This window comes from Campylobacter sp. VBCF_04 NA7, from assembly GCF_027737405.1.
Taxonomy (GTDB): domain Bacteria; phylum Campylobacterota; class Campylobacteria; order Campylobacterales; family Campylobacteraceae; genus Campylobacter_B.
The window spans coordinates 1-82,685 of record NZ_JAOVTT010000008.1; the positions used below are offsets into that span (position 1 = coordinate 1).

An 82,685-nucleotide genomic window follows, 5' to 3' on the forward strand; every position below is an offset into this window, starting at 1 on the left:
CAAAGATTGACTAAAAGATAGTTTTTGACAATAATAAATAAAATAACACGCATTGGAAAATAACAGAAGTTAGATTTCAAAAACGGAAAGTGGATTATATTCAAGGGTTGCTTAAAAAGAGATTAAATGGAGGGGGAATTGTAGAAATTTTTCAAAACTCGCCAAAATAGCTAAAAATTCACTTTTTTGTTATAATCCATCTTATTAAATTTTTTAAATTTGGAGATTTTATGAAAAAGATAATTTTAGCGATACTTATAATGGGGCAAATTTTTCTAAATGCCGATCAAGGCGATAAAGAGTTGATAAATTCGCCAGAACTTGATAGCAAAACAAATGAGCAAATGCGAATTCTATCCAAATTTGTAGATTATTCTAGACCGGTTCAATCCGACCTAAGATACGACAAGTTGTCTAAAAAATTGGCAAATAATGAGATAAATATAGTAGAATTTGATAAAGCTGTTGAAAATTTAAAAGTCGAAACCACAAAAGATTTCTATGATAGTCTAGAATATTTTACTGAAATATCAATAGAAAGACCTTCACCACGCGGAGTGTATTTTTCAATCGATACAGACAATACAAATGAATTACCTAGCGAAATTTGTATGCTTAGTAACCTAGAAACAATCGATGTCCGTGAAGCCAATATTACAGATTTACCGCCTTGCGTTGTGAATTTGACAAAACTTTCTATATTAAATCTTAGAAAAACACAAATAAAAGAAATCACAGAAATCATAAGCAAAATTCCAAATTTAAAAGCTTTAAATTTAAGTTATTCTAAGATAGAAAATCTAGGAAAACATATATTAAATATGAAAAATTTAGAAGCGTTAGACATTTCGGGCACCGATATATCTGAAATTTCGCCTGAATTTGGGAATCTTATAAACTTAAAACAATTTAATTGTGATATGTGTAGAAAGTTAAAATCTATACCTGACGAAATGGCAAATTTAAAAAATTTACAACTATTAAATTTAAGTTTAATTGCCCAAAAAGAATTTCCAATATTGATAACAAATATGCAAAATTTAGAGTATTTATCTACTAGTTTTAAAAATTTTCCACAAAATTTTTCAAATTTACAAAACTTAAAAGTTTTAAGTATCAGCAATGTAACCCAAGAAAACTTTATGGAGATACTTAAACTACACAATTTAGAGGATTTGCAACTAAACGATAGCAATATTACTACTATACCCGATGAAATTGAAAATTTAGCAAATTTAAAGCGATTTGAATACACCAGAGGAAGCCTAAAAACAATTTCGCCAAAAATTGCAAATTTGAAAAATTTAGAAACGCTTTTGATTTATGATAATAAAGATCTGTCTGCTCTGCCTGAAAATATCGGAGAATTAACAAATTTAGAATATTTAAACATAGGTTTTACTGGCATAAAAAAGCTACCACCTAGCATAGTAAATTTAAAAAATTTATTCCATATAGACATTTTGGATACGCCGATACAAAACCAAGAAATTCTACAAGAAATGCCGAATTTAAAGATAATTACAAAAAGATAAATTTAGTTTCTGCGACTAAATTCGTCATAGCCAAATTTTAATTTTCAAAATTTTAAAGCGAATAAAAAGAGTTAAAAATAAGCTTAAATGGTGGTTAGAGGCAGAATCGAACTGCCGACACGCAGATTTTCAGTCTGCTGCTCTACCGACTGAGCTATCCAACCACGAAATAAAGGGGACATTGTATTCAAACCCCGCTTAAAATCTATTTAAACGAGCCAGAATACAAAATTTAAAAGGGAGAATTTCAAGAAAAAATCTTGAAATTCAAAAAATTATTTTAAAGCAGCCTTTGCTTTATCAGCTAATGCAGCGAAAGCCTTAGCATCGTTCATAGCAAGGTTTGCTAGGATTTTTCTATCTAATTCGATGTTTGCAAGTTTAAGACCGTGCATAAATTTAGAATAACTAATATCGTTGATTCTGCAAGCAGCGTTAATTCTAACGATCCATAGTCTGCGGAAGTCGCGTTTTTTCGCGCGTCTGTCGCGGTAAGCATAAACCAAACTTCTTTCTAATTGTTCTTTGGCTTTTCTGAAATGTTTTCTTCTTGCGCTATAAAAACCGCGAGCAAGTTTTAAAACTTTATTGTGTCTGCGTCTTCTAACAACGCCTGTTTTTACTCTTGCCATATTAATCCTTTCTTAAATGGCGCCCATTTTTGGGTCTTTCCCTATCTTAGGGGAGTTTGAATGACTAGGTCAAAAACTAAAATTATTTACAAAGCATAAGCTTAACAGCTCTAACATTTGTAGAATCTACATAATGTGGGCCGCGCAAATCTCTTTTACACTCGCTAGACTTTTTAGTCAAGATATGGCTGCGGAAAGCTGAACCGCGTTTAATCTTGTTTTTGCCTATTTTAAAGCGTTTTGCTGCGCCACGCACACTTTTCATCTTTGGCATGTTTATCCTTTTTTTTAAGATAAGCTGTGATTATATAATAAAATTTTAAATTTCTGCTGAAATTTAAAAATATTTAAGCTACGCCGAAATTTAAGACTTTTTCGGCGTAATTAGCATACTCACATATCTTCCCTCTAAAATCGGGGCTTTGTCGCGCTCTGCGCTACCCGCGAAATTCTCTTCCCAAATTTTGTTTAGCAAATTTACACCAATCTCAGGAGTGCTCATCTCGCGACCCTTCAAAAACACGCGAAGTTTGACATGTTTGCCAGAATCTAGGAATTCTTTTGCGTGTTTTACCTTGTAATTCACATCGTTTTGAGCGATTTTTGCCGAAAATTTTATCTCTTTAATCTCGATGATTTTCTGTTTTTTCTTGGTCTCTTTTAGCTTTTTTTCTTGTTGATAACGGAATTTACTATAATCCATTACCTTGCACACTGGCGGTTTCGCATCTGGCGCGATTAGCACGAGATCGACACCTTGTTTGCTTGCGATTTGCAACGCCTCATCTAGCGAGATTACGCCGTATGCTTCACCATCTTCGCCGATACACCTAACCTCATCAGCCTCGATTTCTTCGTTTAGAAAAACTTCTTTTTTGCTGCTCAAAAATTCACCTCATTTAATTTGTTTTGCACGAAATCCAAGAACTCGCTAAGCCCTAAATTTCGCTGTTCGCGCGCACGCCTATCACGCAATGCGACGCTACGATTAGCCACTTCATTATCGCCAAGAACGATGATTAATGGCACCTTTTGCTTTTCGGCTGTTCTGATTTTTTTATTTAAAGTTTCATTTTTGGTTAAAATTTCGCTGTCTATGCCCAATTCGCGCAACATAGCTGAAATCTCTTTTGCATACGCGCTGTGCGCTTCGCCAATTGGGATAATCGCCACTTGTGTCGGGCAGATCCAAAACGGAAGCTCGCCAGCTGTGTGTTCGATCAAAATTCCTATAAATCTCTCAAAGCTTCCTAAAATCGCTCTGTGAAGCATGACGGGCTGTTTTTTCTCATTGTTTTCGTCGATATAACCTAGCTCGAAGCGATTTGGCAGGTTGAAATCCACCTGCACGGTGCCACACTGCCATTTTCGACCCAAAGCGTCTGTGATTTTGATGTCGATTTTCGGACCATAAAACGCACCGCCGCCCTCGTCGATACCGTATTTAAAGCCCTTTTCATCAAGCGCGTCTTTAAGCGCTTTTGTAGCGATTTCCCACACTTCATCATCGCCCACAGCCTTGGCAGGTTTGGTTGAAATTTCCATTTCGTAGTTGAAATCAAACGCGCCCATTAGCACATCGACGAAGTCCAAAATTTCATAGACATTTTCTTTGATTTGGCTTGGCATACAAAAGATATGCGCGTCATCTTGGGTGAATTCACGCACTCTAAACAACCCGTGCAAAACGCCTGATTTTTCGTGTCTATGCACGACGCCGTATTCGCAAAATTTAAGTGGCAAATCGCGATATGAGCGAATTTCGCTTTGATAGACTTTGATATGACCTACGCAGTTCATCGGCTTAATGCCGTATTCTTGCTCTTCGATCATCGTAAAATACATATTTTCTTTGTAATTTGTGTAGTGTCCGCTGATTTTCCACGCGTCAGATTTTAGGATTTCAGGGCCTCTGACTGGCTCGTAACCGCGGCGGCGAAGCTGTCGATATAGCCTTTCTTCGAGTTTTACGCGCATTTTCGCACCTGCTGGCAACCAAATCGGAAGTCCAGCGCCGATTTCTTCATCAAATGTGAAAAATTTCATCTCCGCACCGAGCTTGCGGTGATCGCGCTTTTTAGCCTCTTCGAGCATTGTTAGGTGATTTTTTAGGCTCTCTTTATCGGCAAAAACTACGCCGTAAATTCGAGTTAGCATTTCGCGTGTCTCATCGCCACCCAAATACGCACCAGCAATCCTAGTTAAGGCGAAATTTCGCAAAAATTTGGTATTTGGCACATGCGGTCCGCGACAAATATCCTCGAAATCGCCTTGCGCATACAAACTCACTTCGCCCTCTGGGATTCGCTTCAAAACCTCGACTTTTAGGTCGTCCTCGGCGTATTTTGCGCTAACAGCGCCTTTGGTAGAGCAAATTTTAACTATATCTTGCTTGGCTTCGGCTAGCTCTTTCATTTTTTTCTCAATCGCCTTTAAATCGTCCTCGCCAAGCTTCTCGCCGTCAGCCTTGCTCACGCGCATATCATAATAAAATCCATCTTCAATCGCAGGACCCACGAAAAATTTCGCGTCTGGGTAGAGTGATTTGACGGCTTGTGCTAACAAATGCGCGCATGAGTGGCGAAGCACTTTTAGCGCGTCAGCAGAGTTATCGAAAAATATCGGTTCTGCGCCATCTGCGCCCTCGCCGATACTTTGAGTATCATAAATTTCACCATTAAATTTGTATGCGATAATGTCGCTCATTTTTTTCCTTTTTTACCAAATTTATCTTTTCTACAATAAAAGAATAAGCTGTAATTTTAGCCAATACAACCTTAACCGTAAATTTAAATTTGGCTAAATTTTAAGAAATTTTAAGCGAATTTTGAATTTTCATTAAATTTTGATTTGAAATTTAGTTTTTTGGATTTTGTATTTTAGTGGTGACCCCTACGAGATTCGAACTCGTGTTACCGCCGTGAAAGGGCGATGTCCTAACCGTTAGACGAAGGGGCCACTTAATTCGGTTAAATTAAAAGGAACGATTATTTTATATAAATTGCGCTTAAATTTCACTTAATAAAGCTGGAATTTTTATAAATTTCGCTAAAATGAAAATATTAAAATTTAAAAAAGGACAAAAATGAAAAAAATAAATTTGATTTTTGCTGGATTTTTGGGAATCGGGGCAGTATTTTGTGGTTGCGCCAAGCTCACCCCGCAAAAAACGCAAGCGGTGGCGTTTTCGATAATTTCGCCAAATTTGCGCCTAAACGACACGGGATTTATTAGAAGTTTTAAAAACCAAACCGAGTTGCAGGTCTATTCTAGCGGGGTTAGCGTGCTTTCCTTGGTCGCAAAAAACAAAAGCGTGTGCATGAATAATGCCTGCGATGATGAGCCAACTTTCAATGAGAAATTTTTCAAAAACGCCCATTACAAGGGCTTTTTGGGCGAAATTTTGGGCGCAAAGGCAATCTATGGCGCGAAAAATTTAGCCAAAACAGATTGTGGATTCGAGCAAAATTTGGGCGAAATTTCATACAGCGTCTGCGACGATGGCGGCAAAATTATCAAATTTAGCGACAAAAAAGCTGGGGTAAAAATCAGCGTAAGAGAGCTTTTATGAAGCGTGTCGGAGCCCATGTAAGCGCTGCTGGCGGGGTTTTTAACGCTCCGCTTAACGCGCAAAAAATCGGCGCAGACGCGTTTGCACTTTTTGTCAAAAATCAGCGCCAGTGGAGCGCAAAACCGCTTAGCGATAGCGATATAGCGCAGTTTCGTGCAAATCTCGCCGCCACTGGCATACGCGCAGAGCATATCCTAGCCCACGACAGCTATCTCATAAATCTAGGCCACCCAGACCCCGCGCTTCGCCAAAAAAGCCTTGACGCCTTTATCGACGAGATAAATCGTTGCGAAAAGCTCGGCATAAAACTGCTAAATTTCCACCCGGGCTCGCATTTAAATGAAATTTCGCCCCAGCAGTGTCTGCAAAATATCGCAGAGTGCCTAAATTTCGCTATCGCAAACACTAGCGATGTCAAACTCGTCATCGAAAACACAGCAGGCCAAGGCTCAAATTTAGGCTATGAATTCGCCCAAATCGCCTACATAATCGCTCGCGTAAGCGACAAGACCCGCATTGGCGTTTGTATCGACACCTGCCACGCGTTCGCCGGCGGATACGACTTTCGCACGAAAGACGCCTATGAGCGCACTATGAGCGAATTTGACCGCGTCATCGGCTATAAATTTTTATCAGGCATGCACCTAAACGACACCAAAAACGATCTTGGCGTGCGCAAAGACCGCCACGAGAGCCTTGGGCGCGGATTTTTGGGACTGGCAAGCTTCGAAAACATTATGAACGACAAAAATATCGATGAAATTCCGCTCATTTTAGAAACGATTGATGAGAGTATTTGGGCGGAGGAAATCGCGCTACTACGCTCGTTTGTGCGCTAAATTTAGCCAAATTTCGCCACCGCAAGTTTTTAAATACTGCGCCGAAATTTCGGGCGCAGTATTGCAGAGTTGCGTAGCAAAAATTTAAAATTTAAATAAAAAAGGGAAATTTAGCAATTTGCTAAATTTCCCAAAATTTGCAATGAAATTTGCATAAAATTTTACTTCGCCACAGCTTCGATTTCGATAGAAATTTTTATATCATCACCCAGCATTGCAGTGCCGCTACCTGGGGCGAAATTAAAATCAGAGCGTTTGATTTTGCCCTCTAAACTAAATCCGATTTTAGCCTTATCGCCCTGCTTGGCTTCGCCGCCAAAATCATAGTCAAACTCGACCTCTTTGCTCACATCGCGGATCGTTAGCTCGCCTTTGACCTTATCAGCCGCGAACTCTTTCATCTCAAATTTCATATCAGGGAACTTTTCTGAGCCGAAAAAATCGTCCGCTTGCAAGTGCGCGTCGCGTTTTTCGTTGTCAGTAAAAACTGAGGCGGTTTTGACCACGGCACTTAGCTTGTTTAGCTTGCCAGCCTCAGCGTCAATCTCTGCGCTAAAATCCTTGAAGTTTCCAACCACATTGCTAATGCTCATGTGTTTGATCTTAAAACCTACGCTAGAATGGGCGTTATCGACCTCGTAAGGGGCAGCGTTTGCTAGCATTGCGCCAAGTGCGCATGCACTTAGAATTGAGATAATTTTCATTTTTTCTCCTTTTGAAAAATTTAAAATTTGGATTTTAGCTTATGTTTATTAATAAAAATTATTTATAAGAAATTTTATGCGAGAAAGGTGCGAAAAATATAAAAATCTATTTTTATCCTTTCTTTTGTAATTGATTTAAAAGCACAATATTTGAAAGTGTGCAATACATACACACACTCCGTTGTTTGTATAATTTTTGGCATTGAATTTTTTAAATTCTTCCTCTAATGCCTGTATGTCAATATCGGTGTTTTGCATAATTTGACTTAATAAATATTTGAAATAAAATTTAGAAATTTAGAAGAATTTGTCTGCGAGTTTCCTCGCAGACAAGAGCTATTACATATATCCGTAGAAATGAGCTAGGATATAGCCTAGGAAGCATGAGCTGAATACGCCGATGAAACCAGGAATAATGAAGCTGTGGTTGATAACATATTTACCGATTTTTGTTGTGCCTGAGCGGTCGAATTGGATCGCAGCAAGGTCGCTTGGGTATGTAGGTAAGATGAAATAACCATAGCATGCAGTTGCGAACGCAATAATTGTTCCTGGATTTACACCGATAGCAATCGCTAGTGGAACGAAAGTCGCAGCAGCAGCAGCTTGTGAGTTAAGGAATTTTGAAATCAACATACCAACTACAATGTATGTAAATGGATATGCTTGCATTACCTTACCAAGTGAGCCAGCTAACATATCGATATGAGCGTGGAACATAGTATCGGCCATCCATGAGATACCATAAATCGCAACAAGCGCAATCATACCGCTGTGGAAGATTTCGTTTTGAGCGATTGTGCCAGCTTTGATACCTGAATAAATCATCATAATAGCAGCTGCAAGAAGCATAAACATTTGGATAGTATCAACCATACCAAGAGTTTTTGAGCCTTTTGTGCTTGTAGCTACATCGATTTTTGCGTTTTCGTAAGTTTTAGTTTCGCCTTTTGCATTTACATAAGTTACATTTGCGCCGTCTTGGCTAACTTTGTAAGTTTTGCCGTCTTTATCTTTAACCTCGACACCTTGTGCAGTTTGAGATAGTTTAGATTTATCTTTTTTAACGCTCATTTTTGTCTCAGCACCGCTTAACATCATAGTTCCGTCGCTGATTTTTACTTTGTCTAGAACTTTTGAGCTATCGCCTGCATCTACGATATTAACGATAGCAGCGTCTTTTGAGATAGACCATGTCGGGCGAAGTTGTTTGTAATAACCCAAAACCGCAACAACAACGATTGCTGAAAGGAAGATATACATAACATTCCATTGTTTTTGTGGAAGTTTAACACCAACTAGTGATTTAGCGTCATCAGAACCATAGATGATTTTTCTTTGCTCTGGATCTTTAAGTTTAGCTTGGAATTCCTCATCTTTTTCAAGGCTTTTACCGCGGAATACTGAGTATGTGCTGATACATAGCATACCGAAGAAAGTAGAAGGAATAGTTACTTTAAGAAGGTCAAGGTAGCTAGAAAATCCCTCGATTTGAGCACCAGCACCTAGCAATACAGCCACGATAGAAACACCAGCAACTGAAACTGGGCTAGCGATGATTGCTAATTGTGATGAAACGGTAGTAGCTGCCATTGGACGCTCTGGGCGCACACCACTTTTCATAGATACATCGTAGATAATCGGCAAAAGTGTATAAACTGTGTGACCAGTACCGCAAAGAACTGTCAAAGTCCAAGCACACATTGGTGCAACATAACAAACTAATTTTGGATTTTTTCTCAACGCTTTTTCAGCAAGTTGAAGCATAACATCCAAACCACCCGCAGCCTGCAATGTAGCTGAGGCGACAACAACCGCAAGGATTGTCAAAATAACATCAACGGCTGGTTTGCCTGGAGACATTTTGAATAAAAATACGAGTATAACTAAACCTATACCACCTAAAATACCAAGGGCCATACCACCCTTTTTGGCACCATAAAACAGACACGCCAAAACTATTATCAACTGAATAGTAAATTGGACGCTCTCAGACAAACCTGTAAGAAACTCCATCGCTTCTTCCTTTCCTTAAAAAATACTTATTTTATTATATCAATATTTCTTTTAAAGAAATATAAATAAAATTCAAAATATTGAATTTTTATAGAATAAGTGTTAAAAATTTATTTATAATACTTATTCAAAATTCAGAGTTATCTTTTCTCTACATGCAATCCAGCCCAAGTTTGCGCTGTCGCCATAGCCTCGACGATATTTATATTGACATGATGAGGCATATTTATGCAATTTAGCACGATTTGTGCTATATCCTCTGCCTTAATCGGATCTGTGTTTTCATAGACCTTTTTCGCCCTTGCTTTATCACCTTTAAATCTCACATCGCTAAATTCAGTCTCGCAAATACCCGGCGCGATCTCTGTTACACGAATGCCAGTGCCGATTAAATCGTTTCTGATATTTCTGCTAAATTGCTTCACAAACGCCTTGCTTGCGCCATAGACATGGCTTCCAGGATACGGCCACGCACCAGCAGTAGAGCCGATATTGAAAATATAGCCATTACCACTTTGCAAAAGCAGTGGTAAAACTGCCTTTGTAGTGTAAATAACGCCCTTGATATTCGTATCGACCATAGTCTCCAAATCCTCGATTTGAGCGTCTTTAATGCCATCTAGACCAAGCGCAAGACCAGCATTATTTACCAAAATTTCGACATCTCTAAACTCGCTGGGCAAATTTTGCACAGCCTTGAAAATTTCATCTTTATTTCGCACATCAGCTACGATTATATGGGTATTTCCTAGCTCTTTGGCTAAATTTTCTAATCTCTCTTTTCTGCGCCCAAGAGCGATGATTTTATAGCCCTCTTTGCTTAAAATTCTAGCTATCGCCTCGCCAAAACCACTCGTCGCACCTGTAATAAAAGCTGTTTTTTTCATAATTTCTCCTATTTTATGAAGCTAACTTCTGGCAAAATTTCCGCTAACGCCTCGTCTTTTTTCTTGTTAAATTCGACCTTATTTTTCTCAAAAAGATTATTGCCTTTCGCGTCGATTGATACGATTAGTGGGCCAAATTCTTTGACTTTGCAATTCCACAAGGTCTCTGGCATACCAAGCTCCATCCAATCAGCACTTTGTATCTCCTCGACCTCCATAGCAGCGATTACTGCACACCCTGCCGGGAAAACGCAGTGCAATGCGCCAAAATCCTTGCAACCATTTTCTGTATTGCTAGCCATTCCTCCCTTGCCTACGATTACTCTAACGCCCGTTTTTTCGATAAATTCATACTCGAATTTCTCCATACGCATGCTTGTCGTAGGTCCTACTGAGACGATTTCATATCTATCCTCGCCACCAGCGCTTGTTTTTTTGATAATTGGTCCTGCGTGCAGTATCGCCCCGCCACGGATATCAAGTGGCAAAGGCATATTTTTTTCGACCACGCGCCTGTGAGCCACATCGCGACAAGTTACGATATTTCCGCTTAGATAAATGATATCGCCAATTTTAATATCCTCTAAATCCTCCCTAGAAATCGGAGTTTGCAAAATTTTCTTATTCATATTTGTAGTCCTTATGAGATGTCACAGTAAAGCTTAAATCGCCGTTCCAAACGATATTCGCGCGTCTGTGCGACCAGCAGCCTGTATTTACAGCCACAGCGATGACTGAGGGGTGACGGGCTGAGTTTTCGATATGCACGCCAAGCACCGAGCTTGCCCCACCCATGCCTTGCGGGCCAAGGCCGATTTTGTTAATGCCATCTTCTAGCAGTTTTTCGGTTTTTGCGGCGCGCTCGTTTGGATTATGCTTTCCAAGCGGGCGAAACAAAGCTTTTTTAGAAAGTAGCGATGCCACATCTATCGAGGTTGCCACGCCCACGCCCACGACTAACGGCGGACAGGCGTTTAGGCCATAGCTTGTCATTATATCCATTACGAATTTCACCACGCCCTCATAGCCCATACCAGGCATTAGCACGCCAGCTTTTCCAGGAAGCGTGCAGCCACCTCCTGCCATGTATGTATCAATCTCGCATTTATCGCTACCTGGCACTATTTCCCAAAAGATCGAAGGCACATCTTTTCCGACATTTTTGCCGGTATTGTATTCATCAAAGGTCTCGACGCTGTTGTGGCGAAGTGGGGCTTCTTTTGTCGCTCGCAAGACGCTTTCCCTTAAAATTTGCTCTAATTCGCCAATTAGCGGGAATTTCGCACCACATTTTACAAAAAACTGAATCGCGCCAGTATCTTGACAAGAGGGGCGATTTAGCTCTTTGGCAAGCTCTTGGTTTTTAAACATTGTCTCATAAATCGTCTTTGCTAACGGCGCATTTTCTTTGCTCGCTAGCTCCTTTAATTTCGCCGTGACATCATCTGGCAAAATTTTGCCACTGTATCCGACGAGACTAGCCATGACGGCGGTCATTTTCTCTACATTTTCCACGCTCTCTCCTTATAAATGGTTGATTATACTCGCATTATACGCTGCGCCGTATCCGTTGTCGATATTTACGACACTAATGCCGTTTGCGCACGAATTTAGCATACCAAGCAAGGCTGCCACTCCACCAAAACTCGCCCCATATCCCACGCTCGTAGGCACGGCGATGACTGGGGCTTTGACAAGGCCTGCAATCACGCTAGGAAGGGCTCCTTCCATGCCCGCTATTACGATTAGGACTTTGGCTTTTTGGATTTCATCAAGCTTCAAAAACAGCCTATTTATCCCAGCCACGCCCACATCGGTGATTTTGCGCACATCATTACCCAAAAATTTCGCCGTCTCGTATGCCTCTTCCACAGCGTAAGAATCAGATGTGCCAGCCGAAATGATACCGATATAACTTTCGGTAAGTTTTGGCTCGTTTATGATAATGCTTATCGTGCGGCCGACCTCGTTAAATTTGGCAAGAGGGAAGTCTTTTTGCAAAATTTCAGCCACCTGCGAATTTGTGCGCGTGATTAGGACATTGTTGCCATTTTTCACACACTCGCGTGCGATTGCCAAAATCGCCTCAGCACTTTTTCCCTCGCCATAAATCACCTCGCCTACGCCACTTCTAAGCTCTCTTTGCATATCGACCTTAGCACAGCCGATATCGGAAAATGGGTAGTTTGCGAAATACTCGACGACCTTTTCATCAGAAATTTTGCCACCCTTGATTTGGGCGATTAAGTCCAAAATTTCAGCCTTTTTCATTTAAAACTTCCTTTCTAAAACCCTTTAAATCGAGCAAAATTTCATCAATTTGTGAAATTTCATCTATTTTTTGAATAATTTTTGCAAAATTTTCACTCGCCACAAATTCGCTCATCAGCGCTCTTGGCATTTCGATTTTTAAATTTCGCCCATTAAAGCGTGCTCTGATGTTTGCAAAGCCGTTTTGTATGAGTAAATTTTCCACACGCTCAACCAGCTTTAAATCATCTACGCTAAATTCGCGCCCATGAGGCAAACGAGTTAGCAAGCACGCAAAGCTAGGCAAGTCCGCGCTTTCTAGGCGCAGGGCGTGCGAATACTCCCTGATTTGGGCTTTGGTTAAATTTATCAGTGGCGAAATGACGCCAAGCTCGCGCACAGCGCGAAGTCCTGGGCGATCTTCGCCCAAATCATCTTTGTTTGTGCCGTCTGCAAAATTTGAAAATCCCAGATTTTGCCCAAATTTAATTAAGTTTTCGAATAAATTTTTTTTGCATAAATAACAGCGATTTTGCGGATTATTAGCGATTTCTTGCGGTGTTTGGAGTTCTAAAATTTCGTGGCGAAATTTGTGAATTTTAGCAAAATTTATAGCCTGCGAAATTTCGCGTTCGCTCATATATGGCGTTTTTATGGTGAGCGCGATGAAATTTGCGCCCAAAATTTCACTTGCCACGCAGGCTAAAAACGAGCTATCCACCCCGCCAGAAAAGGCCAGGGCGAGATTTTTAAGCCCTCTAATCTCTTCCTTTAAAGTTTCCATTTTCATACTCTTTGATTGCCGCAGCTCGCACCGTAGCGATATTTGTGCCAAATTTTTGTGCCAAATTTTTGCAATCATCAAATTCAGGCTTGATTTTTTCTCCGCCCTCAAATTTGCAAATTTTAATCCTAACCTCGCCGAATTTCGTATTCACAGCGCGAATTTGGCGTGGAAGCTCTGTTTTTTGCACAGAAATTTCACGCACCCCAATCGCCGTGGTATGGCGGAAAATCAGCTCTTTTAGCGCGGGTGCGTCGCAAGATTTAGCTAGCACACTAAGCTTCGTGCCAAGGCGCGATTTTTTCATATTCACAGCCTCGCTAAACACATCAAGCGCGCCAGCATTTAGTAAAATTTCGCTCGCTAACGCCAAGCCCTCAGCGTCCATATCATCTATATTTGTCTCGATTAAAACCTGCCCTGATTGCCTCATGCTCTCATCTTCGCAAATCATAATTTTAAGCAAATTTGCAAATTTGGCTTCCTTGCTTCCAGCCCCGTATCCAGTGCGCAAAATTTTAGCGCTAAATTCGGCGCAAAATTCGCTCGTTAAAGCCTTTGCAATACCTGCGCCAGTAGGTGTCGTCTGCTCGAAATCACCGCCAAATTTCACAGGCACGCCAGATAAAATTTCACTCACCGCGGGTGCTGGCACGCTTAAAATTCCGTGAGCGCACTTCACAAATCCTCCGCCAAGGGCAAGTGGCGAGCAAAGCACGCGTGAAATCCCAAGCGATTCGAAGCAAATCGCGCTTCCTACGATATCGACTATGCTATCGGTGCAACCAACCTCGTGGAAATGGACATCTTCTAGGCTGGTTTGGTGAATTTTTGCCTCAGCTTCGCCTATGATTGTAAAAATTTGGATTGATTTTTGCTTTACAAATTCGCTTAAATTTGAAGAATTTATTAAATTTACAATGTCTTTAAAAGTGCGTCCATGCTCATGGAAATGGGGTGTCGTGCTCCATTTGCGCTTTAAAATCACATCTACTTTCGTGGCACTTATGCCAGATTTTAAAACCTTTTTGGCGCAAATTTCATACTCATTAGAAATTCCTAGCTTTGTAAGGCTGTGTTTTAAAAAGCCAAAATCTACGCCAAGGTCGATAAATGCGCCAAGGCACATATCTCCGCTAATGCCACTGGCGCAGTCTAAATAGATAAATTTACTCAAATTTTTGGAACCGTCATTGAACCAAATGGTAAAATCACAATCTTAGCGTCTTTGCCCTTCTCACCAAGCGCGTCATCTAGGGCTTTTTGCAAGTCATGATATGGCTTTAAATGCACAGCTCTCATCTCATCATCGCTTAGATCGCTAACCGCCCAAGTCTGCGCCCAAAGCCCAATTTCAGCCATTTTGCCAGCTTTGTGATAGCCTAGGTGAAATTCCTCTTGGATTTTTTCTAGCACTTTTTGTGGCGTATCGGCTGATGCCATGAGGTTAAAAAACGGCTTAGGGCCGATACCTGTGCGACATTTAGCTACCATGATAAGCACGCCACCCTCTGCCAAGGCTAGTTTGCCATTATCTAGGGCTTTTTGGGCTTGGTATAGATCCACATCCATTGGATATGGGGCTACTGAGATTACGATATCAGCTTTTTGAGGAATTTTGACACAAAATACCTCTTCTGCCTTTTGAATACAATCATAAAATGTATCGTTTAAATCGCCACTATTTACATAATAAATATTATGGTCGCTATCTAGCACCGTCATAATCGCAAATACATCGATATGAGTTAGCACCTTCATCGCATCGACCATATCCTCATGCACAGGATTGCCCTCTAATCGCAAAGCCTGCGCGTCGTGGCTAAGGGCTAGTTTGTGGTTTTGCTCGATAGTTTCGTATTTAGCAACGCCTGGCAAAAACGCCTTTCTACCGCCTGTGTAACCCGCGAAATAGTGCGGTTCGACTGAGCCGATTGGGATAACTTTTTTCGCGTTTGCTACGATTTTGTTTAGATACATTTGGGTTTTGTTACTACTCTCACCCAAATAGACCATTTCATCGTTTTTAGAATCGTGGCTGTGAGCCTCGCCTTTGGCCTTGACCTCAGCCCAAATTTCTTTTGAAAAAATCATCTCATACTCATCTTCGGTCGGATCTCTGTGGCAGCCGTTTGCGATGATAAAGGTTTTCTTTTTATCGCGAATTTTTGGATAAATTTCTTTTAAAATTTTAGATGTCGGAGTTGGGCGTGTGCCGTCATTTACGATGATTACGATCTCTTCATCGCCACTTATGAACTCATCAAAAGTTTTTTGATTTATCGGATTTTGCATTGCTTTTTTGATAAGCTCGGCCTCGTCAAATTTCTCAACCTTATTCGGATTGAAAACCCCCAAAAGATTTTTCTCATCAAATTTGATATTTAAAACATCATCTTTACCATAACGAATTGGAACTTGCATTTTTCACCCCTTAAAATAAATTTAAATCGTTAGATTGTATCAAAAAATTTATTTAAAAGAGATTTATGTCACAAAAATTTAACTTAATTATCAAAATTTAAGTTTTTTGCAATAAAAAAACCTTGCTAAACGCAAATTTAGCAAGGCAAAATTTTAAAAATTTAAAGCTTAAAGTAGATTATAAATATCATCTAGCAAGAAGTATTTTTTCTCGGCTGTGCCCTTGTAATATGGGGAAATGTGGTTGTTAAACTCTGTTTCGAAAAAGCCGGTTTTAGATAGCTCCACAAGCGCAGCGTCGATTGCTTTTAGCAAATCTGCGTTGCCCTTTTGCACGCCGATTGAGTTAAACTCAGAGGCTCCGAGGTTTTTTTGCGGGACTTCGACTTCTCTATTTATCACTGGAAACGCCATTACGATGATGTTTTCATCAGCATAAGCATCGCCTTGATTTTCAAGTAGCGCCCTAGCGCAGGCACCCGCACTATCGCACTCTTTGATAGTATAGCCTTGTTTTTGGAAATATTTTTCGCCGATACTTCCTGGCATGGCTAGGATTGTTTTGTCTTTTAGATCTTTTATGCTTGTTATCGCGTCTGCTTTGCGGGTTAGGATACCGACATTTACGCTAAAATACGGGCTAGAAAAATCAGCGAGCTTCTCAGTCTCGGCGGTAGGGACTAGGGTCGAGACAGCCATATCCACAGCGCCATCTTGCAATAATCTATAAGAGGTCTCATCGTTTGCAGACGCTACGAATTCCACCTTTCCCTCGCTACCTGCGAAAATTTTCGCAGCCACAGCCTCGGCTAGGGTTATTTCAAAACCCTCGTATTTGTCGCCATTTAGCTTGCCAAATGGAGCCTCGTCATCATGGACGGCTATTAGAATTGTTCCGCTAGATTTGATTTCTGCTAGGCTTTTGGCGCAAACTCCGCTAAAAAGTAGCGCACTAGAAGCTAGTGCGAATAAAATTTTATTCATTTTTTTCCTTTTTTTTTAGTGTAGATAAAAATTTAGGCGCTGATTATATACTTAAAATGTTTAATTAAATTTTAAAATACCTAGTATTTTGATAAATTTACCAAAGTATTGTATTTTTACCTTTTAAAGCTAAATATTCATTACATTTGCTAAAATGTCTGCACCCAAAAAACCCACCGCGCGCTAACGGGCTAGGGTGTGGGGCTGTGAGGATTAAATGGCGATTTGCGTCAATCAAATTTGCCTTTTTTATGGCGAAATTTCCCCAGAGCATAAAGACTAAATTTTCGCAGTTTTCGCTGATTTTGGCGATTATGGCGTCTGTGAATTCGCCCCAGCCAAGCTTAGCGTGCGAATTTGGCACGCCCGCACTCACGCTTAGAGTGGAGTTTAGTAGTAGCACGCCCTGCCTCGCCCATGGGATCAAATCGCCCCCACTTATGGCGCACGAGCCGATATCTGCGGTGATTTCTTTGAAAATATTTTTTAGACTTGGCGGGATTTTTACCCCATCTGGCACGCTAAATGCTAACCCCATAGCCTCGCCTGAGCCATGGTAGGGGTCTTGACCTATGATTACGACTTTTAAATTTGATAATGGGGTCAAATTTAGGGCGTTAAAGATTAAATTTAGCGGTGGGTAAATTTGGGTAGTTTGTGAAATTTGAGCTAGATTGCGCTCTAAATTTTTGAAATTTTCGCTTTGAAATTCGGCGCGCAGTAGATCTCTCCACTCGCGCGCACTAAGAAATGAGGCTAAATTTAACACTAAATTTTGCCCCTAAATTTAAGCTGGTTTTGGTCCTACGACCTTAGCCACGATGTATCCGACCAGACCTGAGACGATAGAGCCGATGAAAACAGCGAGTTTGTCTGTGTGGTGATAAATGTCGCTTCCGCCATAAGCTAGACCATCGACAAATAGCGCCATTGTAAATCCAATACCGCAAATTATGCTTACAGCGTATAGTTGCGCCCAGTTTGCATTTTCTGGCAAGTAGGCGATTTTGCCCTTGATAAGTAGCCAGCTAAATGCGAAAATTCCAAATTGTTTGCCGAAAAATAGGCCAAGCGCGATACCCATTGGAACTGGGCCAAATAGATAGCTAGGGCTCATACCAGCTAGGCTTACGCCCGCATTTGCGAAGGCAAAAATCGGCAAAATGAAAAAATTCACAGGATATGCAAGTCCATGCTCCATATCTTTTAGCATTGAGCCAGAGCGAGTTTGTAGCGGAATACAAAATCCAGCCACAACGCCAGCGATTGTCGCGTGGATACCAGAGTTTAGCACCATTACCCACAAAATAAGCGACATAATGACGAAAAGCAGTTTTTTATCTACCTTCATTTTATTCATTATAAACATAATCGCCACGCAAATTCCTGCGCCGATTAGGTAAGAGATATTTATCGTAGATGAGTAGAAAAGCGCAATAATCAAAATCGCGCACAAATCGTCCATAATCGCCAGTGTTAAGACGAAAATTTTAAGACTTGCTGGAATTCGTTTGCCAAGTAGCGCCATTACGCCCACGGCAAAGGCAATATCAGTAGCCGTAGGAATCGCCCAGCCCTTCAAAGCCTCGCTATCGCCCCAGTTAAGTATCGTAAAGATAATCGCAGGCGCCATAACGCCACCAAGAGCAGCAAAGCTAGGAAGCAAAATTTGAGAAAAATGGCGAAGCTGACCTTCGATTTTTTCGCGTTTTAGCTCCAAACCGATAGCGAAGAAAAATATCGCCATTAAAAAGTCGTTTATCCAAAAGTGCATATCCTCATCGAGTTTTAGTTTGCCGATACCCATGACGATGTGCGTGTGGATAAACTCACGGTAATACGGAGATAAAATATCGACATTTTGTGCGATGATAGCAAATACTGCGGATAAAAGGAGGATTACGCCAGCACTACTTTCGCTGGATAGGATTTTTTTGATTATGCGTTGCATGATTCTCCCTTTGAACAAATTTGTCTATTTTAGTATAAATTTCATTAAATTCTCATTGATTTGGCATGATTAACATAGCATAAAGTATGCCTATCATCAGAATCGTTGGAATTTCATTTAGCGCACGGAAATACTTGCCACTTTTTTTACAGGCGTCTTTTTCGAATTTAATCAAATAATAATGAAGCCAAAAATGATAAGCCACCATTAAAACAGCGCAAAGTAATTTTAGGTGGAAATAGCCCATTTTCATAAGTCCCGGATTTAGCAAAATCAGCATAACCGCGCTAAAAATCGTAACCGCCAAAGCTATCCAGCCAATGGCGTGATAGAGCATTTTTTCCATTTTTTTCACAACTTTGACAAAATTTGGATTGTCCAAATTCTCAGCGTGATAAACATATAGGCGTGGCAGATAAAACAGCATCGCCATCCACGAAATAAAGCCCACAAAGTGGATAAATTTAAACCAATAATAACTCATTTTTCTTCCTTTCAATCTCTCATTAAAATATCTTTTCTAGCCTCAAATTCTTCCTTGCTAATCGCCCCTTTTTGGAAAAGCTCGTATAGGACCTCTACCTTTTTAAGACGCTGTGAATAATCCTCAGCCACGCCTTCGCCAGCTTCTTCGTTGATATCCTCAACCCAAATTCCTACGAAAAATAGATCAAAAAGCACCCAAAGAAGCCAAATCGGCAAAATCACAAGCCCTAGCAAAAAATACAGCGTAAAAATCCCAGCCCAATACAGCCCGATTTGCGCAAATCCACTGACAAATTTACCACAATAAATTCGGTGCAAACCGCCACCAATCGGCAATCCCACAGCCCACGAAAAAGCTCCGGCAAACCACAGCGCATACGCGATATAATTGTTTCTTTTCAAATTTTGCCTTTCTTTGAAATTTTCAAATTTTGCCACAAAAATATGACAATCGCTAAATCAATCATCACATCAGCAAAGTTAAAAACCGCAAATTCAAACCATTTGTGCCACGCCACATAATCCACAACTCCGCCGTGGATAAAGCGATCTAGCACATTTGAAATCCCGCCTCCAAGCAAAATGCCAAAAGGAAGCCAGTGAGCGTTAAAAAGCTCTTTTTGGCTAAAAACATACCAAGCCAAAAGCGCGATTAGCCCAAGCTGGATAAATTTCAAACTCTCGCCCAAAAAAGCTAACATCGAAAACGCCACGCCTCTATTAAAGGTCAGTATCAGCGAAAAATACTCGCCCTCCCACGAAAAACCATTTAAAAATATAAATTTTATAAATTGATCAAGTGCCAAAACAAGCGTAAAAATCAGGACAAATTTAATAAATTTTCTAGTCATTTAACGCTTTTTTGAAAAATTTCTCCGCTTCGTTCGCCCATTTTTCCAGAGCTTTTGCGTTTTTGCCCTCAAAAAGCAAACGGATCAAATTTTCCGTGCCAGAGTAGCGAAACAGCGTGCGAATTTTATCTTTTTTGATCTCTTCTTCAAGCTCTTTTAGCCCAGCAATTTTTTCAAGCGGTTTTTTATTTGTAATCTTTAAATTTCGCAAAATTTGCGGATAAGGCTTGATTAAATTTGCTAGCTCGCTCGCTTTTTTATTCATACCGAGCATACACGCTGCAAATTGAAGCGCAGAGGCGATTCCATCGCCTGTTTTAGCATAATCGCCAAAAATCACATGTCCGCTTTGCTCGCCACCGAAATTCGCCTTTTTCTCTTTCATCATTTCTAGCACAAATTTATCGCCCACACTGCATCTATGCACGGAAATTTTGTGTTTTGCCAAAAAATCATCAAGCGCGCCGTTACTCATCACGGTTGCGATGATTTGGTCGTTTTGAAGCTTGCCAAGCTCTTTTAAATACAGCGCCAAAACGCCAAGCAAAATATCTCCGTGTAAAATTTGACCGCTATCATCGACGACGACCAATCTATCAGCGTCCCCGTCAAAGGCAAATCCAACATCAGCGCGCAATCTTTTTACTTCGCTTGCCAAATTTTGCGGAGCCAAGGCGCCACAATTTTCGTTGATATTTTTTCCATTTGGCTCATCGCCTAGAACTATCACTTCTGCGCCAAGCTCGCTAAACACCGTCGGAGCGACCTTGTAGCTTGCGCCATTTGCGCAATCAAGCACAATGCGAAGCCCGTGCAATGTTTTGTTTTTTGGAAATGAATTTTTAAGCTGGACGATGTATCTGCCAATGACATCATCGACGCGCCTTGCCACGCCGATTTCCATCATTTGCTTTCTAGCCTCGGCGATTAGCTCGTCGCTAAAATAGATTTTTTCGATTTCAGCTTCCTCTTTTTCGTCGAGTTTAAAGCCCGTGTGATCGAAAAATTTAATGCCATTATCATAGTATGGGTTGTGTGAAGCGCTTATCATGATTCCGCCATCACAGCGCATATCCTCTGTCAAAAACGCGATTGCTGGGGTCGGCATAGGGCCGATTTGGCGGACATTGTATCCCACGCTAGTAAGTCCAGCCACAATCGCAGTTTCTATCATATAGCCACTTCGCCTAGTGTCTTTACCGACTAAAATCATATTTGTAACGGAATTTTTCCTAAAATAAATTCCAGCTGCCATAGCTAATCTCATAGCAAGTTCAGCTGTCAAAAACTCGCCCGCTCTGCCCCTGACGCCGTCAGTTCCGAAAAGTTTCATAAATTTAATCCTTTATAAATCAAAATTCTCGCAATATTAGCAAAAAAAGTTTAATAATCGAATTTCTTTTAAAAATTGCTTAATTTCAGCAACGCTTAAAATTTTTGTAGTATAATCACGAGTTTAATATTTTCATTTAAAGGGATAAAAATGGCAAATCACAAATCAGCCGAAAAACGCGCTAGACAAACTGTGAAAAAAACAGAGCGCAATAGATTTTACCGCACAAGAGTAAAAAACATGACAAGAGCGGTAAGAGAAGCAGTAGATAGTAAAGACCTAGCAGCAGCCGAGGCAGCGCTAAAAGTAGTTAATCAAAGCTTCCACGCTTTCGTTAGCCGTGGATTTTTGAAAAAAGAAACTGCAAGCAGAAAAGTTAGCCGCTTGGCAAAACTAGTAAATACACTAAAAGTCGCATAATTATCATTAAATGTTAGCCCAAAAATTACAACCCTTTTTAGACCGATACGAGGAGCTTTCACGGCTCCTTAGTGATCCAGGTATCGCAAGCGATATTTCAAATATGACAAAGCTTTCCAAAGAGCAAAGAGGTATCGAGCCGATAAAAAACGCCGCAGATAGGTATATAAAGGTTGTCGCTGATATCGAGGAAAACAAAAATTTATTAGGCGATCCTGAGCTTGGCGAGCTTGCCAAAGAGGAGCTTAAAAATTTAGAACTCGAAAAAGACGAACTCGAAGAGCAAATCAAAATTTTACTTCTTCCAAAAGATCCAAATGATGATAAAAATATCTTCCTTGAAATTCGCGCTGGAACTGGCGGCGACGAGGCTGCGCTTTTTGCGGGAGATTTGCTAGGGGCGTATTTGCGTTATGCTGAACTTCGCGGCTATAAATGCGAAATCGTAAGCCAAAGCGAAGGAAGCGTGGGCGGTTTTAAAGAAGTTATTCTGCTTGTTAAGGGCGACGGGGCGTATTCAAGGCTTAAATTTGAAGGCGGCACGCACAGAGTCCAAAGAGTGCCTGAAACCGAAAGTCAAGGACGCGTGCATACCTCTGCTATCACGGTTGCTGTGATGCCTGAAATCGAAGATAGCGAAATCGAAATCAAAGATAGTGATTTGCGTATCGATGTCATGCGTAGCTCAGGGCATGGCGGACAATCAGTTAATACCACTGATAGCGCCGTTCGTATCACGCATATACCGACAGGTCTAGTCGTAACCAACCAAGACGGCAAAAGCCAACACAAAAACAAAGAAGCCGCGATGAAAGTGCTAAAAGCTAGGCTTTATGACTTGCAAGAGCAAGAACGCCTAGAAAAAGAGCGCGCCGAACGAAAAGATCAAGTCGGCACAGGCGATAGAAGCGGTCGAATTCGCACCTATAACTACCCGCAAAACCGCATTTCAGACCACCGCATAAATTTAACACTTTATCGCTTAGACGCGATAATGGCAGGCGGGCTTTTTGACGAAATCATCGATCCGCTCATCACAAACGCACAGGCCGAAGCGATTGCAAACGCAGGGCTGTAAAGCTAAATTTTATCTATAAATCGAATTTAATCAAAATTTTATCTGTTTTTAATGGGGGGGGGTTATAATCCCCTTCTTAAATTTTAAAAAAAGGAAATTTCATGGGAATTTGGCAAAAAACTTTTGGCGGATTGGACAAGGCGTATTATTTTAGACATTTTATCTTTGGCGCAGTTTTGGCTGTGATTTTGATCTGGGCGCAAAGCTACTCGGCAGAGAGTATGGCAGCAAGGAGTGGCAAGGAATTTGCTGGCATGGATTTTTTTATCTATGTATTTTATGCAATTTGCGCGCTTTTGTATCCGTATGCGAGATTTGTGTATGAAAGTATCGTAAATTTCATCATTGGAAACAACTTTTTTATCGTAAATGCCGTGTTTTTGCTCATTTGGAAACTTGTAGTTATGATAGTGCTTTTTGCGTTTTCTATCATCATCGCACCCGTTGGCTTAGCGTATCTATACTACTATCACACGAAAAACCACACATTTGATGAAAATTCAAACGATTATTTTGAATTTATCGAAAAAGGCGACGAAAAATAAAAAATAGTGAAATTTAAACGAAATTTATTCTAAATTTTGCTATTCTCTTTCGAATTTTAATCAAAAGGATAGCTATGAGCAAAAAAGTATTTATCTGCGTTGATGAAAATGCGCTTTTAAAACCTGTTTGCGATTATGGAATCTACACTGCAAAGCGTCTTGACGCCGAGGCTGTGTTTATCCATGTAATCGAAACTCCCGAGCTTGGTCAAAATTTTTACGGACTTGCAGCTGGCGGGATAGTTTTGGGCGAAAATGATATGGTAATATCGCAGTATGGGGCGTTTGACGGCAAAGACAACGAAGTAGATGAGAGCAAAATCAAAGCATGGCTAGATAAATGCGTAGATGAGGCAAAGGCTCAGGGCGTAAGCGCTAGCGCGATTTTGCGCGACGGCGATTTCATCGAAATCATCGAAGAATACAAAGACGAGGCTAGAATTTTCGTGCTAGGCATAAAGGGCACAAACAGCGAAGATGTGGGCTTTAACGCAACTATGCTGATTAAAGAAATGAAAGTTCCAGCCCTTTTGGTAAATAAAGATTTCAGCCCGATAAACTCAGTGCTTGTGGCGTTTGACGGCACAGAGGCTGCGCAAAAAACTCTAAATTTCACAAAAGAAGCCAAGCTTCTAAAAGACGCGAAAAAATATGTCATAAATGTAAATAACGACGCCGAAGAATCGCAAAAAACGCTTGAAGTCGCAAGAGAAATTTTAAAAGGCGAAAACGCCGAATTTGTAAGCGTCTCAGGCGATGTTCCGGGCGATGAGATTATAAAATATCGTCGCGCAAATAACCTAGACTTAATCGCGACTGGCGCATTTACGAAGAGTTTTTTCAAAAAGCTTTTTGTAGGAAGCGTTTCAGAGGATATCTTGCACAACGCTCTTGTGCCGATTTTAGTTTTAAGTTAAAATTTGGGGCAAATTCGCCCCAAATTTACCAAATTTCTTTAAATTTCAAAATTCTACCAAATTTCAAAATTTCACCAAATTTTGCGCCTAAATTTTAGCCCTTAAAACGGCAAATCACGCCCCGCTCACTCGCAAATAAAACTTTACCTTTTGCCTTTTTCTTAAATTTATCGTAAAGCCTACCTGCACTCATGCTCTCGCCGATGACAGTTTTGGTGCTGTTTGCGACATAGCCGATTTTGCCAAAACCCTCCAATTTCACGACGATTGCCTCGCGGTCGTATTTATTATCTGGCTCTTTTTCGAGATTTACGACCATATTTTCCTTCAAAAATTCCCAACCATAGTAGAAATTTAGCCCCGTGATTGTGAAATAAATCTTTTTCATTTCGCGCTCCTTTTATGAAATTTCCACTATTTTAGCGTGAAATTTTGACATATTATGTCGAAATTTAAATTTGTCCTTCCCACAAATCAAGCGCAGTTTTTAGCCTAGATAGACCATCAATCACATTTTTGCGCGAAGTTGCGATATTTAATCGCAAAAATTTCTCTCCGCCCTTGCCGTATTGCGCGCCATGGCTTAGGAAAAGCCCTGTTTTTTGGCGGATAAAATTGGCTAATTTCGTGCCCTCATCGCAATACCTGCTTACATCAAGCCACATTAAATATGTCGCATTTTGCGCTACGCTACGCACTTTTGGCAGTTCGCGCGCGATAAATTCATTGGCAAATTTGCGGTTTGCGCTCACATACGCTCTCATCTCTTCCAACCACGCTTCGCCCCGCTCAAACGCCGCAATCGCCGCAATTAGCCCAAAAAAGCTAGGCTCTGCGATATCATCGCCATTTAGCGCACGGCTGACTTTTTTATGCAGTTTTGGATTTGGGGTAAAAACAGCCGCTGTTTGCAAACCAGCGATATTAAACGCCTTTGTCGCAGCGATGATATTTGCGCTAAGTCCAGCGCAAACCTCGCTAGCAGCGGCAAATGGAGTGTAATTTACGCCAGGCTCAGTGATATCGCAATGCACCTCATCGCTGATGACGATGACGCCGTATTTTTCGCACAGCTCGCCGATTCTCATTAGCTCGTCCTTGCGCAAGGTCCTGCCGATAGGATTGTGCGGATTGCAGAGCAGTAATAGCGATGTTTGCGGGTCTTTTAGGCAAAATTCCAAATTTCCCCAGTCGATGAAATACTCGCCCTCTTCGTATCTAAGCTCGCAAGAAAGGGTATTTCTGCCCATATTTTTAATGCAGTAAAAAAAGCAGTTATAAACAGGCGTTAGTATTACGACATTTTCTCCGGGCGCGCTAAGCTTGCGAATTAGCGAATTTATCGCTGCTAGCGTGCCACCAGCGTAAGTTAGAGAGCCTTTTTTGATTTCGTAATTATGGCGCCTTTTCCACCACGAAGTATAGGCATTTTCCCACTCATCATCTAGGATCGAATATCCAAAAACACGCTCATCAAGGCGTTTTTTTAGGGCTTCATAAATCTCAGGTGCTACGGCAAAATCCATATCCGCAACCCACATTGCAAGCTCGCCCTCACCTACTTCCCATTTTAGCGATTTTGTGCCAGCGCGGTTTGGCAGATTGTCAAATTCATACGCCATTTTACGCCCTTAATTCAGTGATAATCTCTGTTTTGCTCGCGTCTGTCGTGCCGTCTTGGATCAGCTCGCGGATTTTAGCGGCTTTGATTAGCCCTGAGCGCGGGTTTTTCACGCTGTCGATTTCGCCGATGATTTCGGCATGCACATCGCTAAATTCAAACGCCAAGGTCGTGTTTATGAGCTCGCAGTTTTCTAGGCGCAAATTTTGCATATAGCAAAATCCTTGCAGGCTTTCGATTTTGCAGTTTTTCAGAGTGACATTTTTGGAATTCCAGCCAAAATACTCGCCTGCGATGAAACAATCCTCGATTAGGATATTTTCGCAGTTCCAAAACGCGTCTTTGCTAAGAAGTTTTGAATTTTTTATTTTTACATTTTTGCAGCCGTCAAAGCAATAATCGCCAAAAAGATTTAAATTTTGTATTTCTAAATTTTGGCAATCAAGCCCGAAATATGGGCCTTTTGCGCTGATATTTTTAAGCACGATATCCTCGCAGTGCCACAGGGTTTCTAGCGCGTCAGTGAATTGGACATTTTCAATGTGCGCATTTTTCACTCTGCGAAGCCCCTTTGGCGCGCCATAAACGCAATCGCTTAGCCTTAAATTTTGACTATACCAGATACCTGCGCGCGCGATTTCATCGAAAAGGCAGTTTGAGATTTCGATATTTTTCGCATACCAAAACGGATATTTCCACTCAAATTTTGAGTTTTGCACGATTATGTCGCAGCTCTCTTTCAGCGGTGATTCGCCGTCGCAAAAAACAGAATTTTCTATTTTTAAATTTTTCGCGCCAAAAAGTGCTCTTTCACCACTAAATCGCATTTGTTTTAATGTTTGCATAAATTTTCCTTGTGATAAATTTACCTTTTTATACCAAAATTTTTAAAATTTTAATAGAACAATATTGCAAATTTCTTGCCTAATTATGCAAAATTTGATTTATTTGTGTTTTGGCGTTTTGCGCAAATCAAAATAGATAAAATGTCCTGTGCTTTCGCCATTTTCGAAAATTTCGAGTTTGTAGCGCATGATAGGGCTGTGGCAGGCTGCGACCATGATTTTAGCATGGTATGAGCCGTCGTTAAAGCGGGCAAGCGGGCTTTCGAAATTTCCCATATTCATGCTAATTCCTTTGATTTTTAGGGTTGGATTTTTTAGCTCGCGCAAAATCCCGCTAACCACAACCTCGCTCTCGCTCATCGCTACAATCGGCGCTGGTATGATTGCAAAGCTCGCGCTCTCGCCACCAGCATTGCTAAGACACGAGGCTGTGTTTAAATCGCACGGCAAGGAAATTTTAGTATCCCCAAATAGCTTGTCGCTATCCTCATTTGCGTGAGTTAAACCGCATAAAATCGCCAAAACAAGATAAAATTTTTTCATTTTTTCTCCTTGAAAATTTTTGCGTAATTTTAGGTAAAAAAGGTAAATTTTAATGATTGTTATTAAAATTTTGCTAAAATATCAGCCAAATTTTTAATGATAGGAGAGCTATTATGGATTTAAACGCACTTATGAAAATGGTTTCTGCGCTAAAAAGCGACGAGGGAAATGTCAGCAATTTCCAAGCAAACCCAGTTGCATTTATCGAGAAATTTTTAGGTGTCGATCTGCCTGATGATCAAGTAAATGCCCTAATCGCCGGCGTTAGCAATAACTTTTTGAAAGGCAACACTGCAAATGCTATGGGTAATGGCGGCGGCAGCGATATGATTGGAGCTGTGTTAGGCGGACTTTTAGGCGGCGGAGAGAGAGCAAACGCAAACTCAGTAGATAAATCAGGCGTAGATTTTACCGCGCTTATCGGCAAGCTTGCTGTGGCGAAATTTGACACAAACGGCGACGGCAAAATCGATATGAACGATCTAGGCGGAATCCTAGGCAATATCATCGGTGGCGGAAACAAGGCTGGTTTTGGCGCAGATAATGGTGGGCAAGCTGGGCTTGATATTGGCACATTGATGAAAATGTTCAAAGTCTGAAAATAAAAAAATATGCGAAATTCCCAAATTTCGCATATTAAAATATACTTAAATTATCATTTTTATATCACATATTAATCATTTATTTACCAAACTAGTAGTATAATCCCCCTGTCCGACAAGATAAAAACCTCCTTTTTGTATTTGCCTAGGCTTTCGGGTCTAGGCTTTTTTTATGCCCAAAAATTTGCTATAATCCCGCCAAATCAAATTCCAAGGAAAATCAATGCTAACACACATAGATGAAAACAATATGCCACGCATGGTCGATGTCAGCGCCAAAGATGACACCCAGCGCTCCGCCACAGCCAGCGGGATAATCCACCTAAACGAGGCCGCATTTCGCGCAGTCAAAGAGGGCGATGGCAAAAAGGGCCCCGTGCTTCAAACCGCCGTTGTAGCGGCTATCATGGGGGCAAAAAAGACAAGCGAACTAATCCCAATGTGCCACCCGCTAATGATAAATTCGGTAAAAACACAAATTGAAGAGTTGCCAAACGCTTTTAAACTCTATGTTACGGTAAAAATTACTGGTAAAACAGGCGTGGAAATGGAGGCTCTAACTGGCGTGAGCGTGGGCTTACTAGCCATTTATGATATGGTTAAGGCCGTGGATAAATCAATGCGCATTTCAGATATAATATTAGAGCGCAAAGAGGGTGGCAAAAGTGGCGTGTATGTTAGAGAGTAAGCCTGTAATCGCCTATCCGGCGCAGTGGAAATACAAGGTCATCATCGAGTGCGCCACGCAAAAAAAAGAAAAGATTGACGAGGTTTTAGCTAGCGAGGAATACAGCCTGAAATTTTCGAAATTTTCAAACGGCGGAAAATACGCTAGCTTTGATATTTCGGTCTTGGTAGCCAGCGAGGCTCACAGGCTGGGCGTTTTTGAGAAATTAAAGAAAAATTTTAAATTTGTATTATAGGAGAGAGTATGAAAGAGGAATTAGTAGCGAAATTTGGCGAGAATTTACGCAGCGCAAGCGAGGCGCAAATTACTGAAAGTATCGAAAATTTGGCATTTTTAGCGTGCGAAAGCGAATTTGGAAATTTAAGCAAAGATGAGAAAACCGCTAAATTTGCGACCCTTACTAGCGCACTTTGCGCCGAGTTGCAGGAACTTAAAATTTTAAACAAATCAAACGCCAAATCTGTCATAAACGGCGCGAAAAAGGCACTTTGCGAAGAGGGCGAAAAGGAGCTTTATAGCCTGTTTTACGAATACGACGATTTACGCAAAAAAATCCTAGCCTCACAAAGAGAGCTTTTAAATTTAGTCGAAAACGGCTACGAAAAAATCGAAAATTTGCTCCCAAATTTGGGCGAAAACGAAAAAATCATAGTCTCTGACGCTCTTGGCGAGCTTAGCAAAAACTCGCTTTTGCTTGCCGATGTTTTGAAGGAAGCTAGTGAAATGGCGTTTATCAGCGTGCTTGAAAACGGCGATGATATCGAGGATACGGCGCATCATACGGCGAAAAATATCGCATTTTACGCTATTAGCGAGGGTGAATTTACCCGCTTCCGCCTAAAAGAGATAGCCAAGCTCATCATCGAAAGCGCGATTTTCGTGGCAAACGAGAGCAAAAATACTGCCCCGGCTCTAATCCGAGGAGCCGTGCTTGGCGTATATGATGCGATCACCAAAGTGGCTGAAAAATACCTAGACGATATGAGCGTGAGCCCTGATGAGAGCGTGCAGACCTTGGAGCAAAAAAAGGCGCAAATCGCCCAGACTAGCGACATTTTCACGGCTGTTTTAAGCGATGCAATCTCCCGCGCTGGCGAGCCAGCCAAAAGCGAAATCGAAAAATTAGCGCAGGAGGAATTTGGCGGGTATTTGTCGAAATTTAAGAAAATTTATGGCGAGCTTGGCGAGGTGCTAAGCGATAAAATCAGCGAAATGAAATTTGGCGAAAAGGCCAAGGATCTAAGCGCGCAATGGAAGGAAAAGGGCGAGAGGATTATCGAAAATTTCGAGCTTGATGAGAAATTCGGTAGCTTTAAAAAGGAAATGAGCGAGAAGCTTAGCGAAATCAAAACGGATATGGCGAAAAATATGAGCCAAAAAGCGCGCGAAATCAGCAAAAAAGCCTATGAAAGCGCACTTGATGCACTTGCAAAGATGAAAAACAAAGGCGAGAGCAAATGAGTGGCGAAAATAGCACCTATCCGCTAATGGGAACGAGATTTGTCCTTGACGAGGAAAAAATCCTGCGTGAGGGCAAATACCGCCCAGAAACGCTTTACGCGCAGATTGACAAAATCGCCAAAGAGTGCAATATGCAAAAGCAAGACAAAAACACATATTATGCCATTAGGGGCGAAAATGGTTTTTCTAGTTTAGGCAGTTTTGCTTATGTTTATTTGATAAAGGAAAAATGGTTTATCGATAATGTGAAAGAGTGGTGGTGGCTTGATGAAGAAGAGGGCGATGAAGATATGATGGGAGATGTAATGGAGGTAAAACAATGGAAAAAATCCTAAATTTGGGCTAAATTCACGCTAAATTTAACCCAAATTTCATGCCTTACTCAGCCGGGCTCATCTGCTTTATCACAAGTTCTGGCGAGATTACACTTCTGAAATTATTTTTATTTATGCTAAAAATCAAATCCACTCTCTGATTTTCGCGTGGCAAAAAATCATAGTTAAACCACAGCGCCTCGACGCTGGCGCCATTTTTTTGGATACTCATTTTGATATGTTTGCCCTCTTTGCCGATTTGACGGATATTGCTTACACTCGCACCACATATATTAAATACAGGCTTTGGATTTTTCTGCCCGTAAGGCTCGAAAAATTCCAAAATTTCAAGCAGTTCAAAGTCGATTTGCGAAACTTCTAGCTCGCCTAGCAAATCGTCCGCCGCCCTGAAATCCTCCAAATCATCAGGCGTGATTTTCGCATTTACCCTGCGCCTAAATTCCTCTAAATTCGCAGGCTCAATCCCCACACCAGCTGCACCCTTATGTCCGCCGTAAGTGGTTAAAATTTCAGCCTGCGATGAGATTAAATTTAAAATATCAAATTTCCCCACGCTCCTAGCGCTTCCCTTGGCGCGGTCCTCATGCACGCTAAAAACAATCGCTGGTTTTTTGTAAGTTTTGCTTAGGCGCGAAGCCACGATTCCGATAATCCCCTCGTGCCACTCATCACCCCAAACCACGATAATATTGTCGTCTTCGTTGATACTTTGCGCGATTTGCTCGTAAAGAGCTTTTTCTTCTTCTTTACGAGAATTATTAATATTATCTATCATTTTTAGGTATTGGTTTGCCTCTCTGATATCGCGCGCGCACAGAAATTTATACGACATCGTCGCATCGTCCATGCGCCCCGTGCAGTTAATCAGCGGAGCAATCGTGTAGCTAATGTCGTCGAATTCGAAATGTTTTTTGAAATAATGCTCTTTAATCGCCTTAAAACAAGCCCGATTTGAGTTATTTAGCTTTTTGATACCATAGCGCAAAAGCGCCCTATTCATATCTCTAAGCTCCATCATATCGGCGATTATAGCGATGATTAGGATATCCATTAGGCTAGACATATCGTAATTCACGCCAAGGGTTTCTTTGAGCGCGCCCACTAGATACCACGCGACCTGCGCCCCGCAAATTTCGACATTTGGGAAGGTGCAGTCTGGTTGTTTTGGATTGACGATAGCGTAGGCTTCTGGCAGGACGGGTGGTGGCATGTGGTGATCTGTGATGATTAAATCAATGCCCTTTTTAGCGCAAATTTGCGCTGCTTCTATCGCCGAAGTGCCGTTATCAACGGTAACTATTAGCCCGATACCCTCTAATTCGTCGATTATTTCGTTATTTAGTCCGTATCCGTCAGTGAAGCGATTCGGGATTTTTATGACATAATCTGCGCCGATTTGGTTAAAAAAGTCGCTCATAATCACGGTGCTTACGATACCATCGACATCGTAATCACCCACGACTGCTATGCGTTCATTTTCATCAATGGCAGTTTTTATACGCAATGCAGCCTTATAGATATCTTTGAGCTGGCTTGGTAAGGGAATTTCACTAAGTTTTGTGTGTTTATCATTTGCAAACCTCGATTGTAAAATTTCCCTTACTTCGTTTTTACCTAACATTTTTAATAGAAGCTTCGATAAAGCCCAAAATCGCAGGATTTGGGCGCACTAAGCGACTAGTAAATTCTGGGTGAAACTGCACACCTAGAAAAAACGGATGATTTTTTAACTCCACCGCCTCGATTAGGCCGTTTGATTCGCCACATACAATCAAACCCTCTTTTTCAAATTCGGCTCTATATTCAGGGTTTGCCTCGTATCTGTGTCTGTGGCGCTCTCTAATGGTCTTTGCGCCATCGTAAATTTTGGCTAGCAGTGAGCCTTTTTTGGTATCGCAGTCGTATCCGCCAAGGCGCATAGTCCCACCTAGCGGACTTTTGTGCGTGCGGATTTGTTTTTTACCACTTGCGTCGATAAAGCTATCAATGAGATAAATAAGCGGACTTTTGGTGTTTTCGTCAAATTCGATTGAATTTGCGTCTTTTATGCCTAGCACATTTCGCGCAAATTCGATTATACATAATTGCATACCAAGGCAAATGCCTAAAAACGGCACTTTGTGCGTCCTAGCGTAATTTATGGCTAAAATTTTGCCCTCTACGCCACGCACGCCAAATCCCCCGGCTACTAGCACGCCATTTACATCGCTTAGCATTTCATCTAAATTTGACTCTTCTATTTTTTCGCTATCAATCCATTTGAGATTTACCCTAGTATCCAGAGTAGCCCCTGCATGGATAATGCCCTCGGTTAGGGATTTGTAGCTCTCTTTAAGGTCGATATATTTGCCTACAAATGCGATTGTGGTCTCATTAGTCGGAGCGATTACACGCTTGACTAGACTGTCCCATTTGCTCATATCTGGCTTTAAAACGCCTAAATTTAGGAAGCTCGCAATCGGCTCTAAAATTCCTTGGTTCATAAATGCGAGTGGAATTTGATATATGCTTTGGCTATCTGGGCTTTCGATGACGCAGTTTTTATCCACGCCACAACTTAGCGCGATTTTATCCTTTAAATTTCGATTTAAAGGCATTTCCGAACGACAAATTATCATATCAGGACTGATACCGATACGGCGCAACTCGCCCACGCTGTGCTGGGTTGGTTTGGTTTTTAGCTCGCCAGCGACCTTGATATATGGAACTAGCGTTAGGTGGATATTCATGGTGTTTGCGCGCCCAAGCTCCACTCTCATAGCCCTTATCGCCTCCAAAAACGGCAAACCCTCGATATCGCCCACGGTTCCGCCGATTTCGACGATTAAAATGTCATTGTCTTCGCCCGCTTTTTTGATACGGCGCACGATTTCGCCCACGATATGCGGGATTACTTGAATAGTCTTGCCTAGATAATCCCCCCTGCGCTCGCGCTCGATTACCGCGCTATAAACTCTACCTGTGGTGAAGTTGTTATCTTGGCTTAAATTTTCGTCCAAAAATCTCTCATAATGTCCCAAATCAAGGTCAGTTTCAGCCCCGTCATCGGTGACAAAAACCTCTCCGTGTTCTAGCGGGCTCATAGTGCCTGGATCGACATTGATGTATGGATCTGCTTTTAGCATGCGAACTTTAAGCCCCGAGTGCTTCAAAAGTGTCGCAATCGATGCCGCCGCAATACCCTTGCCAAGGGAGCTTAACACGCCACCCGTCACAAAAATATACTTCGTTTGTTTTGACATAGAAATATCCTAAATTTTGATTTTGATTAATGGCGAAATTATATCTTTGTTTTGGTTAAAGATAGATAATTTAAAATTTTATTATTTTTGGTTACAATGTCTTTTTGAATTTAATCCAAATTTTAAGGAGAAGCTGTGAAAAAATTTCTTGTTCCCATAGTGGCTGTAATCGTGCTAATTTTGGGTTTTGCCTTTTTGCCAAGCAAAGATAAGGGCGAGAGCCAAAACGAGCCAAAAGTAGAGCAAAGCGCGCCCGCAAACCCTATCGCTAAGGCTATTGATAGCGTGGTTGGCAACAAAGCTGGCGAGCTAGCCGAAAAATACATTAACCAAATGCTAGAAAATAGCCAGTTTTTCGAGGTCAAAGAGCGTAAATTTGACCGAGGCGATAGCTCGTCTGCTGGATATTTTACCGGCGTGATTAAAAAACAAACCCTAAAAGATCAGCTAGCCGCAGTCGTAGCTAGCGTGCATGGCGAGACAGAAGCTAAGGATTTGCAAAAGTTAAATTCCGAAATGGATGAAATTTTCCCGCAGGATTTGGAGTTTAGGTATGATTATACTATCGCGCACAGTGTCGCAAATATCGCTGATGGCGCGCAGATCGAGGGCAAAATCAAAACCATTACTCCACACTATGCTGAAATTTTAAAACAATTTTTCAAAACCGAGGAAATCGTTACAAACCGCGTCACAATCGCAACTGATATTAAATTTATTATCCAAGTAGCAGACGCCGAATACTCAAACGAGGGGGTGATGATAAATTTAAGCGGGCTAAATTTTGGCGGAGTTAGCGATTTAAATGGCGAAATTTTAAAAACCCTAAATTTGAGTTTGGATAAATTTTTCGTTTATGGCGTAGAGGGTGTGGATATCGAAATGCAGGGCCTTAACTACGATATGAAATACAAAAACGGCATCAAAAAGGGCGCAGAGCTAGTGGATTATTTCCTAGCTGATATGAGCTATACTTCCAGCCTCAAAAACGCCCTAATCACCGTGGAGGGCGATAGATTTATCGTCGCAAATGACGCTTCTAGTGAGGGCGAGACTAGGATTAGTGGCGGAAAATACTTTATGGACGATAAATCGCGCATAGCAAACCTCAAAGTCGCAGATGTGCTAGTGCGAAATGTCGCAATCGATAGCGACATCGCTATGAGCGAGAAACTTTACCGTGAGCTTGCATTTGCGAACCAAAACAAAGCAGAGGAACTAGCGAAAAATCCGCAAATTTTAAGAGATTTGCTCAAAGATGATATTTCGCTAAATTTGAAAAATTTATCCTTCGAAAACAGCATCGGCAAAAAATTTAGCCTTAGCGCAAAGGGCGTCGTGGGCGATTTCGTCGATGAGGAGACGCTGTTTGCGAAAATGAGCGCCAGCGGCAGCGCTAAAATCGACACAAGCCTTGGCGAGTTTGTCTCTGATTACGATAGCCTGCGCCCGTTCGCACCGCTAATCGAGCTGTATTCGGCGCAGTTTTTACGCCCTGAGGGAAATGGCGTAAGGCTTGATTTTAGCTACGATAAGGCTTCAAATTTATTGCAACTAAACGGCGAAAATATCCCGCTTCAATAACTCTTAGGTCAAATTTATGCGCGCAGAGCGTTTAAATTTGACCATTTTAAATTTTAAATTTGTGAAAATTTGTAATTTAAATCAAATTTAAAGGATAAAATTTATTAATATTATTTTATAAAAATTTTAAAATTTCGCCAAATTTTAAAATTTTGTTACCATAAGTAACGCACAAAAAAATTTTCAAATTTTATTTAACGCAATTTTAATAAATTTCCAACCTAATTTTGTATTATTCATAAAATCTTACAAAAAAGGAGTAACATGCCTGATCAAATCAAGGTGCGTGGGCACAACTTCCCAGACCTAGAACCGCAAAACTCGGAAGAAGTTGCAGAAGTAGCGCAACTAACCGATGTTGATTCGTTTCCGAAGCGTGGCATTATCATTGCGATAGTAGCGGCGTTGATCGCATTTGCGCTTTACAATGTCTTGCCGTTTGAGCCAAATGTCAAAAAGGGCTTGGCGCTTTTGGCATTTATCGCGATTATGTGGCTTACAGAGGCTGTGCATATCACGATTACAGCGCTTATGGTGCCAGTTTTGGCTGTGGCGATTGGGATTGGTAAATTTGGCAAAGACGGTGAATTTACGGCTTTGACGCTAAAAAATGCCTTGGCAAATTTCGCAAACCCTACGATTTTTACATTTTTTGGTGGATTTGCCCTAGCTACGGCACTTCACATGCAAAAACTCGACAAAAAAATCGCAACATGGCTTATCCAAAAAGCCGGCGGACGCCTTGGCGTGGCTGCGATTTTGATATGTATCACAACCGCGCTTTTATCAATGTGGGTATCAAATACCGCAACTGCTGCGATGATGTTACCGCTTGCGCTTGGAATTTGCGCAAATTTGGACGCAAAGAAAAAAGAAGATCGTGGCACAATCGTCTTTTTACTCTTAGGAATTGCCTATTCAGCTAGTATCGGAGGACTTGGCACGATTGTTGGCTCACCGCCAAACATCATCGCAGCTGAGGCTTTGGGCTGGAATTTCGCTGATTGGATGAAGGTTGGACTTCCGGTAATGCTTTTAATGCTTCCATTAATGTTAGTGGTGCTATATTTGGTCTTCCGCCCAAATTTAAATCACAAAGTCGAGATCGAACTCGAAGAAATTCCATGGAACAACAAGCGCATACTTACCGTCATAGTTTTCGTAATTACTGCGTTTGCGTGGATTTTCTCAAAAGACATTAGCAAGGTAATCGGCTTTAAAATCGACGACTCCTATGTCGCTGTGTGCGCTGCAATCGCTGTGGTAATGCTAGGCCTTGCTAAATGGCACGATGTGGCTGAAAACACAGAGTGGGGTGTTTTAATGCTATTTGGTGGGGGACTAACGCTAAGTGCGGTGCTAGGCATGTCAGGGGCTTCTAGCGTGCTAGGAAACCTAGTAGCTGATACCTTCAAAGACGCGCCTGTGTATTTGGTATTGCTTGTAACTGCTGTATTTATCATCTGCCTTACAGAATTTACTAGTAACACAGCCTCGGCTGCGCTTTTGGTGCCTGTATTTGCGGGCGTAGCAGCTCACATGGGCTTGCCAAAAGAAACACTTACAATCGTAATTGGTATCGGCGCAAGTTGTGCGTTTGTAATGCCAGTAGCAACTCCGCCAAATGCCCTAGTTTTTGGCACTGGCATGATTAAACAAATGGATATGATTAAAGCAGGTGCTTACCTAGCCTTTGCTGGTGCAGTGATAGTATCGCTTTATGTTTATCTATTTTTTGCATAAAATTTAGTTGCGAGATTTTCTCGCAACTACTAAATTCTGCCAAATTTCACCTGCTAAAATTTATTAAAATTTTGATAAAATCACCAAATTTCATTTCAAAGGATTTTTATGAGAAGCGATATCGTTAAAAAGGGCTACACACGCACACCGCACCGCTCACTTTTTCGCGCGACAGGATTAAAGGACGAGGACTTTGATAAGCCGTTTATCGGCGTGGCAAATAGCTTTATCGAGTGTATTCCGGGGCATTTTTATCTTAACGAATATGCCAAAATCGTAAAAGACGAAATTCGTAAAAATGGCTGTGTGCCGTTTGAATTTAATACAATCGGCGTTGATGATGGTATCGCAATGGGGCATAGCGGAATGCTTTATTCCTTGCCAAGTCGCGAGATTATCGCAAATTCGATAGAAACCGTGATGAACGCTCACAAACTAGACGCCCTGCTTTGCATACCAAACTGCGATAAAATCGTGCCCGGCATGATAATGGGAGCTTTGAGAGTAAATGTGCCTACGATTTTTGCTAGTGGCGGTCCAATGGCCGCTGGCAAGGGGCTAGGTGGCGAACAAATCGACTTAAATACCGCATTTGAGGCTGTTGGCGCGTATGAGACCGGCAAGATTAACGAAGAAGAACTCAAAGCTATCGAGTGCGCAGCATGTCCTGGTGGAGGAAGTTGCTCTGGTATGTTTACTGCAAACTCCATGAATACCCTATGCGAAGCTCTTGGAATCGCGCTTAAAGGCAACGGAACTATCCTAGCCCTTACGCCTGAGCGCGAGGAATTACTGCGCGCAGCTGCTAGGAGAATTTGCGAAATTGCGCTTGATGAGAGATTTAAAATCCGAAATTTAATCAACGAAAAATCGATCCGCAACGCCATGGTTATGGATATGGCAATGGGCGGTAGCTCAAATACGATTTTGCACATGCTCGCAATCTCGCGCGAAACGGGCGCACCGCTTGATATCGCGGAATTAAACGAAATTTCGCGCAGTGTGCCTCACATAGCCAAAGTCAGCCCAAGCCTACCAGGAGTTCATATGCAAGATGTGCAAAAAGCAGGCGGATTAGGTGCTATAATGAAGGAAATAAGCAAATTTGATAGCTCTTTGCTTGATTTAAATTTACTCACAATCAGTGGCGAAAGCCTAGGCGAGCGTATCCAAAACGACGATATCAAGGACGAAAACATAATCCACACCGTAGCAAACGCGTATTCTAAGCGTGGCGGACTAGCGATTTTGTTCGGAAATTTGGCCGAGCAAGGCTGTGTCATAAAAGCCGCTGGAATCATCGGTGAGCGCAAATTTAGTGGCAAGGCGATTTGTTTTAACAGCCAAGACGAGGCAATCGAGGGGATTTCGGGCGGAAAAGTGCAAAAAGGAAATGTAGTCGTCATACGCTACGAGGGCCCAAGAGGCGGTCCTGGCATGCAAGAAATGCTAAGCCCAACTAGCCTAATCGTGGGCCGTGGGCTAGGTGCTGATGTCGCGCTCATCACAGACGGGCGTTTTAGCGGTGCCACAAGGGGGCTAAGTATCGGCCATGTAAGCCCAGAAGCAGCCGAGGGCGGTATGATAGGGCTACTCAAAGACGGCGATATAATCGATATCGATGTGGATAATTTCAGCATAAATGTCCGCCTAAGCGACGCCCAAATTGCCGCTCGCCGTGCCGCGTGGAAATACGAAGGCAAAAAGGTCGAGGGCAGATGGCTTCGCCAATACCAAAAACTAGTAACCAACGCCAGCAGTGGCGCGATACTAGAAGCGTAGATTTAAATTTAAAACCCTTTTTTAAATTTTAAAAAAGGGTTTTAAAAAATGATTAAATTTGGACTTTATAAATTTTGCAAAATTTTAAAATTTAAAGGGCAAATTGCCCTTTAAATTTACGCATTTAAAAATTCTTTGATATTTCCTGCGATTTTGGAGATTAGCAGTTTGCGCGCTTCCACGCTCGCCCACGCAATGTGCGGAGTAAGGATTAAATTTGCCTTGTTTTTCACGCCAAGAAGCGGATTATCAGCGTTAACCGGCTCTTTTTCGACCACATCAAGACCCACGCGAAGTCCAATTTCATCGATAGCCCATGCCAATGCGCTCTCTTCGGCGATTCCACCACGACCAAAATTCATAAACACAGCGCCCTTTTTCATTTTAGCGATTTCATCTTTGCCGATTAGCCCTTTTGTTTTTTCGTTTAATGGCGCATGAACCGAGATGATATCGCACTCTTTAAGCATAGTTTCCAAATCCACCCTTTTAAACTCAGCGTCATCGTGCGCCCCGCTCGTAGAGTAGTAGCAGACATTTGCGCCAAAGGCTTTTGCTATGCGCCCTACTTCGCGACCGATTTCGCCAAGGCCGATTATGCCAAAATTCTTGCCAGAAATTTGATCAATTGACGCGTTTAAATGTGTGAAAATTTCACTCTCACACCATTTTTTCTCGCCGTATTCGGCATAATATCTCACATCGTTTAAAAGTGCTAGAAGCGTAGCAAAGGCTTGTTGAGATACGCTTTTGGTCGAATACCCAGCGACATTTTTCACAGGCACACCATGCGCCGCTGCCGCTTCGGAGTCGATATTGTTCGTGCCGGTTGCGCTTACGCAAATTAGCTTTAAATTTGTCTTTTCGAGCACCTCTTTTGTGATTAAAACCTTGTTTGTAATGACAATATCAGCGCCCGCTAAACGCTCGATTGTCTGCTCTGGCTTGGTTTTCGGGTATGTTACAAGCTCGCCCAAGGCCTCAAATTCTCTGAAATTCGCGTCGCTTCCTAATGTATCAGCGTCAAGTAAAACAATTTTTGGTTTCATTACTCCACCCCTTCGATGTAGTGACCGACAAATTTAGAATAGTTGTCGATGATATCTGCGCCCTTCCTAAATCCAAGCGCACAGCCTTCAAAGGCGTAAAACACCCCAGCTTGGTATTTTGCGCCGTTTTTATCAGTGTTTAGATTTGCAAATTCTTGGTATAAGAAATTTTGGTTTGCGTATTCGCCACCATTTTCTTTGATTTTTTTGCCATTTTCGTCGAAAATACTCACATTTGCCCCCTCGCGCCCAAAAAACGGCTTTTTGACCATTTTTTTGCCGATTAGTGGCTCGCACGCGCTTTCTAGCAAAAGCGGGTGATTTGGGTATAAATCCCATAAAATTTTCATTATTCCCTTGCTTTGGAAAAGTAGCGTGTATGCGGGATTTAGGATAATTGCCTTTTGGTTTTTCATTATGTTTTTTAGTATCAAGGCCAGCTCGCCTTCCTCGATAGCAATCGCCTCCCACGGGATTAGTTTGCACCAATACTCGTAATTTTCGCCACCAAAAAATACCCCCTTCTCGTCGTCAAACTCGACCTCGTGCGCGTATGCAAAGGCTGTCTTAAAGCCCGCTTCATCGGCAGCTGTTTGCAAAAGCCTGATTGTTTTCTCGTCCTCATCGCTTCCAGCGACCGAGCTAAATAAAATTTTCCACCCCTCATAAAATTTATCAAATTCCTCCAACTCTCCGCCCAAAACTACAAGGCGTTTGAAATTATCACTAATCGCGGCGAAAAGCTCGTTAAACTGCGCCATTTCATCAAGTCCGTTTTCTTTAAGTAGCGCCCACTGGATAATCGCTGTTTCAAACACAGCCGTTGGCGTATCGGCGTTAAATTCGAGTAGTTTTATCGGCTCGCCGTCTAATCCGCCAGCGAAATCAAACCTGCCATAAAGGTGCCAATGCACATCGTTTTCCCAGCTCATTTTGATAATTTCTACTAGATTAAACGGAATTCCAAGCTCGTGAAAAAGGTCATTATCTATCACATACTGCGCCGCAGCGATAAACATATCATACAGCTCGTTTGCCGCCTCGTAGTAAGCGTTTGCCTCCTCTGCGCTCACGCTTACGACCTCATCTGCTATGTAAGCCGACAAATCCGCGTCAGTGTGCCACGAAAAGCCAAGTTTTTCTAAAAATTCATTGCTTAGTGGGGTTAATTTTTTGAGTTTCATCTATTTCCTTGAATTTTTAAATTTAGCCTAAATTTGGGCAAATTCGGGGCAAATTTAGCCACCAAATGCGCTACCGCCACTTTTTGTGGGCGCGCTTTTCTCGCTTGATTTTGAGCCGAAAAACCCGCTTTTGCCACTTTTTGCTTTGGCGTTATTTGCCCTAGCCTCTTTGAAGCTATTTACACTCCTTGAATACGCACTAGGGTTTTTAAAGGCTGTTTGTCTGTGTGCTTGATACGCTGGTGAGCCAAAGAGTTTCGAGCCTATCCATGAGCCGATGATTGCGCCTGCTGCGCTTGCTAAAATCGCCTCGCCAAGGCTGTATCCGCCACTAGAAATTTCGGCGTTTTGGTTGGTTAAATTTGAAGTGCCAGCCTCTATTTTGGCGTTTTCCTCGGCCAAAAGCGCGTTTGTCTCAGCCTCGCTTAAAATTCTCTCGCTTCCGTCCAAACTTTTTAAGATAATTTGCGTTTTTTCGCTAGGAAATTCCTCTAAAATTTTATATTTTCCGGGCGCCACTTCCTCGATTCTAACTAGCGCGCCCTCTTGGATACGAAGCTCCAAGCCTGTATTTTCGCGCTCACAGCCAGCCAAAGCGCCAGATAAAATCAGCCCAAAACCGCCTACAATCGCATAACTTGCAATTTTTCTAATTTTCATTTTTTTCCTTTTAAATTTTTGATATCTAAACTCTTATGCACCAAAAGCTCATCGCCAATGACCCTGATTAGCTCGTTTGCGCCGATATTTTCGATGATTAGACTTTGGGCTTTCATCCGTTTTTTGCGCCCTAAATCTAGGCTTTTGATAAATTTCGCTAGGCTTAGCCACTCATTTTCATCGAAAATTTGCTCTTTTACCTCGACATCGTATGGTTTTTTATCGCGCGCACTCTCGCCGATTAGCGGTTTTTCGAAAAACGAGAGAAAATACCCTAGCTTTTCATCTCGCTCTTTATACATGAGCTTGATTTCTTCTTTTGATGAGATTAAAATTTCCTCTTTTTCGCGGTGGAGCCTATCTTTGTCGCTTTGTAAGGTTTGGATTTGCTCTTTTAGCTCGGCGATTTCTTTGATTAAATAATCGATAAAATTTTGGTTCGAATTTTGCGGGGCAGGTTTTGAGGGGCGCACTTTTGCGCTAGCTCCTTGCGCGCTAGAATTTGAAATTTCGTCATTTTCGTCTTCTAAAACGACATATTTTACGCCATTAATCTCTGTCGTGCGAATAGAATTTCGTCTGATTCTATTGTAAATCGCCTCTTTTGAAACGCCCAAAATTTCGGACGCTTCGCTTATAGAAACCTCTCTCATAATTCGCCTTATCCGCGTTGAAATTTTAAAACTGGGTATTATGGCGAAATTTGCCTAAAAATGGGCTTTAAATATCAAATTTCGCAGAGAAATTCAGATTTTTTTCACGAAATCATATCTAAATTCTATATTTTTAATATGTAATTAATCTTTTAAGAGTAAAATCGTGCATTTATACAAAAAGGACATTTCATGGAGAGTAAAATCACAAAATTCAGGCAGAAGCGCTACTTTTTTTACGCTATCGCTTCGCTGTGGCTTTTCATCATGCCATGGCTTCAAATAGGTGGCAAGCACCTATTTTTAATCAGTTTTGAAAAAAAAGAAATCCACCTTTTTTTCAACACCTTCTCGACGCAAGAATTTTTCTTAATGCCGTTTTTGATAATCTTCTTTTTCATTTCGATATTTTTCCTAACCACGCTTGGCGGGCGTGTGTGGTGTGGCTGGGCCTGTCCGCAAACGATTTTTCGCGTGATTTATAGAGATTTAATCTGCACTAAAATTCTTAAAATTCGTGGCTCTATCACAAACAAACAAAAGGGCGAAAAAGGCGGCGCAAAGGGCGTTATCGCGGTTGCGCTTTTTGCTATTGTTGCGCTGATTGCAGCCTCAAATTTGCTCTGGTTTTTCGTGCCACCACAAAGCTTTTTTGCCTATCTTAGCGATATTGGCGAGCATAAACTTCTCTTTGGCATAGTGCTAGGATTTGCGGCGTTTTTGACATTTGATATCACATTTTTGGGCGAGAATTTCTGCGTTTTCATCTGCCCTTACGCAAGGATTCAATCAACCATGCTCGACGAAGACTCGCTTGGCGTGATTTACGATGATATCAGAGGTGGCGCAGTTTATGACGAGCATAAAAATTTAATCTCAAACAAGCCTGCTAGCGGAGATTGCACTGGCTGTCAGGCGTGCGCGAGGATCTGTCCGACACATATCGATATTCGCAAAGGCATGCAGTTAGAGTGTATAAACTGCCTAGAATGCGCCGACGCATGCTCGGCTGTAATGAGCAAACTAGGCAAAGCTCCACTTATCAACTGGACGAGCCTAAATGCGCAAAAATCGCAAAGCAAGGTCAAATTTATGCGATTTCGCACGATTGGCTATATCGGCGTGCTAGCCGCTGCGCTAATCGGGCTAGTGGTGATGAGTGGCACAAAAGAGAGCATGCTTTTAAACATCAATCGAAACACCCAGCTCTATAAAATCGATTTCGACGATAACGGCGAAAAAATCGTCAAAAACAGCTATACATTTTTATTCGAAAACACCCATAGCGAACCGCACAGCTTCTTTTTTAGCGTAGATAACGAAAATATCAGCATTTCTCGCCCAGACGAGCCTGTAAAGGTAAGCCCTGGCAAAAAGGCAAAAATCATAGTCTCGCTCACAAGCAAGGCAAATTTGAGCCTAGAAAACGCTCACGATAATGTCGTTTTACCGCTAATCATCAAAGCTTACGCGGTTGATGATGAAAAAATCAGCATTACACGCGAGAGTGTATTTGTCTATCCGCAACAAAAATTTATCGACAGGAAGGATTAATGGCACAAAAATCAAGGTATTATAAATCGCAAATTCGCATAGAAAAGATTTTCGAGGTGGCCACAGAGCTATTTTTACAGCGAGGATATGACAGCGTCAGCCTAAACGATATCGTCGCTATCAGCGGTGGCTCGCTTGCCTCGATTTACAAATATTTCGAAAGCAAGGAAAATTTGTTTTTGCATGTGGTCGAATTTCACACCCAAAGGCTTGATAAAAAGCTAGATAATCTGCTTAGCTTAGACGAAAACCTTGCGCCACAGGAGTATTTGAGCGAATTTGCCCCGATTTATTTTGACTTTATTTATAGTGCCGAAAATCAAAAATTTCTAAAAAATATCTTGCTTGGAACCTCAAAAACCTTTGGTTCCATGCTAAAAAATGTCTCCAAAATCTTCTTAGATACCAGCACGCTTGCATTTCCAGCAGGGCTTAGCAATTATTTTAGGACGCATATTGATGAGTTTGATAGCGCAGATCCTGAGTATTTGGCACGCTATTTTTGCTTTTTGCTTCGCGAGCCACACTTCAACCGCCTTATATTTTTCGGCGAAGAGCCAAATTTAGACAAAGAAAATTTCATAAAAGACCGCATTAAAATCTTTTTGCACGGTGTAAAAAAGCAATAAATTTATGCGAAATTTAGCGAAATTTAGCCTTTTGGCATTTTTGTGCGTGAGCGCGTTTGGCGCGGATTTATCCAGCGTGGCAGAGAAAATTTACGCCAACGAAACAGGGGCAAAAAAGTCAAATTTAATCCACTGGAATAGTGGCGAGAATTTCCCGTCCTTGGGGATTGGACACTTCATCTGGTATAAAAAAGACGAAAAAGACAAATTCGAAGAGAGCTTTCCAAATTTAGTGAAATTTTATAAAATTCGCGGCGTTAAACTTCCAAAAATACTGCGCCTGCACTCTCATGCGCCTTGGCAGAGCAAAACCGCGCTTGATGCGCTAAAAAAATCAGGCGACGCGGATTTGATAGAGCTAGAAAATTTTTTGTATCAAACCAAAAATTTACAGGTAGAATTTATCTACGAAAGGCTTCAAAACTCCCTAGAAAAAATGCAAAATTTAAGCGATAAAAAAGAGCATATCAAATCGCAGTTTTACCGCGTCGCAAGCTCGCCAAATGGGCTTTACGCGCTCATTGATTATGTCAATTTCAAAGGCGAGGGCATAAAAGAGAGTGAGCGATACAGAGGCGAAGGTTGGGGGCTAATGCAGGTTTTGGAGTGCATGAGCGCGCAAAAAGAGGCAATGAGCGAGTTTCGCAGGTGCGCGAAATTTGTTTTAAAGCGCAGGGTGGCTAACGCGCCCACAAACCGCGATGAAGCGCGCTGGCTGGCTGGCTGGCTAAAACGCTGCGATACATATAGATAAATTTTAAATTTTGCTTACGCAAGCCCGTGATACTGCGCCGAATTTTAAATTTGGCAAATTTTGCAGAATTAGGCAATGAATTTGGATAATTTTTCTAACGAAATTTTCGCTTTTTTTATATAATCTTTGAAATTTTAACTAAGGGGCAAGTATGAAAAAAATCCTACTTTTTTTTCTTTTATTTTTCTTTGGCTGTGCGGGAAATGCCGCTGACACGAAGGTTTCACAAGGATTTAATATGAGTGGTAAAAAGGTGTTAATCGCGTATTTTTCGCGCGCAGATGAGAATTATCAGGTGGGCTATATAAAGAAGGGAAATACTGAAATTTTGGCTGAGTATTTGGCGGAATTTAGCGGTGGCGAGCTCTTTAAAATCGAAACTATCGCGCCGTATGCCAAAGAGTATCAAGCTGCGATAGATTTTGCAAAAAGCGAACAAAAACAAAAAGCAAGACCCGAAATCAAGCCGTTTGATAAAAATCTAGCCGATTTTGACGCTGTATTTTTGGGCTTTCCTACTTGGTGGGGCGATTTGCCAATGGGCGTTTTCACATTTTTAGAGGGGGAAAATTTCGCGGGCAAGCCAATTTTCGTCTTTAACACGCACGAGGGAAGCGGCTTAGATAGGACAATCGGCTCGGTCGAAAAAGCGACAAAAGCCAAGATTTTGGGCTATTTTAGCCTATATGGAAGCGTGGCGCAAAATCAAAGAGAGAAAGCCAAAACCGAGCTAAAAGCGTGGTTTGATAAGATTTCAAAATAAATTTTGCAATGAAATTTAATAAAAAATCGTTTTACTGGGGCGCGATTTTCGCCCTAGTTTTGTGCATGAATTACAAAAAATTTGGCGAGATAGCGCATGAAATTTTGGGCTTAATCTTAATCTTTTTCGCCCTTTTTCACGCCTTTTCGCGTCGTAAATACTTGGCCAAATTCAGGGTGCGAAACGCCCTAAATTTCGCCCTTTTAGGCTCGTTTTTGGCAACGCTAATAAGCGCTGTTTTTCTTAGCGAGCATATTTTTTCCTTTATTGATTTTGGCTTTGGCTCGGACGCAGCCAAAAATATCCACATGTTTGCCACGCACGCGCTGTTTTTGCTAAGCGCTACGCATTTGGGGCTAAATTTTAGAATTTTTGCAAATTTGCTTAGCGTGAAATTCAGTAAAATTTTGAAATTTTGCCTGTTTTTGGCGCTTTTGGCTTTTGGAATTTATTCGTTTGTGGATCTGCATTTTTACGAATATCTGTTTTTTAAAACCGGTTTTGGATTAGAAAACAAAAATACATTTTTATTCAGCAGTGCCGAATATTTGGCGATTTTTGCAGCTGTTATGCTAGGCGTAAGAGCAATAAATTTGAGATTTAAATTTTAGGGTTAAATTTTAAAATTCTAGGGCAAATTTGCCCTAGATGGATTAGATTTTTTTGTATGGTGCTTGACCGACTTCGTAGAAGTTGTTGCCCTCGCTATCAATTGCGACAATCGCTGGGAAATTCTCGACTGTTAGTCTTGCCACAGCCTCTGGGCCAAGCTCAGGGTAAGCTAAAACCTCGTATTTTTTGATACTTTGGCTAATTAGCGCGCCAGCTCCGCCGATAGCTACCATATAAACACAACCTGATTTTTTCATAGCTTCAACTACTGCGTCGCTTCTATAACCCTTACCGATCATGCCGTTAATGCCGACTTCGTTAATCATTGTTGGGGTGTATTTATCCATACGACCGCTTGTAGTTGGACCCGCTGCGCCTACTGCTTGACCTGGTTTTGCAGGTGTTGGGCCAAGATAATAAATAGTCTCGCCAGCTAAATTTACAGGCAGTTTCTCGCCACGAGCCAAAGTCTCAGTCAAAGCCTTATGAGCAGCGTCGCGCGCTGCGATGATTGTGCCTGTGATTAGGACATTATCACCAGCTTTTAGGCTTTTTACTACATCTTTATCAAATGGAGCTGTTATTCTTTTTACTTCTGACATAATTATCTCCTTAAAGTTCAGCACTTGCGTGGCGTGCTGCGTGGCAATTGACATTAATAGCTACTGGAAGACCTGCGATGTGAGTTGGATACCACTCTATATTTACTTTAACAGCAGTGTTTAGACCGCCTAGACCTTGTGGGCCAACGCCTGTTTGTCTAGCAAGCTCTAATAGCTCATCTTCTAGTTTTGCGTATCTTTCGTCTTCGTTTCTGCTATCTACTGAGCGAACAGCTGCTTGTTTTGCAAGAAGCGCTGCTTTGTCCATTGTGCCACCGATTCCTACGCCAAGAACCATTGGAGGGCATGAGTTTGGACCAGCATATTTTACAGCTTCAAGGAATACTTTTTTCACACCCTCTACGCCGTCAGCTGGAACAAGCATTTTTAGCACAGATTTATTCTCGCTACCAAAGCCTTTTGGAGCAACTGTGATTTTTAGTTTTTCGCCTGGGACTATGCGCATGTTAATAACAGCAGGAGTGTTGTTTGTGGTGTTTTTGCGCTCAAATAGTGGCTCGGCTACAACTGATTTTCTTAGGTAGTTATCAACATAGCCGTTTTTAACACCCTCGTTGATAGCGTCCTCGATATATCCGCCCTCGATATGCACATCTTGACCAAGTTCTACGAAAACTACCGTCATACCTGTGTCTTGGCAGATTGGAGCTACGCCTTTTTCTGCAAGATCAGCATTTTGAAGCAATTTGCCAAGGATTTCTTTACCGATTGAAGAAACCTCAGTCTCTTTTGCTTTTTCAAACGCTTTTCTCATATCTGGCGTTACTACATAACAGGCTTTTTTGCAAAGCTCTGCAACTGTTTTAGAGATTTCACTTGCTTGGATTGTTCTCATTGTATTCTCCCAAAAAATAGTGATTAAGGATTATACCTTTTTCAAATTTAGCAACCACTTAAAATAGTATAAATTTATGCATTTAATTTTTAAAAATAAATTTCAAAGCCAAAATTTTAAAAATTTAGCCTTTAAATTTTCCTTACAAGCTCAGGAATTACAAGCTCAAATTTCACTCCGTCGCTGCGCCTCCACTCGCTATCACTCATAGTCTCTTTCATCGCACTTACGACGAAATCAGCGGCTATGCGGATTGCGGTTTGGAGGGATTTGCCACGCATTAGCGCACCAAATGCAACCGAGGCAAAAATATCGCCCGTGCCGTTGTATTTCACAGGTAGCAGCTCGTGGAAATACTCGCTCACACGCCCGTCCTTGGCGTCGTAGCTAAACACACCACACTGCTCGCTTATGTAATTAATCCCCTTTAAAATCACCTTTGACGCGCCTAAATCTTTTAGTCCTTCGAGCAAATCAAAGATAAACTCCCTCTCGGCCTTTTCTCGGTATTTCACGCCGACCATTGCGCAAGCTTCCGTGATATTTGGCGTAATCACATCTGCACTAGCGCACAAAAGCGCCATCATACGGGCAAAGTCGCTATCAAATCCGGGGTAAAATTCGCCATTATCGCCCATACACGGATCGACTAATATCGTCTTTCCGCTTCCGCCAAATTCCATAAAAAGTTCGCTAATAAGCGCGATTTGTTCTTGCGAGCCCAAAAATCCAGTATAAATTCCGTCAAATTCCACCCCCTGCTCGTGCCAATGCGACATTATAGGGCGCAAATCTTTGGTGAGATCGCGAAATGTAAAACCGCTAAATCCAGTATGCATAGAAAGCACCGCCGTAGGCAAAACGCTAACACTTAGCCCCATTGCGCTAATCACTGGCAAAGCAGCGCTAAGCGAGACCTTACCCACGCACGAAATATCTTGAACACTAAGAACTCTTTTCATCTACTTCCTTGATTAAATTTTTGCGCCATTTTACAGTTATTTTGCCTTAATGTAAAATTTAGCCCTTTTTGCGCGTTTTATAGAGATAATCGTATCAGCCACCAAAAAGCAAATAGCCATAAATAGGCAAATCATCAAAATATACGAATCAGGCTCGATTTTTTCGCCCAAAAGCAAAGAAACGCCTAACATCAAAAGTGGCTCGACATAGATTAATAACCCAAAGAAATTTATCGGAATTAGCGCGCTTGATAAAATTTGAGCCAAAAGCGCAGTCGCGCTTAATAGAGCCAAAACCGATAAAAGCGTGTAAATGTTTGGATTTTGCACCGCGACTGCGCCAAGGTCAGTGCTACTTACAAACCACAAACAAAACGGCAACAAAAGCGCGATTTCTAGGGCGAAACTACTAGCCCCTTCTAGCCTGAAATACCGCCTTAGGCAAAAATACAGCGGAAATCCAATAAAAACAATCGCACTATGCCACGACGGCGCGCCTCCAATTAGGATTTTTGAAAACACTCCAATCACCGCAAAGCCCACGCACAGAGCTTTTAGGCGCGAAATTTTCTCGCCAAAGACAAGATTGCCAAAAATCACCATGGAAATGGGCATTATGAGGTATCCGATCGAGACTTGTAGTGCGTAGCCGTTACTTGGCGCCCACAGATACAACCACATCTGAATTCCCATTGTAGCGGAAGTCGCAAGTAAAATTATGAGCAAAAAGGGCTTTTTTATCAAACGGACAAGTAGCTTTTTCATCTCTGCTTTTTTACCGCCTAGCACCAAAAACAGCGCCACTATCGGAAATGTCACTAGCATGCGATATCCCAGCAACTCCTGCCCGCCAAGAGGCTGCATGAAAACCGACATATAATAAATGCTCGCAAACCCGATAGAAGAAAACAGCGATAACGCGATACCTTTTAACATTTTAAAATTTAGCCTTGCTAAATTTGACCCTTCCCTGAAATTTTAAATTTGGGATTTTATTAAAATTTGACTTAAAAAATAATGGCTGAATTTTGGCAAATTTGAAATTTGCCAAAATTTATTAGTGAGAATTTTTGCCTTTTTGCGCGCCACCCGCCTCGCCTTTTGGCGCACGAGCCGGCAAAAGTGCATTTAGGATTTCGCCCTCTTTGAGATTATATTTCGCACACGCTTCGCGCAAATTTAGACTTTCGTCGAAATTCGATATACCCTTACTCTCTAAAAATGCGCTAAATTTCGCATTATCCGTGCCAAATGCGCCTTTAAATTTGCTAATTTCCAAATTTAGAGCCTGCATATACACAGCCCTAGCTGGATTTCCAGCCCCGCTAGCGCCTTTGAGGCTGTATCCAGCGTATCCGCAGCTAAGCACGATAATAGCGCAGATTACAAGCCCCTGCCAGCCTTTAAAATAGAGTTTAAAAGGTTTGAAATTTATGAAAATATGCACCAGCGCAAGGGCTAGCATAGCCATGCCAAAGTATTCGTGGAAATTTTTCATAACCCCACTTTTTAGCCCAAAAAACATACCAGCCCCACTAAATGCGACGAAGCCAAAAACAGCGATTAAAAGCCCAGTTCCTACAAATCTAAGCGGTTTCAAAATAGCTCCTTTTGTAAAATTTAAGGCGATTTTAGGCTAAAATTTTAACCCCAAAATCGCCCGAATCTAACCGAAGCTAACCTAGTTTTTCTCAGATTTTTTGCGCACTTGGATATTGATAAGCTCGACCACGAGCGAAAAAAACATAGAAAAATAAATATAGCCCTTTGGGATATGAAACCCAAGTCCGTCTGCTATGAGCGAAACACCGACCAAAATCAAAAACGAAAGCGCAAGAATTTTTATCGTAGGATTATCATCGACAAATTTCGCAATCGCCCCACTAGCGAACATCATCACAGCCACGGCGATGATGACAGCTAGTATCATTACAGGCAGGTGCTGTGCCATACCCACAGCCGTAATCACGCTATCAAGCGAGAAAATTATATCAAGCAAAGCGATTTGAATTAGCGTACCACCAAAGCTAGCCTTTTTCTCATCTATCCGCTCTTCGTGGCTCTCGCCCACGGCAGAAGAGTGGATTTCGAGCGTGGATTTTACTAGCAAAAACAAACCACCGCCGATTAGCACCAAATCTCGCCCACTAAAACCATGTCCAAGCACGCTAAATAGCTCTTTTGTCAGCCCCATTACCCAGCTAAGGCTAAGTAGAAGCAAAATTCGCGTAATCATCGCAAGAGCTAGCCCCATAATGCGAGCTTTGTCGCGGTTTTCCTGAGGCAGGCGCGAACACAAAATCGCTATGAAAATTATATTGTCTATGCCAAGAACGATTTCTAGCCCAGTTAGCGTGGCTAGGCTTATCCACGCCTCAGGCGAGCTGATCCAATCAAACATTTTAATCCTTAAATTTAAAATAAACTCGCTATTATAGCGATGAAAATTTAAATTTTAGCAAGGTGAAATTGTATGAAATTTAAAAAATTTGCGCACGAAGTGCGCCACCGCTAGCGTCGGTCGGGTGGGGGTGTGGGGGCGGGCGACCCTCGCAACTCTGAGCGCCGCCCCCACATAAAAAGGATTAGACTAAAAAATTTCCAAGCGGTAAATTTTGTAAAGTATAATTAATAAATTTTTGAGTTAAAGGAAAGCCATGAAAAAGGTTCTTACAATCGCGGGGGTCGATAGTAGCGGTGGCGCAGGTATTTCAGCCGATATCAAGACCATAACCGCCCACAAAATGTATGGCGAAAATGTCATCACGGCCCTCACCGCCCAAAACACGCTTGGCGTGCAAGGCGTGCTAAATATCGAGCCTGAATTTGTCGAAGCCCAGCTAGAAAGCGTATTTTGCGACATCGTCCCAGACGCTGTGAAAATCGGCATGATTTCTACTGCCCAAATCGCACAAACCATAGCCAAAGCGTTGAAAAAATTTGGCGCGCGAAATGTCGTCACAGACCCTGTCATGGTCGCTACAAGCGGTGGCGTGCTAATGCAAGATAGCGCAATGAACGCGCTAAAATTCGACCTTTTTGGCATTTCAGCGATTATCACGCCAAATATCAAAGAAGCAAGCGCGCTAAGTGGCGTTAAAATCGAAAATTTCGACGATATGAAAACAGCCGCGCTAAAAATCGCCGAATTTTACAGCGGAGCGATTTTGGTTAAAGGCGGAGATCTCGCAAATACTGGCGAGGCGCGCGATATTCTTTACGAAAATGGCGAATTTAGCGAGTTTAGCGCACCCAAAATCATCACCAAAAACACTCACGGCACAGGTTGCACGCTCTCATCAGCTATCGCTTGCGCCCTAGCAGCGGGGCTTGGCATAAAAGAAGCGGTTGGTAGTGCGAAAGAATTCGTCCGCACAGCGCTAATGCAAGATTTGCACATTGGCAGGGGCAACGGCGCGATAAATCACTATTTTCGAATCCCAGAGATGTTTTAAAACTAAATTTGGCGGAATTTTAAAATTTCGCCAAATTTTACCCCCAAAAATACGCCAAAAACATTTAAAATCAAATCATCAAGCTCGAAAATTCCGCTTTTAAAGACAAATTGTGAAATTTCGATTATTAGCGAGAGCAAAAGGCCAAAAATCAAAATTTTTCGCATACTAAAATTTGGGAAAAAGTATCGCGCAAAGAGCCCAAACGGCACAAACCAGACTATGTTTCCCGCAAAAAGATAGATAAATTTTATCGCGCCAAATTTCAAAATATTTGCGTAATCGCTAAATGGCACGAGATTGTATTCGCCGACACGCCAAATTTGATCGAGCCTAAAATTTGCCCTAAAAATCGTGATTTTAAAGAGTGCACAAAGATAAATTATAAAAATAAAACAAGCTTTGGATTTTTTCATTTGAAATTTAAAATTTGGGTAAATTTTGCCATTAAAAAATGGCAAAATTTTAGGTTACAAATCCCTAGGATCTGCGATTTTACCAGCGATTGCGCTAGCTGCTGCGACGGCTGAGTTTGCTAGATACACCTCGCTCGTGCGATCGCCCATGCGGCCTACGAAGTTGCGATTTGTCGTGCTCACGCATCTCTCGCCATCGCCCAAAATACCCATATATCCGCCAAGGCACGCGCCACAGGTCGGGTTGCTCACAACAGCGCCTGCTTCGACGAAAATATCCCACAAACCCTCTTTTTGCGCTTGTAGGGCGATTTTTTGCGTAGCTGGTGTGATGATAAGGCGAGTTTTTCTGGCTACTTTTCTGCCTTTTAAAATCTGCGCTGCTATGCGAAGATCGCTTAAACGCCCATTTGTGCAGCTTCCGATGAAGACTTGATCGACTGCGATACTATCTTTTACCGCCTCTCTCACGCTTTTGCCATTACTTGGCAAAAATGGATACGCTATCACTGGATCTAAATTCGCAGTGTCGATTTCTAGGACGCGCTCGTAGTTTGCCCCCTCGTCTGAGTAGTGAAATTTTGGCTCGCTTCGTAGCGTTCGCCCAGCCAAAAATTCTTTTGTTACCTCATCGCACGCCACGATTCCGCTCTTTCCGCCAGCCTCGATTGCCATATTACAAAGCGAAAATCTACTATCCATATCAAGGTGCGCAATCGCCTCGCCAACAAATTCTAGCGCCTTGTAGCGTGCGCCATCAACGCCGATTTGGCGGATTACTTCAAGTATCAAATCCTTGCCGTAAATGTGCGCGCCCGGCTTACCCTTGAAAACCACTTTTATGCTTTCTGGCACCTTAAACCAATTTTTGCCCGTAATCATCGCATAAGCTAAATCGGTGCTTCCCATACCGGTAGAAAACGCCCCAAGTGCGCCGTGCGTGCAGGTGTGGCTGTCCGCTCCGATGATGACATCGCCTGGAACCACTAGCCCTTTTTCAGGCATTAGGGCGTGTTCGATTCCCATATCTTTTTCGTCAAAATAGTTTTTTAGGTTGTGTTTGTAGGCAAATTCGCGTGAAATTTTGGCTTGATTTGCGCTTAAAATGTCCTTTGTAGGGATATAGTGATCCATTACGATCGCAAAGCCATCAGGGTTAGCCAAAGCCTTTGCGCCGCTTAGCTCAAACTGCTTTATCGAAATCGGCGTTGTGATGTCGTTGCCGATGACCATATCGATTTTGCTTTCTACTATTTGCCCTGCGCTAACCGCCTCGCCCACATGTTCGCTGAAAATTTTTTCCGTAATTGTCTGTTTCATAACCTGTCCTTAAAAAATTTGGGCTAAATTCTATCAAATCTAACCATAAAACTTTATAATAAAAGGTATAATTTTGCTTTTGGAAAGGAAAAATCATGGAAATTTTAGAGATTTTAAAAGCCAGGCGCAGTGTGCGAAAATACGCTTCCAGCGAGATTAGCGACGAAATTTTAGACACAATCTTAAAGGCTGGTTTGCTAAGTCCAAGCGGACATGCAAGGAAATCTTGGGAGTTTATCGTAGTCAAAGATAAAGCAAACCTCGCCAAACTAAGCCTTGCGCGCACCGGCGCAGCCGATATGCTAAAAGGCGCAAACGCCGCTGTGGTCGTAATCGCCGATGAGAGCGCGCAAGATGTCTGGATCGAGGACGCCTCTATCGCTATGGCTTATATGCACCTGTGCGCGAGCGCGCTAGGCGTGGGGAGCTGCTGGATACAATGCAGACTGCGCGAGGCGCAAAACGGCGCGAGTAGCGAGGAATACCTGCGCGAAATTTTGGGTTTTGAGGGGAATTACAGAGCCTTAGCGATTTTATCGCTTGGAAATCTAATCTCCACGCCCGCTCCACACAAGCTAGAAAAGCTAGAATTTAGCAAAATTCACAAAGAGAAATTTTAGGTTATGAAATACCAACACCTAATCCAAATTTGCGAATTTTTGCAAAATTTCAAAACTCTAAGCCACATAAAGCGCGTCGGCGATAATCTTTTTAAGCTTAGCTTTGATAGCTATGAGCTGTTTTTTGATATGAATAAAACCGCGTGCAATATTCACAAAAACGGCTCTTTCGTGGAAAATAAAATTTACAAAGCCCCATTTGACGGGGTTTTAGCCAAGAGGCTTGTAAAATCGAAAATTTTGCAAATTTGCGTAGTGGAAAATAATAGAATTTTGCATATCAAAACCGAACTCAAAGCCAGCTACAAGGCGTTTATCACAAATTTATATTTTGAATTTACAGGGCGATTTACAAATGTGATAATAACTGATGAAAATGGCGTAATCCTAGAAGCGCTCAGACACCTAGATAACGATGTGCGAAGCGTGCGCGTGGGGCGGATTTTGGCGCCACTTCCGCCATATAAAATCAAAGAAAAAAATGTAGAAAAAATAGAGAATTTCGATGAATTTTTCGTGGGCGAGTTTGAAAAGCTAAATTTGGCAAATTTGGCCCAAATTAGAAATTCAAAATTAACCCAAATTGATAAAAAAATCGAAATTTTGCATGCAAATTTAAATGCCGTGCCAAAAGAGAGCGAACTTTTAGCAAAAGCCGAAAATTTGGCGAATCTCGGGCAGGTATTATCGGCGAATTTATATAATTTAAGCGACTGGCAAAGGGAATTTTGCCTAAATGACGAAAATGGCGAAAGCGTGGAATTTCGCCTAGAAAATCCGCCAAAAATCGCAATGAACGAATTTTTTAACGAAGCAAAAAAATTGCGCCAAAAGGCCGCAAATTCGCATATCCAAATCGCAAATTTAAACGAAAAAATCGAATTTTACGAAAATTTGAAAAATTTAATCACAAACGCAAAAAGCGTCGAAGAGCTTGAAATTTTGCTCCCCAAAAAGCGAATTAGCGCGAATTTGAAGGAAAAAAACGCCGAATTCGTGCAGAGCTTTTATATCGGAGAGTTTAAAATCAGCGTGGGCAAAAACGAGAAAGGCAACGAATTTTTGCTAAAAAACAGCGCCAAAAACGACTTTTGGTTTCACCTAAAAGACCGAGCTAGCGCGCATGTCATCGTCCAAACTAACAAACAAAATTTAAGCGAAGAAATAGCGAAATTTGCCGCGAAAATTTGCGTAAATTTTAGCGTCAAAGAGGCTGGAAACTACCTCGTTGATTACACCAAACGCCTAAATGTAAGCCCTGTGAAAGGCTCGTTTGTGCATTATGTGGATTATAAAACTATCGGCGTTTTAAAGCCGTGATAAGGCGAAATTTTATATAATCTCGCGAAATCAAATCTAAGGAAATTTTATGAAACAAAGACTAGTAACTGGCGGAATTTTGCTTGCTGTTTTTTCTGTTTTAATCCTGATAAATAGCAGATTTATCAACTTTTTCGTTTTTGCCATAATGCTTAGCATAGGGCTTTTGGAGAGCTACAAGCTCTATGGGCTAAAAAATGTCAGCCTCAAATGGCTAGCCCTTGCGCTCGCATTTTTCGCGCTAATTCCGCTTGCCCAAGACGATGAGCCATTTATCAGCGCGGTTAAAGTCTGTATCGCCTCGGTAGTCGTGGCGGCTTCGATTGTGGCCTTTAAAAAGCTTGAAAACGCGAAAATTATCCTGCCTTTTATCTACCCTTTCGCTCCGATTTGCCTAATGTGGGCGGTTTATGATGATTTGGGGATTTTCCACTTCGTCTGGCTTATCATCACCATAATCGCCTGCGATAGCGGTGCGTATTTCGCTGGCAAAAGCTTTGGCAAAACCCCATTTAGCCCTAGCTCGCCAAACAAAACCATTGAAGGCATTATCGGCGGCATTATTTTTGCATTTATCACAAGCTTCATTTACGCGCGTATTTTCACAAACCTGCCACCGCTTGAAATTTTATGCAAGACCCTAGTTATCGTGATTTTTGGCATTTTTGGCGATCTGTTTGAAAGCTATCTCAAACGAAGCGCAGGCGTCAAAGACAGCGGCAGTTTATTCCCGGGACACGGCGGCGTGCTAGACCGCATTGACGGGTATATGTTTGGCGCAGTGGCTATGGTGGTCGTGTATTCATGGTAGTGCTAGGCTCCACCGGCTCGATTGGCACAAACACCCTAGATATCGCGCACAAAAAGGGAATTTTAATCGAGGCTTTGGCGTGCGGGAAAAATGTGAGTTTGCTAAACGAGCAGATTGCTAAATTTCACCCTAAATTCGTCGCTATCGGCGAAGAAAGCCTAAAATCAGCCGTCAAACACGACAAGGTTTTTGTCGGTATGGAGGGGATTTTGGCAATGCTTGAAGAGTGCAAATCTAGCAGCGTCGTAAATGCCCTAGTGGGCTTTGCCGGCATGCTCCCTAGCCTAAAAACGCAAGAACTTGGCAAAACGCTATGCCTAGCAAATAAAGAAAGCCTAGTCGTGGGCGGGAAATTCCTTGAAATTTCAAAAATTCACGCCATTGACAGCGAGCATTTCGGGCTAAAATTTCTAATCCAAAACGCAAAAACCCCTATTTCTAGGCTCATCATAACAGCCAGCGGCGGGGCGTTTTACGATACGCCACTAACCGAGCTTGGAAGTGTCGGCGCCAAAGACGCGCTAAGGCACCCAAACTGGCAAATGGGCGCAAAAATCACAATAGATAGCGCAAGCATGGCAAACAAGCTTTTCGAGGTAATCGAGGCGTTTTGGCTATACGGCACGAAAAATATCGACGCCGTGATTGAGCGCACATCGCAAATCCACGCCCTAGTCGAGTTCATCGACGGCTCGACCACAGCGCACATTAGCGAAACTGACATGCGCCTAGCCATAGCGCACGCAGTTTTAGAGGGCGCGATTAGCGAGCAAATCGTCAAACCTGTAAATTTGCTGGATTTAAAACCGATTAAATTCGCTCCAATCGACACGCTAAAATACCCTATTTTTGGGCTCAAAGAAGCGCTTTTGGATAATCCAAATTTTGGCGTGGTGATAAATGCGGCAAACGAAGTTGGTGTTTATGCGTTTTTAGAAGGGCGGGCGAGATTTAGCGATATTTCGCGCGTAGTGCTAAAATCCGTGGAGAAATTTCACTCGCCAAACACGCCAGACACGCACGCTCTAATCGAAATCGACCGAAGCGTGCGAGCGTATGCAAATGAGCTTTTGCGCTAAATTTGGAAAATTTGGCGCAAAATTTAGTGCAAAATTTAAAAATTTTGGCAAATTTGATTAAATTTTACATTTTTTAAATTTTATATTAGCTTTTTTTGCTATAATGCAAACTCTTATTTTTGGCCCCGTAACTCAGTTGGTAGAGTGTCACCTTGACATGGTGGAAGTCGTTGGTTCGAGTCCAATCGGGACCACCATTTAATCGAGCCTTAATCTCAAATATTTCAAATTTTTTTCTTATCTAAATTTAAATGCAAATTTTAATAATATTATGCGTGAGCGGAAATAAATTTTTTAAAAGGGTCAAATTAGGGGTCAATTAGTTTCCTTAAACTTCACAAACTACGATAAAATGGGGATTTCATAAGATAAAGTGGCTCCGGATGCTGGATTCGAACCAGCGACCAAGCGGTTAACAGCCGCCTACTCTACCGCTGAGCTAATCCGGAACGAGTATTAAATGGTGCGGATGAAAGGACTTGAACCTTCACGCCGTAAAGCACCAGATCCTAAGTCTGGCGTGTCTGCCAATTTCACCACATCCGCAAAAAAGAAAGCGCATTATAGCCAAAAGCTCTTAATGCTAGCTTAAATGGTACGCCCATCAGGATTCGAACCTGAGGCCTACGGCTTAGAAGGCCGTTGCTCTATCCAGCTGAGCTATGAGCGCATAAAAAACAAAATCAGTGGTACGCCCGAAAGGAGTCGAACCTTCAACCTACAGATCCGAAGTCTGTTGCTCTATCCAATTGAGCTACGAGCGCGAAAGTGGGGTGAATTGTGGGAATCGAACCCACGACCCTCAGGACCACAATCTGATGCTCTAACCAACTGAGCTAAACTCACCACAATGGTCGGAGCGAAAGGATTCGAACCTTCGACCCTCTGGTCCCAAACCAGATGCGCTACCAGACTGCGCTACGCTCCGATAAATGATGTGGATTGAAAAAGGAAACTTGATTATATATAATTTTTAAAATTTTGTCAATGAAATTTAGCTTAAAAATTTAAAATTTAGAAAGAATTTTATTTATGGCGAATTTATGGATAATTTTACGAGCGATACAATCAAAAATATAAATATGTAGTTCCTTTGCTTGGTTAAATAGCTAAAAAAGTCTTTTTAACTGAATTCAAATCAATATGCTTCTTGTCAAAAAAATATTTTTGTAAATCTAAATAATCTTGGTGTTTAATAATATAAATCATGTGAAATTTGCCATTATATGGACGCATATCGACTGTGGCTAATCTCCACAAAAGACTACCGGGATATTCTGGACGATAAAATTTAAAAGCTGGAAATAGCGAAAAATGTTTTAATTTCCCGCCTAAGATTAAATAAAAAACAATTTAAATAAGAAATTGAGAAAAATCCAAAGTGCATAATATGCAATCATTATTAAAATAGGCAATATTGATTTTAGACCAATCGATACCAAAACAATTGGAAAAAAAATAGTTAAATGAAAGTATATTCCATGAGAATATGGGAGATTGAAATTTCTCTCAAATGGTTCCAAATCTATCAATTTTTTAACTCTTTTAACTTCGCCATTTACGATAAATTCTATTGTTTTATTTGTAAATTTAGTTTCGCATTTATTTTTGATAATGTAATAATAAAAAGCCCAAATAATATGTAAAATTACAAAACCAAAAAGAGAATAGTATAAAGTTTTAATCATTTCTTTTTTGTCTATATCATCGCCATAATAATCAATACAAATAATTAATAAGGCAACAAACGATCCAATAAAACAAAATAAGTCTAAATTTTTAAGAAAAAATTCATAAGGATTTTTGATAATAATTGGCTCTTTGTCGTAATCTCGTTGATTTGAATTTTTATTTCTAACATTTTTATTCCAGTTTTCAAAATTTTCCAAATTTAATCCTTTTATAAAATCTCGGTCAGTATCGTTGATACCGAATTTTTTAAATTTACAAATTTAAACCTACTTTTATAAATTCATGCAATTAGTAAATCTAAATTTATATTTTTCATCCATTTTCTCACTCACATAAAATAAATTTATTTGTCATCAAACCAAGATACAGATAGAAAAAATTTCTTTTCTACCTTATCTAAACTCTTGCCTGTTTTAACCAATAAATATTTTTTGATTTCATTGTATTGTTTATCCGAACTAACCATAAAATTAAAAAATTTGCCGTCTTTATCTTGCAGCCAAATGACATCGTAAAGACTATCTTTCAAACCGCCATATTTGTGATGAATTATAAATTGTGGCAGATATACTGCACCAAATGCAAATGCCATTACAAATATAAAAGAAACAAGGCCTCCTGTGGCAACAAGAGCCATTAAATAAACAATCAATAAAACTAAACCCGAAAATAAAATAAGTTTTGTAATAAATGGGCTTAAATTAAAATTTGGAAGTGCAGAAGACATAGTTTTTGATATGCGATGAATATTGTTAGTTAAAATGGATTTTTGCAACCCATTTTCTAATTCTTTCGTTATTTTGTTTTCATAAAAATATATAGTCGAGTTGCTTTCCAAATTTTTAAGCGAATTGCTTATGTTTATATATGTCAAAATTATCAAAATAACAGCCCTATCAATGCGACTTCTATCAAAAATGAAAAGATAAACTATGCAAGAAAGCAACAAAACAATTGTGATAATTATACTTGCGAATTTTGCATTTGATAATTCATCTTTTATAACAATCGGATTTTCATCATAATTTCGCAAATTTGATTTTTTAATATTTGGTTTATTTTCTAAATTTTTATTTTCCAAATTTAATCCTTTTATAAAATCTTGGTCAGTATCGCGATACTAAAATTTTAAATTTTATAAATCAGATGTTTTTAAAAGAGTTTATCAAAATTTTCATTAGCGCAAGTCCTCGACAGCGGTGCGAAATTTTGCCCTTAATCCGCGCTGGAAGCTCGCCTATGGTTTTGCCCAAATCGCCATCTCCAAGCTCTTCGTAGCGACGCGGAATAAACATAAAATCATACCCAAACCCATTTTCCCCGCGCTCTTCGCAAATCACTTCGCCGTGCATAAATCCGTGCGTGCAGTATTCGCCAAAGTGCGATTTCAGCGCGATTGCAGCCACATAGTGCGCCCCTGAGCTATGCACGCCACGCGCGATTAGCTCGCTAGCTAGTTTCGCGCGATTGCTAGCGTCCGTCGCGCCCTCGCCACTAAATCTGGCCGAATAAATCCCAGGCGCGCCACCTAAAATATCCACGCAAATCCCGCTATCATCGCTCATCACGAGATATTCGCGGTGCAGGTCTCGCGCTAGTAGCCTCTCATAGACCGCGCGCACCTTTATCAGCGCATTTTCTTTGAAACTCTTGCCGTCTTCAATGATTTCAAAAGGCTCCAAAACCTCGCCAAGCCCGTAAATTTCGTCGTTTTTGAAAAATTCTCTAATCTCGTTAAGCTTATCTTTGTTGCCAGTGGCTACTAAAATTTTCATATCAAATCCTTGCGTAAAAACGCTTATTTTATCCAAATTTGACAAAATTTTAGCTACAATCACGGACAAAAATAATCTTTAAGGCTTTCGATGTTAAATACAATTTTGCCACTTAGTTTTATCGCAGCGACCCGCTTTTTTGGGCTTTTTATCCTGCTTCCGGTGCTTAGCTACTATGCTTTGGAGCTTCGCGGTGCTGATGAAAAACTAGTCGGCGTTTTAATCGGCGTGTATGCGATCATGCAAATGCTCTTGCAGACCCCATTTGGCGCGCTTAGCGATAAAATCGGGCGCAAAAACACTATCGCAATCGGCCTTGTGATTTTTATCGCAGGATCTGTGATTTGCGCGTTTGCTAGCGACATTTACACTATGATTTTGGGACGATTTGTGCAGGGCTGTGGGGCCATCGGAGCTGTGGCAACGGCGCTGATTAGCGATTTTACCACGGAAGAAAACAGAGGCAAGGCAATGGCGATAATGGGCGCGATGATAGGCTGTGCCTTTGGCGCGGCGATGATTTTAAGCCCAGTTTTGAGCGCGAAATTTGGGCTAGAAAGCCTTTTTTGGCTAAGCGTCATTTTGACGATTTTTTGCCTGATTTTGCTATTTTCTCTCGTGCCAGCTGAACCCAAAATTCGCTCCAAAATGCCCAAAAAATCCTCACTTGCGCTTTTGCGAGATAAAAATTTATCCTTGCTAAATTTGAGTAATTTTTTCCAAAAAGCCTTTATGACGACCGCATTTTTCCTAATCCCCATAATGCTTCACTCTAAATTTGGCTTTGCGCAAGACGAATTTATCAAAGTCTATGGCATAGCTATGATTTTTGGATTTTTGGCTATGGGTGCAAGTGGCGCAATGGGCGAAAAACGCGGACTTTCAAAGCAAATTTTGCTTCTTGGAATTTTATTTTTTATTGTTTCGTATTTGATTTTTGCTTTTGCAAACAACCCTTATTTTTTTATTTTCGGCGTGATTGTATTTTTCGCCGGATTTAACGCGCACGAGCCCATTATGCAGAGCCTCGCGTCGAAATTCGCCAAAACCGCAAACCGCGGCGAAGCACTTGGAATTTTCACTTCGTTTGGGTTTTTTGGCAGTTTTATCGGGGGCGTGTGTGGCGGGCTAGCGTATGGCTGGGTCGGTATTTTGGGTATCGGGCTGGTCGTGGCAGTGCTTGGGGCGGTGTGGTTTGCGATGATTTTATCACTGCCAAATCCGAAAATTTTTAAAAATTTATATTTTGATAAAGCGCTAAATTTCGATTTTAACGCCATTAGCGGGCAGGCTGGGATTGTCGAAATTTACGAAAACGGCGAGAATTTCGTCGTCAAATACAACTCAAAAATCATAAGCACAGAAGAGATTAAAAATTTGCTAGGAGCCACCGATGCAGTTTGAAAGTTTGCAAAGCGCGGTTGCGAGGTTTAAAGCCAGCGTCGCGCCCGAGAAAAAGAGCGAAATTTTGCCCCTAAACGAGGCTTTGGGGAGAATTTTAGCCGATGAAATTCGCGCGCCATTTGCCAAGCCAGAGCGCCCTACCGCCTCCATGGACGGATACGCGCTAAATAGCGCAAATTTGGCGTGCGGGGCGAGATTTAAGGTCATCTCGCAAACCCCTGCTGGAAGCATGCCAAATACTGCGCCGAATTTTGGCGAGTGTGTCAAAACCTTCACAGGAGCGATTATGGCGAGGGGCGCGGATACTCTCGTGCCTGTGGAAAATGTCAGCGTCTGCGGTGATGAAATCATAATCAATAAGCCTGTGCCTGCTGGCTTTGCCGTGCGAAAAATCGGCGAGAGCTACGAAAAGGGCGAGGTTTTACTAAGCGCAAACTCACGGCTAAATTTTGCAAGCATTGCGCTTTTGGCTGAGCTTGGCATGGCTAGCGTGGCAGTGTTTGCGCACCCAAAAGTCGCTATAATCGCCACTGGAAGCGAAATCAAACGCCCGGGCGAGGCATTAGAAAACGAGGCGCAAATTTATAGCTCAAACAACTTCGCGCTTTTAAATTTGGCGCGTGCAATGGGGTTTGAAGTGGTGAGCGAGCAAATCATCAGCGACGATAAAGACGCCCTAAAAAGCGCGCTCTTTGGCGCACTCTCGCACGCTGATATCGTAATCACCAGTGGCGGAGTGAGCATGGGGGATTATGATTTTATGAAGGCTTTGGTGAGGGAGAATTTCGAAATCCTAGTCGATAAAGTCGCCATAAAACCGGGTCGCCATGTCAAAATCGCCAAATTTGGCGAGAAATTTATCTTTGCGCTTCCTGGATTTCCGCTTTCTAGCATTGTGACTGGGTTTTTGTTTTTGCGTGCGTTTTTGAGCGCGAAATTTGGGCTTGATGACGGGTGCGAGAGTAGCGCGATTTTGAGCAACGATTATGCGAAAAAATCGCCGTTTTTGGAGTTTGCTCTTGGCGATATCAGCGTCCAAAATGGGCAAATTTTTATCTCTACTGCGGGTAAAAAGCAAGGATCTAGCGCGATTTTAAATAATTTTGGCCCAAATTCTGCCCTTCTAATCGCGGAGCAAAATTTAAGCGCAAATTCTGTGGTGAAAATTTTGCAAATCCCAAGGTGGTGAGGTTTGGATTATTTCAAATTTTCCCAAATTTTATTAGTTAAAATATCTAAAATTTCGCTTTGAAATATGATTTTTGCAAATTCTAAATTTTGGGAATTTGAGTTTAAATTTCGCTTATTAATTATTGTTCCAAATACAATCAACAACCACCAAATTCGCAGGGTGTCCGATTATTTGAATATCGAATTTTAAACTAGTTTCAATCTTGCTTGAAGCATTATGAATTCTAAAACTAAATTGCCAACCGCCGTCCAAATAAAGTTCTAGTGTGTTTTTGCTGTTTGGTTTAAAATCAAAATTTACAATGCGTGTCGGCAAAGAAGCAATCGGAACTATAATTTTTGGTTTATTTAAATTTGAACTTTTATTAAGCGTTCCGCGCAAATTAAAACTTTGAATTTGCGTAATTTTTTTATTATCGACACTTATGATTTTATAAAAATCAAATTTGCCGATAAGATATTCAACTAAAAATTTAGGAATATTTTTACTTTTTTCATATTGTTTTAGAATTTCATTTTTAAATGCCATTAAAATCGGTTTATAAACAACTTCATCTTTATTTTTCAAATCTTTCCAAAACAAACCTTTTTTGTTTTGTAAAAATTCAAAAATCCCTTTTATATCTTGTTTATATTTGTCAGAACAAGGAATTTTATACCATTTTTCGCCAAAATCAAGTTCTTTCGATAATCTACTATGTTTTACGGCAAAATGATTATGTTTTACGCTTAGCCCGATTATCCAAGAGATATTTTTTCTTTGTATCAAAATATCTCTCACATCCCCGTTTTTTCCTGCATTATCGGATTGAGAACTTAAAACAATTTCATCGTCACTATCTAAAATATTTGGCTCCCTATCAAAAATAGCTTCGCACATTGCGGTTGCGCTTTTCATATAGAGTTTTTGCTCGTCTAAATTTATTAGTTGCCAAGTTTTGCGTATGGTTTCAAAATTTCCATCTTGTAAGATTTTAACAATTTTCCCAAATTTTTTAATTTCGTTTTCCAATGCCGCAATACAAGCATATTCGTAGGCTCTGCCTTGATTATTACTTTTATTACTCATAAAATTATCCTTTTTTTATTGCATTTTTTATGGATTTTGCAATTTCATACGCCAAATTTACAGGAACGGCGTTTCCTATCATTTTATAACCGTCATTTATGCTTTCGTAAATAAATTTAAAATCATCACTAAAACCTTGAATTCTAGCGCACTCTCGGACACTTAATCGCCTATATAAACTCTCTTTGCCACTTACAAACCTGCAATCATTTTTACCAAATTTAACCATTTTTGGAGCCTGTGGGTGAATTTGACACTGCCTACCGGAAGCCTGAATAGTAAAAGCTTGTTCGTTCCACGATTTTACGCGATTTCTACTCATAAAAATAGGCGAAAATGAGCCTATGAAATATTCATTATTATTTATAGAATTTGGATTGTGTTTATTATTTTTTAATGCTGGTAATGCTGTATTTTGTAAATCAAAAATAGTATCTTTTAAAACAATTTTATCTTTATTGTTTTTAGTAGAGCCTTGCGGAAAGCTAAAATTCACACTTAAATCTTTACGAAAACCTATAAAAAACACTCTTTTGCGCTCTTGGGGAACGCCATAATCTTTTGCATTTACCAAATTTACGCTTACTTCATAGCCACATTTTTCAAACAAATCTAAAATATTTCTGACTGCCGTTTCGTGTCTTTTTGAGAGCATTCCGCTAACATTTTCGGCAAGAAAAAATTTTGGCTTTACAGCCTTTAAAATTCTAATATATTCAAAAAATAATTTTCCCCGTTCATCATCAATACCACGCAAAGCACCTGCTTCACTCCAAGATTGACACGGCGGTCCGCCGATAATGCCGTCAATATCTTTCGGCAACTCATCTGTGTTTATTTTTTTAATATCACACTTTAAAAGTTTTGTTTTTGGGTGATTTATTTCGTAAGTTTGCCAAATTGTTTTATCAAATTCATTTGCCAAAACAATATTTGAACCAGCTTTTTCAAAACCCAAATCAAGTCCGCCACAACCACTAAACAAACTAATTATTTCCATATATTATCCATAAAACAAATACTTTTATTAATCTACTAAACCAATACAACTCTACGCAAGCAGATTTTTATATCAACTCCTACTTAATCTCACTAAGTTTGCAACTAGAAGTTATCGCAAATTTGGTCAAAAATGCCTTATTTTCGCGATCAATCCTGCGAAGCTCGTCGATTTGGGCCGGGTCGTATTCGTGCGAAAAATCAAGGTCTTCTAGCGGAAATAGCGCCTTTTCAAGCTCCTTGCTTAAAGCCTTTATGCGCGCGCCGTCCTTGCAAGCTTCGAGCGATTTATGCAAATCTTGCATGATTTGTTCTGCCTTTTGTGGCGCGACCTTCATCGGCGTAAATTCCGTGCCAAAAACGCAAGCGCAAAACGCGCAAATTAAAGCGATTTTTCTCATTAGTAATCATCTCCGTCGATGTTGTTGTAGTTTAGCCCTTCGCCATCATCGTAGCTATAATCGTCCTCGTCGTAAGCGTAGTTATAGCCCTCTTCGCCCTCGATTATATCCTCATCGTAATCGTCTAAATCCTCGTATTCTTCGAAGTCTTCGTCAAACTCTCTCATCATCTCCTCCTTCACTAAATTTCGGGTTATCATAATCAAATTTTGGTAATTTTTCAACATACAAACTCTGCGACGGAAAGGCAAATTCTAGCCCGTTGTTCTCGACAATCTGCATGATTTTAAACAAAATATCCTCTTTAATCTGCAAATAATCATCTCTCATAACGGTTTTTGTGAAACAATACACCAAGATATTCACAGAACTATCGCCGAAGCTATCAAGCACCACATTCATCGTGCTTTTATAGCCCGCTAGATCGTCGATTGAGACCATGTTTTGGCGTGAGCGCATACGAAAATCGCGCGAATTTGTCGCACTATCGCCAGATTGAGCAATCCTAGGGTGCGCTTTTAGCATTTCTTTGATATCTTCGATACACTTTCTAAGCTGTTCTGATCTAGCAGAGTATGTTACGCCCACGATGATATTGATATGGCGGCCGACCTTGCGGCGGTTCCAGTTTTTGATATTTTGCGCCATAATGTTTGCATTTGGCACGAAAACAAGGGCGTTATCAAAGGTTCTAATCGTGGTTTTTCTAAACCCGGTCTCCACGACCGTGCCCTCTATGTCGCCCACTACGACATGATCGCCTTGGGAGAAGGAATTATCAAACAAAAGCATGATTGATTGGAAGAAATTTGCGATAATATCCTTAGTCGCAAACGCAATCGCCAAACCTCCGATTCCAAGCGAGGCTAGTATCGCGCTGACATCAAAACCTAGCCGTTTTAGGATAAGCAAGAGCGCGATTATGACGACGATAATATATAAAATTTTGATAACCAAATTTATAACATCTTTTCTAACGCCCTTTTTAGCGATATTTCCTAGCACGATTATGCCGTATCCGTCGATGATTTCGATGATGACCCACGCCCACAAAATGACATAGATTATCGACAAAATGCTAGCAAACCTTATCGGCACAGGGGCTGGATAGAAAAATATCACCAGCGAAATATCTATCGAATACGCTATCAAAAGCACGCCAAGTGGGCGTTTTATCGTGGCTACGACCTGCTCTTTTATGGTTTCTTTATCAATAGCTGTGGAGCGATTGATGATTTTAAAGACGAAATAAATCAAATTCGCTAGCACCCTGCGAAGCGAGTAGAAAAAGAGCATTATCGCGCTAATTAACACGATTTTGCCGAAATTTATGCGTCTATCTTTGATAGGGGAAATTTCATTTATGCTATCGATTGCGGATTTGAAATTTAGGCTAGTAAAAATCACGCTAGATGCGAGCAAATCGGCATTTGAGTGCAGATAGGATAAAATTTCCTCGTAAGTTGCTTTATCATTTTTAAGCTCGCTAAATTTAGCCACGAAATTTTCGGCATCTTCTTGCGATTTTAGGGCTTCTTTTAGCTTGGAAGTTTTATCTAGCGAATACTCCGAAATCCTGCTAAGCGCGTCCTCTAAGCTCATTTTTAGCTCATCTTTGCTCGCACCATTTACAAAAAGATTATCAAGTTTTAAAATTTCTTGATAAAAAATATCCCCAAGCGCCATTCTATCGGCACTAACCGCTGCGCTCACATATTCGATAGAATTTTGCTTTTTCGCAAATTTCGCCAGCGTATCCTCGATATTTTTCTTAATCTCAGCGTATTTTAAAAGCCCTTCCCTACTTAGCGTATTATTCGTAATCGCCATAGGAACGCTCTCTAAAAGCCTTGCTTTGTTTTCTTTAAGGGTTTTTAGCGAGCTATCTGTGGCGTTGGCTTCGCCTTTTGGCGAGATAGCAAGGATTTTTTTATTTATCTCTTTGATCTCATTTACCACGCGATAAAAGGAATTTGCGCCGTTTGTTTCGTTTGCGTTAAGTTCGTTTTGTGCGACCTTATTTACGATCATATCATAGACTTCGCTTTTGTTCGCATCGCCCCCTGAAACCTCGCTCAAAAACTCCTCGACTTCCTTTTTTTTCTCTTCTAAATTTGGCGCAGGAACTGCGCTTTGGCTCGAATTTTGTTCGGTTAGGTTTGCTTCGCTTTTATTCGCTTCTGCGTAGATAAAATTTAGGCAAAGCGCACTAATCAAAAAGCTGATGAGAAATTTTTTCATAGTCATAATCCTTGTTTAATAGCGCAAAATGGTCATTGTGCGGGTCATAGTTGAAAATTTCGCCCGTTTCGATGATATAATGCCAGCCAAAAATTTTAATCTCACCTGCCATGTAACCCTCTTTGACATTTGGGTAGCTTAGCAGATTTCGTATTGAATTTACGATATTTAATCGCTCGGCTAGCCACTCTCTTTTAGCTTTATCGTTGATGCAGTGCTTTGAAATTTGATCTTTTACCCCAGACATCAAATTTATCCATTTTTTCACATTTGGGGTTTTTTGTAGTTTTGCCTCGTCATAAAACAGCGCCGCGCAACCACCGCAGTTGCTGTGTCCGCAAACGATGATTTGCTTGATCCCTAAGGCATACAGCGCGTATTCGATAGCCGCTGTGGTAGCGACGAAATCATCACTAACGCGATATGGCGGGACGATGTTTGCGATATTTCGCACTACAAACATTTCTCCCGGTTTTGTCGAAGTTATGAGCCCTGGCACCACGCGCGAGTCCGAACACCCGATAAAAAGCGTGTGCGGGGTCTGCGTGTTTGCCAAAGAGCTAAAAAGCTCAGCGTGCTCGGCGTAGTTTTCTTCCATAAATTTAATTGCACCATTGATTAGTTGTTCAGCCAAATTCTCTCCTTTTTAAAAAACGGCTGATTATATATTGCTTTTTTAAATAGAAAAAATTTTAGCTATTTATTATATATTTGGTAAAATTTTGCTAAACTCCCTTCCCAAAATTAAAAAAAGGAGAGAAAATGAGTCTTTACGATAGAAATCATCTTACTAGCGAATACGACGCGAGCTACGATGCGCCATTAGAGCAAGGCAGAGTTAGCAAACTCATCAAAGAAACCTATGCTCTTTTAACGGCTTCTATGGTCGCAGCTGCCGCTGGTGCGTATGTAGCGATGAGCACAGGCGTAGCAATGGGGCTAAATCCGTTGCTATATTTTATTTTGATGATTGGTTTGATTTTTGCAATGCAATTTGCCGTCAATCGCGGAGCTAACAGCCTTGCGTTGATTTTGCTTTTTGCCTTTACATTTATCACAGGTCTTACACTAGGTAAGGTTTTATCGCTTTATATCGGTGCTGGTATGGGTGGCGTGGTAACGCAAGCTTTCGTGGCTACTGCGGTTGCATTTGGCGCACTTACTGTGTATGCGATGAATTCAAAAGTAAATGTCGATGGCTGGGGCAAACCACTATTTATTTCACTAATTACAGTGATTATCATCGGATTTTTGAACTACTTTTTCTTCAAAAGTTCGCTTGTGAGCCTAGGAATTTCTGGTTTTAGTGCGCTTTTGTTTTCGTTTTATATCATTTATGATACCAAAAACATCATCAACGGCGTCTATACTTCGCCAATCATGGCAGCTGTGGGTATGTATCTAAATATCTACAACCTTTTTATGTCACTTCTAAATATCCTTGGTTTTGCAAACAGGGATTAAAATTTAGGGCGCAAATTTGGCGCCCTTAACTTAAAATTTATATTTTTTTCATTATAATGCCAAATTCAATTTTTTTCAAAGGTTAATATTGTGACTACTTTATTTTTGGTTTTACAAGTAATTTTTGCTATCGTAATAACAATCGCCGTGTTGTTACAAAAAAGCTCATCTATCGGTCTTGGCGCATATAGCGGAAGCAACGAAAGCCTATTTGGCGCAAAGGGACCTGCTGGATTTTTGGCCAAATTTACAGCGTTTATGGGAATTTTATTTGTGGCAAACACTCTTGCTTTGGCATATTTTTATCAACAAGACGCAAAATCATCAGTAATCGACCGCGTCAAAGTAGAACAAAAACAAAGCGAAGCGCCGAAAAACGCCGTTCCAGCCGTGCCAAGCGCACCAAAGGCAAATAGTTTAAATATAAAGCCTTCGTTTGATAACGCAGCTAATGCTTTGCAAAGTGGAGCAGAAAAAATTTCAGAAGCAGTTAAAAACAACGCTAGCGCGGCAGTAGAAGCTGTAAAACAAAGCATAGAGGGCGTAGAAAACAATATCTCACAAGCTAGCGAAAAAATCGAACAAAAAGCTAGCGAGCTTGGCGCAGCAATCGAGGGCAACGCCACAGAGGCCCTCAAAACTCTAAGCGATCAAAACCAATCAAAATAATTCTAAATTTTTGCATTTAAAAATGTCAAATTTCGCATTTTTAAATGCAACTCTTATTTTTTTTACGCTACAATTCACAAATTTTTCTTACAAAGGATTTTAATGTTAGACTCTATTTATAAAGACCAGAAATCGCACTGCGACAAAGCTATTGAAGCCCTTAAAAAGGACTTTGGGACACTTCGCACCGGCAAGGTAAATATAAATATCCTAGACCATATCACTGTTGATTACTACGGAAGCCAAACTCCACTCAATCAAGTCGCTACCGTTTTGGCAACAGACGCTGTTACGATCACAATCACGCCTTGGGAAAAACCAATGCTAAAAACGATTGAAAGCGCGATTGCAGCGGCAAATATCGGCGTAAATCCGAACAACGACGGCGAGGCTGTGAAGCTGTTTTTCCCACCGATGACGGTAGAACAAAGACAAGAAAACGCCAAAAAAGCCAAAGCAATGGGCGAAAAAGCAAAAATCAGCATTAGAAATATCAGAAAAGACGCGAACGACGAGGTTAAAAAACTAGAAAAAGACAAAGCTATTAGCGAAGATGACGCTAAAAAAGGCTACGATGAAGTGCAAAAAATCACCGATAACTACTCAGCCAAAATCGATGAAACCGTAAAAGCCAAAGAGGCAGAGTTATTGAAGGTTTGATAATGGAAATCGAAAAAATTTACAAAGAAAACGGCGCGTATTTGCACGGGCATTTTTTGCTCAGTAGCGGGAACCACTCCGAATACTACCTCCAAAGCGCGAAAGTTTTAGAAAACCCTGCCCTAGCTGGGGAGTTAGCAAGCCAGCTAGCGAGCGTCATAAAAGATGCTGGCATTAGCTATGATAGCGTCTGTTCGCCCGCACTTGGCGGAATTTTGGCTGGTTACGAGCTAGCCAAGCAAGCTGGCAAACGCTTTATTTTCACTGAGCGAGTCGAAAAGGTTATGAGCCTAAGACGCGGTTTTGAAGTCAAAAAGGGCGAAAAATTTGTAATCTGCGAAGATATCATCACTACGGGAGGCTCAGCATTAGAGAGTGCGAAAATCATCGAAAGCCTTGGTGGCGAGGTTGTAGCTTTTGCAGCCCTTGCAAACCGCGGATTTTGCGCAGTGGCAAATTTAGGCAACTCGCGCCATGAAAGCTGCAAACTCCCATTTGATAAACCACTTTTTACGCTTGGAAATTTCAGCTTCGAAATTTACGAGCCAAATTCCTGCCCGCTTTGCAAAAACGGAAGCGTGGCAATCAAACCTGGTTCGCGCGGAAACTAAATTTCGCGCGAAATGCAAAATTATTCAAGGAAATTTAAGTGGCAAAGCAAAAAGCGGTAATCGCGCCAGTGTTTTTACGCATAAAGGCCTTTATCGTCGATATGTTTTTCATCGCAATGCCACTTTTTTATATCACGACCTACCTTGTTTTGGGCTCGAAAGAGGCTTTTCAAAGTAACCAAATCGCAATCGCGCTAATCTGGCTAGCTTACGGGGCAATCTGCGCGGTTTTTTACGCCAAATCAGCCCAAAGCCCTGGCTATAAATTTTCAAATATCTATCTTATCAATCTTCGCTCGGGGCGCAAAATTTCATTTTTTCGCGCGTTTTTGCGCTTTTTGTGCTTTATTTTGGCGGGATTTAGCATGATTGGGCTATTAATCTGCTTTTTTCGCAAAGACAGGCTCTGTCTGCACGATATCCTAACCCACACAGCAGCCGTGAGGAAAAGCGACAATGGCTGAGATTTGCGGTATCGACGAGGCTGGCAGAGGCTGTATCGCAGGGCCTTTGTGCGTGGCAGGCTGTGTTTTGCATGCCCAAATTTCAGGGCTAAATGACAGCAAAAAACTAAGCGAAAAAAAACGCGAAGAACTATTTGAAAAAATCATAAAAAACTCAAATTTTAAAATAGTCGAATTTTCTAGCAAAGATGTCGATGAAATGGGGCTTAGCGCGTGTTTAAAAACTGCGCTTGAAGAGATTGTGGCGCACTTCGGGGGGCAAAATTTCGACATTATTTTTGACGGAAATTCCAAATTTGGCGCAAGTGGATTTCGCACCATGGTTAAAGCCGACGCTAAAATCGCAGAGGTAAGCGCAGCCTCGATTTTAGCGAAGGTTACGCGCGATCGCAAAATGCGAGAAATCGCTAAAATTCACCCAGAATTTGGCTTTGAGAAAAACAAAGGATACGGCGCAAAAGCCCATATTGAGGCGATTAAAAAATTTGGCTACACAGAATTTCACCGCAAAAGCTACCATTTAAAGGCGCTGGAAAAGTCGCTGTTTGATTGAAATTAATTTAAGTTATAAAAAAGATTAATTTTGCCAAATTCTTTGAATTTGGCAATTTTTTTAGCATTTACCTGCTTTTCTTAATAGCTTGTTGCAGTTTGCAGAGCCTTTTTGGCTAGATGAGCCACCTACCTTTGTGCATAATGAATCAAATTTTGTGCCGCCAAACAATGTGAAATTTCTCTCGAAATAGCAGCGATATGTATTGCCTTTTTTGTCTTTTACTTTGTAATTCACGGTATTATACATCCCGCTACCTTCGACATTGACGGAGTTTTCGACAATGGTTAGATTTGACTGATCGACGCCAGTTGCCATCTCTGCACTGTTTAAAATCTCGCTGGTTTGGGGTTGCTTGGCAGATCCACAGCCAGATAGCCCAAGTCCTGCGACTGCGCATAATAAAATAAGTTTTTTCATAGTGAAATCCTTTGAAATAAAATAGGTGCGTATGTTACCCCGCCCCCCATTAATTTTCGCTGAAATTATCATTAAATTTTTTTGGATTTTTTATAATACTGCGCTAAAATTTTAAATTTTAAAATGCAAAATAAAATTTCGGCGCAGTATTTAGGGCTTGGTGCGCCGAAATTTTACGCAGAAAATTTACGCTAAATTTTGCAACGAAATTTTGTGCAAAATTCCGCTAAAATAGGCAAAATTTAGCCGTTTCGCCCAAATTTCAGCTTTCGCCTTTTTTCATTTTTGCGATTGCTTCGAGAGCGGATTTATAGGCTCTCTCGCCGATTTCACGAGCCTTAGAGCCGACACTTTTTGATTAAAATTTTAAATCGCATTGAATAAACATTAAATTTTTTGCCATAAAATAGCGAAATTTTTTATGGGGGCAAATTTTGCTTAAAAAAATTATTTTGATTTTCGCGCCATTTTTTTTAATGGCTAGTTGGGAAGAGGTCGCTGTAAAGGGACTAGATGTGATGATAAGCGCCAATGTCGGCGACAGCGAAAATTTCAAACGCTCTCTTTCTTCGCTTATCGAGCGCGCCGCGAGAGAATACGCCAAATCAGGCATAACGCAATACGAGCTGGATTTGCCAAATTTCATCGCCAAAAAAATGAGCCCAAACTCCCCTGCTGCGCGCACTATGCGTCGCTCACTAACCCAAAGCCTAACCCCTGCAATCCCAAATTTAAAGCAAATTTTGCAATCCAAAATCTCAGCTATGGACGAAAACTCCACGCAGGCCATAATGCGTGGCGAGCTAAGCCTAGCACATTATATGAGAGTTAATGCCTTTAATGAAATTTACGCCGCCTTGCGCCCAAATATTGAAAACCTTGCCAGCAACACAAGCTTTGCCAAAAGCTACAAAAACGCCACAGGAAGCGAGATCGGCGATGATTTTGCGAACGAATTTACAAGCGAGTTTTTGAACGACGCCTTTGATAAACTAGTCGCCCACGAACGCGAATTTCGCAACAGCACAGAGGCGATGTTTAATATCCTAAAAACTATTCGCTAGCTTATGCGCTCTAAATTTAACCAGCCAAATTCAACCCTTATTTGGGAGCTTGCCCTAATTTGCGTCGCGCTGATTTGGGGTAGCACCTTTATCCCCGTCCAGCGCGCCACTGCAAATGCCGATATTTTTAGCTTTTTGTTTTGGAGATTTTTGCTCGCTAGCGTTTTTATGTATCTTGCGAGCCTGAAATTTAAGCCTAAATTTGACACAAAAACCATATTTTTCGGCATTTTTTGCGGGCTAATGCTCTTTTTTGACTTTACCTGCCAGACCTTTGCCCTGCGCTATACTCTATCATCATCGGTAGCCTTTATTTTGGGGCTTAATGTCATTATGGTGCCATTTATGATGTATGCGTTTTTTCGCAAAAGTGTTGGAATTTTCGCTTTTTTAGGCGCAGGCGTGGCAGTTTTGGGGCTGTTTTTTCTAAGTGGGGCTAGCAATGTTGGCTTTAACCTTGGCGAGCAACTCACGCTGATTTCTGCCTTTATGTATGCCCTGCATATCGTATTTACCGGCGTTTGCGCTAGGAGGTGCAACCTGCATGGCTTTGTGGTGATGCAGTTTGTTTGCGTGAGTGTTTGCACGCTTTTTGCCGCGATTTCCACGCCACACGAAAATTTCGCAAATTCCATAAATTTAATCGGAAATTTGACATTTTCCTTCAAATTTGACTTCATTTTCGCCCTGATTTTAACCTCGATTTTCGCCACTGTTTTTGCATTTTTTATCCAAACACTAGCCCAAGAAAAGGGCGTCAGCGAGATTAAAACGGTGCTTATTTTCACGCTCGAACCACTTGGCGCTGGCGTGCTAGGATACATTTTTGGCGAAAAGTTAAGCCCGCTTCAAATCACGGGCGCAGGTTTGATACTAGGTGGAATTTTACTAAGCGAGCTTGGCGGGATTTTAAGCGCGAAATTTCGCAATAAGCGCAGTGGCGAAAAAGCAGACCGAAGCGATTAAAATTATCGCCGCACCGCTTGTGAGATTGTAAAAATAGCTTAGCGCTAGCCCACTAAGGCAAAAAATCGCAGAAATTATCACAGCACTTATCATCATAATGCCTAAATTTTTCGAAATTTTCTCCGCGATAAATGGCGGGATCGTCATCAGCGAAATGACTAGTATCAGCCCCACAATCTGGATTGCGCTCACAATCGCAAAGCTCGCCATTATCACCAAAACATAATAAAACACGCTCGTATTTACCCCACGAAGCGTGGCAAACTCCCTATCGAAGCTAATCGCCAAAAACTGCCTATAAAAGCAGATTATAATCAGCACAAAAACAGCGTCGCAAATGAGAGTGAAATTCAAGGTCGCGCTATCAATAGCCAAAATCGAGCCAAACAAAAAGCTCATCAAATCGCTTTTATAGCCCGGCGCAAGGTCAGCAAAAATAATCCCCAGAGCCATACCAAAAGCCCAAATTGCGCCGATTATGGCGTCAAATCGTTCGTTATTTCTAGCCGTGATATATGCAATTATCAGAGCCAAAAGTAGCGAAAACACGCTCGCACCCAAAAGTGGCGAAAATCCAAAATATATCGCCATACCGACCCCACCATACGCCCCGTGCGCGATTCCACCGGCGATGAAGCTCATTTTATTTATGACGATCAATGAGCCTATCACGCCACAAATTACGCTGACTAAAAGTGCGCCCATTAGGGCATTTCGCATAAATTCCAAAGCCAAAATTTCACTCATGCTCGTCCCCGCAGTGGCAATCATTTAGCGCAAGCTCGACCGAGCAAAAATGCCCATGCTCCTCGCGCAGGTGTTTTAAAAACTTCGCCCTCCCACTTGGATGCACGCTGTGCATGTGAAGCGAACCACCACTGACATAAACAGCGCGGTTTGCGTAATTTAACGCCAAATTTAGATCATGGCTAATCATAATAATGCCCGTGCCCTCTGAATTTAGGCTTTTTAGCAGTTCATAAATCTGCACCTGCCCCATAGTATCGATACTAGCCAAAGGTTCGTCCAAAAGCAAAATTTTCGCATTTGCGCACAAAGCGCGCGCGATATAGACCCGCTGTCTCTGCCCCCCACTTAACTCGCTGATTTTTGCCTCGCTAAGATCTCTCATACCCACTCGCTCCAAGGCTTCAAGGGCTTTTAGGCGATCTTTTTTGGTGTAAAATCCAAAAATTTTTTTATCTATTAGCCCCATTAAAACCACATCAGCCACGCTGATTGGAAAGCTTTTGTTAATAGCGATGAATTGGGGCACATAGCCGATTTGCTTCCTAGCAGCAACCGGGGATTTGCCAAGCACCTCGATTTTGCCACTATCTGGTCTTAAAAGTCCCAAAATCAGGCGCAAAAGCGTGCTTTTGCCACTGCCATTGGGTCCAAAAATAGATAAAAAATCGTTGATTTCATACTCTAAATTTATCGAATTTAAAATTTGGCGCTTTTCGTAAGAAAACGAAAGGTTGCTAAGCTTTACGGCGCTCATTTTTGCGCCCCTTGGTGTGAAATTTCATCGATTAGCTTTTTAAGCTCGCTTTGCCACTCATAGCTTAAAAAATCGATTTGTGTGAGCTTTGCGCCTGTTTGGGTGGCTAGGATTTGCGCTGCCTTGCTTGCAAACTGCGGGCTAGTGAAAATCACGCCGATTTTTTCATCATTTGCTAGCTTTATCAAATCCGCCAAATCAGCCGGTTTTGGCTCGCCACCACCTTGCTCGACTGCGATTTGAGCGAGATTATACCTGCGCGCGAAATACCCAAGTGTAGGGTGATAAATGATAAATTTCGCCCCAGATAAATTTCCTAAATTTTGCAAAGCATAAGCGTGAAGCTCGTCTAATTCGGCTTCAAATTTAGCCAAATTTTGCTCGTATTTGGCGCAGTTTGCGCCGTTTAGTTCGCATAAATTTTTAGCGATATTTTGCGAAATTTGTTTGACTAAAATCGGATCTAGCCAAATGTGCGGATCGGCTCCGTCGTGGGCGTGGTCGCCCTGCTCCTCGTGTTTTTCGGCGCGAGTATCACCCTTGCCAACTTCCTCGTGCGTTTCACCCAAATTTTCGAAATTTACCTTCTCTATCCCTACGCTTAAATCATAAAATTTCACCCCGCTAGCGTTTGCGCTAAACCTTTTTAACCATACCTCATCAAACTCCGTGCCTATCCCAAAATACGCCACGCTCTTTGCGATATCGCGCATTGTGGCGGGTTTGGGCTCGTATGTGTGAGGATCTGCGCTCTTATCCACGACGCTTTTTATCACAAAATCATCATCTGCGATTTTTTGCGCGAAATATCTCACAGGCTCGATTGTTACGCTAATTTGCGCCAAGTCTTGGGCAAAATTTGCGCTAAATAAAAATGGGATTATCAAAAATTTGGGCAAAATTTTCATAAATTCTCCTTGTAAAACTGACGATTATATCATTTATAATAGAAATTTTGGTATTATTGCGAGAATTTGAGGTCGTTATGGAAAATATCTGGGACAAAAAAGCCGAAACTTACGCTAAATTCGATACAAATTTAAATGAATTTGGACAAAATTTATTTAAATTTATCGAAGACGAGGGGATAAATTTTGCAGGCAAAAGCGTCATCGACATAGGCGCAGGAACCGGCGTGTATTCGCTATATATCGCTACTTTGGGCGCTAGGCTTTACGCTCTTGATAGCTCGGCTGCAATGCTTGGCGAGCTAAAAATCAGCGCGCAAAAATATGGCATTAAAGTCGAGCAAATCATAAACGATGATTTTGCGAATTTTACCCAGAAAAATGAGCTTAAATTTGACATTGCGTTTTTGAGTATGAGCCCTGCACTGCGAAATGGGCAGGACTTTGATATGTTTTTAGCCCTAGCAAAACGCAAAATTTATGTAAATTGGGCGAGCGAGCGAAATTCCTCGATGTTGTCGCCGATTTTCGCGCATTTTGGGATAAAAAAATCTAGTCTAAATTTAACCACGCAAAATTTCGAGTTAAATTTAATAAACAAAAATATCCCTTACAAATCGCGCGAGATTAGCGAAAGGCGCATACAAAGGCGAAATTTAAGCCAAGCGGTGCAAAATGCGCTGTGGCATTTGGGGGTAAATGGCGCAAATATCAGCGAAAAGTCGCTAGAAAATCTTTTGGAAAAACAGGTAAAAAATGGGATTATCACAGATGAAATCAACGCTACTTTCAAAGCTTTTATTATTTAGCATTGTCCCTATTTTAGGCATTTGCGATGATATTTTCACACCGCTAAAAATGCCAGCGTTTAGCCCCGAAAAAGCTAGCCTTGGCATGAAGCTTTACCGCGACGCTAAATTTAGCGAGCAAAAGCGCTCTTGCGATAGCTGCCACAATCTATACCTAAACTCATCGGGCGCTAGCGTGCGAAATGGCGAAATCCCCACAATCCTAAATGCTTATTATATCGAGCGATACTCGGGCGGAAACTTTTTCCCTAGCCTAAATGAGCGCATTAAAACCTCGGTTTTAAGCCCCAAAGAGTTAGCCTCATCAAAAGAGAAAATCGAGCTAATAATCACCCAAAATATAGCCTACAAACGCGAATTTAAAAAGCTCTATGGCAAGGCAAATTTCGAAAATTTCGTCGATGCCTTGGGCGAGTATCTGAAATCAAAAACCACGATAAATTCTAAATTTGACCGCGTTTTGCGCGATGAGGAAAAATTCAGCGAAAGCGAATTTAAGGGCTATTTGCTCTTTATCGAGCTGTGTTCGTATTGTCACAATGGCGCGAATTTAGGCACCAACTCATACGCCAAAGTGCCTAATAAAAACCTAAATTTCAACCCAAACACAAGGATTTCAAACCATCGAAGCCACACTAACAACTATCGAAGCCACACTTACAAAAGAGTGCCGACCCTGCGAAATATCACCAAAACAGCCCCTTACATAAACGGCGAGTATTCGCTAGCGCGCTCGATTAAATTTTTGTTCCGCGATGTGTTTGATTACAGCTTAGATGATGATGATTTGCAAAATTTGCTGGATTTTTTGGCGACATTATAAGGAGTTATGATGAAAAAATTATTTTCAAATTTTAACCAAATTAGTAAAGACACCATAAACTGGATAATCATGAGTATTATCATGATAATAAGCCTTAGCTTCGCGCTAAGTTACTTTATTTCGCTAAAAAATGTCTCCGACTACAACGCCGTAACACGCCAAATGACGATGATTTATGATGCGAACACTAGGCTAAATACGCTCTTTGCCTCTGATAAACCTAGTCGTGATTTTAGCTCGATTAACGAAAATATGAAAGTCGTGTATAACACCCTAGATACGCTGGGGCAAAATCCGCTGATTTTGGATAATTCATTTAGCAATGATATCGAGTATCTAAAAACAGCCTTTGCCGAAAAAATCAAACTCATCGACGAGCTAGGCGCGCTAAATTCGCAAAATAGCGTCATCTTGCACGCGATAGAGCAAAAATACATCAACCCAAACTCGCGCTACGAAGTGGTAAATATTTTCTCGCAAATCACGCAGCTAAACTACAATAACTACACCGAAATTTACGCTATTAAAGAAAAAATCAAATACATAACTCCGCAAAATTTAACCGAGCAAAATTTCTTAAAAAACGCAAATTTGGTGCTTGATAATCTCACTAAGCTAAATTTGATTATCACGCGAAATGAAAGCGCAATCAACGGCAAATTCAAGGATTTAAGGGAAAAATTTGCGAATTTCAACGCCGAATTTTATAACTCGTTTTCCGAAATGACTATGGTTTTTACCGCGATATTTTTGACATTTTTGCTCATCACTTACATGGTAAATTCAGACGCAATCAGCAAAAAACAAAAACTCCGCCCATACAAAGCCCTAGTCGATAGGAACGAAAACGCCGTGTTTTTGCTAAATCATAAATTTCAAATCACCTACGCTAACAAGCAAGTAACCGAAATGTTTGGCTACAAACTAGACGAGCTAAAAGGCAAGGATATCGGCATAATCGCAGCTAGCGAGGACCATGCCAAATTCGAAAAAAAACTTAAAGAAGAAAGCGATAAGATTGGATATTTCACGCAGCAGCTGCGTTTGCTAGATAAAAATGGCGCGCCGATTAACTCCAAAATAAAGCTCTCAAAATTAGACGAAAAGTCCAAATACCCGCACTATGGCGTTTTTATCAAAGATATGCGCCCAAATGAGGCTATGCAAGCTAGCCTAGCAGCAGCAGAGCAAACCCTGCTCGAACAAGGCTATGTCGATAAAATGACAAATTTCGGTAGCGAACTAGCCCTAAATGAAAGGATAATCAAACCAGAGATAGAAGGCTATATCATCTACCTAACAATCGCGAATTTTGATAATCTTAGACTATTTTATTCTAGCGATATTACTAGCCAAATCATAAAGGTATTTGCAAGGTCGCTTGATTTGTTTTTGGTCACAGAAAAAATCCCAGCCCAGCCATTTCGTATGCAAGGCGATGAATTTTGCCTATTTTATCCCGTTCATAAAGCTAGCAAAGAAAATATCGATAATAGAATTATTGTCGCAAATCATGTGCGCAAAATCATCGCAAAATTTACAAACCAACAGACCAAAATCGCAACCAAAGCTGGCGACATAAGTGTAACGATAAATGTCGTGGCTGGCGTAAGTAGCAACAAAGACAATAATCGCGCTACAAGGGTATTTCAAGCGGTCATGGCGATGTATGAAGCACAGCAAAAAAACGAGAATTTGGAGTATTACCGCCCAAACAACCCAATCGAGCTAAAATACACCCAAAACCAGCTGATGATAAACACAATCCAGCAAGCAATCAAAACAAACCATGTCTTCGTGCTCGTCCAGCCGATTTTCGATATCTCAAAATCAGATCCAAACGGCAGGGAATACGGCACGCAAAGGACAAATTTCGTCCCTCTTGTCTATGAAATTTTAATCCGTCTAATCGATGATTCTGGCAGGGTTAGGCACCCGGGCGAGTTTATGGATGTCGCAAAACAGGCCTCACTTTACACTTCGCTGACAAAAATCGTAATCGAGGAGGCATTTAGGCTAATCGAAAATTTCCCAAATTCGAAATTTAGTATAAATTTGTCGTTTTTCGATATCGCAAACAACGAAATTCGCGCACTTTTGGAAGAAAAATTAGCAAAGGCAAAAAACGCGAAAAATCTCTTTATCGAAATTTTAGAGAGCGAGGAATTCGACGATTACGATAGTCTGCGAAAGTTTATCGCCACAGCCAAAAACCGCGGCTGCAAGATAGCTATCGACGACTTTGGCTCGGGGTATTCAAACTACTACCGCGTTTTGACTTTGGATGTGGATTTCATCAAAATCGATGGCGCACTCATCAAAGATATCGTAGCCGATGAAAGCTCGCGCGCGATCGTGGAGACTATCACAGCCTTTGCGAAAAACAGAAATTACGAAATCATCGCAGAATATGTCGAAAATCACCAAATTTCGACGATTTTGGAGAGCATGGGCATAAAATACATGCAAGGATTTTTTTACAGCAAACCAATGGAACCATCAAAAATCGCCGTGTAAATGGCGATTTTATCGTGGTTGTAAGCTAAATTTGCTTAATTTGTCATTGTGCGTAAATTTTGCTAAATCTGTAAAAATTTAAAATTTTACAAAAACACTGACCCTGAATTTTATATTCGTAGATTGCTTCGGCGATAAATCGCCTCGCAATGACAAATCGAGCGTAAATTCTGCCTAATTTGTCATTGCGAGGAGCAAAGCGACGAAGCAAAACAAGCGTAGCGGTGGCGTGCGAAGCACGACAGGTTTGGACGAGCCGTAGGCGAAGTCAATCTACGAGCGAAAATTACCAAAATGCAAATTCCGTGTCATTGCGAGCGAAGCGAAGCAATCCAAAGAAATTTAAATTCAAAATTCTACTTAAATTTTGCATTAAACGATTTTTTGAATTTGACCTGTGCCGTGAAATTCTCTGTAAGGGGGAGGGCGCGCTTTTTAGGAGACGCTACCCTCCCCCTTACCAACCCCCACCCCTGTAAAACCTTAGAAGTGGCTAAATTTTAAAAAGCGTTGCTTTTTAAAATTTAGC

At 41.3% G+C, this 82,685-nt stretch carries 87 protein-coding genes, 9 tRNA genes and 3 pseudogenes; 39 read left to right on the top strand and 60 right to left on the bottom strand.

Annotated elements, in window-relative coordinates; all coding sequences use genetic code 11:
• The first annotated feature begins 230 nt into the window (after positions 1-230).
• Positions 231-1,535 carry a leucine-rich repeat domain-containing protein gene (locus OFO00_RS06800; protein WP_270865413.1) on the top strand — a complete coding sequence of 435 codons (1,305 nt, stop codon included), beginning with the start codon at positions 231-233 and terminating at the stop codon, positions 1,533-1,535.
• 88 nt (positions 1,536-1,623) lie between these two features.
• Here the strand turns inward: OFO00_RS06800 and OFO00_RS06805 are convergent.
• The 6 genes from OFO00_RS06805 to OFO00_RS06830 form a co-directional block, all read right to left on the bottom strand.
• Positions 1,624-1,699 (bottom strand) — tRNA-Phe (locus OFO00_RS06805).
• 111 nt (positions 1,700-1,810) lie between these two features.
• Positions 1,811-2,167, bottom strand: a complete 357-nt coding sequence (rplT, locus tag OFO00_RS06810) for a 50S ribosomal protein L20 (protein ID WP_270858736.1) — start codon at positions 2,165-2,167, stop codon at positions 1,811-1,813.
• A gap of 82 nt (positions 2,168-2,249) precedes the next feature.
• Positions 2,250-2,441 (bottom strand): 50S ribosomal protein L35, encoded by a 192-nt coding sequence (gene rpmI, locus OFO00_RS06815; protein WP_270865414.1) that lies wholly within the window; start codon positions 2,439-2,441, stop codon positions 2,250-2,252.
• Positions 2,442-2,531: 90 nt separating this feature from the next.
• Positions 2,532-3,053, bottom strand: coding sequence for a translation initiation factor IF-3 (infC, locus tag OFO00_RS06820; protein WP_270858734.1), 522 nt, complete (start codon positions 3,051-3,053; stop codon positions 2,532-2,534).
• Positions 3,050-4,873 (bottom strand): threonine--tRNA ligase, encoded by a 1,824-nt coding sequence (gene thrS / locus OFO00_RS06825; protein ID WP_270865415.1) that lies wholly within the window; start codon positions 4,871-4,873, stop codon positions 3,050-3,052. The genes infC and thrS overlap by 4 nt, the downstream gene beginning before the upstream one ends.
• A 177-nt stretch (positions 4,874-5,050) precedes the next feature.
• Positions 5,051-5,125, bottom strand: a tRNA-Glu gene (locus OFO00_RS06830).
• Between the two features lie 127 nt (positions 5,126-5,252).
• Here OFO00_RS06830 and OFO00_RS06835 point away from each other — a divergent pair.
• Complete coding sequence (locus tag OFO00_RS06835; protein WP_270865416.1) at positions 5,253-5,738, top strand: hypothetical protein; 486 nt, start codon at positions 5,253-5,255, stop codon at positions 5,736-5,738.
• Positions 5,735-6,577, top strand: a complete 843-nt coding sequence (gene nfo, locus OFO00_RS06840; protein ID WP_270865417.1) for a deoxyribonuclease IV — start codon at positions 5,735-5,737, stop codon at positions 6,575-6,577. The genes OFO00_RS06835 and nfo overlap by 4 nt, the downstream gene beginning before the upstream one ends.
• Positions 6,578-6,738: 161 nt before the next feature.
• On the opposite strand, the gene OFO00_RS06845 is transcribed toward nfo, so the two are convergent.
• From OFO00_RS06845 to glmM, 17 genes and pseudogenes are all read right to left on the bottom strand, one after another.
• Positions 6,739-7,281: a YceI family protein gene (locus OFO00_RS06845; protein WP_270865418.1), complete on the bottom strand. Its 543-nt coding sequence runs from the start codon at positions 7,279-7,281 to the stop codon at positions 6,739-6,741.
• Between the two features lie 339 nt (positions 7,282-7,620).
• Positions 7,621-8,208: pseudogene (locus OFO00_RS08045) on the bottom strand (anaerobic C4-dicarboxylate transporter family protein); the annotation flags it as partial.
• Positions 8,209-8,394: 186 nt separating this feature from the next.
• Positions 8,395-9,297 (bottom strand): annotated as a pseudogene (locus OFO00_RS08050) (anaerobic C4-dicarboxylate transporter family protein); the annotation flags it as partial.
• A gap of 140 nt (positions 9,298-9,437) precedes the next feature.
• Complete coding sequence (locus OFO00_RS06855; RefSeq protein ID WP_270865420.1) at positions 9,438-10,184, bottom strand: SDR family NAD(P)-dependent oxidoreductase; 747 nt, start codon at positions 10,182-10,184, stop codon at positions 9,438-9,440.
• An 8-nt stretch (positions 10,185-10,192) separates the two neighbouring features.
• The gene (gene ttdB / locus OFO00_RS06860) at positions 10,193-10,813 is read right to left on the bottom strand and encodes a L(+)-tartrate dehydratase subunit beta (protein ID WP_270865421.1); all 621 of its coding nucleotides are present in this window, start codon (positions 10,811-10,813) and stop codon (positions 10,193-10,195) included.
• A complete protein-coding gene (gene ttdA, locus OFO00_RS06865) occupies positions 10,806-11,699 on the bottom strand; it encodes a L(+)-tartrate dehydratase subunit alpha (protein ID WP_270858725.1) in 894 nt (297 codons plus the stop codon). Before ttdA ends, ttdB begins: the two co-directional genes overlap by 8 nt.
• Positions 11,700-11,708: 9 nt before the next feature.
• Positions 11,709-12,455 carry a nickel pincer cofactor biosynthesis protein LarB gene (larB, locus tag OFO00_RS06870; RefSeq protein ID WP_270865422.1) on the bottom strand — a complete coding sequence of 249 codons (747 nt, stop codon included), beginning with the start codon at positions 12,453-12,455 and terminating at the stop codon, positions 11,709-11,711.
• The gene (larE, locus tag OFO00_RS06875; RefSeq protein WP_333721411.1) at positions 12,442-13,218 is read right to left on the bottom strand and encodes an ATP-dependent sacrificial sulfur transferase LarE; all 777 of its coding nucleotides are present in this window, start codon (positions 13,216-13,218) and stop codon (positions 12,442-12,444) included. Before larE ends, larB begins: the two co-directional genes overlap by 14 nt.
• Positions 13,193-14,395 carry a nickel pincer cofactor biosynthesis protein LarC gene (gene larC / locus OFO00_RS06880; RefSeq protein ID WP_270865424.1) on the bottom strand — a complete coding sequence of 401 codons (1,203 nt, stop codon included), beginning with the start codon at positions 14,393-14,395 and terminating at the stop codon, positions 13,193-13,195. The genes larE and larC overlap by 26 nt, the downstream gene beginning before the upstream one ends.
• Positions 14,392-15,642, bottom strand: coding sequence for a nickel-dependent lactate racemase (larA, locus tag OFO00_RS06885; RefSeq protein WP_270865425.1), 1,251 nt, complete (start codon positions 15,640-15,642; stop codon positions 14,392-14,394). The genes larC and larA overlap by 4 nt, the downstream gene beginning before the upstream one ends.
• 168 nt (positions 15,643-15,810) lie before the next feature.
• A complete protein-coding gene (locus tag OFO00_RS06890; RefSeq protein ID WP_270865426.1) occupies positions 15,811-16,626 on the bottom strand; it encodes a transporter substrate-binding domain-containing protein in 816 nt (271 codons plus the stop codon).
• Between the two features lie 97 nt (positions 16,627-16,723).
• The gene (gene ung / locus OFO00_RS06895) at positions 16,724-17,395 is read right to left on the bottom strand and encodes a uracil-DNA glycosylase (protein ID WP_270865427.1); all 672 of its coding nucleotides are present in this window, start codon (positions 17,393-17,395) and stop codon (positions 16,724-16,726) included.
• Positions 17,396-17,413: 18 nt separating this feature from the next.
• Entirely contained in the window at positions 17,414-18,577 is a 1,164-nt protein-coding gene (gene nhaA, locus OFO00_RS06900; RefSeq protein WP_270865428.1) for a Na+/H+ antiporter NhaA, read from the bottom strand.
• Between the two features lie 52 nt (positions 18,578-18,629).
• Positions 18,630-19,061, bottom strand: a complete 432-nt coding sequence (locus tag OFO00_RS06905; protein WP_270858717.1) for a CopD family protein — start codon at positions 19,059-19,061, stop codon at positions 18,630-18,632.
• Between the two features lie 11 nt (positions 19,062-19,072).
• Positions 19,073-19,465, bottom strand: coding sequence for an SHOCT domain-containing protein (locus OFO00_RS06910; RefSeq protein WP_270865429.1), 393 nt, complete (start codon positions 19,463-19,465; stop codon positions 19,073-19,075).
• Positions 19,462-19,914: a signal peptidase II gene (lspA, locus tag OFO00_RS06915; protein WP_270865430.1), complete on the bottom strand. Its 453-nt coding sequence runs from the start codon at positions 19,912-19,914 to the stop codon at positions 19,462-19,464. The genes OFO00_RS06910 and lspA overlap by 4 nt, the downstream gene beginning before the upstream one ends.
• Positions 19,907-21,247 carry a phosphoglucosamine mutase gene (glmM, locus tag OFO00_RS06920; RefSeq protein WP_270858714.1) on the bottom strand — a complete coding sequence of 447 codons (1,341 nt, stop codon included), beginning with the start codon at positions 21,245-21,247 and terminating at the stop codon, positions 19,907-19,909. The genes lspA and glmM overlap by 8 nt, the downstream gene beginning before the upstream one ends.
• 150 nt (positions 21,248-21,397) lie before the next feature.
• Here glmM and rpsT point away from each other — a divergent pair, with 150 nt between their 5' ends.
• From rpsT to OFO00_RS06940, 4 genes are all read left to right on the top strand, one after another.
• Positions 21,398-21,667 (top strand): 30S ribosomal protein S20, encoded by a 270-nt coding sequence (rpsT, locus tag OFO00_RS06925; RefSeq protein ID WP_270858713.1) that lies wholly within the window; start codon positions 21,398-21,400, stop codon positions 21,665-21,667.
• Between the two features lie 10 nt (positions 21,668-21,677).
• Positions 21,678-22,745 carry a peptide chain release factor 1 gene (prfA, locus tag OFO00_RS06930; protein ID WP_270858712.1) on the top strand — a complete coding sequence of 356 codons (1,068 nt, stop codon included), beginning with the start codon at positions 21,678-21,680 and terminating at the stop codon, positions 22,743-22,745.
• A gap of 101 nt (positions 22,746-22,846) precedes the next feature.
• Positions 22,847-23,290: a hypothetical protein gene (locus tag OFO00_RS06935; protein WP_270865431.1), complete on the top strand. Its 444-nt coding sequence runs from the start codon at positions 22,847-22,849 to the stop codon at positions 23,288-23,290.
• A 74-nt stretch (positions 23,291-23,364) separates the two neighbouring features.
• Positions 23,365-24,207, top strand: coding sequence for a universal stress protein (locus OFO00_RS06940; RefSeq protein WP_270865432.1), 843 nt, complete (start codon positions 23,365-23,367; stop codon positions 24,205-24,207).
• 94 nt (positions 24,208-24,301) lie between these two features.
• Here the strand turns inward: OFO00_RS06940 and OFO00_RS06945 are convergent, their stop codons facing one another.
• The 4 genes from OFO00_RS06945 to OFO00_RS06960 all read right to left on the bottom strand — a co-directional run bounded on the left by OFO00_RS06945 (position 24,302) and on the right by OFO00_RS06960 (position 27,216).
• Positions 24,302-24,595 (bottom strand): HIRAN domain-containing protein, encoded by a 294-nt coding sequence (locus OFO00_RS06945; protein ID WP_270858709.1) that lies wholly within the window; start codon positions 24,593-24,595, stop codon positions 24,302-24,304.
• Between the two features lie 64 nt (positions 24,596-24,659).
• Complete coding sequence (locus OFO00_RS06950; RefSeq protein WP_270865433.1) at positions 24,660-25,829, bottom strand: MalY/PatB family protein; 1,170 nt, start codon at positions 25,827-25,829, stop codon at positions 24,660-24,662.
• Between the two features lies 1 nt (position 25,830).
• Positions 25,831-26,673 (bottom strand): DUF3737 family protein, encoded by an 843-nt coding sequence (locus OFO00_RS06955; protein ID WP_270865434.1) that lies wholly within the window; start codon positions 26,671-26,673, stop codon positions 25,831-25,833.
• 99 nt (positions 26,674-26,772) lie between these two features.
• On the bottom strand, positions 26,773-27,216 hold the full coding sequence (locus OFO00_RS06960) for a hypothetical protein (protein WP_270865435.1): 444 nt from the start codon (positions 27,214-27,216) through the stop codon (positions 26,773-26,775).
• 113 nt (positions 27,217-27,329) lie between these two features.
• Between OFO00_RS06960 and OFO00_RS06965 the strand changes: the two genes are divergently transcribed.
• From OFO00_RS06965 to OFO00_RS06985, 5 genes are all read left to right on the top strand, one after another.
• Positions 27,330-27,815 (top strand): hypothetical protein, encoded by a 486-nt coding sequence (locus OFO00_RS06965; protein ID WP_270865436.1) that lies wholly within the window; start codon positions 27,330-27,332, stop codon positions 27,813-27,815.
• Positions 27,816-28,041: 226 nt separating this feature from the next.
• Positions 28,042-28,506, top strand: a complete 465-nt coding sequence (moaC, locus tag OFO00_RS06970; protein WP_270862857.1) for a cyclic pyranopterin monophosphate synthase MoaC — start codon at positions 28,042-28,044, stop codon at positions 28,504-28,506.
• On the top strand, positions 28,493-28,741 hold the full coding sequence (locus tag OFO00_RS06975) for an HP0495 family protein (protein WP_270858703.1): 249 nt from the start codon (positions 28,493-28,495) through the stop codon (positions 28,739-28,741). Before moaC ends, OFO00_RS06975 begins: the two co-directional genes overlap by 14 nt.
• A gap of 8 nt (positions 28,742-28,749) precedes the next feature.
• Positions 28,750-29,967: a hypothetical protein gene (locus tag OFO00_RS06980; protein ID WP_270865437.1), complete on the top strand. Its 1,218-nt coding sequence runs from the start codon at positions 28,750-28,752 to the stop codon at positions 29,965-29,967.
• Entirely contained in the window at positions 29,964-30,302 is a 339-nt protein-coding gene (locus OFO00_RS06985; protein ID WP_270865438.1) for a hypothetical protein, read from the top strand. Before OFO00_RS06980 ends, OFO00_RS06985 begins: the two co-directional genes overlap by 4 nt.
• Positions 30,303-30,345: 43 nt before the next feature.
• Here the strand turns inward: OFO00_RS06985 and recJ are convergent, their stop codons facing one another.
• Positions 30,346-31,923: a single-stranded-DNA-specific exonuclease RecJ gene (gene recJ, locus OFO00_RS06990; protein WP_270865439.1), complete on the bottom strand. Its 1,578-nt coding sequence runs from the start codon at positions 31,921-31,923 to the stop codon at positions 30,346-30,348.
• A complete protein-coding gene (locus OFO00_RS06995; RefSeq protein ID WP_270865440.1) occupies positions 31,913-33,544 on the bottom strand; it encodes a CTP synthase in 1,632 nt (543 codons plus the stop codon). Before OFO00_RS06995 ends, recJ begins: the two co-directional genes overlap by 11 nt.
• A gap of 135 nt (positions 33,545-33,679) precedes the next feature.
• On the opposite strand from OFO00_RS06995, the gene OFO00_RS07000 reads away from it, so the two are divergent.
• From OFO00_RS07000 to ilvD, 3 genes are all read left to right on the top strand, one after another.
• Positions 33,680-35,128, top strand: coding sequence for a hypothetical protein (locus OFO00_RS07000; RefSeq protein WP_270865441.1), 1,449 nt, complete (start codon positions 33,680-33,682; stop codon positions 35,126-35,128).
• Between the two features lie 264 nt (positions 35,129-35,392).
• Entirely contained in the window at positions 35,393-36,871 is a 1,479-nt protein-coding gene (locus tag OFO00_RS07005; RefSeq protein WP_270865442.1) for an SLC13 family permease, read from the top strand.
• 108 nt (positions 36,872-36,979) lie between these two features.
• The gene (gene ilvD, locus OFO00_RS07010; protein ID WP_270865443.1) at positions 36,980-38,653 is read left to right on the top strand and encodes a dihydroxy-acid dehydratase; all 1,674 of its coding nucleotides are present in this window, start codon (positions 36,980-36,982) and stop codon (positions 38,651-38,653) included.
• A 116-nt stretch (positions 38,654-38,769) separates the two neighbouring features.
• Here ilvD and OFO00_RS07015 read toward each other — a convergent pair whose 3' ends face one another.
• The 4 genes from OFO00_RS07015 to OFO00_RS07030 are packed head-to-tail and all read right to left on the bottom strand — an operon-like array spanning position 38,770 to position 42,199.
• A complete protein-coding gene (locus OFO00_RS07015; protein ID WP_270865444.1) occupies positions 38,770-39,702 on the bottom strand; it encodes a D-2-hydroxyacid dehydrogenase in 933 nt (310 codons plus the stop codon).
• The gene (locus OFO00_RS07020) at positions 39,702-40,886 is read right to left on the bottom strand and encodes a glutathionylspermidine synthase family protein (protein ID WP_270865445.1); all 1,185 of its coding nucleotides are present in this window, start codon (positions 40,884-40,886) and stop codon (positions 39,702-39,704) included. The genes OFO00_RS07015 and OFO00_RS07020 overlap by 1 nt, the downstream gene beginning before the upstream one ends.
• 54 nt (positions 40,887-40,940) lie before the next feature.
• Positions 40,941-41,546, bottom strand: a complete 606-nt coding sequence (locus tag OFO00_RS07025) for a UPF0323 family lipoprotein (RefSeq protein ID WP_270865446.1) — start codon at positions 41,544-41,546, stop codon at positions 40,941-40,943.
• The gene (locus OFO00_RS07030) at positions 41,543-42,199 is read right to left on the bottom strand and encodes a DNA-binding protein (protein WP_270865447.1); all 657 of its coding nucleotides are present in this window, start codon (positions 42,197-42,199) and stop codon (positions 41,543-41,545) included. The genes OFO00_RS07025 and OFO00_RS07030 overlap by 4 nt, the downstream gene beginning before the upstream one ends.
• A 192-nt stretch (positions 42,200-42,391) precedes the next feature.
• Between OFO00_RS07030 and ccoG the strand changes: the two genes are divergently transcribed.
• From ccoG to OFO00_RS07055, 5 genes are all read left to right on the top strand, one after another.
• Complete coding sequence (gene ccoG, locus OFO00_RS07035; RefSeq protein WP_270865448.1) at positions 42,392-43,753, top strand: cytochrome c oxidase accessory protein CcoG; 1,362 nt, start codon at positions 42,392-42,394, stop codon at positions 43,751-43,753.
• On the top strand, positions 43,753-44,382 hold the full coding sequence (locus OFO00_RS07040; RefSeq protein ID WP_270865449.1) for a TetR/AcrR family transcriptional regulator: 630 nt from the start codon (positions 43,753-43,755) through the stop codon (positions 44,380-44,382). Before ccoG ends, OFO00_RS07040 begins: the two co-directional genes overlap by 1 nt.
• Positions 44,383-44,386: 4 nt before the next feature.
• The gene (locus OFO00_RS07045; protein ID WP_270865450.1) at positions 44,387-45,136 is read left to right on the top strand and encodes a hypothetical protein; all 750 of its coding nucleotides are present in this window, start codon (positions 44,387-44,389) and stop codon (positions 45,134-45,136) included.
• Between the two features lie 151 nt (positions 45,137-45,287).
• Entirely contained in the window at positions 45,288-45,899 is a 612-nt protein-coding gene (locus OFO00_RS07050; RefSeq protein ID WP_270865451.1) for a flavodoxin, read from the top strand.
• Between the two features lie 8 nt (positions 45,900-45,907).
• Positions 45,908-46,510, top strand: coding sequence for a DUF4405 domain-containing protein (locus OFO00_RS07055; protein ID WP_270865452.1), 603 nt, complete (start codon positions 45,908-45,910; stop codon positions 46,508-46,510).
• A 42-nt stretch (positions 46,511-46,552) separates the two neighbouring features.
• Here the strand turns inward: OFO00_RS07055 and OFO00_RS07060 are convergent, their stop codons facing one another.
• From OFO00_RS07060 to OFO00_RS07085, 6 genes are all read right to left on the bottom strand, one after another.
• A complete protein-coding gene (locus OFO00_RS07060; protein WP_270865453.1) occupies positions 46,553-47,113 on the bottom strand; it encodes a Fe-S-containing hydro-lyase in 561 nt (186 codons plus the stop codon).
• Positions 47,114-47,123: 10 nt separating this feature from the next.
• Positions 47,124-47,969 (bottom strand): fumarate hydratase, encoded by an 846-nt coding sequence (locus tag OFO00_RS07065; protein WP_270865454.1) that lies wholly within the window; start codon positions 47,967-47,969, stop codon positions 47,124-47,126.
• Between the two features lie 131 nt (positions 47,970-48,100).
• A complete protein-coding gene (locus OFO00_RS07070) occupies positions 48,101-48,931 on the bottom strand; it encodes a pyridoxamine kinase (protein ID WP_270865455.1) in 831 nt (276 codons plus the stop codon).
• Positions 48,932-48,967: 36 nt separating this feature from the next.
• The gene (gene rarD / locus OFO00_RS07075; protein WP_270865456.1) at positions 48,968-49,867 is read right to left on the bottom strand and encodes an EamA family transporter RarD; all 900 of its coding nucleotides are present in this window, start codon (positions 49,865-49,867) and stop codon (positions 48,968-48,970) included.
• Between the two features lie 121 nt (positions 49,868-49,988).
• A complete protein-coding gene (locus OFO00_RS07080) occupies positions 49,989-50,531 on the bottom strand; it encodes a DUF4405 domain-containing protein (RefSeq protein ID WP_270865457.1) in 543 nt (180 codons plus the stop codon).
• Between the two features lie 81 nt (positions 50,532-50,612).
• Positions 50,613-51,332, bottom strand: a complete 720-nt coding sequence (locus OFO00_RS07085; protein WP_270865458.1) for a TerC family protein — start codon at positions 51,330-51,332, stop codon at positions 50,613-50,615.
• Positions 51,333-51,588: 256 nt separating this feature from the next.
• Between OFO00_RS07085 and thiD the strand changes: the two genes are divergently transcribed.
• Positions 51,589-52,386 carry a bifunctional hydroxymethylpyrimidine kinase/phosphomethylpyrimidine kinase gene (gene thiD / locus OFO00_RS07090; RefSeq protein WP_270865459.1) on the top strand — a complete coding sequence of 266 codons (798 nt, stop codon included), beginning with the start codon at positions 51,589-51,591 and terminating at the stop codon, positions 52,384-52,386.
• A gap of 2 nt (positions 52,387-52,388) precedes the next feature.
• On the opposite strand, the gene OFO00_RS07095 is transcribed toward thiD, so the two are convergent.
• Entirely contained in the window at positions 52,389-52,802 is a 414-nt protein-coding gene (locus OFO00_RS07095; protein WP_270865460.1) for a VanZ family protein, read from the bottom strand.
• 54 nt (positions 52,803-52,856) lie between these two features.
• Entirely contained in the window at positions 52,857-54,122 is a 1,266-nt protein-coding gene (leuC, locus tag OFO00_RS07100) for a 3-isopropylmalate dehydratase large subunit (RefSeq protein ID WP_270858678.1), read from the bottom strand.
• 95 nt (positions 54,123-54,217) lie between these two features.
• Here leuC and OFO00_RS07105 point away from each other — a divergent pair, with 95 nt between their 5' ends.
• The 5 genes from OFO00_RS07105 (at position 54,218) to OFO00_RS07125 (ending at position 58,149) form a co-directional block, all read left to right on the top strand.
• Complete coding sequence (locus tag OFO00_RS07105; RefSeq protein ID WP_270865461.1) at positions 54,218-54,742, top strand: nitroreductase family protein; 525 nt, start codon at positions 54,218-54,220, stop codon at positions 54,740-54,742.
• A gap of 3 nt (positions 54,743-54,745) precedes the next feature.
• Positions 54,746-56,062: an NFACT RNA binding domain-containing protein gene (locus OFO00_RS07110; protein WP_270865462.1), complete on the top strand. Its 1,317-nt coding sequence runs from the start codon at positions 54,746-54,748 to the stop codon at positions 56,060-56,062.
• A gap of 49 nt (positions 56,063-56,111) precedes the next feature.
• Positions 56,112-56,873 (top strand): phosphatidate cytidylyltransferase, encoded by a 762-nt coding sequence (locus OFO00_RS07115; RefSeq protein ID WP_270865463.1) that lies wholly within the window; start codon positions 56,112-56,114, stop codon positions 56,871-56,873.
• Positions 56,867-57,952, top strand: coding sequence for a 1-deoxy-D-xylulose-5-phosphate reductoisomerase (dxr, locus tag OFO00_RS07120; protein WP_270865464.1), 1,086 nt, complete (start codon positions 56,867-56,869; stop codon positions 57,950-57,952). The genes OFO00_RS07115 and dxr overlap by 7 nt, the downstream gene beginning before the upstream one ends.
• A gap of 121 nt (positions 57,953-58,073) precedes the next feature.
• A tRNA-Val gene (locus OFO00_RS07125) sits at positions 58,074-58,149 on the top strand.
• A gap of 177 nt (positions 58,150-58,326) precedes the next feature.
• On the opposite strand, the gene OFO00_RS07130 is transcribed toward OFO00_RS07125, so the two are convergent.
• The 9 genes from OFO00_RS07130 to OFO00_RS07170 all read right to left on the bottom strand — a co-directional run bounded on the left by OFO00_RS07130 (position 58,327) and on the right by OFO00_RS07170 (position 61,419).
• Positions 58,327-58,401 (bottom strand) — tRNA-Asn (locus OFO00_RS07130).
• A 12-nt stretch (positions 58,402-58,413) separates the two neighbouring features.
• Positions 58,414-58,498, bottom strand: a tRNA-Leu gene (locus tag OFO00_RS07135).
• 47 nt (positions 58,499-58,545) lie between these two features.
• Positions 58,546-58,622: transfer RNA gene (locus tag OFO00_RS07140), tRNA-Arg, on the bottom strand.
• A 17-nt stretch (positions 58,623-58,639) separates the two neighbouring features.
• Positions 58,640-58,716: transfer RNA gene (locus OFO00_RS07145), tRNA-Arg, on the bottom strand.
• A gap of 5 nt (positions 58,717-58,721) precedes the next feature.
• Positions 58,722-58,798: transfer RNA gene (locus OFO00_RS07150), tRNA-His, on the bottom strand.
• Positions 58,799-58,803: 5 nt separating this feature from the next.
• A tRNA-Pro gene (locus OFO00_RS07155) sits at positions 58,804-58,880 on the bottom strand.
• Between the two features lie 409 nt (positions 58,881-59,289).
• Positions 59,290-59,841, bottom strand: coding sequence for a hypothetical protein (locus OFO00_RS07160; RefSeq protein WP_270865465.1), 552 nt, complete (start codon positions 59,839-59,841; stop codon positions 59,290-59,292).
• 146 nt (positions 59,842-59,987) lie between these two features.
• The gene (locus OFO00_RS07165; RefSeq protein ID WP_270865466.1) at positions 59,988-60,725 is read right to left on the bottom strand and encodes a hypothetical protein; all 738 of its coding nucleotides are present in this window, start codon (positions 60,723-60,725) and stop codon (positions 59,988-59,990) included.
• A gap of 61 nt (positions 60,726-60,786) precedes the next feature.
• Complete coding sequence (locus OFO00_RS07170) at positions 60,787-61,419, bottom strand: non-canonical purine NTP pyrophosphatase (protein ID WP_270865467.1); 633 nt, start codon at positions 61,417-61,419, stop codon at positions 60,787-60,789.
• A 90-nt stretch (positions 61,420-61,509) separates the two neighbouring features.
• Here OFO00_RS07170 and OFO00_RS07175 point away from each other — a divergent pair, with 90 nt between their 5' ends.
• Together OFO00_RS07175 and OFO00_RS07180 are read left to right on the top strand one after the other, a co-directional pair.
• Positions 61,510-62,823, top strand: a complete 1,314-nt coding sequence (locus tag OFO00_RS07175; RefSeq protein WP_270865468.1) for an MFS transporter — start codon at positions 61,510-61,512, stop codon at positions 62,821-62,823.
• Complete coding sequence (locus tag OFO00_RS07180; protein WP_270865469.1) at positions 62,813-64,012, top strand: molybdopterin molybdotransferase MoeA; 1,200 nt, start codon at positions 62,813-62,815, stop codon at positions 64,010-64,012. Before OFO00_RS07175 ends, OFO00_RS07180 begins: the two co-directional genes overlap by 11 nt.
• A gap of 117 nt (positions 64,013-64,129) precedes the next feature.
• Here OFO00_RS07180 and OFO00_RS07185 read toward each other — a convergent pair whose 3' ends face one another.
• The 6 genes from OFO00_RS07185 to OFO00_RS07210 form a co-directional block, all read right to left on the bottom strand.
• Positions 64,130-65,083, bottom strand: coding sequence for a HaeIII family restriction endonuclease (locus OFO00_RS07185; RefSeq protein ID WP_270865470.1), 954 nt, complete (start codon positions 65,081-65,083; stop codon positions 64,130-64,132).
• A gap of 4 nt (positions 65,084-65,087) precedes the next feature.
• Entirely contained in the window at positions 65,088-66,083 is a 996-nt protein-coding gene (locus OFO00_RS07190) for a DNA cytosine methyltransferase (RefSeq protein ID WP_270865471.1), read from the bottom strand.
• A gap of 79 nt (positions 66,084-66,162) precedes the next feature.
• Positions 66,163-66,483 carry a hypothetical protein gene (locus tag OFO00_RS07195; protein WP_270865472.1) on the bottom strand — a complete coding sequence of 107 codons (321 nt, stop codon included), beginning with the start codon at positions 66,481-66,483 and terminating at the stop codon, positions 66,163-66,165.
• The gene (locus OFO00_RS07200; protein WP_270858667.1) at positions 66,483-66,650 is read right to left on the bottom strand and encodes a hypothetical protein; all 168 of its coding nucleotides are present in this window, start codon (positions 66,648-66,650) and stop codon (positions 66,483-66,485) included. The genes OFO00_RS07195 and OFO00_RS07200 overlap by 1 nt, the downstream gene beginning before the upstream one ends.
• Positions 66,637-68,724 carry a mechanosensitive ion channel family protein gene (locus OFO00_RS07205; protein WP_270865473.1) on the bottom strand — a complete coding sequence of 696 codons (2,088 nt, stop codon included), beginning with the start codon at positions 68,722-68,724 and terminating at the stop codon, positions 66,637-66,639. The genes OFO00_RS07200 and OFO00_RS07205 overlap by 14 nt, the downstream gene beginning before the upstream one ends.
• The gene (locus OFO00_RS07210) at positions 68,693-69,322 is read right to left on the bottom strand and encodes a carbonic anhydrase (RefSeq protein ID WP_270865487.1); all 630 of its coding nucleotides are present in this window, start codon (positions 69,320-69,322) and stop codon (positions 68,693-68,695) included. The genes OFO00_RS07205 and OFO00_RS07210 overlap by 32 nt, the downstream gene beginning before the upstream one ends.
• Before the next feature lie 164 nt (positions 69,323-69,486).
• On the opposite strand from OFO00_RS07210, the gene OFO00_RS07215 reads away from it, so the two are divergent.
• The 6 genes and pseudogenes from OFO00_RS07215 (at position 69,487) to OFO00_RS07240 (ending at position 73,145) form a co-directional block, all read left to right on the top strand.
• The gene (locus OFO00_RS07215; protein ID WP_270865474.1) at positions 69,487-70,188 is read left to right on the top strand and encodes a Bax inhibitor-1/YccA family protein; all 702 of its coding nucleotides are present in this window, start codon (positions 69,487-69,489) and stop codon (positions 70,186-70,188) included.
• 90 nt (positions 70,189-70,278) lie between these two features.
• Positions 70,279-70,599, top strand: a pseudogene (gene secG, locus OFO00_RS07220) (preprotein translocase subunit SecG); the annotation flags it as partial.
• Between the two features lie 360 nt (positions 70,600-70,959).
• Positions 70,960-71,517 carry a ribosome recycling factor gene (gene frr, locus OFO00_RS07225; RefSeq protein ID WP_270858664.1) on the top strand — a complete coding sequence of 186 codons (558 nt, stop codon included), beginning with the start codon at positions 70,960-70,962 and terminating at the stop codon, positions 71,515-71,517.
• A gap of 2 nt (positions 71,518-71,519) precedes the next feature.
• The gene (gene pyrE / locus OFO00_RS07230) at positions 71,520-72,128 is read left to right on the top strand and encodes an orotate phosphoribosyltransferase (protein WP_270865475.1); all 609 of its coding nucleotides are present in this window, start codon (positions 71,520-71,522) and stop codon (positions 72,126-72,128) included.
• Positions 72,129-72,166: 38 nt separating this feature from the next.
• Entirely contained in the window at positions 72,167-72,592 is a 426-nt protein-coding gene (locus OFO00_RS07235; RefSeq protein ID WP_270865476.1) for an RDD family protein, read from the top strand.
• Positions 72,585-73,145 (top strand): ribonuclease HII, encoded by a 561-nt coding sequence (locus tag OFO00_RS07240; RefSeq protein ID WP_270865477.1) that lies wholly within the window; start codon positions 72,585-72,587, stop codon positions 73,143-73,145. The genes OFO00_RS07235 and OFO00_RS07240 overlap by 8 nt, the downstream gene beginning before the upstream one ends.
• 60 nt (positions 73,146-73,205) lie before the next feature.
• Here the strand turns inward: OFO00_RS07240 and OFO00_RS07245 are convergent, their stop codons facing one another.
• On the bottom strand, positions 73,206-73,565 hold the full coding sequence (locus OFO00_RS07245) for a hypothetical protein (protein ID WP_270865478.1): 360 nt from the start codon (positions 73,563-73,565) through the stop codon (positions 73,206-73,208).
• 434 nt (positions 73,566-73,999) lie between these two features.
• On the opposite strand from OFO00_RS07245, the gene OFO00_RS07250 reads away from it, so the two are divergent.
• Positions 74,000-74,629 (top strand): DUF4197 family protein, encoded by a 630-nt coding sequence (locus OFO00_RS07250; protein ID WP_270865479.1) that lies wholly within the window; start codon positions 74,000-74,002, stop codon positions 74,627-74,629.
• Positions 74,630-74,632: 3 nt separating this feature from the next.
• Positions 74,633-75,595, top strand: a complete 963-nt coding sequence (locus OFO00_RS07255; RefSeq protein ID WP_270865480.1) for a DMT family transporter — start codon at positions 74,633-74,635, stop codon at positions 75,593-75,595.
• On the opposite strand, the gene OFO00_RS07260 is transcribed toward OFO00_RS07255, so the two are convergent.
• From OFO00_RS07260 to OFO00_RS07270, 3 genes are read right to left on the bottom strand one after another with little or no spacing between them, the layout of a single operon-like run.
• Positions 75,539-76,342, bottom strand: coding sequence for a metal ABC transporter permease (locus OFO00_RS07260; protein WP_270865481.1), 804 nt, complete (start codon positions 76,340-76,342; stop codon positions 75,539-75,541). The two genes, OFO00_RS07255 and OFO00_RS07260, sit on opposite strands and share 57 nt — an antisense overlap.
• Entirely contained in the window at positions 76,335-77,099 is a 765-nt protein-coding gene (locus OFO00_RS07265) for a metal ABC transporter ATP-binding protein (RefSeq protein ID WP_270865482.1), read from the bottom strand. The genes OFO00_RS07260 and OFO00_RS07265 overlap by 8 nt, the downstream gene beginning before the upstream one ends.
• The gene (locus OFO00_RS07270) at positions 77,096-78,007 is read right to left on the bottom strand and encodes a metal ABC transporter solute-binding protein, Zn/Mn family (RefSeq protein WP_270865483.1); all 912 of its coding nucleotides are present in this window, start codon (positions 78,005-78,007) and stop codon (positions 77,096-77,098) included. Before OFO00_RS07270 ends, OFO00_RS07265 begins: the two co-directional genes overlap by 4 nt.
• Before the next feature lie 77 nt (positions 78,008-78,084).
• On the opposite strand from OFO00_RS07270, the gene OFO00_RS07275 reads away from it, so the two are divergent.
• Genes OFO00_RS07275 through OFO00_RS07285 form a run of 3 tightly spaced genes read left to right on the top strand, consistent with a single transcriptional unit; the run spans position 78,085 to position 82,156 of the window.
• Positions 78,085-78,816 carry a class I SAM-dependent methyltransferase gene (locus tag OFO00_RS07275; RefSeq protein ID WP_270865484.1) on the top strand — a complete coding sequence of 244 codons (732 nt, stop codon included), beginning with the start codon at positions 78,085-78,087 and terminating at the stop codon, positions 78,814-78,816.
• Complete coding sequence (locus tag OFO00_RS07280) at positions 78,764-79,639, top strand: cytochrome-c peroxidase (protein ID WP_270865485.1); 876 nt, start codon at positions 78,764-78,766, stop codon at positions 79,637-79,639. Before OFO00_RS07275 ends, OFO00_RS07280 begins: the two co-directional genes overlap by 53 nt.
• A gap of 9 nt (positions 79,640-79,648) precedes the next feature.
• A complete protein-coding gene (locus OFO00_RS07285) occupies positions 79,649-82,156 on the top strand; it encodes a sensor domain-containing phosphodiesterase (protein ID WP_270865486.1) in 2,508 nt (835 codons plus the stop codon).
• The last annotated feature ends 529 nt before the right edge of the window (positions 82,157-82,685 follow it).

What these genes read in the sequence shown, in the direction of transcription:
- OFO00_RS06985 (WP_270865438.1), top strand. Translation starts at nt 29,964, where the DNA reads ATGAGTGGCGAAAATAGCACCTATCCGCTAATGGGAACGAGATTTGTC.
- OFO00_RS07005 (WP_270865442.1), top strand. Translation starts at nt 35,393, where the DNA reads ATGCCTGATCAAATCAAGGTGCGTGGGCACAACTTCCCAGACCTAGAA.
- thrS (WP_270865415.1), bottom strand. Translation starts at nt 4,873, where the DNA reads ATGAGCGACATTATCGCATACAAATTTAATGGTGAAATTTATGATACT.
- OFO00_RS07040 (WP_270865449.1), top strand. Translation starts at nt 43,753, where the DNA reads ATGGCACAAAAATCAAGGTATTATAAATCGCAAATTCGCATAGAAAAG.
- OFO00_RS07025 (WP_270865446.1), bottom strand. Translation starts at nt 41,546, where the DNA reads ATGAAAATTAGAAAAATTGCAAGTTATGCGATTGTAGGCGGTTTTGGG.
- recJ (WP_270865439.1), bottom strand. Translation starts at nt 31,923, where the DNA reads ATGTTAGGTAAAAACGAAGTAAGGGAAATTTTACAATCGAGGTTTGCA.
- ccoG (WP_270865448.1), top strand. Translation starts at nt 42,392, where the DNA reads ATGGAGAGTAAAATCACAAAATTCAGGCAGAAGCGCTACTTTTTTTAC.
- frr (WP_270858664.1), top strand. Translation starts at nt 70,960, where the DNA reads ATGTTAGACTCTATTTATAAAGACCAGAAATCGCACTGCGACAAAGCT.
- OFO00_RS07215 (WP_270865474.1), top strand. Translation starts at nt 69,487, where the DNA reads ATGAGTCTTTACGATAGAAATCATCTTACTAGCGAATACGACGCGAGC.
- OFO00_RS07065 (WP_270865454.1), bottom strand. Translation starts at nt 47,969, where the DNA reads ATGAGAACAATCCAAGCAAGTGAAATCTCTAAAACAGTTGCAGAGCTT.
- OFO00_RS06960 (WP_270865435.1), bottom strand. Translation starts at nt 27,216, where the DNA reads ATGAAAAAATTTTATCTTGTTTTGGCGATTTTATGCGGTTTAACTCAC.
- OFO00_RS07210 (WP_270865487.1), bottom strand. Translation starts at nt 69,322, where the DNA reads ATGGAAGAAAACTACGCCGAGCACGCTGAGCTTTTTAGCTCTTTGGCA.
- OFO00_RS07110 (WP_270865462.1), top strand. Translation starts at nt 54,746, where the DNA reads ATGAAATACCAACACCTAATCCAAATTTGCGAATTTTTGCAAAATTTC.
- nhaA (WP_270865428.1), bottom strand. Translation starts at nt 18,577, where the DNA reads ATGCAACGCATAATCAAAAAAATCCTATCCAGCGAAAGTAGTGCTGGC.
- OFO00_RS07285 (WP_270865486.1), top strand. Translation starts at nt 79,649, where the DNA reads ATGAAAAAATTATTTTCAAATTTTAACCAAATTAGTAAAGACACCATA.
- OFO00_RS07070 (WP_270865455.1), bottom strand. Translation starts at nt 48,931, where the DNA reads ATGAAAAGAGTTCTTAGTGTTCAAGATATTTCGTGCGTGGGTAAGGTC.
- OFO00_RS06890 (WP_270865426.1), bottom strand. Translation starts at nt 16,626, where the DNA reads ATGAATAAAATTTTATTCGCACTAGCTTCTAGTGCGCTACTTTTTAGC.
- OFO00_RS06835 (WP_270865416.1), top strand. Translation starts at nt 5,253, where the DNA reads ATGAAAAAAATAAATTTGATTTTTGCTGGATTTTTGGGAATCGGGGCA.
- OFO00_RS07115 (WP_270865463.1), top strand. Translation starts at nt 56,112, where the DNA reads ATGAAACAAAGACTAGTAACTGGCGGAATTTTGCTTGCTGTTTTTTCT.
- rplT (WP_270858736.1), bottom strand. Translation starts at nt 2,167, where the DNA reads ATGGCAAGAGTAAAAACAGGCGTTGTTAGAAGACGCAGACACAATAAA.
- OFO00_RS07020 (WP_270865445.1), bottom strand. Translation starts at nt 40,886, where the DNA reads ATGAAACTCAAAAAATTAACCCCACTAAGCAATGAATTTTTAGAAAAA.
- OFO00_RS06845 (WP_270865418.1), bottom strand. Translation starts at nt 7,281, where the DNA reads ATGAAAATTATCTCAATTCTAAGTGCATGCGCACTTGGCGCAATGCTA.
- moaC (WP_270862857.1), top strand. Translation starts at nt 28,042, where the DNA reads ATGCTAACACACATAGATGAAAACAATATGCCACGCATGGTCGATGTC.
- larA (WP_270865425.1), bottom strand. Translation starts at nt 15,642, where the DNA reads ATGCAAGTTCCAATTCGTTATGGTAAAGATGATGTTTTAAATATCAAA.
- nfo (WP_270865417.1), top strand. Translation starts at nt 5,735, where the DNA reads ATGAAGCGTGTCGGAGCCCATGTAAGCGCTGCTGGCGGGGTTTTTAAC.
- OFO00_RS07245 (WP_270865478.1), bottom strand. Translation starts at nt 73,565, where the DNA reads ATGAAAAAACTTATTTTATTATGCGCAGTCGCAGGACTTGGGCTATCT.
- OFO00_RS07265 (WP_270865482.1), bottom strand. Translation starts at nt 77,099, where the DNA reads ATGAGCGCCGTAAAGCTTAGCAACCTTTCGTTTTCTTACGAAAAGCGC.
- larB (WP_270865422.1), bottom strand. Translation starts at nt 12,455, where the DNA reads ATGAAAAAGGCTGAAATTTTGGACTTAATCGCCCAAATCAAGGGTGGC.
- OFO00_RS06950 (WP_270865433.1), bottom strand. Translation starts at nt 25,829, where the DNA reads ATGGCGTATGAATTTGACAATCTGCCAAACCGCGCTGGCACAAAATCG.
- prfA (WP_270858712.1), top strand. Translation starts at nt 21,678, where the DNA reads ATGTTAGCCCAAAAATTACAACCCTTTTTAGACCGATACGAGGAGCTT.
- OFO00_RS07195 (WP_270865472.1), bottom strand. Translation starts at nt 66,483, where the DNA reads ATGAGAAAAATCGCTTTAATTTGCGCGTTTTGCGCTTGCGTTTTTGGC.
- larE (WP_333721411.1), bottom strand. Translation starts at nt 13,218, where the DNA reads ATGGAAACTTTAAAGGAAGAGATTAGAGGGCTTAAAAATCTCGCCCTG.
- OFO00_RS06800 (WP_270865413.1), top strand. Translation starts at nt 231, where the DNA reads ATGAAAAAGATAATTTTAGCGATACTTATAATGGGGCAAATTTTTCTA.
- OFO00_RS07170 (WP_270865467.1), bottom strand. Translation starts at nt 61,419, where the DNA reads ATGAAAATTTTAGTAGCCACTGGCAACAAAGATAAGCTTAACGAGATT.
- OFO00_RS07045 (WP_270865450.1), top strand. Translation starts at nt 44,387, where the DNA reads ATGCGAAATTTAGCGAAATTTAGCCTTTTGGCATTTTTGTGCGTGAGC.
- glmM (WP_270858714.1), bottom strand. Translation starts at nt 21,247, where the DNA reads ATGAAACTTTTCGGAACTGACGGCGTCAGGGGCAGAGCGGGCGAGTTT.
- rpmI (WP_270865414.1), bottom strand. Translation starts at nt 2,441, where the DNA reads ATGCCAAAGATGAAAAGTGTGCGTGGCGCAGCAAAACGCTTTAAAATA.
- OFO00_RS06995 (WP_270865440.1), bottom strand. Translation starts at nt 33,544, where the DNA reads ATGTCAAAACAAACGAAGTATATTTTTGTGACGGGTGGCGTGTTAAGC.
- OFO00_RS07050 (WP_270865451.1), top strand. Translation starts at nt 45,288, where the DNA reads ATGAAAAAAATCCTACTTTTTTTTCTTTTATTTTTCTTTGGCTGTGCG.
- OFO00_RS07185 (WP_270865470.1), bottom strand. Translation starts at nt 65,083, where the DNA reads ATGAGTAATAAAAGTAATAATCAAGGCAGAGCCTACGAATATGCTTGT.
- OFO00_RS07275 (WP_270865484.1), top strand. Translation starts at nt 78,085, where the DNA reads ATGGAAAATATCTGGGACAAAAAAGCCGAAACTTACGCTAAATTCGAT.
- thiD (WP_270865459.1), top strand. Translation starts at nt 51,589, where the DNA reads ATGAAAAAGGTTCTTACAATCGCGGGGGTCGATAGTAGCGGTGGCGCA.
- OFO00_RS07270 (WP_270865483.1), bottom strand. Translation starts at nt 78,007, where the DNA reads ATGAAAATTTTGCCCAAATTTTTGATAATCCCATTTTTATTTAGCGCA.
- pyrE (WP_270865475.1), top strand. Translation starts at nt 71,520, where the DNA reads ATGGAAATCGAAAAAATTTACAAAGAAAACGGCGCGTATTTGCACGGG.
- OFO00_RS07095 (WP_270865460.1), bottom strand. Translation starts at nt 52,802, where the DNA reads ATGAAAAAATCCAAAGCTTGTTTTATTTTTATAATTTATCTTTGTGCA.
- rpsT (WP_270858713.1), top strand. Translation starts at nt 21,398, where the DNA reads ATGGCAAATCACAAATCAGCCGAAAAACGCGCTAGACAAACTGTGAAA.
- OFO00_RS07200 (WP_270858667.1), bottom strand. Translation starts at nt 66,650, where the DNA reads ATGAGAGAGTTTGACGAAGACTTCGAAGAATACGAGGATTTAGACGAT.
- OFO00_RS06965 (WP_270865436.1), top strand. Translation starts at nt 27,330, where the DNA reads ATGGATTTAAACGCACTTATGAAAATGGTTTCTGCGCTAAAAAGCGAC.
- OFO00_RS07015 (WP_270865444.1), bottom strand. Translation starts at nt 39,702, where the DNA reads ATGAAACCAAAAATTGTTTTACTTGACGCTGATACATTAGGAAGCGAC.
- OFO00_RS07255 (WP_270865480.1), top strand. Translation starts at nt 74,633, where the DNA reads ATGCGCTCTAAATTTAACCAGCCAAATTCAACCCTTATTTGGGAGCTT.
- OFO00_RS07105 (WP_270865461.1), top strand. Translation starts at nt 54,218, where the DNA reads ATGGAAATTTTAGAGATTTTAAAAGCCAGGCGCAGTGTGCGAAAATAC.
- OFO00_RS07205 (WP_270865473.1), bottom strand. Translation starts at nt 68,724, where the DNA reads ATGAAAAAATTTCTCATCAGCTTTTTGATTAGTGCGCTTTGCCTAAAT.
- OFO00_RS06940 (WP_270865432.1), top strand. Translation starts at nt 23,365, where the DNA reads ATGAGCAAAAAAGTATTTATCTGCGTTGATGAAAATGCGCTTTTAAAA.
- OFO00_RS07260 (WP_270865481.1), bottom strand. Translation starts at nt 76,342, where the DNA reads ATGAGTGAAATTTTGGCTTTGGAATTTATGCGAAATGCCCTAATGGGC.
- OFO00_RS07085 (WP_270865458.1), bottom strand. Translation starts at nt 51,332, where the DNA reads ATGTTTGATTGGATCAGCTCGCCTGAGGCGTGGATAAGCCTAGCCACG.
- OFO00_RS06935 (WP_270865431.1), top strand. Translation starts at nt 22,847, where the DNA reads ATGGGAATTTGGCAAAAAACTTTTGGCGGATTGGACAAGGCGTATTAT.
- OFO00_RS06980 (WP_270865437.1), top strand. Translation starts at nt 28,750, where the DNA reads ATGAAAGAGGAATTAGTAGCGAAATTTGGCGAGAATTTACGCAGCGCA.
- OFO00_RS06855 (WP_270865420.1), bottom strand. Translation starts at nt 10,184, where the DNA reads ATGAAAAAAACAGCTTTTATTACAGGTGCGACGAGTGGTTTTGGCGAG.
- ilvD (WP_270865443.1), top strand. Translation starts at nt 36,980, where the DNA reads ATGAGAAGCGATATCGTTAAAAAGGGCTACACACGCACACCGCACCGC.
- OFO00_RS06945 (WP_270858709.1), bottom strand. Translation starts at nt 24,595, where the DNA reads ATGAAAAAGATTTATTTCACAATCACGGGGCTAAATTTCTACTATGGT.
- OFO00_RS06905 (WP_270858717.1), bottom strand. Translation starts at nt 19,061, where the DNA reads ATGAGTTATTATTGGTTTAAATTTATCCACTTTGTGGGCTTTATTTCG.
- OFO00_RS07175 (WP_270865468.1), top strand. Translation starts at nt 61,510, where the DNA reads ATGTTAAATACAATTTTGCCACTTAGTTTTATCGCAGCGACCCGCTTT.
- OFO00_RS07055 (WP_270865452.1), top strand. Translation starts at nt 45,908, where the DNA reads ATGAAATTTAATAAAAAATCGTTTTACTGGGGCGCGATTTTCGCCCTA.
- OFO00_RS07060 (WP_270865453.1), bottom strand. Translation starts at nt 47,113, where the DNA reads ATGTCAGAAGTAAAAAGAATAACAGCTCCATTTGATAAAGATGTAGTA.
- OFO00_RS07180 (WP_270865469.1), top strand. Translation starts at nt 62,813, where the DNA reads ATGCAGTTTGAAAGTTTGCAAAGCGCGGTTGCGAGGTTTAAAGCCAGC.
- OFO00_RS07030 (WP_270865447.1), bottom strand. Translation starts at nt 42,199, where the DNA reads ATGAGAGAGGTTTCTATAAGCGAAGCGTCCGAAATTTTGGGCGTTTCA.
- OFO00_RS07190 (WP_270865471.1), bottom strand. Translation starts at nt 66,083, where the DNA reads ATGGAAATAATTAGTTTGTTTAGTGGTTGTGGCGGACTTGATTTGGGT.
- leuC (WP_270858678.1), bottom strand. Translation starts at nt 54,122, where the DNA reads ATGAAACAGACAATTACGGAAAAAATTTTCAGCGAACATGTGGGCGAG.
- ttdB (WP_270865421.1), bottom strand. Translation starts at nt 10,813, where the DNA reads ATGAATAAGAAAATTTTGCAAACTCCGATTTCTAGGGAGGATTTAGAG.
- dxr (WP_270865464.1), top strand. Translation starts at nt 56,867, where the DNA reads ATGGTAGTGCTAGGCTCCACCGGCTCGATTGGCACAAACACCCTAGAT.
- OFO00_RS06955 (WP_270865434.1), bottom strand. Translation starts at nt 26,673, where the DNA reads ATGCAAACATTAAAACAAATGCGATTTAGTGGTGAAAGAGCACTTTTT.
- lspA (WP_270865430.1), bottom strand. Translation starts at nt 19,914, where the DNA reads ATGACTAGAAAATTTATTAAATTTGTCCTGATTTTTACGCTTGTTTTG.
- OFO00_RS06975 (WP_270858703.1), top strand. Translation starts at nt 28,493, where the DNA reads ATGTTAGAGAGTAAGCCTGTAATCGCCTATCCGGCGCAGTGGAAATAC.
- OFO00_RS07240 (WP_270865477.1), top strand. Translation starts at nt 72,585, where the DNA reads ATGGCTGAGATTTGCGGTATCGACGAGGCTGGCAGAGGCTGTATCGCA.
- rarD (WP_270865456.1), bottom strand. Translation starts at nt 49,867, where the DNA reads ATGTTAAAAGGTATCGCGTTATCGCTGTTTTCTTCTATCGGGTTTGCG.
- OFO00_RS07280 (WP_270865485.1), top strand. Translation starts at nt 78,764, where the DNA reads ATGGGATTATCACAGATGAAATCAACGCTACTTTCAAAGCTTTTATTA.